Origin of the sequence: Pseudovibrio sp. M1P-2-3, assembly GCF_031501865.1 — a bacterium.
Classification (GTDB): domain Bacteria; phylum Pseudomonadota; class Alphaproteobacteria; order Rhizobiales; family Stappiaceae; genus Pseudovibrio; species Pseudovibrio corallicola.
Genome location: NZ_JARRCW010000001.1, coordinates 1,173,830 through 1,285,927, shown reverse-complemented (window position 1 = coordinate 1,285,927; position 112,098 = coordinate 1,173,830). Strand labels below are relative to the sequence as shown.

Sequence of the window (112,098 nt, the reverse complement as noted above, 5' to 3'; positions counted from 1 at the left end):
GACATATAAAAAAACTTCCATGCCCAGCTTAAAGAAATAAAAGCGCGCTTGCCCTCACAAACATCCATGGAAATCTGGTGGCAGGACGAAGCCCGCATTGGTCAAAAAAATGGGCTCACCAGAAGGTGGGCAAAAAAAGGAACGAGACCACGGGCTCCCAGCGACGGGCGCTATCAATCAACTTATGTATTCGGGGCCATCTGCCCCGCCCACGGCAAAGGGGCAGCACTTGTTTTGCCCAAAGCCAATACCAATTCCATGCAGCTTCACCTTAAAGAAATCAGCCGAACCGTCGCCAAAGGGGCGCACGCAGTGGTCCTGATGGATCAAGCGGGTTGGCATACAACGGCAAAACTGAAGTTGCCTGATAATATAACCATCTTGCTGCTCCCACCCCGTTCTCCGGAGCTCAACCCGGTTGAAAATGTTTGGCAGTACTTACGGCAAAACTGGCTCTCTAACCGAACCTTTCAAGACTACCAGGAAATTGTCGATGCCGCCTGTTCCGCTTGGAATAAGCTTATTCAACAACCCCACACAATCACATCAATCGGTAGACGAAATTGGGCGCATACAGGTCAATTATAAGTGCCGTTGGTATAAACCACAACCTTTCGCTAAGTAATTTTTAGGTGTGGTGTAGAGAGGTTCTATCTCGATGGCAGTAGAATAGCACTTTGGGAGAAGCCCCGACAAGGCGGGGTCAGACAGGGAAAAGTTGGAAAATGTTCCCTACTTTGTTCCCTAGTTTTTACCCTAATTCATTGATAAATCAGGAAAACATAATGATATCAAGGAGAGATGGTGCGGCCGAGAAGACTCGAACTTCCACGGGTGTTACCCCACAGCGACCTCAACGCTGCGCGTCTACCAATTCCGCCACGGCCGCACGGTCGTTGCTCCGAGTGAGTGAGTGTCTCGCCCCCTCGGTTGGTGAGCGGTGGTATAGCCAACACCTCCCAACTGCGCAAGACCCTATCAATCGGATATTCACAATATCTGATAAAAAAAATAACTTATCAACATTAAGCCTCAAAAGACGGCCCTTTCCCTCCCCTTTTATAGCCTCCGGATATTTTGCAAGGACGCGTTACGGCTATAAAATATTACTTTCGCATATATTTATCCAAAAACCGGCATCTACTTGTCAAAGATATATTTTAAAAGCCAGCCATTAACCCGATACCCTTACGCGCCCTTATTTCAAAACTCGGGCGCTTCCTTTCACGGATCTCTAGTCGTGCCTATGATGAACGGATTGCCGCACCATATAAAATGGAGGGAACATGCCGTTATGGCAACACGTGCAGTCTCGCCCTATGCAAGGGGTAAATTAAAATCCAAATTGGCATCTCGTCCTCTTGGCATTAAAGAGATGGTAGAGACATTAATAAACTTGGTCTGGCACACATCGATAAAAGATTCTTTGTGCCAATTACAAAGCATATAAAGATACCTATGGCAGAGCGTGAATTCCTTACTACTGACTTTCAAGCCTTGGCAGGCTCCCCTCCTGTTGAATGGGTCATAGATGATGGACTGGTTCCCTATGAACTTGCCATTTCTGAAATGGAACAGCGAGTGGGGGCTATTGCGCGAGGAGAAGCACGAGAACGCGTGTGGCTGCTGGAGCACCCCCCTCTTTATACGGCGGGTACAAGCGCTGACCCGCAGGACCTGATAGCCAAGAACCGGTTCCCGGTTTTCGAGACCGGGCGGGGCGGCCAGTACACCTACCATGGACCTGGCCAGCGCGTCGCCTATGTGATGCTGGATCTGAAGAGGCGCCGGCAAGATGTCCGCGCCTTTGTCTCTGCCCTTGAGCAATGGCTTATCGACACCCTATGGGGACATCATATCCGCGGAGAAAGGCGTGAGGACCGCGTTGGTGTTTGGGTTCGACGTCCGGAAAAAGGTGCGGATGTAGAAGATAAAATTGCTGCAATTGGTATTCGGCTACGCAAGTGGGTCACGTTCCACGGCATCAGCTTGAATATTGAGCCGGAGCTTGAACATTTCAGCGGGATTGTTCCATGCGGAATACAAAAACACGGTGTAACCAGTTTTGTTGATCTTGGCTTGCCTGTCACCATGGAAGATGTTGACATTGTCATGCAGGAAAAGTTTGAGCAAATTTTTGGTCCCGTTCAACTCATGGGCCCAAGTGGCCTTGCTCTGCCACTTTCCCATGAAACTTTGTAGGTGGGACACATACGACCGGTCGGTAATAAGAGGAAGCTATAGGATTATTTCCAGGTCCCGGCTCGGTAGTCGGGATGATCTTGCAACCAGCTTTTCTGGAAGGTATCGCAGAAAAGTGGATACCGGTTTCCGGTCACTGCATTAGAGTGTGTTCCCTAATGAACTTCAAAGGCTCCGGTGTGTTCTGGAGCCTCGCCTACCCTGCGCAGACTATCCACCTTGGCAAAAGAGGGCCCAACAAGAGCTGCGACCAGCAAAGCCTCCACTTTATCAAAAGGACCGCTGACCAAAGCTTCCACCCTGCCGTCGTCACAGTTCTTGACCCAGCCAGATATACCCAAAGACTTGGCCTTTGACTGAAACCAGAGGCGGTACCCAACACCCTGCACTGTGCCAGATATGGACAGGTACAGGTGCTGTTTTGGCTCATCACTCTCCCAGTCCATTGGCTCATCTGACATTAAAAAACTCCACAATCGTAGAAAATTGCCTCGGCCAAGAGTAGCTTACCGAGGCAAATAAAACACTATCAAAATCTATCGCGTTTCGTCACGCAGGATAAACATGGAAGCACCAACAATTAAGAGTGCACCAATCCAGAGATTTCCAGGGGGAACCCATGCAAAGAACACAAAGCCGCAAAAAACATTCAGCAAGAGCTTTAGGTGGTCAAAAGGCTGAAGGAATGCAGCGTCAGCGCGTTCATAGGCCATAGCAAGCGAGATATTGGCCAGTGCTCCCAAGAGCCCTGCAACAACAAGCATCCACCACATATCGAAGGAAGATGGAACCTCAAAGCCGCTTCCAGCAGCTAGAACCAAATTGATAGGTGCCATAAACAAAAGAAGATACAGTGTGACTGACTGAGGAGTTTCGTCTTCTTCCAGCTTCTTCATGCAAAGAATGGATGCACCCCATAGGACGGCTGCAATCACAGGTAAAAGTGCGGCAGCGCGAAACCCTTCATCCCACGGGGAGAGGATAACCATTCCTCCAACAAACCCGATAACTGTTGCTCCCCAGCGGGCAGCATTGGCCTTTTCCCCCAGTAGCAGGGCCGCGCCGATGGTGACGAAAAATGGCGAAGTCATAACCAAGGCAATGGCTTGCCAGATTGGAACCGAGTTCGCTAAACCGGCAACCCAAAATTGAACTCCCAGCGCTGCCAGTACCACACGGAAAAGATGCAATCCGGGGCGTTCGGTTTTTAACGATCTAAGGCCAAGGCGCCAGATGACCGGAACCATGAAAATAAGTGATATAAAGTATTGCCAGAATGTGGCGCTGGGAGAAGACATTTGGAGGTTCATGGTCACCCACTGCATGGCCACATTGGCAAATGCGAATGCACCACCAGCGACAACCATCCACAAAGCTCCTGTCAGTGGCCGTGAAAGTCGGGTTGAAATAGAAAGTTCACTCATGCATGCCCCCCTACCCCGATAAAAATTGCAGATAAAATCATAATGACTCTCTGATCCAATGCGTACCATACGGTACGTTGCCAATTTGAATCAGGACGCACAAGGACACGGATATGCTTGCGCAAATACAGTAGATTTGCCAGCCGATTGCCCCTGCATTCTCTCTTTCATCCGGACTATAACCGTCGGCTCCGGGTTTGCACCAGATCTGCTGACCTTTTTCAAAATATGAAAAAGCGCTCGCGGGCTGATGGGCAACCTAATCTATTGCCCAATTACCGCCGGTGGGGACTTTCACCCCGCCCTGAGAATTCGCTCCCGCCTTATATCGGGAGCGATCTACATTTACCAGTCCAGAGACCTGTTTGCGAGCAGATTTTATAAAACTGCAACAAAAGAGCGAAGAAAGGACCGGCTCTTCAGGCGATTTATTTCGTGAAGCTTTCAAGGTGAGCCCTGTAAATTGCCGGAAAGTTCCAGTGCTCGGCTGCAGGGAGTACAGGATCAAATGCTTTGGCCTGTGCCCTACCTTTTTGCCGGTTTAAACTGATATAAACCAGAGCTTTACGGCTCATACCATCACACCGGACATTCAGGAGCACTTTATCCTGCCCCCGCCGGAATAGGGCTTCATTGCCATCTATGATGCCTATTTCGCCAATTCGGCAGTCCCACAAAACACCATGGGTCACGGCACCGGGTTGTTTCAAAACAGACGGTGCCCCCTCTTTTGTGACTATAAACTGGAACCCTTCGAGAGTTGCAGTCCCCAGCGGTTTTGCCGAGACGCAGCGTTTTTTCATTTCATCAACATTCATGAGTCGCCCGTAAGCGAAGTAAAGTGGCATGAATAATGTCCTAAGAGTTTTCCAATGGTTGCAACGCTGGTCCTTGAGAAACCAATTCAACAGTATTGCCATCAGGATCGTTTACAAAAATACCATTCGCGCCCTTCAAGGGAAGTTCCTTGACCCGATAATCAAGTCCGTTCACCTCAAGCCATCTTCTGGCCGCAACGATTTCGTCCGCAGGCAAGTTTAACGCTATATGGTGTAGTGAAGATGAGAAAGATCTATTTCTATTTCCCAAAAAATTTTGCGAATGCAGCTTGGCATCGTGTAAGACCAAAGTTGTTCCGTGGGCCGATCCACTCTCACCAAGGGAGAAGACATAGGTTCCCCTTTGCGTTTTTTCCGTCCATAAAACAAGGCCAAGAATGTCCCGGTAAAAACTGAGCATGGGTACAATACGGTTGGTTCTGATGACAACCTCACCCAAAGACCTTACTTGGAAACCACGATGTACCATTCACGCCTTTCCGTTACGCTGGTGCTGCGCTGAATGGCTGCCCTATAACTTCCCCAAGTGTCTTGGGGCTGTCTACGATCACCTCAGCTTTATGATAGCGTAGCTCCTCAACAGAACCAAAACCCCATGAAACCCCGATTGCTGCAACATTGTTCTCCCGGGCAGCCAAAAGGTCATGCTTTCGATCACCGATCATCACTGCATTCTGGGGGATTAATGCTTCCTGTTCAATAATGTGGCGCAACAAATCCGGCTTATGGCCAAAGGTTCCATCAAGCTCGCACCCATAAATGCGGGTGAAGTACTGCGTGAGTGTGAAGTACTTGAGGATTTTTTCCGCAAAAACTCGTGGTTTTGAAGTGCACAGGAGCATTCTATAGCCCTCGCTCTTCAAGCCCTGTAGCAGCTCGGGAATACCCTCATAGACCTCATTTTCGTAAAGGCCAATGTTTGCATATCGTTCGCGGTACAGCGTGATTGCTTTCTGGATGCGTTTCTCGTCCTGACTATCCAGAAGGATGGAGAAACTTTCAGATAAAGGGGGGCCAATGGTAAAGTGCAGGTCCCGGGCATCCACGTGAGGGTGCCCGAGCTTATTCATTGCATACTGAATACTACTCGTAATTCCGGTAAATGGATTGGTTAGCGTACCATCCAGATCAAATAGAAGACTTTTCAAAAATGCCCCTTTTGAAATAAGGGGCATCTCTCCCCTATTCAAATTCCATTATAACCGCATCAACGGACAAGCTGTCCCCTGGTGCCGCCTTGATTGTTTTCACCACACAATCGCGTTCCGCCCGAAGCACATTTTCCATCTTCATGGCTTCAACAATTGCGAGTTGCTCACCGGCTTTCACTTCCTGCCCCTCTGACACACTAAGGGATACAACGAGGCCCGGCATTGGGCACAGTAGCAAATTGGAGGTATCTGGCGCAACTTTCTCCGGCATTAAAGCCTCCAGCTCAGCAATGCGCGGTGTCATCACTTTTGCCGGCAGTGAGCACCCTTGCCAGTCCAGATGGTAGCCATTTTTGATTGGCCGGACTTGTACAGCTACAGTCTGACCACCCACTTTTCCGTGCCAAAGTACATCACCAGGAGACCAGTTTGAATGCACAGTCAAGCTGTCCTTGCCGGAGACTTTCATGTCCATTTCAATTGGAGTTGCCGGGAACCCTTCCTGTAACTCCACACAAAGGGTCTCATCTCCCACCTTCACAGCCCATTCAGCCCTTGTGTACCCAGAGTGCGGACGTAGTCGCCCGGGAAGGTGATCCAAACGCTCACGCTCAATCAAAGCCATGGACAGCGCAACACAGGCAAGGACCTCTTTTGCCTCAACATCTGGCTCAGAGGGTTCAAAGCCATCGGGGTATTCCTCGGCAATGAAGTTCGTCGATATATTACCGGACTTCCAACGCTCATGCTTCATCAATGATGACAGGAACGGGACGTTGTGCTGGATGCCATCAACGACAAATTCATCAAGCGCATCACTCATGCCCTCAACTGCCTTGGCTCTGGTTGAGGCATACGTCACCAGCTTGGCAATCATGGGGTCGTAGAACATGGAGATTTCGGAGCCTTCAACAACCCCTGTATCATTGCGAACCAGATACTCCCCTTTGTCCCCTTCTGCGGGAGGGCGGTAACGGGTCAAACGTCCAATGGAAGGCAAAAAGTTCCGGAAAGGATCCTCGGCGTAAATGCGGCTTTCGACTGCCCAGCCTTTTAAAGTCACATCACTTTGGCTGATAGACAGGGTTTCACCTGCTGCAACGCGGATCATTTGTTCCACGAGGTCGACACTCGTTACCAGCTCAGTTACCGGGTGCTCCACCTGCAAGCGCGTATTCATTTCCAAGAAGAAGAAGCTTTTATCCTGACCAACGACAAACTCCACAGTACCGGCACTGTCGTAATCTACGGCCTTGGAAAGAGCGACTGCTTGTTCACCCATCTGCCGCCGCATTTCTTCATCAACGAACGAACTTGGGGCCTCTTCGATAACTTTCTGGTTACGGCGCTGGATCGAGCATTCACGTTCGCCCAAATAAATGACGTTTCCGTGCTTGTCACCCAACACCTGAATTTCAATGTGGCGTGGGTTCTCGATGAATTTTTCGATAAAAATACGGTCATCCCCGAAGGAACTGGCAGCCTCTGACTTGGCACGAGTGTAGCCCTCCCCGGCTTCCTCTGCGCTCCAGGCAATACGCATACCTTTTCCGCCGCCGCCTGCCGACGCCTTAATCATGACCGGATAACCGATCTCTCCGGAGATGCGAACAGCCTCTTCTGGGCTTTCAATAAGCCCCATATATCCGGGCACGGTTGAAACACCTGCTTCTGCCGCGAACTTTTTGGAGGTGATTTTATCACCCATAGCTTCAATGGCTTTGACATTGGGCCCTATAAAAGCGATCCCTTCAGCCTTGAGCGCTTCCGCAAAGGCTGCACGCTCCGACAAGAAGCCATAGCCAGGATGAACGGCTTCGGCTCCTGTCTGCTTACAGGCGGCGATAATCCTATCAATAACCAGATACGATTCCGCGGCCGCAGCAGCTCCCACATGCACAGCCTCATCTGCCATTTCCACATGGAGTGCATGCCTGTCAGCATCCGAGTAAACAGCAACGGTTTTGATCCCCATGGATTGCGCGCTTTTGATAACGCGGCACGCAATCTCCCCCCTATTGGCAATCAGAATCTTTGAGAACATGAGCATTTTCCCTTAGTGCAATCTTAAAGGCGTTGTAAGCATCCCAAAGCGGTTCTTCAACCTCGCAAAAGGGCGAAGGTCTTATCCTGCCAAAACACTGGAAACTCAGCACAAAGAACGCAACGGACCGGCAACCTTTTGTTATAATAGGATCTCACAATACTACGTCGTGCCGGAACGACAACCGATTCCTACAAGTAATAGGGCTCTAACTATGGATGCTATCCATCTGGAAAACCTTTCTTTTTTTGCATACCATGGGCTTTATGAGGAAGAAGCGCAGCTTGGTCAGCGCTTCATTGTAGATCTCACATGCTGGGTAGACCTTGAAAAAGCCTCTCAAACAGACGCCTACGAAGATACTATCTGTTATGGCGCGCTCTCAAAGACAGTGGAAAAGATTGTAACAACACAGCGTTTCAACCTGATCGAACGTTTGGGGGGAGCTATATGCGAGGGCATCTTGCAGCAAGATAGCCGTATCCAGTCTGTGAAAGTGCGCGTTCACAAGCCCGGTGCTCCCGTTCCAGTGGCGTGTGGGGCCTTCAGTGTGGAGATTAACCGAAGTCGTAGTTAGTTTTTGGCTCTGGTCTTTTTTCACCTTTTTATAAGGTGATTTGTGCAATCTTCTTGGCACAAAACCAGATACAACAGGAAATAAAACGGGAATACAAAATGCCCCGTTCCCCTAAGACTATTATGATTGCAGCAATCTGCTGCTTGCTGGCCTCGCCCCTAGCTGCCCAGCGGTTGGATACACGAAAGATGACCTGCACTCAGGCCAAACAGCTGGTTCAAAAACGTGGGACCGTCGTATTGACAACAGGGCAACGGACCTATGACCGTTTTGTCGCCAACATCCATTTTTGCGAGTATCGGGAATCCTTAAGGTCTCGCTGGGTGCCAACAAAAGACACCGAAAAATGCCACATTGGCTATATCTGTGCGCCCACAGACCAATACTTCCTTGATGACTAGAGCATATCTTCGATAAGTGGATATCGTTTTTCAGAAAAAAAGAAGGGCCACCCAAAATGGCAGCCCTTCTCCCCATCAGATTTTAGAGCAAATTTTTGTCGTTTGATTGAACCCAATCAAACGAAACGTGCTCTAAAGCGGGATGTTATTATGCTTTTTCCAAGGAAGTTCCTGCTGTTTGTTACGCAACATAGCCAAAGCACCAGAGATCCGCCTGCGTGTTGAGTGAGGTCTGATAACATCGTCTATATACCCACGTTCTGCCGCAACAAATGGGTTCGCGAAACGGTCTTCGTAATCCTTCGTGCGCATTGCGATTTTTTCAGGGTCATCCAGCTCGGAGCGATAGATAATCTCCGTGGCACCTTTCGCTCCCATCACCGCAATTTCCGCCGACGGCCACGCATAGTTCACATCGCCGCGAATATGTTTGGAACTCATAACATCATAGGCTCCACCATATGCTTTACGTGTAATGACCGTAATCTTGGGAACAGTTGCCTCTGCATACGCGAACAGCAGCTTGGCACCGTGTTTGATAAGCCCGCCATATTCCTGCGCAGTTCCTGGAAGGAAGCCAGGGACATCAACGAACGTGACAAGGGGAATGCCAAAACAATCACAAAAACGCACAAAACGGGCAGCCTTACGGCTCGCATCACTGTCCAGCACCCCGGCAAGTACCATGGGCTGGTTTGCAATAACGCCGACTGTCCGCCCTTCAATGCGTCCAAAGCCTGTTAGAATATTGCCCGCAAAGCTTTCCTGAATTTCAAAGAAATCCCCTTCATCAAGCGTCTTCACGATGAGCTCACGCATATCGTAGGGCTTATTGGGGTTATCAGGAATCAAAGTGTCCAGACTATTATCTATGCGCGCCTGATCATCATAGACAGCAAGCTCGGGAATCTCTGCCTGATTGTTCATCGGCAGATAATCCACCAGCCTCCGTATTTGAAGGAGCGCATCTACGTCATTGTCATAGGCACCGTCGGCAATGGAGGACTTCATTGTATGAACGGACGCGCCGCCGAGCTCTTCAGCCGTGACTGTTTCGTTGGTAACGGTTTTAACAACATCCGGCCCTGTGACAAACATATAGGATGTGTCACGAACCATAAAGATGAAGTCGGTCATTGCAGGTGAGTACACATCACCACCCGCACACGGCCCCATGATCACTGAAATCTGCGGAATCACACCTGAGGCCTGTACGTTACGCCAGAAGACTTCCCCATATCCGCCCAAGGCTGCAACGCCTTCTTGAATACGAGCGCCACCGGCATCAAAGATACCAATAATAGGCGCTCTATTCTGAAGAGCCATATCTTGAATTTTAGTGATTTTTTCTGCATGCGTCTCCGAAAGAGATCCGCCTAAAACGGTAAAGTCTTTCGAAAAGACATAAACAGTGCGTCCATTGATTGTGCCCCAACCGGTAACAACCCCATCACCGGGGATATGGTTTTCCTCCATTCCAAAATCAGAGCAGCGATGGACCTTAAACATATCGTATTCTTCGAATGAGCCTTCATCCAGAAGAATTTCAATTCTTTCTCTTGCAGTCAGCTTACCACGTTTGTGCTGCGCATCAATGCGCCTTTGTCCTCCACCCAATTGCGCCTGAATACGCCGATTTTCCAGTTCTGCAATGACTTCTTTCATCTTAATCGTGAGCTCCCATAAAACGTAAATACGTTCTAGCACGTACAATCCACAGGGCGCCAGTAATCCCTTGGTTTGAATAGAGTGTTCGATACCATGAACTTAACTGATAAAAAAAGGCAGCCCCCAAAAAGGAAGCTGCCTTTCTAAACCGACGAAAAACCTGGGCCTATTCGCTGGCGTCTGCCGCCGCGGCGTTCAAAAGGCCGTAATTCTGCTCACCAATTTTTGCAAGAAGCTCCAGCTGTGTTTCAAGGAAGTCAATGTGACCTTCCTCGTCCGCTAGAAGTTCGTCAAAAAGTTTCATGGAAACATAGTCGCCTTCTTCATGGCAAACTTCCCGAGATTTTTTATAGGAAGAGCGCGCATCTTGTTCACCCGCCAGATCACCTTCCAGTACCTCTTTAATGTTGGTACCGATTTTCAACGGTGCAACGGTTTGCATATTCGGGTGCCCGCCGAGGAAAAGAATGCGCTCGATAATTTTATCGGCGTGGTGCATCTCCTCGATTGACTCTTCCTTCTCTTTCTTCGCCAGGTTCCCATAGCCCCAGTCTTCCAAAAGACGGTAATGTAACCAGTACTGATTCACTGCACCTAATTCCAAATGCAGTGCCTCATTCAAGCGATCGATAACTTTGCTATTATTTTTCATTGTAACTCCAAGATGCTATTCGCTGATTACGAGCGACCGATTGCCATGGTCTCAGTCGAAAAATGAGTGAATACTCATCAGTTTACCGTTGAATCAGAAACTTCATTTCTACCAGTCTACACTTTGAAAGAGTCTAGAGTAGCGGTCAAGCCTTTAGCGTGTCATTGACACGCTCCCAAGCTGCTAAACTCGTCTCGGTTAAAGTCTAACAGTGTGAAGGAGCTCAAGATACGATATACCTCAAAGACTCCCATTTAATCTAAGATTGGGTATGCTCGCCAATTTCAACCCTGACAAGAAACAGTCGCCTCAAGAGTTTACATAAAACAGGTTGATATTACCCTCTCAACGACATTTTTCTCAGTCGCCCATTTCGAAGGATCTCGATGCGCCAGACATTGGGCCTCTTCTTTGAGACCTTTTCCAGCTGCGCAGTGTCTTCAACCTCAATCCTATTTACCGAGACGAAAATATCCCCCCTCTTAAACCCTACATATTGAGCGGATGATCCAGCTTCAACTTCAGTAACCACAACTCCGTTATTCTGGCCGCTCAAGCGCAGCTCTTCAATAACGGCAGGAGACAGGTTCATAACCGTCATGCCGCCAAATGGGTTGCGACCTGATATCTCGCGTTTATCGCGCGGAACAGTTTCGGGAGCAGCTTCAAGAAAGACTTCGAACTCTTCAATTTCTCCATTGCGAGAAATTTTGAAACTTGTGGTGCTACCCAGTTTCTTGGTTGCAAGACGGTAGCCAAATGAATCTGGGTCAAGCACTTCAGCCCCGCCAACACTCAAGATAACGTCCCCTACCCTCAAACCGGCATTTTCCGCCGGACTGTCTGGATAAATTTCAGTGACCATCACCCCATAGGGCCGGTCCATGCCTAAGCTTTCCGCGATATCCGAGGAAACGGTTTGCAAGCTAGTTCCAACCCATGGCCTGCGGACATAATTGCCAGTACCCGCGGCGGCTGCGACGACCTCAACCATATTTGCCGGTATGGCAAAGCCGATTCCATTGGAGCCCCCAGAGCGGGAGAAAATGGCTGTATTGATTCCGATCAAGTTGCCCTTGATATCGACGAGGGCGCCACCGGAGTTTCCGGGGTTAATCGCCGCATCCGTCTGGATGAAGAACTGATAGTCGCTGACCCCTACCTGTGTACGTGCAACCGCAGACACGATGCCTTGGGTGACAGTCTGCCCCACACCAAAAGGATTACCGATCGCCAGAACCAAGTCCCCGACTTCAAGCTCATCAGAATTTGCAAACGGGACTGTGGGGAAGCTCTCCTCTCCTCCGTCTATTTTGAGGATAGCCAAATCGGTCTTCTCATCCTTCAAAATAACCTTTGCATCAAACTCCCGGCGATCAGAAAGGGCGACGCGGACCTGATCGGCACCAGCGACAACATGATGATTGGTAATCACCGTTCCATCTGCCGAGGTGATAACTCCAGAACCCAGAGAATTCTGAACGCGTTTGCGCGCCGGTGCTCCCGGCATTGCTTGATCACCAAAGAAACGGCGAAAAAAAGGGTCGTTGAAAAAAGGAGAGCGCCTGCGCTGCGTTACCGTGCGGCTGGCATACACATTCACAACTGCCGGAGCCACATCCTTCACAATCGGAGCAAACGAGAGTTTTATTTCCGTACCAGATCCAGGAACGGAGCGCTCTTGAGCCAACGAGGGCGAAAGACCAGACCCAAGAAAAGCAACAAGAGCTGATGTCAAAATCAACCTATGCACAGGTGAGGCAGAATGTGCCATGTCAGAGCTACCTTAATTTGAACATTGTTTCATGCCGCTGCCCTCAACGGCTTCATCACAAATAAGACTGTAACTCCAAAATGAAAAGGCTGATCTTTTGGATATCGTTTCATACCCGTCAAAAAACCAGCCTTTCCTTTCACATCTGCTCAAAGGCTTAAGCAGCCCTAAGGTTTTCCAGATACGTCTCTACCAGCTGGGACAGCGCCTCAGCTTGCGCTGAAAGCTGGTCAGAAGCCGCCAGAACACTGTCGGCTTCCTGACCGGCATCACCGGCAATTTCTGAAACGCGCCCAATGGAGGTTGCCACTTCGGAAGACCCCGCAGCCACCTGCTGGATGCTGCTGGAAATATCTGTAGTTGTTACGGTCTGCTCTTCCACAGCTCCCGCAACGGTCACAGATACCTCATTGATCTTTTTAATGACTTTTGCCACCTGCTGAATCGCAGCAACAGCGTTTTGAGTTTCCTGCTGTACAGCTTGAATTTGAGAGGAAATCTCGCCTGTTGCACGGCCAGTCTGGTTGGCAAGTTCCTTCACTTCCGAGGCGACAACCGCAAAGCCTTTGCCCGCTTCACCAGCGCGGGCGGCCTCAATAGTGGCATTCAGGGCGAGAAGGTTGGTTTGCTCCGCAATATCATTGATAAGAGAGACAACTTCGCCAATTCGGCTGGCCGCCTCTTGCAGACCATGAACCGTTGTTTCCGCGCTCAAGGCCATCTGCGAGGCTTCTTGAGAGATGTCAGCGGAATGGCGCACTTCTCTTTCAATTTCTCCTACTGTCGCCGTCAACTCTTCCGTAGCACCTGCCACTGCCTGTAGGTTCACCAAGGACTGCTCAGACGCGGAAGACACTGTTTGCGCTTCAGAGTTTGTCTGCTCAGAGATTCTCGCCATACTCTCGGCATTCCGGCGCAAGGTCTGGTAGGCATCATCCACAGCATGCAGCACATGGCGAACACCTTCATCAAACCCTTGATTAAGCTCGGACACGCGCTTGGAGCGCAGATCTTGCCTCTCCCGTTCTGCAACCTGCTGTTCTTGCAACTTGGCTTCATTGATCAAGGCAACCTGAAAAGTCTTCACAGCCGCTGCAATGTCACCGATTTCATCTTTTCGCGACGTGTAAGGAATCTCTTCTTTCAAGTTTCCACCCGAAATACGCGCGATGGCCTGAGACAGCCTTTGCATTGGAACGGAGATAAACCGTGCAATCACAAGCCCAACAACGAAAACGACCAAAAGGAACGGCAAGGTCACCCAAAGCGCGGCGTCGCGAAGGCTGTTAACTGTTGCCAGCGTATCCGCCATTTCCTTTTCAGAAATGACTGCCACCATCTGTCCAAAGAAATCGGCTCCCATAACCTTGAAGCTTTTTTCCCGGAAAAACGCGGTATCAACCGATTGGTTGGAAAGGGAGAACTGAGAAACTTCAGGGAAGATAACCTGATTGATTTCAAACTCGGGGCGAAGGGGCAATGAAGACAGTAACTTGCCCTGCGCATTGATCAGGTAACTTTGATTGCTTTTTCCAATTGGCGACAATGCCGTCATGATAGGATCAAGAAAGTCGCTGCCAAACCGGAAGACAAGGGCCCCTTTGAACTCGCTGGACCCAAAAGACTCCAAATAAATAGGAGCCGCGGCAAACAGGCTATTCTCACCATCGGCAAGGGCATAGGGCGCAAACTGTGTTGCGACGATCTCGCCCTGCTTCGCGTTCTCTGCTTTCTTATAGACGTCTGCCAGAGCGGTATTTGCCAAAACTCCGTCTTTTACAGAATTAAGGAACTCAGCTGATTTCGTAACCGAATAAACGACCCGACCAGTTTCATCCAAAACATAAATATCGGAGTAACTGGCATTATTCCAACTGCGATAAAAATCGCCATGAATACTCTTGTGTTTACTGCCATAAATGGAACTGGAATCCCCTTCCAGCGCAGCACGCTGATCCAGAGAAAGTCCCGGCTTTTGAAAGTATTCGGTAATGGCCTTCAAGTTGCCGTCCATCAAATCCAGTGCAAGTAACAGATCCGAGGACAGCAGTTTGATGTTTGAACTTACCGCCATTGTAATAAGTTCTTTACGTGCCCGATCTTGTGCATCCGCCAGATGCGAATGCCGCCCGTCGGCAACAATTTCAAGCTGTAGGTTAATTTCTCTAAATAGACTATCTCTGGCTTTATTCAGAACCATAAAGCTCAGTGTGATCGAACCAATAAGAGCCAAGCCAACTATGGAAACAGGAAGTATCACCCGCAGCCGGCGCCAATTGCCCAATTTCATCCTTAATCCCCTATTTTTTTACAGGATAAACAAGAAGTAAAACGGTTAATTTATTGTTAGGATATTGAAGTTTCATTACACAATATTGACGCTAATACACTCTATGGTAGAAAATAATTCTCAACCTGCAAAAAACGGGAAATTGTTTTCCGATTCCCATGTACTCGCAGAAACAATTTGAATAAAAATCCGCGGCAAAACCTTTCTCTTTGATAACCACTCATCCGAACGGGCCAAAAGAGGCTTTCAGGCCATAGCAGTTTGCTTGCTTCAGCCTATGAATTTCACCGTTTCCACCAAGGCTTGCCGCCAGTTGGATTGTGTGCAACACATCCCTTTATGAGTGATCTATTTTCAATCTCCGGACTGGATAAGTCCTCTTCCCGCCCATTGGCAGACCGCCTGCGCCCCTCTTGCCTGAATGAGGTCGTTGGCCAGAAACATCTGGTGGGGGAGGATGGTATCCTTTCACGCATGTTAAGCTCAGGTTCACTAGGATCCCTAATATTTTGGGGGCCTCCTGGAACCGGAAAAACGACTGTTGCGCGTTTACTGGCTGGAGAAACCGGCCATGATTTCGAGCAGGTTTCAGCAATTTTCACCGGTGTAGCCGATTTGAAGAAAGTTTTTGAAAAGGCCAGAGCCAGTCGCATATCAGGACGCTCAACCCTGTTGTTTGTGGACGAGATTCACCGGTTCAACCGGGCGCAACTGGACAGCTTTTTGCCCGTCATGGAAGATGGAACGATTACCTTGGTGGGGGCCACAACGGAAAACCCGAGCTTTGAGCTGAACGCTGCGCTTTTGTCACGCGCGCATGTTCTGGTTTTTGAAAGCCTGCAAGAAGATGCCCTGTCGGATTTGCTGGCACGCGCTGAAACCATAATGGAGAAGCCTTTGCCTTTGGATGAAAAGGCCAAAGAGCTACTTGCTACGCTGGCAGATGGAGACGGACGCTCGGCCCTAACACTAGCCGAAGATGTCTGGCGTACGGCGCGGGAGGGAGAAAGCTACACAGCTGACCAGCTATTGGAAATCATCCACCGTCGGGCTCCCATCTATGACAAGGGAAAGGATGGTCACTACAACCTCATTTCCGCTCTACACAAATCGATTCGTGGATCTGATGCAGACGCAGCCCTTTACTGGATGAACCGAATGCTGGATGGTGGGGAAGACCCTATGTATATTATCCGCCGCTTTGTTAGAATGGCTCTGGAAGACATCGGCCTTGCCGACCCGCAAGCACTGGTACAGGCCAATGCGGCGAAAGAGGCTTTTCAACTTCTTGGTAGCCCTGAGGGCGAACTGGCACTGGCCCAAGCCTGCGTTTATCTGGCCACAGCTCCAAAATCCAATGGAGTTTATATGGCACAAAAATCCGCGCGCCGCGATGCACAGACCAATGGCTCTCTCCTGCCCCCCAAACACATTCTCAATGCACCGACAAAACTAATGAAGCAGATGGGGTATAACCAAGGTTACCAGTACGACCACGACACCCCCGAAGCCTTTTCTGGGCAGGACTATTTTCCGGAAAAAATGAACCGACAGACCTATTATGATCCACCCGAGCGTGGTTATGAAAGGGAAATCCGCAAACGCTTGACTTATTGGGACCGCTTAAGAAAAGAAAAAGCACAGACCTCAAATTCATAGAGCGGTGTGTGTTTTGCTCACTTCTTCTTTGCCAATGCCTGACAAAATTACTTTCCCATCTGGAGCCGAATCCCAAATATCGATATAGATAATATCCATGAAACATCTTTTGATTGTAGCGCTTGGCGGGGGCGCGGGAGCTGCGTGTCGCCATCTGGTATCTATGGCTTATTTCAAGCTACTTGGCCCTTCTTTTCCATGGGGAACCTTGACAGTGAACATACTCGGTTCGGCTATCATGGGGGCGTTTATCGAAATATTGCTGCACCGTCTGGGAAGCTCCACTGAACTGCGCCTTTTGATCGCCACCGGCTTTCTAGGGGGATTCACCACTTTTTCTTCTTTCTCACTAGATGTCATCGTTCTTTGGGAGCGAGGGGAACCAGTCATCGCTTTCGTTTATGTTTTGGCCTCGGTGACATTATCCATTTCAGCGCTATTCGGCGCTCTGTTTTTGACAAGACAGGTCTTCGCCTGATAGACGCTTTCCATCGCATCCAATTGGTTCCAACAGTAAGAACTCATGGCAGGACGACGAATACTCTTGCATATGCAAGACATGCCTGCCAAATGATGCCCAGAGTTTCTAATATAACCGTCCGCCGGTTTTTATCACAGCAGAACCGGCAAAATAAAAAGGCAGGAAACCGCTAATGAGCGGCATTGCAAATATAAAAGTTGTACGTGATGAAGGCGGTATGCGTCTTGATCGCTGGTTTAAATCCCACTACCCGGACTTAGGGTTCGGGCGTCTGCAAAAACTTCTAAGAACGGGTCAGGTTCGTTTGGATGGCAAGCGGGCAGAATCCTCAACACGCGTTATTGAAGGGCAAATTGTCCGCATTCCGCCCCTTGGCGTTCAGGTTCAGGCCGTTGACAAGAAGAATGCCAAGCCTGTCTCACGCAAGCTGATTGACAATGACCGTGAAGCCATAGAGCAAATGATGCTCTTTGAAGACAAAGAGGTCATGGTTCTTAACAAGCCTGCAGGTTTGGCAGTACAAGGTGGTTCTGGCCTCACGCGCCATCTAGATGGCATGCTTGATGCGTTCACGGACCGCTCTGGCAACAAACCACGCCTCGTACACCGTCTGGACCGGGAAACTTCGGGTATTATTCTCGTTGCCAAGACAAGACGAGCGGCTCAGGAGCTTACAAAAGCATTCCGTCACCGCAATACGCGTAAAATTTATTGGGCAATGCTGGCGGGTGTTCCCAAGCCGAAACAGGGGCGGATTTCAACATTTCTTGCAAGAAATGAAGCAGAAGAGCGTATGAAAGTCGTCAAGCACGGGGCGGATGAAGGTCAGCATGCCGTCAGCCACTATAATGTGGTTGAACAGTCCGGCCAGAAGCTGGCATGGGTCGCCATGAAACCCGTGACGGGCCGCACCCATCAGCTGCGTGCCCATGCGGCTCATTTAAAGCACCCCATTATTGGAGATTCCAAATACTTCAATGTCGATAACTGGGAGCTTCCGGGGGGCATTCAAAACAAGCTCCACCTTCTGGCTCGCCGTATCATCATTCCCCATCCTTCAGGGCAAGGTGAAATCGACGTTTCCGCCCCCCTTCCCCCGCATATGCAGCAGACGTGGAATCTACTGGGTATGGATGTGAAGGATTATGATCCTGACATTAACGAGCCTGAGTAAGCACCTGTTTCAGATAACTTCGATAGACATATTAATGGCTAGGACCTACTGAATGTATCTGATCGTTTTTGATTGCGATGGAACGCTGGTGGATGGCCAGCATTCCGTTCTTCAAGGATTTGAGGCCAGCTTTAAACAAGTTGGCCTACCTCTCCCTTCGCATAATGATATACTCTCGACAATTGGCCTATCGCTAGAACAGGCTCTGCTGCACATTGTAGGAGATCCGAATAGAGAGATAATTCCCCAGCTTATAGAAGCCTTCCACAAAGAGAAAATCCACCGCCGCTCTCAAGGTCTGGATCATGATCCTTTGTACCCTGGTGTTAAACAGACACTTGAAGAGCTTGCTGCAATGGATAATGTGCTGCTTGGTATTGCCACAGGAAAGCACTCCCGCGGCGTGGACCATATGCTGGATGTACATCAGTTACACGGCAAATTCGTTACCATACAAACTGCGGACAAAGCCCCGTCAAAGCCAAATCCAACAATGCTTTACCAAGCAATGTCTGAAGCTGGCACCTCACCACAGAACACCATTATGATTGGCGATACGACCTTTGACACAATGATGGCTCAAAATGCGGGCGTTCGCAGTATAGGTGTGAATTGGGGCTATCATAAAAGGAAAGAGCTACTGAGAACCGGCGCGTGCCAAGTTATTGACCGGTTTGAGGCACTCATTCCCTCCCTTGCACATCAACTAGAATGGACAGAGGACGTCTGTTAATGCGTGAAATCTTCGAACAACTGGCCGAAGACTTGGAAAAAGATCCAGTCAACCCGGTTGAAAGAGCTAAGGAACTTTCCAGAAAAGAGCTTCCAAAGCGCTTCTATGAAATGGTTAGTTTTCAAGAGATTGGTGGCGACTACGCGATCCTTCTTGACGGCAAGGCTGTAAAAACTCCAGCTAAGAATACTCTTTCGTTCAAAAAAGAGCACATTGCGGAGGCGGTTGCTGCAGAATGGGCATTGCAGGACAAGGAAATTGACCCTGCAACCATGCCTTTAACCCGTCTGGCTCACTCCGCAATTGATGCCGTATCCCTTCGCTTTGACGAAGTTGCGCAGGAAGTCACACGCTTTGCTGGCAATGATCACCTTTGCTATAGAGCCGACACCCCGCAAGAGCTTGTTGAAAGACAAACAAAGCACTGGGACCCTGTTGTAAATTGGGCCAATCAGCGGCTTTCGGGAAAGTTTCAGCTTATCTGTGGCATTATCCATAGGCCACAGGACGAAGCACTGCTTACCACATTTCGCGAAGCCCTAAACGCCTATACAGCACTTGAACTGTCCGCCATCCATTCACTTACCAGCATTACCGGCTCCGCACTTCTGGCGCTCGCAATTGCAGAGGGTACCATTGAACCTGAAGCTGCGTGGATCGCCGCCCATGTTGACGAGGACTGGAACATTGAACAATGGGGCGAAGACAGCGAAGGGGCGAGAGTACGCCAGTATAAGCGAGAGGAATTCGATGCTGCCTGCATGGTTCTCGCAGAGCCTGCCCCTGAGATTCCAGCGGACGCAAGCTGACAGCTAGGGCTACAGCCTCCCCCAAAATGGCAGCCAGTTTCCGGTGATAAGAGCTCATACAAACAAAAACCCCGCCAAATCTGGCGGGGTTTTTAATTTTTGAAACGGTTTTAAAAAACCTTCAGTACCGCCGATAAGGCGTGTACCTTATGCAGCCTCTGCAGCAGCTTCTTCAGCTTCAGCGCGAGCGCGATCTTCTGCGCCTTTAGCGGCAACATCACGATCAACAAACTCGATAACAGCCATGTCAGCGTTGTCACCATGACGGAAGCCCGCCTTCAGAACGCGGGTGTAACCACCTTCACGCTCTTTGTAACGCTCTCCCAGAGTGTCGAACAGTTTACGAACCATATCAACATCGCGGATCTGAGAAATTGCCTGACGACGTGCGTGCAAGTCACCACGCTTTGCCAGAGTGATGAGCTTGTCTGCGATTGGACGAAGCTCTTTTGCTTTCGGAAGCGTCGTTACAATTTGCTCATGCTTGATGAGCGATGCTGCCATGTTTGCAAACATTGCTTTACGATGGCTGGACGTCCGATTGAGCTTGCGGCCGGATTTTCCGTGGCGCATGGCCCTCTCCTTTATAGTATGATGCGGCGTCTAACTATGGAGCCGCTGAGGGCTCCATTAAAATGGAGCCTGGTTCTATCAATATTGGTGGTCTTCGTAGCGCTTGGCCAGATCGTCGATATTCTCAGGCGGCCAGTTAGCCACTTCCATACCGAGATGCAGTCCCATTTGCGCCAGAACTTCTTTGATCTCATTCAGAGACTTACGACCGAAGTTCGGTGTGCGAAGCATTTCGGCTTCAGTCTTCTGGATCAGATCCCCAATGTAAACGATATTGTCATTCTTCAGGCAGTTAGCTGAACGAACAGACAGTTCAAGTTCATCAACTTTCTTAAGAAGCGCTGGGTTGAACGCAAGTTCAGCAACAGCATCTTCTTGTACCTCACGCTGAGGTTCTTCGAAGTTAACAAAGATCGACAATTGGTCTTGAAGAATACGAGCTGCATAAGCAACAGCATCTTCAGGAACGACAGAGCCATCAGTTTCCACGTTAAGGATCAACTTATCGTAATCAAGAACCTGTCCCTCACGGGTGTTCTCAACTTTATAGGAAACTTTCTTAACCGGCGAGTACAGGCTATCAACCGGAATAAGACCGATTGGAGCATCTTCTGGACGGTTAACAGCTGCTGGAACATAGCCCTTGCCGGTGTTTACTGTAAACTCGAAGCGCACTTCCGCACCATCATCAAGGTTACAAAGTAAAAGATCCGGGTTAAGGACTTCAACATCACCAACGGTTTCGATGTCGCCCGCATAAACAGCACCAGGTCCTTGCTTACGCAGAACCATACGCTTAGGTCCTTCACTTTCCATGCGAAGCGCGATTTCTTTGATGTTCAGAACAATGTCCGTCACATCTTCACGTACGCCTGGAATGGAGGAGAACTCATGCAATACACCGTCAATCTGCACACCTGTTACAGCCGCACCTTGCAAGGAGCTAAGCAGAACACGGCGCAGAGCATTGCCCAAAGTCAGGCCGTAGCCACGCTCCAAGGGCTCAGCAACAACGGTACCCTTAAAACGGGCATCGTCACCTGAACGGATATCGAGTTTTGTTGGCTTGATAAGTTCTTGCCAGTTTTTTTGAATTGTCACGTTATATTCCCTTCGGCTTTCTCGTTGGCCGGGCTAAACTCGGCCAACCATCCTTTGCCACGGGTTAAAAACTGCCCGACGAATAATCAGACGCGGCGACGCTTGCGCGGACGGCAACCGTTATGTGGAATCGGAGTCACGTCACGAATAGATGTGATAACGAAACCAGTTGCCTGCAGTGCGCGAAGAGCAGATTCACGTCCAGAACCTGGACCACGAACTTCTACTTCCAGTGTGCGCATGCCGTGCTCAGCAGCTTTACGACCAGCGTCTTCGGCTGCGACCTGTGCGGCATAAGGGGTAGACTTACGTGACCCTTTAAAGCCGAGCGCGCCGGCAGACGACCAAGAAATGGCGTTGCCCTGAGCATCGGTAATGGTGATCATGGTGTTGTTGAACGTAGAGTTCACATGCGCAATACCAGAAGAAATATTCTTCCGTTCGCGACGACGCACACGCGTCGATTCTTTAGCCATAGTATGTCCTATCTATGATATCCACACCGCCGTAATTCCCGGCGGCTCCACCCAGCAATTGCCAGAAGGATTATTTCTTCTTACCGGCAATAGCCTTCGCAGGACCCTTACGGGTGCGTGCGTTGGTATGCGTACGTTGACCACGAACCGGCAGACCACGACGGTGGCGCAGGCCACGGTAGCAACCAAGGTCCATGAGACGTTTAATGTTCATTGCAGTTTCACGGCGCAGGTCACCTTCAACGAGGTGATCAGCATCGATTGCTTCACGGATCTGCAGAACTTCCTGATCAGACAGTTCGTTAACCCGGCGCTGCTCAGCAATACCCACTTTTTCAGTGATTTGCTTAGCAAACTTAGGGCCGATACCGTGAATGTACTGCAGCGCGATGACTACGCGCTTGTTCGTCGGAATATTGACGCCAGCAATACGGGCCACTTTGTTTCTCCTTAATCGAGGGCACAACACCATGCCCTCTCCCATTTCTGTTATGCTTTTATAGGCATAAACAGCAAAAAGACTAGCCTCGGTTTCCCAAGGAAAAACCGGCGCTAATCGAAAATGGTGTCGATATGCGCCGGCATATACTTTATTTTGCCTAAAGGTGCAAGACTTGTGGCACGTTTATGCCAAGCTTCCAGCCTTTAGAACTGCATCAATACTAGATGCAACTTTTTCAACGGAAGCCATTCCGTCAACCGCCTTCAAGGCACCCTTCTCACTATAATAGTGAATAAGTGGTGCTGTCTGCTCGTTATACACCGCCAAACGCTTCTTGAGCGCCTCAGCGTTGTCATCAGAACGAACTTCAGAGCTTTCGCGTGCCCGCTTCTCGATACGATCGAGAAGTTTGCCTTCATCCACATCAAGCTGGATTACTGCATCCAACTTCATGTTCTTGGAAAAAAGAAGCGCCTCTAAAGAATCAGCTTGTGCAATGGTTCTTGGAAATCCATCCAGAATAAACCCATTTGCGCAGTCTGGTTGCTCAATACGGTCTGCAATGAGTGAAACAATCAACTCGTCAGAGACGAGCTCGCCATTCTCAAGTACAGACTTGACCTGAAGCCCCACCTCAGTTTCCGCAGCTACAGCCGCACGAAGCATTTCACCGGTTGATAGCTGTTTAATGCCATAGTTTTCAACCAGCAGACTTGCCTGTGTGCCTTTACCGGCCCCCGGAGGTCCGAGAAGTATCAGTCTCATTTACGCTTCCCCCTCAGTTTCGTTTTCTTAACCAGCCCTTCGTATTGATGGGCCAGCAGGTGTCCTTGGATCTGGGACACAGTATCCATTGTGACACTAACAACGATCAACAGGGAAGTACCGCCAAAGTAGAAGGGTACGCCTGTTGCAGAAATGAGGAATTCAGGTAGTAGACAGATTAACGTGATGTAAATCGCGCCTACGACTGTAATTCTCGTCAGGACATGATCAATATATTGAGCAGTTCGCTCACCAGGACGAATACCTGGAATGAACCCACCCTGCTTCTTCAGGTTATCTGCTGTATCTGCAGGATTGAAAACAATCGCTGTGTAGAAAAAGCAGAAGAACACAATCAGGGCTGCATAAATAAGCATATATGCAGGCTGACCATGACCTAACCATGCAGTGATGGTTGTCAGCCATTCTGTGCCTGTTCCTGTTGCCTCACCAGTTTGAAAACTGGAAATGGTGGCTGGAACCAAGAGCAAAGAGGATGCAAAGATTGGTGGGATAACACCTGCTGTGTTCAGTTTCAAAGGCAGGAACGAAGTATTACCTTCGAACATGCGATTTCCCTGTTGCCGACGCGGGTATTTAATGAGCAAACGACGCTGCGCACGCTCCATAAATACAATGACGGCAATGACAGCAACAGACAGAAGAATCAACATCAAGATGATCGGAGTTGCCAGTGCACCCTGCCGACCCAATTCAAGTGTTGAAACCACCGCTGACGGTAGCCCCGCAACGATACCCGCGAAGATAATCAGAGAAATACCGTTCCCGATACCGCGAGAGGTGATCTGCTCACCAAGCCACATCAAGAACATAGTACCGCCGACCAACGTGATAACAGTCGCAACGCGGAAGAACATACCCGGATCTTCTACGATATTACCGGCAGATTCCAGCCCGACAGCAATACCGTAGGCCTGAAACATTGCCAATATCACCGTACCATACCGCGTATATTGGTTGATTTTCTTTCGCCCCTGCTCTCCTTCCTTCTTTAATTGCTCCAAGGATGGAACAACAGAAGTCATCAACTGAATGATAATCGATGCGGAGATGTAGGGCATAATGCCCAGGGCGAAAATTGCCATACGTTCCACGGCGCCGCCGGAGAACATATTAAAGAGTCCGACAATGCCGGACTGGGCACTTCCAAATGCTTGAGCCAACGCGTCGGCATTAATGCCTGGCAGAGGAATGTATGTACCGAACCGATACACCAAAAGCGCACCCAGTGTAAACCAGATCCGCTTTTTGAGTTCATCTGCCTTCGCGAAGGCGGAAAAATTTAGATTTGATGCAAGTTGCTCGGCAGCAGAAGCCATTCCGCGCTCCGGTCAGTATGAAAACACCAAAAAAAAGAGCTAGGCCTATTCGGCCTTAGCTCCCTTGATAACGACTTTGCCGCCAGCTTTTTCAACTGCTTCAACAGCAGTTTTAGAAGCACCAGCAATTTCGAAAGTTACAGCTACTTTAAGCTCACCGTCTGAAAGAAGACGAACGCCGTCTCTCACACGCTTTACAATACCAGCTGCCTTCAATGATTCAACTGTAACAGGCGCAGAAGCATCAAGCTTACCAGCGTCAATTGCAGTTTGAATACGGCCCAAAGACACAATATTCAGGTCTTTAGCAAAGATGTTTGTGAAGCCGCGCTTTGGCAGACGACGATGCAATGGCATCTGACCGCCTTCAAAACCCTTAATGGCTACACCAGAACGGGACTTCTGACCTTTGACACCACGGCCACCGGTCTTACCCTTACCCGAACCAATACCGCGACCAACGCGAGTACGGCTCGGTGAAGCACCAGGATTGTCCTGGAGTTCATTGAGTTTCATTGTCTAATCTCCCGGCTCTCGTTACGCTTCTTCCACGACGCGAACCAGATGCTTGACCTTACGGATCATGCCGCGCACTTCAGGAGTATCCTTCAAAGTGCGGGTACGATGCATCTTGTTCAAGCCCAGGCCGATCAGTGTTGCACGCTGATCTGCTGGACGACGCAGTGGGCTGCCGATCTGTTCGACCGTTACGGTCTTTTCAGTAGTCGCCATGACACTAACCCTTGTTCAATCTAGTAAGCAAAAACCGAAGCTTACGCTTCAGCTTGTGCTACTGCCGCATCATCCTTGTCACGACGACGAGCCTGCAAAGTAGAAACCTTGAGGCCACGACGTGCAGCAACTGAACGTGGGCTATCTTCTTTTTTCAGAGCATCAAACGTCGCACGAACCATGTTGTACGGGTTAGATGTACCGAGAGATTTAGAAACAACATCCTGTACGCCAAGTGTTTCGAACACTGCACGCATAGGACCACCAGCGATGATACCAGTACCGGCAGGAGCTGCACGCAAGATTACCTTGCCTGCGCCGTGACGGCCTTCTACATCGTGATGAAGTGTACGGCCTTCGCGCAATGGCACACGAATCATCGTGCGCTTTGCAGCTTCAGTTGCCTTACGAATTGCTTCAGGCACTTCGCGGGCTTTACCATGACCAAAACCAACGCGGCCTTTCTGGTCACCAACTACAACAAGTGCAGCAAAGCCAAAGCGACGACCGCCTTTTACTACTTTTGCGACGCGGTTGATGTGAACGAGCTTATCGACAAATTCACTGTCGCGCTCATCACGATCCCGGTTATCCTGTCTCGCCATATTTTCGTCTTCCGTTTTCTAAAAGCACCCAAAGGCGCCGATCAGAATTCCAGTCCGCCTTCACGAGCAGCATCTGCCAAAGCCTTAACACGGCCATGGAACAGGTATCCACCACGATCAAACACAACTTGCTTAACACCAGCAGCCAGAGCGCGTTCTGCAACCAGCTTACCGATTACTTCGGCAGCGGCTTTGTCAGCGCCAGTCTTGAGAGTGCTCTTTACATCCGCTTCGATTGAAGATGCTGCAACAAGGGTTACACCCTTAGTGTCATCGATAATCTGAGCATAGATTTGCTTGGAAGAGCGGAAAACAGACAACCGTAGACGTCCATTCGCTACTTTTTTTACCGAGCGACGTACGCGAGCGCGACGACGTTCGAAAGAATTTCCATTCGCCATGGTCGTATCCGTTACTTCTTCTTGCCTTCCTTACGAACGATAAATTCGTCCGCATACCGCACGCCTTTGCCTTTATAAGGCTCAGGTGGACGGAATTCGCGAATATTCGCTGCAACCTGTCCAATGAGCTGCTTATCGATGCCGCTGATTTCAATTTCAGTCGGCTTCGGGCACTTGATTTCCACACCTTCAGGGATGTCAAATTTGACATCATGGGAAAAACCAAGGGCTAGATTCAGAGTTTTACCCTGAACTTGCGCACGGTAACCAACACCAGTAATCGCGAGCTTCTTTTGGAAGCCTTCGGATACACCAGTAATAAGGTTAGCGACCATAGTACGGCACATACCCCACATTGAACGAGCAGTTTTGCTCTCGTTGCGAGGAGTTACCTGAATACCTGCATCTGTCATCTCGACGAGAACGAGGTCATGAGCCACGAAGGAAAGCGTTCCCTTCGGGCCCTTGACTTCTACGTTCTGGCCGTTGATCGATGCCGTTACCCCGCTAAGCACGGGGACTGGCTTTTTGCCAATACGAGACATAGGATCAACCTGTCAGTTTGTATTAGTAGAACATTGCCGCATCAGAAGACGCGGCAAAGAACCTCACCACCCACATTTTTTTCGCGGGCTTCATGATCTGCCATCACACCTTGAGGTGTGGACAGAATAGAAATGCCCAGGCCATTGGCCACATGTGGAATGTTTTTCACTGAAGAATAAACACGACGGCCAGGCTTAGATACGCGCTCAATCGTGCGAATCACTGGCTCATTGTCAAAATACTTCAGCTCAATTTCGAGCTCGGACTTACCACCGTCAAATGCGGTAGTAGAGTAGCCACGGATATAACCTTCCGCAGCTAAAACGTCCAAGATGTTTGCGCGCAATTTTGACGCAGGGGTGGATACCCGTGCTTTGCCACGCAAGTGCGCATTACGAATGCGCGTGATCATATCCCCGACTGGATCGGAAATCGACATAGCAGTAACTCCTTACCAGCTCGACTTCACGAGACCCGGGATCTTGCCCAGGGAACCCAACTCACGAAGCGCAATACGCGACATCTTAAGTTTGCGATAATAACCGCGTGGGCGACCTGTGACTTCACACCGGTTGCGTACCCGTGTAGGCGCGGAATTGCGCGGCAGCTTTGCAAGCTTAAGCCGGGCATTAAACCGCTCCTCCAGGGACAGGCTCTCGTCCTTGGCCATCGCCTTCAGGGCAGCGCGCTTTGAAGCGTACTTGCTTACAAGACGCTCACGCCGCTTATTTTTTTCGACCGCGCTTTTCTTCGCCATCGTCTGTCCTCGTTCCTTTCCCGTATACCGCTTTTATTTGCGGAACGGGAAGTTGAACGCGCGCAGTAATTCACGCGCTTCGTCATCGGTTTTCGCAGTGGTGCAGACCACAACATCCATACCCCACATTTGATCTACTTTATCGTAGTCAATTTCAGGGAAAACGATGTGTTCTTTAAGACCCATTGCATAATTACCACGCCCGTCGAAACTTTTTGGGTTCAGACCACGGAAGTCACGAACACGCGGAAGCGCGATTGTAACCAAACGGTCCAAGAACTCAAACATTTTCGCACGACGGAGGGTAACTTTCGCACCCAGCGGCATGTCTTCACGAACCTTAAAGGTCGCGATAGATTTCTTAGCACGGGTAATAACCGCCTTTTGACCAGCAATCAAGCTAAGATCTTCAGAAGCGATCCGAGCTTTCTTGCTGTCGCCGACAGCTTCACCAACACCCATGTTCAAAACTACCTTCTCTATCGAAGGAATTTCCATAGGGTTTGCGTAGTTGAATTTCTCCTGCAGCTGGGCACGCACTACTTCATCGTAGTGCGCTTTCAGCTTGGGAGTGTAAGTAGCGTCAGCCATCAATCACGTCTCCCGAACGTTTGGCGACACGCTGAGTGACGCCATCTTCGTTGGTCGTGAAACCGACGCGGGTCGGCTTGCCATCCTTAGGATCAGCAATGGCAATATTGGAAAGCTGAATAGGAGCTTCCTTTGTGATGATACCGCCCTCGCTCTGCTGGGTCTGGCGCTGGTGCTTGCGCACCAAGTTAACGCCACGCACGACAGCGCGATTCTCGGACGGAAGCATCTGGATCACTTCCCCAGTCTTCCCTTTGTCACGACCGGCAATTACGACGACTTTGTCGCCCTTTTTGATCTTCGCGGGCATCAGAGCACCTCCGGCGCAAGCGAAATGATCTTCATGTGATTCTTAGCACGCAGTTCGCGAGGAACTGGGCCAAAAATACGTGTTCCGATCGGTTCTTTGTTATTGTTGATCAGTACGGCCGCATTGCGGTCGAAACGGATCACACTGCCATCGGCGCGGCGGACATCTTTTGCCGTGCGCACGACGACTGCTTTCATCACGTCGCCCTTTTTCACACGGCCCCGTGGGATAGCTTCTTTTACAGACACCACAATGATGTCTCCAACGCCAGCATACTTCCGCTTGGAACCGCCGAGCACCTTGATGCACATTACACGACGCGCACCGGAGTTATCCGCCACGTCGAGGTTTGTTTGCATCTGAATCATGACTCGTCGCCTTGTTCTTTTCTCAGCGCCTCTAAATTAAAAGCACCGGATGCGTTCATTAGCTTGTTGCTTCGTTAGAAACAACAGTCCAATTCTTATTCTTAGAAATTGGTGCACACTCTTCGATAGAGACAGTGTCACCAACCTTGTAAGAATTGTTTTCATCATGTGCACGATACTTTTTCGTACGGCGCACAGTTTTCTTCAGCAACGGGTGGGTAAAGCGACGCTCTACCTTAACCGTTACCGTCTTATCATTCGCATCGCTCACGACGATACCCTGCAATATACGCTTTGGCATCCTCGACTCCTTATGCGTTAATAGACGTGCGCTTTTCGCGCATGATGGTTTGGATCTGCGCAATGTCACGACGAACTTCGCGGACACGTGCAGTATTTTCGAGCTGACCTGTTGCCTTCTGAAAGCGCAAGTTGAACTGCTCTTTCTTCAGAGCTGAAAGATCGTCTTTCAACTGATCTTCAGTCTTTGCTCTTACGTCGCTAGCCTTCATGGCCTTAACCTCTCAACTGTCCGATCACTCGCCGATGCGCTGGACAAACCGGCACTTGATCGGGAGTTTGGCAGCAGCCAGACGGAATGCTTCACGAGCAATCTCTTCTGACACACCATCAACCTCAAACATGATACGGCCTGGTTTGACCTTACATGCCCAGTATTCAGGACTACCCTTACCTTTACCCATACGTACTTCTGCTGGTTTCGAAGAAACCGGTACATCCGGGAAAATTCGGATCCACACACGACCTGCACGTTTCATGTGACGGGTCATGGCACGACGGGCCGCCTCGATCTGACGAGCGGTGATCCGCTCAGGCTCCAATGCCTTCATTCCGAAGGCACCGAAGTTGAGGTCTGTACCGCCCTTGGCATCGCCATGGATACGGCCCTTGTGCTGCTTGCGGAACTTAGTTCGCTTAGGTTGCAGCATCGCTTTTCTCTCGCTTATCTAGTCTGTCGAAAAGAGGTGCTGCAATTAAGCAGCACGCTCGCGTCGACCGCCGCCCTGGCGTTCGTTTTTGCCACCACCTTCGGTCGCACGACGTTCAGAAGCCATTGGATCATGCTCAAGGATTTCTCCTTTGAAGATCCAGACTTTAACGCCACACGCGCCATAAGCAGTATGCGCAGTAGCAGTACCATAGTCGATGTCTGCACGAAGAGTGTGCAGAGGCACGCGACCTTCACGGTACCATTCGATACGCGCGATTTCCGCGCCACCCAGACGGCCACCACAGTTAATGCGGATGCCCTGAGCGCCAAGACGCATTGCAGACTGAACTGCACGCTTCATGGCACGGCGGAATGCAACACGACGTTCCAGCTGTTGAGCAATAGATGCTGCAACAAGAGCTGCGTCTGTTTCCGGCTTGCGCACTTCAACAATGTTGAGGTGTACTTCCGAATTGGTCATCTCGGAGAGCTTCTTGCGAAGACGCTCGATGTCCGCACCTTTTTTACCAATAACAACACCTGGACGACCAGAGTGGATTGTTACGCGGCACTTACGGTGTGGACGCTCGATAACCACTTTAGATACAGCAGCCTGCTTAAGTTCTTTAAGCAGGTACTCACGAATGCGGAAATCTTCATGAAGAAGATCGCCATATTCGTTCTTGCCAGCAAACCAGCGGGAGTCCCAAGTCCGGTTAATGCCGAGGCGAAAACCGATCGGATTAATCTTCTGTCCCATCAGGCAGTCTCCTCAACTTCGCGAACCACGATGGTCAGGTTAGCGAACGGCTTTTGGATCCGTCCTACACGACCACGGGCACGTGGCTGGAAGCGCTTCATTACGAGCGCTTTGCCGACGAATGCCTCGGCGACGACAAGATTGTCGACGTCGAGATCATGATTGTTTTCCGCGTTTGCAATAGCAGACATCAAGGTTTTCTTGACATCACCAGCGATGCGCTTGCGGGAGAATGTCAGGTCAGCAAGAGCTGAGCTAACTTTCTTACCGCGGATCGATGCAGCAACAAGGTTTAGCTTCTGCGGGGAAACCCGCAGCATGCGGCATACTGCCTTTGCCTCGTTGTCGGCGAGCGTCCGCTCCTGCTTCTGCTTGCCCATCGTTATTTCCTCTTCGCCTTTTTGTCAGCTCCGTGACCGTAGTAAGTGCGAGTTGGGGAATATTCACCCAGCTTCTGACCTACCATGTCTTCGCTGATCAAAACAGGAATGTGCTTCTGGCCGTTATAAACGCCAAAGGTCAACCCCACGAATTGCGGAAGGATAGTGGAACGGCGGCTCCAGGTCTTAATGACCTCGTTGCGGCCGGACTCACGAACCTTTTCCGCTTTTTTCAGGAGGTAACCGTCAACAAACGGGCCTTTCCAGATCGAACGTGTCACGATCCGTCCCTCTTATTTCTTCCGCGAGTGACGTGAACGAACGATAAACTTATCGCTCGACTTATTACGTCGCGTGCGCTTGCCTTTAGTTGGCTTACCCCAAGGAGTAACCGGATGACGTCCACCAGATGTGCGACCCTCACCACCACCATGTGGGTGATCTACAGGGTTCATTGCAACACCACGAACATGTGGACGACGACCAAGCCAACGTGAACGACCAGCCTTACCATAATTGATATTGGCGTGATCAGGGTTGGAAACCGCACCGATCGAAGCCATGCAGGTACCGAGAACTCGGCGCTGCTCACCAGACAGGAGACGGATTACAGTGTAGCCAGCATCGCGGCCAACAATCTGAGCGTAAGCACCGGCTGAGCGAGCAATCTGCGCGCCTTTACCTGGCTTCATCTCGATGTTGTGCACAATGGTACCAACTGGAATGGAAGCGAGAGGCATAGCATTGCCCGGCTTCACATCAACGGATTGACCAGCAATAACCTTATCACCAGCAGCTAGGCGCTGAGGTGCCAAGATGTATGCCTGCTCACCGTCTTCGTAGGTAACCAACGCGATAAAAGCAGTACGGTTAGGATCGTACTCAAGGCGCTCTACTGTACCGACAACGTCGAATTTACGACGCTTGAAGTCGATTAAACGGTATGTGCGCTTGTGACCACCACCAATGTTGTTGGCGGTCTTGCGACCCATGTTGTTACGACCACCAGACTTGGAAAGACCTTCAGTCAATTTCTTGACTGGTTTACCCTTCCAAAGACCAGAACGGTCCACCTGCACCAGCTGACGACGGCCAGGAGATGTTGGATTAAATGTCTTAAGTGCCATTTGTTCCTACCTCGCCCTTAAAGACCTGTCGTCACATCGATGGACTGACCGTCCTCGAGTGTGACCACTGCTTTTTTGAAGTCAGTCTGACGACCGAGGATTCCGCGGAAACGCTTTGTCTTACCCTTACGAATAAGAGTATTGACAGCCTTTACCTTCACACCGAACAGGCCTTCAACAGCAGCTTTGATTTGCGGCTTAGTGGCCGTAATCGCTACTTTGAATACAACTTTGTTCTCTTCAGAAGCAAAAGTTGCCTTTTCAGTGATAACCGGAGAAACGATTGTATCGTAATGATTAATGTTCATTAGAAACGCTCCTCTAGTGCAGTAACAGCAGCTTTGGTCAACACCAATGTGTCACGACGAAGAATGTCGTAAACGTTGATGCCTTGAACCGGAAGCACGTCAACCAATGGAATGTTGCGGGAAGCAATACCGAAGTTTGCATCCACTTCTTTACCATCGATGATCAATACGTTGTTCAAGCCCAAAGTTTCCAGCTGGCCTTTAACTGACTTTGTCTTTGCTTCAGCTGCTTTCGCATCTTCAACAATGATCAAGTGACCAGCCGCAGCTTTTGCGGAAAGCGCGTGTTTCAGACCAAGCGCACGAACCTTCTTAGGAAGATCGATTGCGTGACTGCGGACAACAGGTCCGAACGCTTTACCACCGCCGCGGAACTGAGGCGCTTTACGGTTACCGTGACGAGCGCCGCCAGAACCCTTCTGCTTAACGAATTTCTTTGTGGTACCATTTACTTCGGAACGACCCAAAGTTTTATGTGTACCAGCCTGACGCTTTGCAAGCTGCCAGCGAACTACGCGCTGGATCAGATCCGCGCGCGGCTCGAGACCAAAGATCTCGTCAGATACGGTGATCGAACCGGCTGCACCGCCGCCGAGGGTCTTAACCTCGAGTTCCATCACTCACCTTCCTTCCCGGTTTCGCTCGTAGCAACCGTGTCCAGCTGACGGAAAGAACCAGGAACTGGAACGTTTTCCGGCAAAGCCTTCTTGATTGCATCACGAACGAGGATCCAGCCGCCCTTAGAACCAGGCACGGAACCTTCAACCATGATCAAACCGCGTTCAACGTCGGTACGTACGATCTTCAGGTTCTGAGTGGTAACGCGTTCATCACCTAGGTGACCGGCCATTTTCTTGCCTTTGAACACTTTACCGGGATCCTGACACTGACCCGTTGAACCGTGTGCGCGGTGAGAAATCGACACACCGTGGGAAGCGCGACCGCCCCCGAAATTGTGACGTTTCATAGCACCTGCAAAGCCCTTACCGATAGATGTACCGGTAACGTCCACGAACTGACCTGTTACATAGTGATCAGCAGTAATTTCTGCACCCACTTCGATCAGTTTGTCTTCGTCAACACGGAACTCGGCAAGCTTGCGCTTAGGCTCAACTTTTGCTGCTGCAAAGTGGCCGCGCATTGCACGGTTTGTGTTTTTAACTTTAGCTGCACCAACACCAAGCTGTAGTGCTGTGTAGCCGTTTTTATCTTCCGTCCGGTGGGCTACGACTTGACACTTGTCGAGACATAGAACTGTAACAGGCACGTGTTCACCAGCTTCGCTGTATACACGTGTCATACCCACTTTTCGTGCGATCACTCCAGAACGCATCGGCATCCCCTTGGTCCGCCTTAAAGCTTGATCTCGACGTCCACACCGGCAGCCAGGTCGAGCTTCATAAGAGCATCTACTGTCTGTGGTGTTGGATCGACGATGTCGAGGAGGCGCTTATGAGTGCGCATCTCAAACTGATCACGGCTTTTCTTGTCGATGTGCGGACCGCGAAGTACTGTGTACTTTTCGATACGCGTCGGCAACGGTACGGGTCCGCGCACTTGTGCGCCTGTCCGTTTCGCCGTGTTAACGATCTCCTTTGTGGAGGCGTCGAGAACACGGTGATCAAACGCCTTCAGGCGGATCCGAATATTCTGACCGTTCATGACTTATCCCTACTGGGTAAGGTCAGGCGATAGCTCCTAGAAAGGAGCACCGCCTCCAAACCCAATTCTTATTCGATGATTTCAGCTACAACGCCGGCACCAACGGTACGACCACCTTCGCGAATAGCGAAGCGCAGACCGTCTTCCATAGCGATAGGCACGATCAGTTCAACTGAAACTGAGATGTTATCGCCAGGCATTACCATTTCTGTGCCTTCTGGCAGAGAAACAACACCAGTCACGTCAGTTGTACGGAAGTAGAACTGTGGACGGTAGTTGGTGAAGAATGGTGTATGACGACCACCCTCTTCCTTGGTGAGGATGTATGCCTCTGCCTTGAACTTTGTGTGCGGAGTAACGGAACCCGGCTTACAAAGAACCTGACCACGCTCAACTTCTTCACGAGCTACGCCGCGAATAAGTGCGCCGATGTTGTCGCCTGCTTCACCGCGATCAAGCAGCTTGCGGAACATTTCAACACCAGTAACAGTGGTCTTAGTCGTATCTTTGATACCAACGATTTCGACTTCTTCACCAACGTTGATGATACCGCGCTCTACACGACCGGTTACAACAGTACCACGGCCAGAGATAGAGAACACATCTTCGATTGGCATCAGGAATGGCAGGTCGCGAGGACGTTCCGGAGTAGGAATGTAATCATCAACAGCAGCCATCAGTTCAACGATCTTGTCTTTGCCGATCGCGTCGTCGCGGTCTTCAAGAGCAGCAAGAGCTGAACCTGCAATGATAGGAATATCATCGCCTGGGAATTCGTAGGAAGACAGAAGTTCACGAACTTCCATTTCTACGAGTTCAAGAAGCTCTTCATCATCAACCTGGTCAACTTTGTTCATGAAGACAACCAGAGCAGGAACACCAACCTGACGTGCGAGCAGAATGTGCTCACGTGTCTGAGGCATTGGGCCATCTGCAGCGTTAACAACGAGGATCGCGCCATCCATCTGAGCCGCACCGGTGATCATGTTTTTCACATAATCGGCGTGGCCTGGACAGTCAACGTGTGCGTAGTGACGAGCTTCGGTTTCATATTCAACGTGTGCTGTTGAAATGGTGATACCGCGAGCACGCTCTTCAGGAGCGCCATCGATTTCGTCGTAAGCCTTGAAATCACCGAAAGATTTGGTGATCGCAGCTGTCAAAGTTGTTTTGCCGTGGTCAACGTGGCCGATTGTGCCGATGTTGACGTGTGGCTTTGTACGTTCAAATTTTTCTTTAGCCATCGGATTTCTCCGTTCTCTCTGTAATCCTTTTGACTGCGATTAGGTTTAGGCGTACTTCGCCATAACCTCATCAGCAACAGCCTGAGGGACTTGATCGTAATGATCGAACACCATGGAATACTGCGCACGTCCTTGCGACATAGAGCGCAAGTTGTTGACGTAACCAAACATGTTGGCCAGCGGAACCATAGCAGTGATAACGGTCACGACACCGCGGTTTTCGGTACCAGCAATCTGTCCACGACGGGAATTCAGATCACCAATCACGTCACCCATGTAATCTTCAGGGGTAACAACCTCAACCTTCATAATTGGTTCCAGAAGTTTAGGTCCAGCTTTGGAAATAGCTTCACGGAAACCAGCACGACCGGCGATCTCAAACGCTAGAACCGAGGAGTCAACATCATGATAGGCACCGTCCGTAAGAACAGCCTTGATATCAACCATCGGGAACCCAGCAAGTGGACCGGAAGACATGACGCTTTGGATACCTTTGGATACACCAGGGATGTATTCCTTAGGCACGTTACCGCCAACAATCGTGTTATCAAACTCAAATCCAGCACCAACTTCGTTAGGCAGGATAGAGAGTTTAATGCGAGCAAACTGACCAGTACCACCGGACTGCTTTTTATGCGTGTAATCAACATCCGCAGGACGGGTGATGGTTTCACGGTAAGCAACCTGAGGCGCACCGATGTTTGCTTCAACCTTGAATTCACGCTTCATGCGATCAACAAGGATATCCAGGTGAAGTTCACCCATACCAGCAATAATAGTCTGGCCGGATTCTTCATCTGTCTTTACGCGGAAGGACGGATCCTCAGCAGCCAAGCGATTCAGGGCAAGACCCATCTTCTCTTGGTCACCTTTGGTTTTAGGCTCTACAGCGATCTCGATAACCGGATCCGGGAACTCCATACGTTCCAAGATAACTGGCTTGAGAGGATCACAAAGAGTATCACCAGTAGTGGTGTCCTTCAGGCCTGCGATAGCAACAATATCACCTGCATAGGCTACATCGATGTCATCGCGGGAATTTGAGTGCATCTGCATCATGCGACCAACGCGTTCGCGCTTGCCTTTAACAGTGTTCAGCACAGAAGAACCCTTGGAAAGTACACCAGAGTAAATACGTGCGAATGTCAAAGAACCAACGAACGGATCGTTCATGATCTTAAATGCAAGCATACCGAGCGGCTCTTCATCAGAAGACTCGCGTACAGTTTCTTCTTCAGTCTTAGCGTCGATGCCTTTAATGGCAGGAACTTCGACTGGGCTTGGCAGGTAATCGACAACAGCATCAAGAAGAGGTTGAACACCTTTGTTCTTAAACGCCGTACCACACAGAACAGGAACAAAGTCCCCTGCGATCGTACCCTTACGAATAAGCTCTTGAAGCTTCTCATTGGAAGGCTCTTCACCTTCAAGATAAGCTTCCATTGCTGCTTCATCGACTTCAACTGCACCCTCGATAAGTTTATCGCGGAATTCAGCTGCTTTATCAGCAAGTTCTGCAGGAATATCGAGCTCATCCCAGCTTGCGCCGAGGCTCTCGCCATTCCAAACCAATGCCTTCATCTTCAGAAGATCGACAACACCAGCAAATTCGCTTTCAGCACCGATTGGCAGCTGCAAGCAAAGCGGGTTTGCGCCGAGACGCTTCTCGATCATTTCTACACAACGGTAGAAATCAGCACCGAGCTTATCCATCTTGTTGACGAAGATCATACGCGGAACGTTGTACTTGTCAGCCTGACGCCATACGGTTTCAGTCTGAGGTTCAACACCAGCGTTTGCATCAAGAAGAGCTACAGCACCATCAAGAACACGCAGGGAACGTTCAACTTCAATTGTGAAGTCAACGTGACCTGGAGTATCAATGATGTTCAGACGCTTACCATTCCAGTGAGCTGTAGTAGCAGCAGAAGTAATGGTAATACCACGCTCCTGCTCCTGCTCCATCCAGTCCATAGTGGCAGCACCATCATGAACTTCACCGATTTTGTGTGACTTACCGGTGTAATAGAGGATACGCTCTGTTGTCGTCGTCTTACCAGCATCAATGTGAGCCATGATGCCGAAGTTACGGTAGTCCTCGATATTATGCGTGCGTGACATGGCAGTCAGCCTCTATTCCAGGTAATTACCAACGATAGTGCGAGAATGCACGGTTAGCTTCAGCCATCCGGTGCGTATCTTCGCGCTTTTTAACGGAGTTACCGCGATTGTTCGCAGCATCAAGCAATTCGCCTGACAAACGACCAACCATAGTGGTTTCATTACGGCCACGTGCAGCAGAAATCAACCAGCGAATCGCCAAAGCCTGACGACGCTCGGTACGAACTTCAACAGGCACCTGATAAGTAGCACCACCAACACGGCGGGAACGAACTTCTACCTGAGGCATCACATTCTCAAGCGCTCCATGGAACACTTCGATAGGGTTATTGCCTGTTTTTTTCTCTACAACTTCAAACGCACCATATACAATGCGCTCTGCTGTGGATTTCTTACCATCGAGCATTACCGCGTTCATGAACTTGGTAACCACGATATCTCCGAACTTTGGATCCGGAATAACTTGACGCTTTTCAGCGGCGTGACGGCGGGACATCTATTATATCCTATTATTTCGGACGCTTAGCGCCATACTTAGAACGACGCTGCTTACGATCTTTAACACCCTGGGTATCAAGCACACCACGGATAATGTGGTAGCGCACACCCGGCAAATCCTTCACACGACCGCCGCGAATCATCACAACAGAGTGCTCCTGCAGGTTATGCCCCTCACCAGGAATATAACCGATTACTTCAAAGCCATTTGTAAGGCGGATCTTTGCCACTTTACGAAGAGCCGAGTTCGGCTTCTTTGGAGTCGTTGTATACACACGAGTACACACGCCGCGCTTCTGCGGGCAGGCCTCCATTGCCGGTACCTTGTTCCGCTTCGGCGGAACGGTCCGTGTTTTACGGATCAACTGGTTGATCGTCGGCATACTTAATTGCCCTTTACCTAATGTTCTTCAGCCAAAAGCCGATAAGCTTTGCACGCAGCGCAACACACCCAAACAAGATGCAGCAGCTATCGTTGTACAAACCTATACAAGCTTCCAACACATATTCGTCTTTGAACCCGACAGCGTTTAAGCTTCAGTATTTCAGTAACGCGGCGTTACCAAAAAAGGACATTGCTTACCGCCTGCCATAAGGTTGCGCGAAAACTACTCACCAGCACATCAAAGGTCAAGTGGTTTCCATAGAAAATCTTCCGGAACTCAAATTATATCAGTGCGTAGGGGCTTTTTCGCCAACGGCACTGCTGATTTCCCACCAAAATGGCGTTGGGTAAACTCAGTTTCAAGAGTCCTTAAAGGCAATGATCGCCACATTTCCGGCCAGCGCGTCTTGATAGGCATCTCCCAAAGTGTCGTCCTCGGGCACTTCCGTGACCACACCGATCTGGTCCAGCTCTGCAGAAACATAGCCTTGCTCACCTAAAGATTCCAGCGAGCGACGCACAGCGGCATCATCATCGGCTGCTGTTAAAAGGATGTTAAACGGTATGGCATCTTCCGGATCGCCATCCTCAACTTCCCAGCCGCGGCCAACAAGCACATATACTATTGGCCCAGAGTCACTGTCGATCATGTCAGAGAGTTTTTTGTCTTCCATTTTCTTCTCCAAAAGCAAAGGCCGCCAAGTGGCGGCCTTTTTTGTGTTTCCTGCAGTAGCCTAGTTAAACCCGCTACTAAAGTCCTCAAGCATCGCATCGGCGTTGCCCGCATTGGAGCTTGCCCTGCGTGCATCTTGAATAAGATCATCGCGCAATGTAGCCACCTTGCGGATCTTGTTCATGGTTCCGCCGGTACCTGCCGGGATCAAGCGACCCACAATCACGTTTTCCTTCAAGCCATCCAGCGGATCGATCTTTCCATGGACCGCGGCCTCTGTGAGAACACGCGTTGTTTCCTGGAAGGACGCTGCTGAGAAGAAGGAGCGTGTCTGCAGGCTTGCCTTGGTAATACCAAGCAGCACAGGAACCCCTTTAGCCGGATCACGAGCCTTATCGATTGCCTTCTGGTTTGATTCATCAAAGTCAATACGATCAACCTGCTCACCAGCGAAGAACTCGGTCTCACCTGGATCTGTGATCTCAACTTTCTGAAGCATCTGACGAACGATAACCTCGATGTGCTTATCGTTGATGCCCACACCCTGAAGACGGTAGACTTCCTGAATTTCATTCACAAGGTAGGCTGCAAGTGCCTCAACACCCTTAATGGCAAGAATGTCATGTGGCGCTGGGTTACCATCGACAAGGTATTCACCTTTCTCGATTGTGTCCCCTTCCTGGAAGTAGAAGTGCTTGCCTTTTGGAATAAGGTATTCGACCGGCTCAAGACCCTCTTCGCTTGGATCAATAATGATGCGGCGCTTATTCTTGTAGTCACGGCCAAAACGAATTGTACCATCAACTTCAGCAATAATCGCATGATCCTTTGGACGACGTGCCTCGAACAATTCAGCAACACGCGGCAGACCACCGGTAATATCTTTCGTCTTGGCAGACTCAAGAGGAATACGTGCCAGCACGTCACCAGCAGAAACCGTATCACCCAGCTGCACTGACAAAATCGCGTCAGGAGACAGCAAGGAACGTGCATCATTACCACGTGGAAGCTTCTTCGGCTTGCCGTCCTTGTCATTAATGACAATAGCAGGCTTCAGGTCAGCTGCACGCGCATTTGAACGCCAGTCGATGACCACGCGTTTGGTGATACCGGTTGCCTCATCGGTTGTTTCTTTCACAGAAGACCCATCAACCAGATCCTCGAAGGAAACTTTACCGGAGACATCAGTCAGGATTGGGCGGGTATATGGATCCCACTCAGCCAGACGCTCGCCGCGCTTAACTTCATCACCTTCATCAACATGAAGCTTGGAACCATACGCCAAGCGATGCGATGCGCGCTCATTACCATCACTATCGATAACGAGGATGGACATGTTACGAGCGGTAACAATGCTGTTGCCGTCGGAATCACGCTCAACACTACGGTTACGCATTTTAACCGTACCTTCGAAATTGGATTCGACGTACGAACTATCAACAACCTGCGCCGTACCACCAATATGGAAGGTACGCATGGTCAGCTGGGTACCTGGCTCACCAATGGACTGAGCGGCAATAACACCAACAGCTTCACCCATGTTGACAGGTGTACCGCGTGCAAGGTCACGGCCATAACATGCACCGCAAACGCCTGTCTTGGTTTCACAAGTCAGCACAGAACGGATTTTGATCATCTGGACTTTAGCTGCTTCAATAGCATCTACGTCCTTCTCATCAATCAAGTGCCCCTTAGGTACGATAACTTCGCCGGTCTCATTGTTAATAACATCATCAACCGTGGTACGGCCAAGTACGCGCATTCCCAATGTGGCAATAACGTTACCAGCATCAACAATCGGTGAAACCGAAATACCGTTTTGGGATCCGCAGTCAGGCTCCAGAATGATACTGTCCTGTGCAACGTCAACAAGGCGGCGTGTCAGGTAACCGGAGTTCGCAGTCTTCAACGCTGTATCCGCCAGACCCTTACGAGCACCGTGGGTGGAGTTGAAGTACTCGAGAACTGACAGGCCTTCTTTAAAGTTCGCGATAATCGGGTTTTCGATGATGGAACCGTCAGGTTTCGCCATCAATCCACGCATACCGCCTAGCTGCTTCATCTGAGCAGGTGAACCACGAGCCCCGGAGTGCGCCATCATGTAAACAGAGTTCATCTGTTTTTGACGACCACTATCCTCTTCGAACTCTGTTGCAGAGATGCGTTTCATCATCTCGTCAGCAACTTTGTCCGTACACTTGGCCCAAGCATCAACAACCTTGTTGTACTTCTCGCCCTGAGTGATCAGACCGTCGTTGTACTGTTGTTCGTACTCGGTAACCATGTTGGATGTGCCGTCCACAAGGCCAGCCTTCGTATCAGGGATAACCATGTCATCCATACCGAAGGAAATACCAGCGCGACAAGCGTTTTTAAATCCGAGCTGCATGACACGGTCACAGAAGATGACTGTCTCTTTTTGACCGGTGGCACGGTAAACCGTATCGATCATCTTGGAGATTTCTTTTTTCGTCATCAGCTTGTTACAAGCATCAAAAGGCACTTCGTGATGCTTTGGCAGCAATTCAGCAATCATGAGACGACCAGGTGTTGTCTCGTAGATTTTTGATGTTGGATTACCAAACTCATCAATTGACTTGAAGCGGCCACGAATTTTTGTGTGTACGGTAATTGCCTTGGTTTCGAGCGCGTGATGCAGCTCGCCCATGTTACCGAACGCCATGCCTTCACCTGGTTCTCCCTCAGCCATGATGGAGAGGTAGTAAAGACCCAGAACAATATCCTGAGACGGCACGATGATTGGACCACCGTTCGCCGGATGCAAGATGTTGTTTGTAGACATCATCAAGGTACGGGCTTCAAGCTGGGCTTCCAAAGACAGTGGTACGTGTACCGCCATCTGGTCACCATCGAAGTCAGCGTTAAACGCAGAACAAACGAGTGGGTGCAGCTGGATAGCTTTACCTTCAATCAATGTAGGTTCAAAGGCCTGAATGCCAAGACGGTGCAGCGTTGGCGCACGGTTCAAAAGAACCGGATGCTCGCGGATCACTTCGTCAAGAATATCCCAGACTTCCGGACGTTCTTTCTCAACCAGCTTTTTCGCCTGCTTAACCGTAGAGGAGAAGCCTTTGGCATCAAGGCGGGAGTAGATGAACGGTTTGAATAGCTCCAGAGCCATCTTCTTAGGAAGACCACACTGATGCAGCTTCAGCTCAGGACCCACGGTAATAACGGAACGACCGGAGTAATCCACGCGTTTACCAAGAAGGTTCTGACGGAAACGACCCTGCTTACCCTTCAACATGTCGGAGAGTGATTTCAGCGGACGCTTGTTAGCACCTTGAATCACACGGCCACGACGTCCGTTATCGAACAACGCATCAACAGATTCCTGCAGCATACGTTTTTCGTTACGGATAATGATATCGGGAGCACGAAGCTCGATCAGACGCTTCAAGCGGTTGTTACGGTTGATCACACGGCGATACAGATCGTTAAGATCTGATGTCGCGAACCGGCCACCGTCCAGAGGAACCAATGGACGAAGATCTGGCGGGATCACCGGAACAACAGTCAAGATCATCCACTCGGGACGGTTACCTGACTCGATAAACGCTTCAACAACCTTAAGACGCTTAGCCAGCTTCTTAGGCTTCAGCTCGGTTGTAGCTTCTGCAATTTCCTGACGGATCTTCTCGCTCTCACGCTGAAGGTCCATAGACATCAGAATTTCGCGGATAGCTTCCGCACCGATCATCGCGGTGAAGGCATCTTCGCCGTATTCGTCCTGAGCGTTTACATACTCTTCTTCTGAAAGCAGCTGATGCTGTTTCAAAGCTGTAAGACCCGGCTCGATTACAACGTAATTCTCAAAGTACAAAATGCGCTCAAGATCTTTGAGCGTCATGTCCAGAAGTGTACCAATACGAGATGGCAGAGATTTCAGGAACCAGATGTGTGCCACAGGAGCTGCGAGCTCGATATGACCCATCCGTTCACGGCGCACGCGTGAAAGGGTGACTTCAACACCACATTTCTCACAGATGACGCCTTTGTATTTCATGCGCTTGTACTTACCGCACAAACACTCGTAGTCCTTTACAGGACCAAAGATACGAGCACAAAACAGACCATCACGCTCAGGCTTGAACGTTCTGTAGTTGATCGTTTCCGGCTTTTTAATCTCACCGAAAGACCAGGAAAGAATTTTTTCCGGACTGGCGATTGAGATGCGGATATGATCGAAGGTCTGTGCTGGAGCCTGTTGGTTGAACAGGTTCATGACCTCTTGCGACATCAGCTCTCTCCTAAAATGCGCGGTTCGGGGAACTTGCGATTTGCAAGCTCCCCTCTTCCGGCAGGAAAATCAAAATTGACAACAAAGGGGTGCGCGGAACACCTTATTCCGCAGCATCCATTGTCTCGGCATCATCATTGACAGGAACTACCTTCGTCTTGTCCTCAAGTTCTACATTGAGACACAAGGAACGCATTTCCTTAACCAGAACGTTAAAGCTCTCAGGGATACCTGCTTCAAAGGTGTCATCACCACGTACAATCGCTTCATAAACTTTTGTACGACCAGCAACGTCATCCGACTTAACGGTAAGCATTTCCTGAAGGGTGTATGCGGCGCCGTAAGCTTCCAGTGCCCACACCTCCATCTCACCGAAGCGCTGTCCACCAAACTGGGCTTTACCACCCAGAGGCTGCTGCGTAACAAGCGAGTATGGTCCGATTGAACGCGCATGGATCTTGTCGTCAACCAAGTGATGCAGCTTCAACATGTAGATGTAGCCAACAGTCACAGGACGGTCGAACTTCTCACCGGTACGGCCATCATACAGACGGGACTGCCCGGAAGAATCCATTTCCGCAATTTTCAGCATGTCAACAACATCTGGCTCGCGAGCACCATCGAAGACTGGTGTCGCAATGGACACGCCCTTCTTAAGCTGCTCACCCAGACGGACGATTCCATCATCGTCGAATTTCTCGACAGGATCACCCTTCATGTTGTCGCCATAGATCTCGGAGATCTTCACGCGCAGAGGCTCTACGTTGCCGTTCTTACGATATTCATCATAAAGCTCGCCAACACGCTGCCCCATTCCGGCACATGCCCAACCCAAGTGGGTCTCAAGGATCTGTCCAACGTTCATACGCGATGGCACCCCAAGAGGGTTCAGAACGATGTCAACGTGCTGACCGTCCTCAAGGAACGGCATGTCTTCACATGGCATGATGCGGGAAACCACACCTTTGTTACCGTGACGACCAGCCATTTTATCACCGGACTGGATCTTACGCTTAACCGCAACAAAGACTTTAACCATCTTCATAACGCCAGGTGGCAACTCATCACCACGCTGTAGCTTCTCGACCTTGTCAATGAAGCGCTGCTCAAGACGCTTACGGCTCTCATCATAAGAACCACGAAGCGCTTCAAGCTCGCTCATCAGTTTTTCGTCTTCAAACGCGAACTGCCACCACTGAGAGCGCGGGAACTCGTTGAGTACATCACCAGAGATGACAACACCCTTGCGAGAGCCTTTAGGACCAGCAACGCATTCCTTGTCCATAATCATCTCGGCAAGACGGCCATAGACGTTACGGTCAAGAATTGCCTGCTCATCGTCGCGGTCTTTTGCCAGACGCTCGATCTCTTCGCGTTCAATTGCCATTGCACGCTCGTCTTTTTCAACACCATGACGGTTAAAGACGCGTACTTCAACAACAGTACCGGACACACCTGGAGACAGACGCATGGACGTATCGCGAACGTCGGAAGCTTTCTCACCAAAGATAGCGCGCAGAAGCTTTTCTTCCGGCGTCATCGGGCTTTCACCCTTTGGTGTGATCTTACCAACGAGAATATCGCCGGGTTTAACTTCGGCGCCCACGTAAACGATACCAGCTTCATCGAGGTTCTTGAGAGCCTCTTCAGAAACGTTTGGAATATCGCGGGTGATCTCTTCAGGGCCAAGCTTTGTATCACGCGCCATCACTTCGAATTCTTCGAGGTGGATAGAGGTGAACACGTCATCGCGTACGATGCGCTCGGACAGAAGGATCGAATCCTCGAAGTTGTAACCGTTCCAAGGCATGAACGCGACCATCACGTTCCGGCCAAGAGCCAGATCACCCAGATCTGTCGATGGACCGTCAGCAATGATATCGCCCTTACCAACCCGATCACCCACGTTTACCAGTGGACGCTGGTTGATACAGGTATCCTGATTGGAACGCTGGAACTTCATCAAGCGGTAGATATCAACGCCGGACTTGGACGGATCAAGATCTTCAGTGGCACGAATAACGATACGTGTCGCATCAACCTGATCAACCACACCACCGCGACGAGCAGCAATTGCAGCGCCTGAGTCGCGAGCAACCACCGGCTCCATACCAGTTCCAACAAATGGCGCCTGTGCACGAACCAGCGGCACAGCCTGACGCATCATGTTGGAACCCATAAGGGCGCGGTTCGCATCATCGTTTTCAAGGAACGGAATCAAAGAGGCAGCAACGGAAACAAGCTGCTTCGGTGACACGTCCATAAAGTCCACACGCTCGGCAGGAACCAACATGTTCTCGCCCGCATGACGGGACTGAACCATATCAACGAGGAAACGACCGTCTTCGCCGAACTCAACGTTCGCCTGACCAACGTAGTATTTGCTCTCTTCCATGGCGGAGAGGTAAATAACTTCATTGGTCACAATGCCGTCGGAAACTTTACGGTACGGGCTTTCGATGAAACCGTACTTATTGACACGAGCAAAGGTCGCCAACGAGTTGATCAGACCAATGTTCGGACCTTCCGGTGTTTCAATCGGACAGATACGACCATAGTGCGTAGGATGCACATCACGTACTTCAAAGCCGGCACGCTCACGGGTCAAACCACCAGGGCCCAATGCAGACAGACGACGCTTATGCGTCACTTCAGACAATGGGTTGGTTTGGTCCATAAACTGTGAAAGCTGGGAAGAACCGAAGAATTCACGCACAGCAGCAGCTGCAGGCTTCGCGTTAATCAGGTCCTGTGGCATAACTGTGTCAATCTCAACAGAGCTCATACGCTCTTTGATTGCACGTTCCATACGCAACAGACCAACACGATACTGGTTTTCCATCAGTTCGCCAACAGAGCGCACACGACGGTTGCCAAGGTTATCGATGTCATCGATCTCACCGCGACCATCACGAAGGTCAAGCAGCGTCGCAATAACAGCCAGAATATCTTCCTTGCGCAGAACCCGAACAGTGTCTTCACACTTAAGGTCCATACGCATATTCATCTTCACGCGACCAACCGCGGAAAGATCATAGCGTTCTGGATCGAAGAACAGCGAATTCAACATAGCTTCTGCTGTTTCGATGGTAGGTGGCTCACCTGGACGCATTACACGGTAGATATCAAACAGCGCATCTTCACGGCTATCGTTCTTATCGACGGCCAATGTGTTGCGCACGTATGCACCAGTGGTTACGTGATCGATATCCAGAACAGGAATTTCTGTAATACCAAAGCCAGTCAGATCAGCAAGCAGCTTTTCAGTGATCTCTTCACCAGCTTCAGCAAAGATCTCACCAGTCTTCATATCCACCATATCTTCGGCGAGATACTGAGTGATCAGTTCTTCATCTGTAACTTTGAGAGCGGTAACGCCTTGCTCGTCCAGCTGACGAATTGTGCGGGCGGTAATTTTCTTACCTTCCTCAACAACAACTTCGCCAGTTTTCGCATCCACCAAGTCGCTGAGAGCTTTTGTTCCCTTCAAGCGCGTTCCATCGAATGGAATACGCCAAGAGCCGGAGCCTTCGCTTACAAAGTCGACACGCTTATAGAAAGTGTTCAGAATTTCTTCCGGCGACAGCCCCAAAGCCATCATCAAGGACGTTACTGGTATCTTGCGTCGACGGTCGATGCGAGCGTGAACAATATCTTTCGCATCAAATTCGATATCCAGCCAAGATCCACGATATGGAATAATACGTGCTGCAAACAGCAGCTTGCCGGAAGAGTGGGTTTTACCCTTGTCGTGATCAAAGAATACACCCGGAGAGCGGTGCATCTGAGATACGATTACTCGTTCCGTACCATTAATGACAAACGTACCGTTTGCTGTCATAAATGGCATATCGCCCATAAAGACGTCTTGCTCTTTGATGTCTTTAACGGACTTGGCACCAGTTTCTTCATCCACATCAAAAACGATGAGGCGAAGAGTCAGCTTCAGGGGAGCTGAATATGTCATATCACGTTGACGGCATTCGTCCACGTCATATTTTGGTGCCTCGAATTCGTAACTTACGAATTCAAGTAGGGATGTCCCAGCAAAATCCGAGATAGGGAAAACGGATTTGAAAACGGCCTCTAGGCCTTCGTCAACACGGCCACCCTCGGGCTTATCAACCTGCAAAAACTGGTCATAAGACGCCTTTTGCACTTCGATAAGATTTGGCATAGCCGCTACATCGCGGATAGATCCGAAATACTTACGGACCTTCTTGCGACCGTTGAACGTCTGCGTCATTGTCGCTCCTCGTATCACTCAAATGGTGACGGTTCAGCGAAACTACACGAGATCAAAGACCTTGCAATCGTGTAGCTTCCCAGAACCGTCCCCGTTTTGGGACGTAAACCCCGGCCGGGAAACCCCTGCCAGGGTAGCTAAAACGGCCCCGAGTTTCTTCAGGGCCGTAATATGCAAACTCAAGATTACTTGAGTTCAACCTTTGCGCCAGCTTCTTCAAGCTTTTTCTTCAGCTCTTCAGCTTCAGCTTTGTCAACGCCTTCTTTAACTGCTTTTGGAGCACCTTCTACGAGCTCTTTAGCTTCTTTCAGGCCAAGACCAGTGATTGCGCGAACTTCTTTGATCACGTTGATCTTTTTCGCACCAGCATCAGCCAGAACTACGTCGAATTCTGTCTTTTCTTCAACAGCAGCAGCTGGAGCAGCAGCAGCAGCAGCTACAGGAGCAGCTGCAGAAACGCCCCATTTGTCTTCGAGCAGCTTGGAAAGCTCAGCAGCTTCCATAACTGTCAGTGTGGAGAGTTCTTCTACGATCTTTTCGAGATCAGCCATTTTCTTAGTACCTTAATGTTCGAACCGCTTGGGTTTTGACAAAAATAATGTGGTTCCGCCTTACGCGGCTTGATCCTTCTCGGCATACGCGTTGATGACGCGAGCTGTCTGCTCGGCCGGCGCGCTTGCAATCCGGGCGATGCGTGTCGCTGGGGTCTGCAGCATAGCAACAAGCTTGCCACGCAGTTCGTCCAGAGACGGCATTGTTGCCAGTGAGTTAACACCTGCAACATCCAGATTGGTCGGACCAAGAGCACCACCGAGGATAACGAACTGTTCGTTAGCCTTAGCAAAGTTTGCAGCAACTTTCGGGGCAGCAACCGGATCGTCAGAGTAGACGATTACAGTTGGGCCTGAGAAAAGATCACTGATGTGCTCTAGATCTGTGCCTTGAAGGGCAAGCTTTACCAGGCGGTTTTTTGCAACTTTAACAGTACCACCAGCAGCACGAGCCTCTGAACGAAGCTGAGTCATCTGGGACACTGAAAGACCTGCATAGTGCGCAACGACTGCAACGCCAGCGCCAGACAGCACTTCGTTGAAGGACGCTACGAACTTTTGCTTATCCGCTCTTTCCACTTGCCTTCTCCATTTGGCGACAAGTAAAACTCATCGCCGGTTTGCCTTTGCCGCAAGAAAACTGATAGTTTTCAAACGACGCTCAGGGTTCCTGTCCCCTCGCTAGCCGTTTGGCGCAGCAAGGCAGTACGGTTCGAACCAAAGAACTGAAAAATTTCAGTCAAATGATTCTACTCCATCTATGCAGGCCTTAAAAAGCTTAAGTCGCAAACGACACCTGCAGTCTCGGACAAGGAATTGGCAAATCATTAAGATTTGCCACAAATTCCTCTCTTACGCGAAGAGAGGAATAATTTCAAACTTTTATATTCACTCAGCAACAGAAGCGAGATCAATTTTAATTCCAGGTCCCATTGTAGAGGACACTGAAATACGCTTCAGGTAAGAACCCTTAGCGCCTGATGGCTTCGCCTTTACCACTGCGTCCACGAGGGACTTAACGTTTTCAGCAAGCTTACCTTCTTCGAAGGAAACTTTACCAACGCCTGCATGAATGATACCTGCTTTTTCCACACGGAACTGAACAGAACCACCTTTTGCGTCTTTAACAGCCTTAGTCACATCAGGAGTAACTGTGCCAACCTTTGGGTTAGGCATCATACCGCGTGGACCAAGAACCTTACCAAGACGACCAACCAGTGGCATCATGTCAGGAGTAGCAATTACGGTGTCGAAGTTAATCTCGCCGCCTTGCACTTCTTTAACAAGTTCTTCTGCACCAACAATGTCAGCGCCAGCTGCTTTTGCTTCATCAGCCTTTGCATCACGAGCAAATACAGCTACGCGAACTGTTTTACCTGTGCCGTTTGGAAGAACGCACGCTCCGCGAACCATCTGGTCTGCATGACGAGGATCAACACCCAGATTAATAGCAAGCTCAACAGTTTGATCGAACTTAACCGCGCCATTATTCTTTAGGAGAGAGATTGCCTCATCCAGAGAGTAAAGCTTATTGCGATCAACACCCTCACGAGCAGCTTTAATACGCTTACCAACTTTAGCCATTGATCTTACTCCGTAACTTCCACGCCCATTGAGCGGGCAGAACCTTCGATCATCAGCATTGCAGCTTCGACGTCGTTAGCATTAAGGTCTTTCAGCTTTGCTTCCGCGATTTCGCGAACCTGCGCCTTCGTGATGGAAGCAACAGTACCGCGGCCTGGAGTTTGAGAGCCAGACTTAATCTTAGCAGCTTTCTTAATGAAGAAAGACGCAGGAGCAGTCTTAATTTCAAAAGTGAAAGACTTGTCAGAATAGTAAGTAATGGTGGTCGGGCAAGGTGCACCCTTCTCAACATCCTGAGTCTTAGCATTAAATGCCTTACAGAACTCCATGATGTTCAGACCGCGCTGACCCAGCGCAGGACCGATTGGTGGGGACGGTGTAGCTGAACCGGCCGGCACCTGAAGCTTTAGATAACCTTCAATTTTCTTCGCCATAAATCCTCTCCAAAAGGAATATTTCCCTTCACTTTCTATAGAAGCAGAAGGGATACAAGAGGGCGGGCGGTCTGGTTTTACACACCGGCGAAGTGCACATCACCTGCCGCCCCTTTAAATGGATCAGCCAACTTTGTCGACTTGCCCATATTCGAGCTCGACCGGTGTTTCCCGGCCAAAAATAGAAACTGTAACCTTCAGGCGCGCTCTTTCCTCATCGACCTCTTCAACAAGACCTGAGAAAGAAGCAAACGGACCGTCAGAAACGCGAACTTGTTCACCAACCTCAAAACTCACTGAAGGCTTCGGAGCTTCAACGCCTTCCTGCACCTGATTAAGAATACGCTGCGCTTCCGCCTCGGAAATAGGCATGGGCTTTTTATCATTTCCCAAGAATCCAGAGACCTTAGGCGTATCGTTAATCAAATGATAGGCATCATTCGTCATCTCCATCTTAACAAGAACATATCCTGGAAAGAATTTCCGCTCGGCATCCACCTTGCGACCACGACGAACTTCAACAAACTTCTCAGTTGGAACCAGAACCTCTTCAAAAAGATCCTCAAGCCCCTGCTGCCTAGCCTTTTCTTTAATGGCTTCGCAGACTTTTTTCTCAAAGTTTGAATAGGCGTGAACGATATACCAACGTTTTGCCATACTAAATTTCCGCTCCTACTCCAGCCAAATGCTAGCGACTAAAAGCCCAACACCCAGGTAATCGCCATACTCATCAACTGATCAGCAGCAAGGAAAAACAAAGCCGCAAGAGCCACCATAATAAACACCATAACCGTAGTTACGATTGTCTCACGACGGGTTGGCCACGTAACTTTAGACGTTTCCGTGCGAACCTGTTGAATAAATGTAAATGGATTGGTTTTTGCCATCCGACTCCGGCCCATCTCACGACACTAAGGCGCGTGAAACATTTCACGCACCCTCGCTCGAAAAACTCTATCTATGATACATCAGCCATCAAATCAAGCCTAAAATGGCAGGGGCAGCAGGGTTCGAACCCGCGACCTACGGTTTTGGAGACCGTCGCTCTACCAACTGAGCTATACCCCTATATTTACACCGAACTTTCAGCGCCTACAAAGACAAGTACCGATGCTGACATCCAGAGTGCGCCAATTAAATTCAACACACCCTGCAAACTTTATTATATCACTACTCGATGATTTCAGCTACAACGCCGGCACCAACGGTACGACCACCTTCGCGAATAGCGAAGCGCAGACCGTCTTCCATAGCGATAGGCACGATCAGTTCAACTGAAACTGAGATGTTATCGCCAGGCATTACCATTTCCGTGCCTTCTGGCAGAGAAACAACACCAGTCACATCAGTTGTACGGAAGTAGAACTGTGGACGGTAGTTGGTGAAGAATGGTGTATGACGACCACCCTCTTCCTTGGTGAGGATGTATGCCTCTGCCTTGAACTTTGTGTGCGGAGTAACGGAACCCGGCTTACAAAGAACCTGACCACGCTCAACTTCTTCACGAGCTACGCCGCGAATAAGTGCGCCGATGTTGTCGCCTGCTTCACCGCGATCAAGCAGCTTGCGGAACATTTCAACACCAGTAACAGTGGTCTTAGTCGTATCTTTGATACCAACGATTTCGACTTCTTCACCAACGTTGATGATACCGCGCTCTACACGACCGGTTACAACAGTACCACGGCCAGAGATAGAGAACACATCTTCGATTGGCATCAGGAATGGCAGGTCGCGAGGACGTTCCGGAGTAGGAATGTAATCATCAACAGCAGCCATCAGCTCAACGATCTTGTCTTTGCCGATCGCGTCATCGCGGTCTTCAAGAGCAGCAAGAGCTGAACCTGCAATGATAGGAATATCATCGCCTGGGAATTCGTAGGAAGACAGAAGTTCACGAACTTCCATTTCTACGAGTTCAAGAAGCTCTTCATCATCAACCTGGTCAACTTTGTTCATGAAGACAACCAGAGCAGGAACACCAACCTGACGTGCGAGTAGAATGTGCTCACGTGTCTGAGGCATTGGGCCATCTGCAGCGTTAACAACGAGGATCGCGCCATCCATCTGAGCCGCACCAGTGATCATGTTTTTCACATAATCGGCGTGGCCTGGACAGTCAACGTGTGCGTAGTGACGAGCTTCGGTTTCATATTCAACGTGTGCTGTTGAAATGGTGATACCGCGAGCACGCTCTTCAGGAGCGCCATCGATTTCGTCGTAAGCCTTAAAATCACCGAAAGATTTAGTGATTGCTGCAGTCAAAGTTGTCTTACCATGATCAACGTGACCAATAGTACCAATATTGACGTGCGGCTTAGTACGCTCAAATTTTTCCTTCGCCATGGGCGTAGCTCTCTATATAAATAAGCATTTACTAATAAGGTTACGAGAAAGAAGCCTCTACCAAAGAGATTTTTCAATCCGTAATCTGTTTAGGAAAGATCTGAAACACAAAAGAAGTTAATGGAGCGGGTGAAGGGAATCGAACCCTCGTATTCAGCTTGGAAGGCTGCTGCTCTACCATTGAGCTACACCCGCACACCATAATGTTAGTGGTGGAGGAGGTTGGATTCGAACCAACGTAGGCATAGCCAGCGGATTTACAGTCCGCCCCCTTTAGCCACTCGGGCACTCCTCCGTGCACCAACTCTTCATAAATCACTCTGTGATTTACTGCATTTCAGAAATTAAGCGCCAACCCGAAGGTCGTTGCCTCGTTCCTGTGGCGCGGTTTATGCCGCTCCTAGACGCAACTGTCAACGCACTTTTTTAAAAACAATGTGCAAAATCAACAATCATTATGTTTTTCTCGCTCCTACCTGTGAAAAACCATGAATTTTGTAGGGGTTATCCAACGTCAGCGCCAAAATATTCCCCCCTGCCCCGCACTATACGGATTATCAGTAACCATTATCTCATGATCCGCGGATTAATAGATAGAGTACGATCAACTTCCTTGCGAACGTGAACACATATGATATTGCCTGCATCATGAGCTATCAAAAAAAGACACAAGGTCCAAAAGGACAAAAAGAACCACGCCGGAGCGGTAACAACGCCCGCCATGCGACTAATACAAAGCGCTACATAAGTAAGGACAAGGAAGAGGGACCATTTCATATTTATGGCCTTCATACAATTGAAGCTGCCTTCAACAACCCACAACGAAAGAGGCACAAGCTCTTTGCAAGCCCAAATGCACTGCAAAGACTTCAAGAGCGCAACATCAAGATTGATGTACCCGTTGAGACTCTGCCTCCCAGACAAATTGATAAGCTGGTACCAAAAGATGCAGTTCATCAGGGAGCTGTCTTACTTGTGGACCCTCTGCCGGATCTGGGCGCAGAAGAGTTGGGTTCAGGCCGTCTGGTTTTGGCGCTTGATCAAGTTACAGACCCTCATAATGTGGGTGCCATTTTACGCTCTGCTGTCGCGCTCTCCGCAGATGCGGTCGTAACGACGCGCAGGCACGCCCCAGAAGAGGGTCCCGTTCTTGCAAAAACAGCCAGCGGCGCACTGGATATGATCAATCATGTTCGCGTTACAAACTTGGCGCGCTTTGTGGATGAAATGCAAAAGGAGGGGTACCAAGCCATAGCACTGGATAGTGAAGGACCGGCCTCGCTTGAAGAAACAGAGTTCAGTGACAAGACGCTTCTTATTCTTGGATCAGAGGGCAAAGGAGTACGGCATGGCATTAGACAAAAATGTGATGCACTGGCGCGACTTGATATGCCCGGCCCAATCAAATCACTTAATGTGTCCAATGCAGCTATACTTTCTCTTTATATTTGCCGCAGCAAAATGGGGCTTTAGATAAACAACTCCATGAGTGAACAGGGCCACGCGCCTCAATATCCCCCAAACGCCTCACAACGAAGATATAAAAGGCACCCCGTTCACTCATAAACTAAATGGTCACACAAGACCCCACCAGCGCCTCCCAGAAAAATCGAGAGAGGACCACCTCGTCCCAAGAGATTTCCTATGCGCACATGCCAGTCATTATAAAGCAAACCCAAATTGGCAGAACAGGCAGTTCATAGGCATGAGGCCCACTCCCCGCTCTCAGTGTGATCAAAGCTATTCAATACTTTGTGTAGTTGATGACCAATAGTTAAATTGCCGGCCTTCTGATTTCTTCTTAAATTAACCCTATAGAGCGACATAAAAAAACGGAGAGGCCGATGAAACCGACACTCAGAACTCGCTGGATCAGACATATGCAAAAGCAAGTATCGCGTGAGCTTACAAATGTTAGTCCCGAGCGTCGCAAAATGTATCGCAGTGCCGTTAAGCATGATACAGACCTTTAATGACCTCTTTTAGTATTGGCGATAAAGTATAATCGAGCAAATGCGGAAGCTGCAAACACACATCGGCGCTATCATGTTTGCTCGAAAAACCTGTGATTAACTCTCAATATTTTTTGAAGAAAAGTAAACATAGACAACAGAACATGTGCTCTCCAGATAATTAATTTAAGGCATTACTGATAGTAATGCTCTACAATATCGGCATAATATGCCTTCCATCTTCTAGAAACAAAAAAGTGGTGACCTATTGCGCCACACTATCTAATTGCACCTACGTACTTTCCCACTATTCATCCGGCTCTTTCTAAAACTAATGCATCGCCCTGATGTATTCTAACCGTGCCTTTGAGTGCGCACTTGAGCCTTAACAGCACGATGAGTTTGCTAAACATACACAACTGTGTGTCATTTTAACTAAGTGCACTTGGCAGAAAGAAATATGCAAAGAGAACAGTGGGGAAGCCGGTTCGGCTTTATAATGGCTGCTGCAGGTTCGGCCATTGGATTGGGGAATATCTGGAAATTCCCGTACCTTGCAGGAACAGAAGGCGGAGGGGCTTTCTTAGTACTCTATATAGTCATCATGGCAACGTTTGGCGTTGCATTAATGATGACAGAGTTGGCGATTGGACGCGCTTCCAAACTGAACCCTGTGGGCGCCTTCCGCAAAATGGGTGGTAAGAAATGGATGCCCGTCGGCATTCTGGGTGTGATAACCGCCCTAATGATCCTGTCTTTCTACTCAGTTGTAGGCGGATGGACGATTGCTTATATCCTCAAAAGCATTATGGGAAGCACAAGCTCCTTATCCGGCCCTTTACTGGAAGAGCAGTTTAATAATCTGGTCGGCTCTCCCATTGAACCTCTTCTCTACCACGGCATCTTCATGGTGCTAACCGTTGGCATTGTTCTAGCTGGTGTCACACAAGGCATCGAAAAGTCGGTTAAAATTCTAATGCCGCTTCTCTTTGTAATCCTGATCCTTCTTGTGTTTCGTAGCATCACACTTCCAGGTGCCCGCGAAGGCATTACGTTCTTCTTGATGCCGAAATGGGAACAGATCAATCAAGGCATGGTAATTGCCGCTTTTGGTCAGGCGTTCTTTAGTCTTTCCCTCGGCATGGGAGCGATGATCACCTATGGCTCCTATCTGGATAATAAAACCGATATTCGAAGCGCAGCTTATTGGGTTGTCTTTCTTGATTGTGTTGTGGCGTTTTTGGCAGGCCTTCTGGTCTTACCTGCTGTTTTTGCGTTTGGCTTTAACCCCGGCGCGGGCCCCGGCCTGATATTTATCACCCTGCCCGCAGTTTTCAGCAATATGTGGGGCGGGTATATCTTCCAGATTATCTTTTTTGCCATGCTGTTGATAGCTGCACTAACCTCATCCATTTCGATACTCTCAATACCAGTTGCCTACTTCTCTGAGACATTTGGCGTAACCCGAAAGTGGTCTGCAACAATCATTGGCTTGCTTATCTTCCTCGTTGGCTGCGTTTGCTCTTTGTCTCTTGGCATATGGGGCAATGTAGCACTCTTCGACAAGTCCTTCTTCGACTTAATGGTCTATGCCGTCGATACCTATATGCTTCCAATCGGTGGGATTTTTACTGCCCTCTTCGCAGGGTGGGTTGCATATAACACTATGGCTAAACAGCTCACAAACGATGGTGAAAACCCCTATAAATTCTTAGAGGCTTGGAAGTGGATGATACGTATCATTAGCCCACTTGCCATTTTGTGGGTACTTTATAAGAGTTTGGTTTAAGTTAGCTGCCACCTTAAAAAAAAGGCCGCCCTGAGATCAGAGCGGCCTTTTTTAATCTACAGCGAGTGACTTACAGTTTCTGCAACGCTTCTTTCCTGTCCGAACTGCTGGGCATCAAGCTAATGACTACTCCTGAAACCAATGTGAAAGCAGTCAAACCTAGAATGAGGAAGCCTGTATACTCAACAGCTGCCACCAACCCTACAAGAAGTCCTGAAATGGGCATTGTGATATTGTTGAATAATATGGCAACACCAGTTGTTTTTCCGTAATCTTCAGGGGGAATGATCTTCTGGCGTACACTCCGGATATAAACATTGAACATGCTGTCAAAGCCAAGCACAAAGCAATAGCCTGTAAGGTAAATCCAGTAATTACTGGTAATGCCGGTAATGACACCTCCCAGAGCCACCCCCCCAAAGGCCAAAATACCGATTGTTGAGAGCTTGAAGCGACTTAGACCCGTCAGAAGCAGAACAACAAAAGTGCAGATAGCTCCGACCGATTGCAAGAGAGCATAGAAGTCCTCTGACTGTTCATAGAGACCGGTGACCATACTGGCTGATGTTGCAAGTGTAACACCGAAGATCAGGTTCACCAGAGCAGTGAGCGCAATGACCTTCTTCAAGCCCGGTAAGTACAACAGGTGTCCAAATGCCTTTCGGTATGGTTCACTCCAGTGAACATCCGAAGTGCCTGCACGTGTCAGAACAATATCGTTTAAGCGCCGCCATAAGTGAATCATAATATCAGCGGAAACAAAAAGAGCCCCACTGACTACAACCACAATTTGCCAGCCAAACCAGTTAAACAGTGCCGCTGCAATAAAGGGCCCAAGAACAATACATGCCTGATCAACAGTCTGGGCATAGGACTGCACCTTTGTAAAGGCGAGTTTCTTGAAGATTTGCGGCAGCATGACCTCTCTCGCCATAAAGCCCTGCGTCGTCAAAAGTCCGCACAGTGCCGCGATAGAGATAATCCAGTAAAGACTATCGTAATAATATTGCCCTGCTAGCCCAAGGGCACAGACGACAGCTCTACCTGCTTGACTTATCCTGATGAGTTTTTCTGGAGAAAATCGGTCAGCAAGAACACCGCAAACGGGGAAAAAAAGAACTCGTGGTAAGGTTTCTGCAGCAAATGCAAGGCCCGAAAGGGAAACACTTCCTGTTGTTTGGAAAACCACCAGCGGCACAACAAACAAAAGGAGTTGATCCCCAAGCCGAGATCCGAACATTGATGAGAAGAAAGTTAAAGTAGAGATATTCACCCGAATATTCCAGTTCTTTGTATGGGGAGGTACGGAGAGCTGAAAACCCAAAGCGCACCGCCACAACTGCAAGAAGGTACTTAGGGATATTCACATATCGAAATTTTACATGGTGCTGCAAGTTCTGTTTGTACCCTACGGCAACTCTTACCGAATACGCACGCAGGACCGAACAACCTTTAGGGAGGGGTAAACAATTGAATTATTTAGAAAAATACTTATGCAGCTCCGACAACAACAGAACCGGACAGGCACTCAGCAGATTAAAAAAGCGTTGGAAAACCAATGCTTGTATTTTATGATAAATTTGGGAGATAAACAGTGGTGCCGGCAGCAGGGATCGAACCCGCGACCCCCTGATTACAAGTCAGGTGCTCTACCATCTGAGCTATACCGGCGTCGTCACATAAGTTTTAAAGCGAATGGTGCCGGCAGCAGGGATCGAACCCGCGACCCCCTGATTACAAGTCAGGTGCTCTACCATCTGAGCTATACCGGCCTTCGCTGGAGGTGCTTTTAAGCATGAGGTGGGGGTTTGTAAATACAGCAAATCATTTTTTTTCAGAAAATTCACAGCACAGTGTTTTTTGAAGGGCAGATTTTGTCGAATACGTGAATAATATATTATTTTATATAAGCTTAGAGCCGGTTGGAGAATAACCGTATTCAATAATTTTCACCGCACCGGATTGAATGCAGCTGCATTCACAGGAGTATTTGTGTTTAGGGACGGTATTCCATGACCTTCTTACGGCGGCCATTGTCGCGAACACTACAATTAAAAAAGGGACAGTGATGGTCTTCAAATGCTTCAGAAAGCTAGAAGAACTCCACTGCCCCATTCATTCAAGGGACTAAAGTTTGCCGCCCCTTACTCTGGATATTATCAGGTAAGCAAGCCGTGAATTAAAATCCATAGAATGCCAAGCGGTGCGAACACTCGGCAAACCCATTTCCAAATTGGAAGGTATGCGAATTTTTCCGTACCACCATTGGTGAGCTCATCGACCATTTTCGGGTAAGCAAACCAGCCCACAAGGATGCTCGTGGCAATTCCGCCAATCGGCAGCGCAAGTTTGTCAACGATAAACTCCATAGTGCTGAAGATATCCATCCCTGCAACAGTAATATGGCTCCAGTCACCAAGAGCGAGCGAGGCAGGTACCCCAAGGAAGAAAATCACAATACCAACAACAATTGCAGCCGTTTTTTGCTGAATATTGAACTGGTCACTGAGATAAGAAACAGGGTTTGCCAACAAAGAAATAGCTGATGTCAACGCCGCGATAGTCAGCATGAGGAAAAAGACGGCCTGAAACAGCTCGCCAGCCCAAATATGATCAAATACTGCCGGAAGAACAACAAATGTTAATCCTGGACCGGCTTTTGGGTCCATTCCAAATGCGAAGACTGCTGGAAGAACCAAAAATCCAGCAAGAACTGCAACCAGTGTATCCAAGGAAACAACCCAACCTGCGGACCCTGGAATATAATCTTTCTTGCCCAGATAAGAACCATAGGTGATCAATGCGCCCATACCCAGAGAAAGACTGAAGAATGCTTGTCCAAGTGCAGAGGCGACCACGTCAGCATCGACAACTGACCAGTCTGGCTTCAAGAAGAACTCAACCCCTGCCATTGCACCAGGCAATGTGAGAGAACGGATCACCATAAACACCAGCAGCACAAACAAAATCGGCATTAGAAGCTTCGAGGCTTTTTCAATACCGCCAGATACACCCTTTAGAACCACGAAGATGGTTAATCCCATAAATATGGCATGGTAGAAGATTGGTTCGAAGGGTGAACTGATCAGTAGGGAAAAATGTTCTCCGTAGTCCCCCGTGTCAGATACGGACAGTGCACCTGTTAATGTCTTCACAAAATATGCAATAGTCCAGCCACCAACTACGGAATAATAGGATAGAATAAGCACTGCTGCCGCTGTCGCCAGATAGCCAAATACAGACCACCCTTTACCACCAATGGTTCTAAATGCACCAATAGGGTTGAGCTGGGAGCGCCGCCCAATAGCTATTTCGGCCGCCATAACACAAAAACCAATAGTGGCCATGAAGCCCAGATAAATAATCAGAAAGGCTCCACCACCCTCAGACCCCGCGAGATAAGGAAACTTCCATATATTGCCCAAACCAACAGCCGAACCCGCTGCGGCCATAATAAAACCAAAGCGGCTTCCCCAATGATCCCTAGCCATTATCTATTCTCACATTTATTATTTTTGATATTTCATTAGGCAAATATGCCAAATGAAGACACATTCATACTCATTTTGAGTATTAAATTTCTTATTATTCTCTTAAGCATTCCAGAAGCAATATCCAGAGGGCTAACTGACAGAATAAACCAGCACACACAGTATTTTCTCAAATCCGTACAACGAATTCTACAAAGTTACGTAACAACACATATAGAACTGCCTGAGTATTCATTTTGACCGAGACAAACGCAGGAAGGCCTTCTGGGGAAAGCGTAAATTCATGATAGAACTGTTTCGGGGCTTCACTTAGGCTTTGCCGGAACGTGGCAGCAGTAGTCAGTGGGGAATTAATGCAGAGTATATGGGCAATTGGCCTGATGACAGGTACCGTTTTAGACGGGAATATCGACATAGCCGCAATTAAAACCAATGGCTCGGTTATCGAGGAGTTTGGTCCATCCGCCTTTACCCCCTACACAAACAGCACCCTATCCATACTGCAAGAAGCCTCCATTGAAGCTGGAAATTGGAATTTCAATGGCCCCGAGCCCGAAATATTCAAAAAGGCGGAACGCTTATTAACGCTCGAACAGACTGCGAGTATTCAAAATTTTATCACAGAGCACGGGTTAACACGAAACCAGATCTCCATTATCGGCTTCCATGGCCAAACCGTTCTGCACCGCCCCCCAACTGCTACTAAACTGGGAGCAACTCGGCAGTTGGGTGATGGCCAGCTAATGGCGGCGACACTTGGAATACCAGTATGCTATGATTTTCGGAGTTTAGATGTAGCTGCAGGAGGGCACGGCGCTCCCTTGGCTGCCATCTACCATCAAGCTCTCCTTCTTTCTTCCCCCCTGCCCCATTCCCCTGCCGACTGTGCTGTTTTGAACCTTGGCGGAGTAGGAAATATAACTTGGTGGGACGGCGGAGACCAATTAATAGCCTTTGACTGCGGCCCCGCAAACGCACCAATAAACGATTGGGTTAAAAATCATAGTAAAGGGAATATGGATCGGGATGGAGTGTTCGCAGATCAAGGCATAGTTGATGAAGAAAGGCTGGCATCTCTTCTGGAGGCCCCTTTCTTCTATCAAGCTCCCCCCAAGTCTCTAGACAGAAACAGTTTTACCCACGTGATGGCAAGTAACCAGTGTTTCGAAAATGGAGCCGCTTTTTTGACAGCTTTTTCGGCTTCATGTGTTGCCAAAGGCCTAGACTTATTGCCCAGCCGTCCACGGTATCTTTATATCTGTGGTGGAGGCAGAAAAAATCACTCCCTCCTGCGGGAAATAGCAAAGCGGTGCCAAGTAGAAGTTAAAACAGCGGAAGACATCGGGTGGAATGGAGATTTCACCGAAGCTGAATGCTTTGCATTTCTCGCAGTCCGGTCAAAAGCCGGTTTGCCTATCAGCTTTCCAAATACAACGGGCGCACCCCACCCGCTTAGGGGCGGCAAAATAGCTGATCCTCTATAATGTGCCGGAGGGCAACCATTTTGAGAAGAGTATAATGAAGTTAGGACATGAACGAGAGTGTAAGACCGCCGCACTCACACTTTCGCTCATGTCTTAGCAAAGAGAAATTACATTCTAAATACATATAAAGTATACTGCACTCTTGTAATATCATTATATTAGAGACCCCAAGGTGGGGAAGCCAGACTCCCGTTCCTTGCCTTCCAAATATTTCCTATTTTGTATCCTTCGCGTCCCAATTCATTTTACATGAGCAGAACATGGAGGGCCTTTGTATGCCCCCTCTTCTTCTGGCTGTAAAAGTGCGCCGCTCAAAGTTCTCTAAGCCGAAAGGTACTCCAACAACGCACTTGAAAATTCCCACTAACCTGATACTTCCCTAAAAAGGGGAGGAAACGCGGTGATACAACGGGAAATTCAATCTTTAAGCTTTTTGTCAAGCGGTACGGAAGAGGCAGATACGGCCGCCGAAGAGCTCGTTCAGCGTTACGGTTCCACCCACCCCGATAAAGCGGATGTTTTAGTCGCTTTAGGCGGTGATGGCATGATGCTTCAGTGTTTGCACCGCTTCATGAACTCCGGCCAGCCAATTTATGGCATGAACCGTGGTTCTGTTGGCTTTCTCATGAATGAATATAACCCTGACGGCCTTCTGGAGCGCTTGCAAAAGGCAGATGAAACAACGATCCACCCGCTCAATCTGGAGGCAACAGACGTTAAAGGGCGTTCATTCAAAGCACGGGCAATTAACGAAACCTCTATGTTAAGGCAGACCCATCAAGCAGCGAAACTTGAAGTCTCTGTTGATGGCCGCGTTCGGATGGATGAACTGATCTGTGATGGCCTTCTCATCGCGACGCCTGCAGGGAGCACTGCATATAATTTGTCAGCCCACGGTCCAATTTTGCCGCTACAATCCAGATTGCTCGCATTAACTCCCATCAGTGCTTTCCGACCGCGGAGATGGCGAGGCGCATTATTACCAAACCAGTCGACGGTCCACATCAAAGTGCTGGAAGCGGATAAAAGGCCTGTAAGTGTGAGCGCCGACCATGTCGAGTTTCGCAATATCTCTGAAATTGCAACCTATGAAGATGCTACATCTCAAGGCCATATCCTTTTTGACCAAGACCAGCGGTTGGATGAGAGGGTTCTAGGGGAAATGTTCAAATACTGAGGTTATGCTGCCTCAAGCATCCCGTGAGCTGTCTCCTTGGCTTTCTGGCGCGAGACTTCAATGTATATACTTGATAAGAGGCCATGCAGGTCTCCCAGATCAGCGAGTTCTGAAACCTCCTCACTGTCCAAGAGGGTTTCGAGAACTAGGCATGCTTTACCTTTGTGAGACAACTTTGGCGCGCTCTTTTTCCCCCATAAGTGCAGTAGAGATACTATAAGGGGGCGGATTCGAGCGGGGACCGTCGCCTTTCTCAAAACTACCGCAAATACAGTATGATCCGGCTTAGGAAGCATTTTGCAAATTCGATTTTGTGGCACTTTTGAGAGTGCAGACAATGCCACTTCCAAAAAGCTCATCTGACCTATGGCAGCGGCGCGTAAAAGAAGAAGCCCTGTCAAGTAGCCGCGTTTTCTGAGATGCTCAACAAAGAGGCCTAATTCTTGACCTTCAAGTTTTCGAGCGAACGCCAATGAGACCCTGTCCTTGGCATCTGCCACCATATGCTCAGGATCCTCACTAAACCCTTCCATTTTGACCATAGGGTGCTCCTTCAAGGACCCTGCGTACTCTCTCAGTAAATCGTGCTCAACAAGCTTAGGCACATCCCCTCTATCCAAGAGACTCGTCTGGATAATCGGCTCCTCCCCAAAACGCTCGATAACTCTAATAAAGCTGGAGGCTGTAATATGCGCGTGTTCGTTTTGCAAAAGCACCCCGCAAGCCTCCACACTTCCAACTTCGCACAAAGCCCCTGAAACAGCTGCGGTAAGCGGCGCCCTTTTTGCGATAGCGCATTGTCTTTCTATTGTTGCCACCGCCACAGTATCAATCAAAATCAAATCACTAACGTCTACGCTTTTTTCAAGAACTGGCAGAGCCACTTCGTCTTCATCACATATTAAGCTGGATACCACATGTATTGGAGCCCCCTGCTCTTTGGCTACAAACTCAGCAAGAGCTCGGCGCACAGGAATTGAAGTGTCATCAAGCATAAAAGTCAGTGCCGCTTCAGCCTCACTGCGCGTTTGATCATTCAATCCTGCATGCAAATAAGAACGTGTCAAAGCCCCCACGGCCAAAATACGTTTTTGCTCCGGCGCGTTCTTAACCCAACATAAAAAGTTCCGAAATATCATGCATAGGTGACCTGTAGTAATTACAATATGATAATTTAATGAGAATAAGTGTTAAGGAAGGGTTCATCTCGTACAAATTACGAGATGATGTCTGAGGCATCTTTGTTAAATAGAACTATTAGAACTTCGCTGAAATAAGACAAAGCCATGAACAGCATCAAGCTAACACCTGATCAGATCCAATCGTTCCAGCGGGAGAGATTCCCCCTACTAAAAGCGATCATACTTACTGGAATAACGCCTGAAAACAGCGCAAACATCCGGACTGAATACCTCGAAGAACTTGCAAAATCTATTCATATATATTTGGAAATCGAGAGGTCTGAGGAAGCCTATTTACGTGAGTTTCTGCCAACACCTATGAAAGTTCATATAGCAGGTATCCATGCAGAGTTCCTGACAAGGGGACAGGACGTAACCCGGTTAGACGCCATCTTATCAGCGCTAGAAATAGAATGCTCATTCCCTCTTAACGCTTTGGCCCTGTCGCTTCGTTTTGGACAAAAAGCAACTGCCCTCCTCAACTTGGCATCCTTCACTAATGCGAGCCAGCGGATAGCAGTCTTAAGTTTTGATGAAAATGCTGCCGCAAAGACCCTGAATGCTTCCAGTTCTTTTGACAGTCACGGCGACCTTCTTTCCCCATTTTCATTGGCCCAGAATCAAATTCTATTTCTTGCTAGATCTAGGGGTACTATGTGTCTGGCTTCCCTTCCCCAAGGCGGGCTATCAGAAAGCCAGCTCAAACACAGATATACAGAAGCACTCAAATGCGGCTTTGACGGTGTGTTTCTCAACTCTCTCGAACAACTTTCACCATTAGCAAAATGTTAGAGCATGCGCTGAAGCAAACCACTATACAGGCCGATCCAAAGTAAATACGTCTTTTATGACTGCATAATCCATATAACCAAGCCGACTAAGCAGCCCGAGCTTAGACGTATCAACAAGGCCATTTTTTAAAACACTGTCGTCAATGTGAATCCCAACGACCTGACCCAAAATAAGCCACTGATTAGTCTCGCTCCCTTCAAGGTCTACGAGACGTTGAACCGAAAGTGACTTGCATTCCAGAGCTGCTTTTGCTTCTCGCACACGTGGCACCTCAATCATTTGACCGGGAACAGGTGTAACCCGCCCCAAATCAAATTCTGATACACTCTCCTCGACCATCCTTGAGGATTGGTTCATCGCTTGAGCCAGATCATAGGTCGCCATATTACAAACGAACTCACCAGTTGCATCTATGTTTGCAACCGTATCTTTGTAGCCACTTGAAGAAATAGCAACCATCGGAGGGTTATCTCCAATTGCGCTGAAGAAACTATATGGAGCCAAATTAAAAACACCGGCCTTGCTTTTCGTGGAGACCCAGCCAATAGGTCGCGGTGCAACAAGTGCTTTGAATGGATTATGCGGCAACCCGTGGGGCTTATCGGCTTCATAAAACATAAGATACTCTATTTTTAAACGTATTGAACAAGTGAGCTGATGTTTGGTCGTGGACGTTCTGACGGAACCGACGCGGCTTGCCCCATGTGAATAAAGCCAGCGAAGCGCTCTCCTTCATTAGCCCCTAGCGCTTTAGCACTAGCGTCTTCATGTACAAACCAGCCCGTCAGCCATTGAGCCGCGAAGCCCAAACCTGAAGCGGCAACTAATAAATTCATACAAACAGCACCGCTCACCAACTCCTGCTCCCAGACGGGGACATCGCAATCTGTTTTCGGGCAGGACAACACCCCTATAACCAACGGAGAGTTTTGGAACTTTTCAATTTCTACTTGTTTTTTAGGTTCGTCTTTGGGACTTCCAAGACCAATTAGCAACGTGTGTAGGTCTTTGCCAAGCCGTTGCCTAGTCTCTTTAGAGTAAACAATGAAACGCCATGGCACCTTTTTCTTATGGTCCGGAACTCTTGATGCCACTGTGAGTAACGTTTCAATCTGCTGCGCCGACGGGCCAGGCGGCTCCATCATTATGCTTAGGTGCGAGCGGCGGCGTAAGAGAAATTTAACAATTTCGGAGGAGTGAGTTAAAGGCGCATTCATGATTCTTTTATCTGCCTTGTGGACCATGGGGCGCTCAGCCATGAAAAATTATTTAATAAGTATCAAGAGAAACCCTGCCAAACTCTCGCCATAATTGCGTATATTTTCCAAATTGTTGCTGTAAAACTACATTAAAGACTTTCAAATCTGGAAATGTCGCGTTAACGTCACACAAAGAGTTGTTAGTGTACATTTTGAAACACTGTCACATACTAGCAACACATAACATAACGTATTCGGGTGTATGCATTGGTGGGAAAGCTTAAAAAAGCTATGATTTATCCTGCGCGGTATATGGGATATATGAGTTTAGTGATTACTTCACTAATCCTCTCGTCCCCTAGCTTTGCACAGGATGCAATTGTCTTTCCTTCTGCCAAACCTGTTTCGCCTTTTGCGCCAGACGTTCTTGACCAAGAGACAGCCCGTAAAAGCACGCTTGACAAGATCACTCCTCCCATCAGTTATGATCCTTTGAGCGGTTATCAAGGACTCTCGCTCAGTCCAACATTTGGCACAAGCGCCCTAAGCTATGCGCCAACCCCAAGCCAGAATACCATTGTACAAGAAGCCAATGATAAGGCGACGCTGTACCTTGTTGCTCGCTTGGCGGAAGATAGCCCAAACCTCACCAAGGGTCTCAGGTGGCATATTTTTAAAGAGCTCCCAGACGGAGAACTCGAGCCGGCTGGAACCATTAAAAATAGCGATGCAGAGTTTCGTCTCGATCCAGGGGCATATCTGGTTCATACCATATTCGGAAAAGTTACTGCCACCACGCGCTACACGTTAAAGTCTGGAGTTACAACAGGGACGATCCTCCTTAATGCAGGAGGAATTCGACTCGATTCGGCTTTTTCTGACGAAATCAGCATACCTGGCGGCAAAGTATTTTTTGACATATATGATATGACTTACGATGCGACAGGTAATCGTCAAATTATTGCATCAAATGTGAAGCCAGGGCAACTTGTTCCCATTTCTGCGGGGACCTATCACGTAGTCAGCCGCTTTGGCGAGATTAATGCAGTGGTACGTGCGGAACTTCATGTACAAGCCGGTAAACTTACAGAGGCGACACTCTATCACCGCGCCGGTGAAGTCACTCTCAAGCTTGTCAGCGGAAACGATGGTATATCTCTCGCGAACACCTCTTGGACAATTCTAACACCAGGCGGCGATACGGTTGCCACTGGTAATGGGGCATTTCTAGACCTTGCCCTTGCTGCTGGGACCTATGATGTTTTAGCTAACAATGGCGGGCAGATTTACAGACACACATTTTCAGTTCTGTCTGGTGAGCGTAATATTGAAGTAGAGATTGAAGCAGTTAACTGACACCAGTTTTGGCAACATTCACCAAACTTTTCACCTCCCATTGTACAGCTTAAAACAAAGAACCTAGATATCTAACGCGACACGTTCTAAAGCACATCGCGTTCATTCGCATTCACGCTGTGCACTCTAACTTATTTATTTTGAGCGAATTCTTGTCGTTTGATTGAACCCAATCAAACGACAAGAATTCGCTCTAATAGGAACTGCTCTATTTCCTTGACTGCGTATCCCGTTATCCGAAAACTTGCATCCACTTTTCGCAAGAATACTGCAGTCCAATTCGTCCAAACACAGCTTATACTTAGCAAATATGAAAGGGCTCAAGGCCCTTTCATATATTGATATCAGGAAGCTAGCGTTCCTCTTTAAGGTCGGGAGCAATCGCTTCCTCACATAGTGTGGAAACGGCTTCACTTAAGGATAATGGTGTTTGATCACGCGAGCCCAAGCGGCGAATATTCACCGCACGCTCTTCCGCCTCGCGTTTACCAACAACCAAAATCACAGGCACCTTGCCAACAGAATGTTCACGCACTTTATAATTGATCTTCTCATTACGAAGATCCATCTCACCGCGCAAACCAGCTTTGGTCAACTCCCGGTAAACTTCTTCGGCATAATCATTCGCCTCGGATGTTATGCTTGCCACAACAAACTGCTGCGGTGCGAGCCATAACGGGAAATGACCTGCAAAGTTCTCGATCAAGATGCCAAGGAAACGTTCCAGTGATCCACAAATAGCCCGGTGGATCATCACTGGCTTCTTCTTGTCGCCATCACTGTCCACATAGAACGCACCAAAGCGTTCTGGGAGATTGAAGTCGACCTGAGTTGTTCCACACTGCCACTCGCGGCCGATAGCGTCTCGCAACGTATATTCGAACTTAGGCCCATAGAAAGCACCTTCACCTTCTAAGATGCCGGTCTTGATCTTTCCGCCAGACCGTTCCTCTATCTCTTTCAAGACTTCAGTCATAACTGTTTCAGCATGATCCCAGACTTCATCGGAACCAACACGCTTTTCCGGGCGGGTAGACAGTTTAACGACAACTTCTTCAAAGCCGAAGTGCTTGTAAACGGACAGAATCAGGTCATTAATCTTATGGCATTCTTCAGCCATTTGATCTTCTATACAGAAAATATGAGCATCATCTTGCGTGAACGCACGCACACGCATCAGGCCATGCAAAGCTCCCGAAGGCTCATAGCGAGAAACCGCGCCAAACTCTGCCATACGCAAAGGCAGATCCCGATAAGATTTCAACCCGTGTTTGAAGATCTGAACATGCCCAGGGCAATTCATAGGTTTAATAGCAAAGATACGGTGGTCTTCGGTTTCGGTAACGAACATATTTTCGTGATACCAATCCCAGTGACCGGAGGTCTCCCACAAAGACTTATCAAGAATTTGCGGAGCATTCACTTCCTGATAGTCCCCTTCCAGCCGACGGCGCATATAATCTGTGAGGGAACGGAACAGCTGCCAGCCCTTATGGTGCCAGAAAACTACGCCCGGTCCTTCCTCTTGGAAGTGGTAGAGGTCCATTTCACGGCCCAGCTTCCGGTGGTCCCGCTTCTCGGCCTCTTCCAGCATATGCAGATATGCTTTCAGATCCTTATCATTGGACCATGCCGTTCCGTAAATACGGGTCAGCATCTCATTATCACTGTCACCACGCCAGTAGGCACCAGCCACTTTCATTAGCTTAAAAGCCTGACCGATCTGGTTGGTAGAAACCATGTGCGGACCACGACACAAATCAAGCCATTCACCCTGACGGTAGATTTTTACATCTTCCTCTTCAGGAATAGCATCGATCAGTTCGACCTTGTAAGCTTCACCCTTTTCCTCGAAGTAGGCTTTAGCATCATTGCGGCTCCATACTTCCTTGGTAAATTTGGCGTTGCGGTCGACAATCTGCTTCATCTTCTTTTCGATTTTAGGCAGATCATCCGGCGTAAAAGGAGTGTCCCGTTTGAAATCGTAGTAGAACCCGTTTTCAATAACCGGACCAATTGTCACTTGTGTGCCTGGCCATAACTCCTGCACGGCTTCAGCCATCACGTGTGCAGCATCATGACGAATAAGCTCTAGAGCCCGGGGATCATCGCGGTTGATAAACTCGATCCGGCTGCTCTCCAGGATTGGATCCGCAAGATCTCTCAGCTCTCCATCAAGAGCCATCGCCAGTGTTTTTTTCTGTAAAGATTTGGAGATGCCGCCAACAACTTGCGTTCCGGTAATACCCTTATCGTAGTCACGAACAGAATTATCAGGAAAAGTCAGTTGAATCATATCAATACTCCAGCTCACTCCTGCAGACAAGGCAGGTAAGCGGTTAGAAAGTTAAGTGTAGACCCTGTTCTCTACAAAAATAATAGGTTGTGGTCCAGCTCTTTAAAGACAAATCACATTATATGATCATAGATCCCCCGCCAAGTTCCAAGGATAGCACCACAAGCCCTACTCGCTTATATTCCTTTTATCGATCCAAGGGATTGTCCAAAGGGGAGGTAGGCTACAAGCCAAACGTGAAAACAGCACCAGACCTTTATTATGACCTTAGCGAAATCAAAGATATTTCACCAAAGATGAAAGAAGCAACAGGGTTAACCAGATCCCTGTTAGAGGTTGGAAAGGCACTATATAACTCAAACCTGAAAGTAGCCTTCATCTGTTTTGACAATAAGACCGGCCTGCACAGCAAAGTTGACGCAAAACTATTTTTTCAATGTCCAACCTTGATCGAAAAACAACAAATTCTTGGTAAACGGGAAAAGGTACGTTCATTACAAAAGGAGGGGCTGTCCTTCTTTCGTCGGTCCTTCCGCCAACTAAAAAACCAGAGCGACTTAGTCATTCTCTCGCTAGCCCCCCCAGCCAAAGGCCTAATTCATCATGAAGACGCGGACTTGACGCTTGCTCCCGTTCTATCTTTGGGAAGCGTTAAGACACTTTCCCGTTTTCTTCACTGTTTCACGAATCCCTCCAAGGACATTGAAGTCTTTGGAATGATCCACGATTTGTCCCCCTTGCGTATGGGCGATCAGGATAAATCTTGCCATCTGGATTGGAAGGATTATCTGGACAACATCCTCAAATCCCCTATCAAACTCCTTAGTAATTCCCAGTTCACCGCTCGGGACGTTATAGCTTATGCTAAGCAAAACAGACTTCCCAATCCTACAAATATTTCAACATGCCATCTTGCCCACGAGTTTTCGATTGAGAGCAAAGCCTCTCTGCTATCCCGTGGCCAGACTAAGCCCTATTTTTTAATGGTGGGCGACGTCTGGGGAAGAAAAAATGGAAAGCTGGTATTCAAAGCTCTGGATTATCTCAAAAAGCACTATCCGGACATTCCGGTTCCCCATCTCGTTTGTGCGGGGCAGTTCTGCAAAAACACACTGGAAAAATTGACTGAAGAGATTATCGACAAAGAAGTTCTCGCCACAACAACCTTTGTTCAAGCTCCAAGCCAGAGCGAACTAAAGAAGCTCTACGAAAACGCTGAGCTGCTTATATACCCAAGTCTTTATGAAGGGTATGGTCTCCCTGTGGGAGAAGCATTGTGGCACGGAACACCAGTAATGGCTTCAAATGCCACCTCTATTCCGGAAGTCGCAGACAATTACGTTACCTATTTTGACCCTGAAATCCCCGAGGAACTCGCGGAGCTCCTTGTTAACTACACCTTGAACCCCCACCCCTATAAAGATCGGGTTCCACCAAGATCAAAGTTAAGAACATGGGAAAAGGTGACTTTTGAAATATGGGATACGATCAGCAAGCACTCAAAGTACCATCACCTAAATGAGGAAAATAACAAATCAAAAAGTACGCTTACGGTATAAGCCACTCAGACCAAGCAGCCAGAAAAGGCGAACTTGAGAGCAAATTACAAATCCTCCAAGTCTTTAACCGTCTTTATTGAGGACTTTCACAAGTTTGAAATACTCACAAACAAGCTTCATATCTCTCGCATAAACACCTTGACGTTCGAAAAACTCTTGGTGCCCATCCTGCCAGTGTCGAAGGCTTAGATCACCTTCACCTTCCAAAACCGCCCAGACTTCATCAATTTCATCAAACCGGCGAATATCTACACTGATCATTTCAATAAGACAGGAATCCTCGCCCTTTCCCGTTTGAACAATAAACTGATCACCGGCCTTGGGAAGAGGAAGTCCCTCACTCTCATAGGAGTGTAAATCACCACAGGATGCAGTCTTTTGACCAACCAAGACAAGGTGAAGCAACTCATCAGCCAACTCAGGGGAATCGCCAAAGGAAAAACGTGGAATGTCTTCATAGGACTCGGACATATCTCACCAACCTGCATACTAGGGGAAAATGGTGGAGGAGGTTGGATTCGAACCAACGTAGGCATAGCCAGCGGATTTACAGTCCGCCCCCTTTAGCCACTCGGGCACTCCTCCGAAAACGCTTGGTGCGCTTCGATGGGCGCTATATGCTTGTTATAGCTCACAAAGTCAACGCCCTTACAAACTTACCCACCATTTAGCACTGAATAACTTTGAAGTTCGCTCCATTCACTAAAACTCTAAAGCCAAACGAGGAGTTTTAAAGGTGCCAATAACCTCAAAGAAAGTCCGGTTAGCTATAAAAAATAGCGATACGGCCTCTTGCCGGCCACTGGAGTTTGTAGACAACACCGCCCTATGAAAAGACGGATATCATGAAGCACCCTCTTTATCTCCTTTTTCTACTCGCAACCAGCCTCATCCTTGCAAGCAAGGCTTACTCCCAAGACTTGCTTGGAAAGACAATGAGCCAGACCTGGCAGGAAACAAAAGAGGGGGCAAAGTCTCTCGAAACCCGATTGGAAACATTATATTGTGATGGCAAGCGATTAGTCTGGAACGACGTCACAAAACCGGACAATATTCGTAGCGGCACAGCTGATTACACCCTTACGAAAATAGCACCAGAAGTCATTCAGGTCGTCTGGACGAAACCTGAGACTGAGAACAAATCTACGTATGTGTGGACCTTAAATTTCGAAACCGGAAAAACATATGGAGTTATTATTAATGACAGGACGCAGAAACTAAAATTTGTTCAAGGTGATTTCCATACCCTTAGCGGAGTAACCCCTTCCCCAGGAAATAAAGGTTGCTAAATTTCCACTGGGCTAAGCATACGCTGCTCAGGATATAAAGGCAGCTTATTCAAGACGGGTCGAGGGGTCGATATGATCGCTGTTCCAATATCCATACCTCCAGGGCATAAACCACCTTGCTTTGTGTGGTAGACAATTGGGAACGGGATCAAACCCACTTCCTCCAAATGGGTTACAGCGCAAAATACGCGCTAACCCCATCCATCCTCCAGCCCAGAATCCAAATCTTCTTATTGCTTGCTCGGTATAATGAGAGCAAGTTGGCGCATACCGACAAGCTCTCCCGATCAGGAGGGAAAGTGAATGCTGATAGATCCGAATGAAAAAGATAGCACAAGCGGCCCCAGCCCCAACCTTTTCGCGTGCTTTTAGCTTCTCTTTTTTCGTCAAAAGCACTTTACGTCTGCAGGCCAAGCACATAACTAGTTGCCGTCTTCACTGGGCTGTGACTTATCTTTTTCCAGAGTATCTATTGCATCAACAACCGCGTCAAAGGCCAAAAGGGTTGAAGCATGGCGAGCCCTATACTCTTTGACAGGCTCGAGAAAAGACAGCTCACTAAAGCGCCCAGTCGGAACACTGCCCCCTTCTTTAAGCATTGAATAAAGCTGCTTGTGAGCGAGCCTAAGCTCATCCGCCGTTGCTCCGATAACCGATTGGCCTAAAATGGCTGCCGAGGCTTGTCCCAAGGCACAAGCTTTGACATCCTGCGCAAACTGGGTGACAACTTGATCCTTCATTGAAATTTCGACCATGACTGTGGAGCCACACAGTCTTGAATGCGCCTTTGCAGAGGCTTGCGGTTCTTCAAGTTTTCCCAAATGTGGAATATTTCCGGCATATTCCAGTATTTTTAAATTATATATATCGTCTAACATTAGAACCCTTTACGGAGGGAAAGCTCTTTATTCCGTCGCACATTTAACATATATACACCCTACCGCTAATGAGTATGTAGGCCAACAAGGGGTTAATCACAAGTTGGCACCATGACTGTTGGGCCTTGGACACCAAGAAAATAACCGGACAGCGCTTAGTGACACCTACTCTGAGGAAAGCCCTATTATAACGTGGCTGTAACCTGTTAGCGTTAAAAAGAATGTAAGGCCATGTTAGGCTACATCGCGCATTGTTGGAGTTTAAAATATGGACGTGGTCCTGAAATCAATAAATGACACGGCTCCTGAAACGGCGGAACAAATCAACGCCTCCATTCCCACACGTGAAGAGGCAGAGGCCGCTGCCCGTGTTCTCCTTAGGTGGACAGGAGATAACCCTGATCGGGAAGGACTTTTAGACACCCCAAAGCGCATGGTTAATGCGTTTCAGGACCTTTTTTCCGGATATACCGAAGACCCAAGTGAACATCTGGCGCGCACCTTTGAAGAAGTTGGCGGCTATATGGATATGGTTCTTTTGAAAAATATCGAATTCACCTCTTTTTGCGAACATCACGTGCTGCCTTTTACCGGTAAAGCCCATGTCGCCTATTACCCTGATCATAAAGTCGTTGGCCTGTCTAAACTCGCTCGCGTTGTTGATGTTTTTGCCAAACGGCTGCAAACGCAAGAGAACATGACCGCGCAGATAGCGGCTACTATTAATACACATTTGGCACCACGAGGTGTGGCGCTCATGATCGAGGCCGAGCATCAATGTATGGCGATGCGTGGTATTCAAAAATCCGGCGCGCGAACCATCACTACTCAGTTCTCTGGAGTTTTCGAAAGTAATCCGGAAGAGCAAGCAAGATTTATGACTTTGCTCCGCGCATAAACTCCAGCAGACAGCAAACCTATTATGTGTAATTTCCAAAGTGCCCCACCGCTATTTTCAGAGCGAACCGACAAGGCGACTGTTGAGCTTGGAACAGCATTCGCCCCAAAGTTCGATCGAGATGGCTTGATTGCAGCAGCCGTGAGCGACTTCGACAGTGGCGAGTTACTGATGGTTGGGTATATGAACGCCGAAAGTCTACAGCGCACTATCGAAAGTGGGGAAGCCTGGTACTGGAGCCGCTCTCGGCAAGAATACTGGAGGAAGGGAGCTACATCCGGCCAGATTCAAAAAGTTCTGGAGCTTCGTACAGACTGCGATCAGGACGCCCTCTGGCTTCGCGTACGCGTTGAAGGGAACGGGGCAACGTGTCACGTCGGGTACCGGTCCTGCTTTTTCAGGAAAGTCGAACAAACTCAAGTAGGAAGTTTTGTATTGAACTTCGTTGAAAAAGAGCCTGTTTATGACCCAGAAAAAGTCTACAACCGAAAAAGTTAGCTTAAAAGCACGCTCCATTTATGTTTTCTATAGGTTCGTTCCTTAGGTAATAGGGTAGATCAGAGAAGACAGAACAGGATAGAGTCCGTGCTCACCAACCTTACGCTCTGGCCTTCCTCCAAAGAAGGTAGCTCTGAAGAGAAAACGGACCCCCTTCCACACTTCAGGCCAACAGTTGGTTTGGCCCTTGGTGGGGGAGCTGCCCGTGGCTGGGCCCATATAGGTGTTATAAAGGCTCTGTTGGAAACAGGTATTAGGCCCGATATAGTATGTGGCACTTCCATGGGTTCTGTTGTTGGAGGTTGCTATCTGGCCAACAAGCTGGAAGAACTCGACGCTTTTTCAAAGGAACTTACCAAACGCAAGGTTTTCGGACTTCTGGACTTCGCCTTTGGTGGCTCCGGATTAATTTCTGGAAGAAAGCTCTCGGATCTTCTGGCCAAACGTGTCGGAGATATACGAATTGAGGATCTGGACAGGCCATTTGTCGCCATCTCTACGGAGCTTGGTACGGGTCATGAAATCTGGATAAAGTCCGGATCACTTGCTCATGCTATGCGGTGTTCCTACGCGTTGCCAGGAGTGTTCGAGCCGGTACGACTTGGGGGGCGCTGGCTGGTGGATGGTGCCTTAGTCAATCCCATACCCGTTTCAGCTTGCCGTGCTTTAGGGGCTCGTGTTGTCATAGCTGTCAACCTCAACTACGATAACTTCGGACGAGGCACAACTGTTGTCCACGACGTTCCTCCTGCCCCTCCTAATTCACCTTCAGACTTTGAGAACTCCCGCGAGAAGTCACTTGGGAAGGCAGCCGATAAAGCTATGCGGAGGCAGTTCTTTGGAAGAAAGTCCCGTTCACTACCCGGCATATCAGGGGTTATGATGGAAAGTTTCAACATCATTCAGGACCGAATTGGCCGTTCCCGCCTTGCCGGAGACCCTCCTGATGTAACTCTAAGCATGCGCTTGGGGCACATCGGGCTGTTTGACTTTCACCGTGCAAAAGAAACCATCGATGTAGGTTATCAAACAACAATAAAGTCTTGCCCAGACATTTTGAGTTTAATTGATAAAATCCCATCTTGAAGAAAGAAGTGGACTTAACCTTCAATGTCCTACCGGAAAAGCCCACTAAGCACAGCATTCACTGTGCAATGAATTTCAATTAACCGGTATGAATGTATTTCCGCATGTCTTCCGCTTCCTGCTCAACCTGCGCAATCCGGAATTTAACAGCATCCCCGATGGAGATGATTCCCCGTAACTTGCTGTTTTGCAGTACTGGAATATGACGAAATCGACCCTCAGTCATTTTTTCCATAACGGTATTGATAGTGTCTCCCTCTTCACACGTAACAACACCGGCGGTCATAAACTCGGAAACAGGTTTAGATAGAATGTCTGGACCGAACTTTGAAATTGCCTTTACAACATCACGTTCCGACACAATACCGGCAATCACATCTTCCGTATCACAGATCACAATTGCCCCGATTTTCTCTGCTTCCAGAACTTGGCAAATCTTGGAAAGTGTGCATTCCGAACTCTCTACGACAACTCTATGTCCCTTATTTGCCAATATAGCCGCAACTGTCATGGTTTCCTCCTACCTTCAATACAGCTTAACCAGTTGATCTTTACCCTCTACTTTTTATGTTTAATGTATCATGACTAAAAACTAGAGCTTTGCATAGCCCATCGTTTAAAATCCCTAGAGCAAAGGCGCTTTTTATCACCTCCGCGCAACTGGATCGAAGAATCGAAATAGCAATAGGCCTGCAACAAACCCGCCTACGTGTGCTTGCCAAGCGATACTTGCACCAGCAGACATAATAGGCATGCTCCAGTACCCAAAGATAAAGTTAATGCCAAACCAAGCAACAACAGCGCCCCACACTCGCTTATCTGAGATTGCGACCCTAAGAGGCTGCGCTGGCACGACATAATCACTTGGGTGGTTTGCACGCAGAGCACTCAGCGGTCCACCAGTACCAAAAACAAATCGAAAAGAGGCCGCCATTTGGCCTGAAATAGCTGCAGATGCTCCTATCATGGGCGCAGTATCCCCCCAGTTGGTTGCCAGGTGAGCCAAGGCCCCCATAATAGCACAGACCAACGAAAAGCTTAAAAAGCGCATGGTACCAAAACGACGTGCAACAGCAGTCCCAAAAATCGCCATCCAGATAACATTGAGCATCAGATGGGTAAAACTGCCATGCAAAAAGCTATAGGTAACAAAACTCCATAACTCACTCGCTACACCTCCTGGCCAACTCCCAATTACATTAGAGTTTTCCGCAAATCGGATTGGCCAGAACGCAAATAAGAGTATCACCTCAATATCCCAATCACGCGGAAGCACATACTCACGCAGAAGGTGAATAAAACCAAGAATAGACGACAGGCCAATTACAACAGCGGGTAAATTAAAAACTGGCTCTTTTGCTACGGTTTTTTGCTCTGACATATGGTCATTGCCCCAACTAAAAATTTCTCATGACTTGCAAATACACACCCTGCCCCGTTTTTGCAAAATCCGCCAGTTCACCAGTTTTTTCTTAACGTGATTTCCTACTGCAAGATTGCTCCCCAAATCTTGCCCACCCCCGACGGGTGGATGGAGAAAACTATCAATAGACAGGAAACTGGTTCAGCGAGTCCCAAGTAGCGGCTAAACACAAACTCTGTTGGGGGATCATGAAACACGGCTCTACATGTCAACTCTTTGATTACTGGAACGAATTGCGTGGCCAACGCAAAACTCCCGAAAGGGGGGACATCCAGCCTTCTGCAATTAAAGCACTCTTAAGAGATACGTTTATCCTCGAAATGAGGAATGCAGACTCCTATCGCTATCGCCTAGCAGGAACGCGCCTATGCTCTTTATTTTGCAAAGAATTGCGAGGCCGTGAGTTCCTAAATATGTGGAATGGGGAGGATACGCATACCATATCAGCATCCTTACAATCAGTTACGAAAAAAAGAGTGCCCGCCTTTTTAGAAATCACATCAAAAACTGACAACGGTCAGATAGTAAATTTGGAAATGCTACTATTGCCTTTAACTGTAAGAGGCGAAGGGTGCACGCGAATTTTGGGCTGTATCATACCCATAGAACAACCGGGCTGGTTAGGGGCCCAGCCTTTAGTAACGAATAGCATTTCAAGTATGCAACTTATAAAGCCCGAAACCGCAAGAGTATGCATTGCTCAAAAACAAAAAACAGGTAAGCGGTTATGGAGAAAGAATCCCCCCATTTCCACGGGCCAAAATCCCTTTCCTCCTTCAGTAGGCCCCATCGCAACAAATCTGAAAATTAAACGCGTTGGCCATCTTCACGTTATTAATGGAGGGAAAAGCTAAAAGTTACATATCAATTCCGTTAGACTCTATTAACTTTAACCCAATAGCATCCTCCCCAAATCGATTATAGGAAAACGTTCGTTGTGCGTTTGTCGGTAAGGGCAGTAAACTATGACAAATCGGCATACAGCAGTTATCAAGAAGATCTCAGAACGTAGACCTGAAAGGCGCCGCTTCTCTCGTGTCAATGTTGACCTTCTTGGTCGTTGCATGATGCAAAACCGCCAAGAATACCCTTGTCAAATTAAAAACATGTCACCAGGTGGGGCCTATGTTTTAGCTCCTGTATCAGGCGAGGTTGATGATCGTGTCATCATCTACGTTGACCATATTGGAAGAGTTGAAGGCACCATTACCAGAATTTTTTCAGGGGGCTTCGCCTTAGAAATAAAGACAACTGAACGCAAACAGGACAAACTTGCTGGCATGCTTACTTGGCTGGCAAATAAAGAGCGTTTTAACTTACCGGAAGATAGACGTCACGAACGTTTCATTCCCAAGAACCCCTTCACCAGTCTTATTTTAGAAGATGGCACCAAGCACAAGTGCCGGATTTTGGATGTTTCACTTTCCGGTGCAGCTATAAAGACCTCTCTAAAACCCGAGCCAGGAACTTCCATAGGCATTGGGAAAATGAGAGCACGCGTCATCCGCCATACCGAGGATGGTATCGCGTTAGAGTTCGCAGTTATTCATAATCAAGATCTCTTGGAACAGCATTTAGGCGACTGATAGTCGCCTCGCCTTTAGTAGTTCTATGCAAAATAATAAACAATACAAATAAAAATTATAGAATCTTCTAGTAAAACTAAGTCACCCAGATTACCCCAAAATCAAAGTCAATAATTTACTGTAGAACTAACCTTTAGGGGAGGTATTACAGTGCTTAATATTAAACAACTAATTTTCTCCTTTCTAACTTTTTTTCTTCTAACAAGCTTGGTGAACGCTTCCCCGATTATTGGCCGATTTATGCCTATGCTAGGAGAAACCCCTCCCCCCATTGGTCATGTCAATTTCTGTATTGAAAACTCACATATATGCAACACAACGGTAAAGACCGCAAAAATAGTGGCTCTCACGCAAACCAAATGGAAACAACTACATTCCATTAACCGTCAAGTGAACCAGAAAATTGTCCCTGCCACTGATGAAAATCTCTTTAAGGTTCCTGAGTACTGGACTTACCCAACCTCTGGGGCTGGTGATTGCGAAGAATATGTCTTGGAAAAACAGCGCTCTCTTATAAAGCTAGGCTGGCCCGCAAGTGCGCTGCTCATAACCGTCGTCAAGGATACCAGTAATGATGGACATGCGGTTTTAGTAGTACGTACAGATCTTGGAGATCTGGTGCTGGATAATTTACTCGATCCGATATTGCCTTGGTATTCGACCCCTTACCGGTTTGTAAAACGCCAATCCAGCTATGACCCCGCCAAATGGAGTGCGATCTCAGATAGGCGTGTTACAACCGTGGCAACCATAGAAGACTAACGTAGCTATCACTCTGCAAAGATGCGCATTAATCCAAATGATGAACTTGCCTCGAAAATACCCCTAAAGTTCAGAGAGCCCGTCTTTATAGCGGCGCCAGTTATCGACATACCCTTGGGCTGAGCCTTCAAGAGTTTCTTTAATATCTTCAGGCAACGAGCGAATAACTTTCCCGGGAATCCCCACGACCAAGGAGAAATCTGGAATTTCTTTCCCTTCAGGAATAAGTGAGTTTGCACCGATTATACAATGGCGACCAACTTTCGCGCCATTTAGAATAGTAGCGCCCATACCAATCAAAGAGCCCTTCCCAATTTTACACCCGTGCAAAATTGCGTTATGGCCAACGGTCACCCCTTCGTCGATTTCAAGCGGGAATCCCATATCGGTATGCAAGACACATCCATCTTGAATGTTCGTTCGAGAACCAATTTGTAACGCCTCACGGTCGCCCCGCAAAATAGCGCCAAACCAAACACTGGCTTCCTCTCCGAGGATAACGTCGCCAATCAATGTAGCAGTTGGTGCCACCCAATACTGACCATTTTCTGGAAACGTCGGCTTTTTATCTCCAAGTTGATAACATTGCATGGTCACCTCCCCTTTTATCCTCTGGTTTCCCAAATTTCAGTAGTTACAATAGATTGACACAAAAAGGGCTCCAACTTGGAGCCCTTTTTAACAAAACTGAACCTTTAGAGGTCTTCAACGTCAATTTCCAGAATCGCCATCTGGAAGTTCCAGCAAAGGTCCTCATCTTCATCATCACGGAAGATAACGCCCAAGAACTCATCCGCCACATATACTTCGCAGGAGTCATCCTTGCGAGGGCGTGGCCGAACGCTAATACCGGGAGACTTGAACGTATTGCGCAGGTAGGTCTCCAGCTTCCGAATTTCGTCTGGCTTCACAGCCGTCTCCTTCTCATTCTCCAAATGTAATGGGCCCCAAACCTATAGAATTTTATGGTGCTGCCAAGCCCTTTTGACCCCATTATCCTTGTTTGTTTTGCGTTGTTTTTTCTTGACCTAGTGTTTGATCCATGGCTCTCGCGGGCTGATCACAGCCAGCCTCTCCTACAACCTTAGCCGGGACCCCGGCAACTGTCGTGCATGGTGCCACAGGTTTTAGAACTACGGAGCCTGCTGCTATGCGAGAACAGTGCCCCACTTCAATATTTCCTAAAATTTTGGCGCCAGCTCCCACCAGAACACCATGGCGAATTTTCGGGTGGCGATCACCGCTTTCTTTGCCAGTCCCCCCAAGAGTTACCCCCTGAAGAAGAGAGACATCATCCTCAACGACAGCCGTTTTGCCGATAACCAAACCGGTCCCGTGATCTATGAAAATTCCGAGTCCCATTGGAACTGCTGGGTGAATATCAGTCTGAAACACTTCCGAACTTCGACTTTGCAAATAGAAAGCAAAATCCTCACGCCCCTTTTTATAGAGCCAATGCGCTAAACGGTGCGTTTGCAGGGCGTGAAACCCTTTAAAATACAGCAAAGGCTCAAGGAGGCGTTCACAAGCGGGATCTCTGTCCAAAACCGCGGAAATATCAACCCGAAACGCATTAGAAATGAATGTATCATCATCCAGAGCTTCTCTGTAGGTCTGGCGGATAAGAGAGGACGATACAACAATATGCCCTAAACGATCTGCCAGACGGTGAACTATGGCATCCTCAAGAGTGTCATGATGCAAGACAGTCTCATAGACAAACGAGGCCAAAGCCGGCTCGTTTTTAGCCATTTTTTCAGCCTCAAGCCTGACACGCTGCCAAACAGGATCGTGCATCGCCAGTCTGGTCGCTTTTTTTGTTGGCTGTGTCATGCAGGGCACCTCCGTGAACACATTTATGGTTCCTAGCTGCATAACATAGGAACTTTTCTACTCTAACCAAGAGAACACCCATAAAACTTACGAGTGTCAACCTGTTGACCTACATTTGCAGGGAACACAGGGCATTCTAGACCGGTCCCATTTAGGTCAAATACTAAAAGGGACTTAATTGCAATTTTGCAAAAAGCTAAGCACACCCTGTTTAAAAACTTTGTCTCCAACAGCAACCATATGGTCCCTGTTCGGGATCGCAAGAACTTGCGCACTCTGCATCAAGTCTGCCAGAGCTTGAGGATCTCCGGCCACTTCATCCTTGGTACCCACTGCAATAAGCGCTGGCGCTGAAATGCCCGCAATATCCTGTTCCGATATTTTTTTCCGAGCAGATTGCATACAAGCTGCAAGAGCTAAGCGGTCCGACTTTGTTTGTTCTGCAAACGCTCTGAAGGCCCGCCCAGTTTTATTACTTACATCTTGAAGACGTTCAGCTAAGAGAGCTTCAATAATTGGCTCTGGTGATCCCACTCCGCTGATCAAGCCGTATCCCATTCCACCAAAAACAAGCGAACGCACGCGTTCGGGTTGGGCAAGGGCGCAAAATGCACAAATTCGAGTTCCCATTGAATAGCCCATAAAATCAACTTTTTCCAATTGCAGGAACTCAACCAAATCCAGAACATCCTGTGCCATTAAAGGAGCACCATAATCTTCCGCACTATAGAATTTATGACTTTCTCCATGGCCGCGATTGTCAATTGCGATAACACGGCGGCCACTTTTGACCAAAAGATCCACCCAGCCTGTGTACTCCCAGTTTACATTTTTGTTGGATGCAAAACCGTGCACCAAAATAATTGGGTCACCTTCCCCTTGATCAAGATATGCGAACGGGATTCCATTATTGTCAAAAACTGGCATGCTCTTCTAACTCGTACTTGGTAGGGAAAGAATTATCGGCGTGAAGATAGTGTCAAAAAACTAAGGAAGAAAGTCAGAATATATTTTTTCAACGCAGTTCCCGAGGAAATTTAAGGAATTCAATCAAAGCCCCATTGCATTGAGAGGAAAGAGCACTCAAAACCATATTCACGAGACAACCAGCTTTTCAAATAACCGTAACCAGATTTTGAATGCTTACGATTCTCAAATAACAACAAGTACCATATTAGCAATTTTGGGAGATTATGACTTATGGCTGAAGGCAGCACTCCACACTTTCATAACAATAGCGGTCAGGAGAGTATTGTAATCGGTGCGAAAGAATTCATGTGCATTGGGTCCAAACCTCCTTTTGATCACCCCCATATTTTTCTCGATATGGGCTCTGAAAAAGAAATTGTATGCCCTTACTGCTCAACCCTTTATAAGTATGATAGCAACCTAAATAGGGATCAATCCGACCCAGCCGACAGTCTCTGGACACCGGCTACAAGCTAAACAGACCGGTTGTTCCATCAGGCCGACACCGGAAGTACCGAGAAAGGCTAGGATGCAAAAGAAAATTGCGATTGCCGGCGCGGGCGTTGCCGGCATGACCTGCGCCCTCTTCCTTGCGCAGCAAGGCTATGAAATAGATATTTTTGAAGCCGCTCCTGAACTTTCCGAGGTTGGAGCCGGCTTGCAATTGTCCGCCAATGCCTGCCACTGTCTAGCAGAACTTGGCCTTTTATCCAAATTGCAAGCTGTCGCCACTATGCCCAGCGCAATTAACATTTCCTCCGGAAAAAACGGCAAGCTCATTGCCAAAGTCCCCCTAGGCCAAGCAGCCGAAGACAAATACGGGGCACCCTATCTGGTTATTCACAGAGCAGATTTACAGTCGATTTTAAAAGACGCGGTACTCGCCTCACCCACAATTCAGTTGCACTTGGGCTATAAACTGGACACTGCAGATATAGCACCCGAGGGACTGCACCTTAAGTTCAAAAACCAAGGGTCACAGACACAAGCCTACGCGCTATTAGTCGGGGCAGATGGTGTCTGGTCTAAAACCCGCACAAATATTCTCGGGCTTCCTCCTGCGTCCACAACCGGACGAGTTGCATATAGGGCCACGGTTCCCAGTAGGGATATTCCTGAGGAGTTGATGCAAACCACCGGCTTGTGGATGGCAGAGCGTTCTCATCTCGTACACTATCCTGTAAAAAGCGCTCGGGAATTTAATCTGGTTTGTGTAACTTTGGAAGACTGGACTTCGGAGAATTGGTCACACCCAGCAACCCCTGAAGATGTTGAAAAACATTTTTGCAGGTGGCACCCAACCCCTCGGAAAATTATCGGGAAGGCTACATCTTGGACGCGTTGGGCACTATGTGGAACCGACCCGACACTTCCTTGGGTTAAAGGGCCTGTTGCTCTTGTGGGCGATGCTGCCCATGCGATGCTACCTTTTATGGCTCAAGGAGCCGGAATGGCCATTGAAGATGTTGCAATTCTCAGCAAGGTTATTGAGAAATACGGGGCACTTCCAAAGTCTTTGGCAAAGTATGAGCAGCTAAGACGAAGCCGTGTTGAAAAAGTAGTTACGCAAGCCCAAAATAATGGCCGAGTTTACCATATGGGTTTCCCAACAGACATAGCTCGAAATTTGATCATGAGGCATACAACTCCAGAAAAGCTGCTGGGGCGTTTTGATTGGGTTTATGAGTGGAAACCTGACAGCATTGCAGTTTAAGGTAATTTACCAAGGTCTAGGCCGATTTTTTCAAGTTTGGGTGTTTTAAAGATGGAAAATGAGCAAATACATGTCGTTACTGCCGCAATTCTTGTAATTGGCGATGAAATCCTATCCGGCCGGACAAAAGATCAAAATATCGGCTATATAGCCTCGCACCTCACTGAGTGGGGGATCGACTTGAAAGAAGTGCGCATTGTACCCGATGAAGAAGACAGGATAGTGGAGGCCGTCAATGCCTTAAGAACCCGATATACTTATGTCTTCACATCTGGAGGTATTGGGCCTACCCACGATGATATTACAGCAGAATCAATAGCAAAAGCTTTCGGTGTCCCTGTCCATAAACACCCCAAAGCAATGGCCGCAATGGAAGCCCATTACCCGAAAGGGGAATTTAGCGAAGCACGGCAACGAATGGCCCGAGTACCTTTGGGTGCGGACCTAATTGACAATAAAATATCTATTGCTCCGGGTTTTATTATGGAAAACGTCCATGTCATGGCAGGTGTTCCCAAAATCATGCAGGCAATGATGCAAGCTTTGGCCCCATCTCTTGAACGGGGAACAAAGATTATTTCACAATCCGTAGACCTTCCCAGACCAGAAAGTTCCATTGCTTTGCAGCTCCAACAGCTGCAACATGACCACCCTCAAGCTATGATTGGGTCATACCCACAGGTAAAAGATGGTAAATTTTCCACACAGATAGTTGTACGAGCCCGCAAACTTGATGTACTTCAAAGTGCACTGACCGATGTTCGTGCTGCAGTGGACGCAGCCATGAAACGAAATTCCTAGAGGACGGACTATGCACCACGACCCACAATCTAAAGCCTTCCCAGTTTCCTGGGATCAGTTCCATAGAGACTGCCGCGCTCTTGTATGGCGTCTGGCAGAAAAAGGCCCTTTCCATACTATCGTCTGTATTACGCGCGGGGGGCTGGTTCCTGCTGGTATCATCGCCAGAGAAATGGGCGTACGGACAATTGAGACTGTTTGCATCGCTTCCTACCATGATTACGACGAGCAGGGAAAACTCGACGTTATCAAGCCGATTAGTCCGAACCTTATTGAGGATGGAGGAGAGGGTGTCCTCATAATAGACGATCTCGTTGATACTGGCAAAACAGCCAAGGTTGTTCGGGAAATGCTACCTAAGGCTCACCTTGCCACCATCTATGCAAAGCCTAAAGGCCGTGAGATGGCGGATACGATTGTAACCGAGCTCTCTCAGGATACTTGGGTGTACTTCCCTTGGGATATGGGTTGGCAGTTCCAGCCACCAATTAATAAAGATACCTTGGGCTAACTACATCTCGGTATTTTCAGCGGCCCACGAGCCGTTCTCGTAACTCAAGATCATTGAGCGCAAGATTCAGAGCTATACTCTGTTCTTGCGCTTTTTCTTTCTGCACCCTTTATCGTCTGCTAAGGCATGTAGGACAACGGGCCAACAAGTCTCTGCCTCCAGATCTAGAGTACATCGCGTTCATGCGTATTCACGCTTTGTGCTCTAACTTATTCATTTTGAGCGAATTCCTGTCGTTTGACTGAACCCAGTCAAACGGAACGCGCTTGTCTTATGCTTTTTAGTGTCTTCTGCGAATATAGGCCAATGGCCACCGTATTGAGTCGGGAGGGCAGTGGCGGTGGTCGGATCGGGACGCGCTAGGTCACAAGGGACCGTTTTAGAGTATGATCGGCCACCGTCTTCGCAACAGGCCTGAACGGATACGCAGCAGCCCAAAGCTCTGCACGACAAGCATAGGATACTTGCGAAGATGTCTGAGGTTACCATTGGTGTCGATATTTCGAAAGACCATCTTGATGTGTACTGCCTGCCGGATGAGCAGAGCAAGCAGTTTACCAATACAGCTGCAGGGTACAGACAGTTAAAAAGCTGGCTGAAAGGCCTGCCTGTCGCTCGAATTATTTTTGAACCCACAGGTTCTTATCACGGCGCTTTTGAGTTGGCATTGTCGGGTTCCTATCCTCTGAGCAAAGTTAACCCATGGCAAGCACGCCGGTTTGCACAGGCCAAAGGCAAGAGGGCGAAGACGGACCGGATTGATGCGCGCCTGCTGGCCCAAATGGGGCAGGATTTCCAGTTGGAACCAGACAAGCCAGTCGATGCAAGCCTATGTCATCTCAAAGAGATACGCGTTGCACGTCAAGCTCTTGTAAAAGAAGCCACGCAACTGGAGAACCGGTTGAAAACACAACGGGTGAACCTGGTTCGCAAACAGACACAGCAACGCCTGAAACTCGTGCGAAAGCAATTGGAGGCCCTTAACGCCGAAACTCAAAAGCAAATTGAGCAGAGCCCTCAAAGGGCGCGGGCAGCAAAGATTTTACACTCTATTCCCGGGCTGGGACAGGTCGCCGTCGCGGCGCTGGTGATTGAAATGCCAGAGCTTGGACAATTATCCCGTAAACAGGCCGCTGCTCTGGCGGGGCTGGCCCCCATGACCCGCCAGTCAGGACGCTGGCGGGGCGCTGCTTTTATTCAAGCAGGGCGCAAGCCGGTACGCGATGCACTCTACATGCCTGCCGTTGTTGCCAGCCGTTATAATCCAGACCTGAAAGCCAAATACAACCAGATGCGAGCGGCTGGTAAGCCTCCCAAAATCGCCATAATAGCTCTCATGCGTAAGCTAATCGAACTGGCAAACGCTCTCATAAAAGCGGACCGGCAATGGCAACCAAAAACGGCTTGACCAAGACGGATACTCTAAAAGCGAACAGCTCCGACTTTCTCGGCCTTGATTGATTGGGGAGTAATCGAGCATTGCAATGCATAGAACTCCACTCCCTTCTCTCGAGCTAAATCAAAGGCCTGTCCATATTTGGGGTCTATGTCCCGGGCAATAGTCACTATGTCACAATCATCCCGTTGTATCAGATACACCATAGCAGATCGGTGCCCCTGATCAATCATATCACACAGCTCAGCAAGGTGCTTTGCACCTCGAGCTGTAATGCTATCAGGAAACTCTGAAACAGCGCTGCTTCGAGCTAGCGTGACATTTTTCACTTCAACGTAAACACTCTGACCAGCCAGATCCTCAAGAAGTATATCGATACGAGAGTTCTTTCCGTATTTAACCTCACGCCTTAAACTTTTATATCCACTCAGCTGTGTAATAAGGTTGGTTTCCAGCGCCTCCTCTACCAACCTATTTGGTCTGGAGGTGTTAATCCCAACCATTGCACCGTCTATTTCCAAAAGCTCCCATGAGTACTTGAGTTTTCGTTTCGGATTATCTGATCTGGAGAGCCAGACACGGATCCCCTCCTCACACAACCCCATCATAGAACCGGAATTTGCGCAATGAGCCGTTACAACTTCCCCAGTCTCATCCAATATAACATCAGCGAGAAAACGCTTATAGCGTTTGACCAGCCTGCCCGTTACGAGCGTACTTTCAAAAATCATGATTGTCTTTCGTGAGAGTTAAAAACTCTAGCGTGACCAGAAGTCTGGATCCAGCAAGATAATAACAGTAAACAGCTCCAGCCGTCCAAGAAGCATCGCGGCACTGAGGATCCACTTAACCGCATCCGGTAATGGGCCAAAATTCCCTGAAGGGCCAATAGTCGTTCCCAATCCTGGCCCTACATTGCCAACCGACGTGGCCGCAGCGGAAACCGCAGTCACCAGATCAAGGTTAAAGGCGGATAATACGAGGGTAAGGAGCCCGACTGTACCTAAATAAACGACAAGAAACGCGAGAACAGAAAAAGTCAACTCTGGCGTCAGCCGTGTACTGCCATAGCTTTCCGAGATGACACGATTAGGCCGAACCATTCGGCGCATGTGTGCTTTTACAGTTCCAAAAAACACTAGGAAACGGAAAATTTTAATTCCACCAGTTGTTGATCCCGTACACCCGCCAACAAACTTTAAAAGAAGCGCAAGCCCAATAACCGGAGCTCCCCACGCCGTATAATCACCCATAGCGTAGCCGGTCCCAGTAATAACCGAAACCACATTAAATGCGGCCTGAAGAAGGGCCTGTGAGAACTCAGCTTGCCCCGAAACCCCGAGATAGATTGTAAGAGCCATTGTAATAAGCAATAGAAACACAAGGAATGCCCTGACTTGCGGATCCCGCCAAAGCACTAAGGGCTGCCCCCTGAGACCTTGAATTACAAGTACAAATGGCAGCGATCCTACAATCATGAAAAGAACGGCAATCCACCCAGTGACAGGGTTTTTGAAAAACCCAAAAGATGAATCATGTGTCGAGTATCCACCGGTCGCGATAGTTGTCAGAGCATGATTGAACGCATCAAATAAGGACATACCTGAAGCCCAGTAGGCAACGAGGCACAAGCTGGTCAAAAACAAATAGGTAAGACCGATCAAGCGAATCAACTCGATTGATCGGCCTACAATCTTCTCACTATGATCCGAGCTTTCAGTTTGAAACAGCTGCATTCCGCCAATTTTCAGGAATGGCAACAAGACAATAGCCATAACGACAATACCGACGCCCCCCATCCACTGCATCAAAGAACGCCAAACCAAAAGCCCAGGAGGCAGGGAGTCCAAACCTGTCAGAACTGTAGAACCCGTGGTTGTAAATCCTGATACCGCTTCAAATGCGGCATCAACATATGCAACGCCCAACCATAGGAATGGTAAAGCTCCAAAGGCAGGTAGGGAAATCCAGGAAAGTGTCGTTAACAAAAATGTTTGACGGGTATCCAGCCCTGCTTCAAGGGCGCTGCCCATTGCAACGATCAACAGTAGTCCCAGCAAGCCAACCACTAAAGACGAAAGCACAAAGGCTTGCCAGTCAGCATTACGGGCGGCAACATCGACAATTGCGGGAATGAGCATTGCTGCGGCCAAACCAACATAAAGGTATCCCAGAACACTTAAAACTGGCCGAAAAGAAATCAAATTATAGTCTCTGTGTAAGCAAAAAAGAAAGAAAAAGGTTCCCAATTGGGAATGTACTAAGGAGCCACTATGCGGCTGGCGTGGAAACTCGCAAGTGTTATCACAGTAAAGTGGGTCAGTTTTACCCTAGCTCTCCACAGCATTTCACCCTTCATATTTTATAGCTCACTAGAGCGATATGCCGTATCTCGGATAGGGCTTTGATAAATTCCCTTCATTTACAACTCATTATTGCCTGTTTTCACAGCGCTTATCTCCAAAATTCAGGATCCAATAGGATCAATACCGTGAACAGTTCCAGTCTCCCCAGTAACATTGCACCCGAAAGAACCCATTTTGCACCTAAAGGGATATCTGCAAAAGTTCCTGCTGGCCCAACAATCGGCCCAAGCCCCGGCCCGACATTACCGATAGCTGTTGCAGCGGCACTCAAAGCCGTCACAAGATCAAGATTAAAACCTGTCAAAACTACCGTAACAATGCCCACAGTACTTAAATAGACAACTAAAAATGCTAGAACAGAAAAAGCAAGGTCGGGGGTTACATTGGTTTCCCCATACCGAATAACGACCACCTGATCCGGTCTGATCATTTGCTTCATATTCGCGCGTACTGTGCCGAAAAACACAATAAACCGAAATGTTTTGATCCCACCCGAAGTTGACCCAGTACACCCACCGAAGAAGGTCAGCATCATAATAACCCCGATAATAAGCGGACCCCAGTTCGTATAATCTCCCAGACCAAAGCCAGTTGTTGTTACCACTGATGTGACAACAAACATTGACTCCAAGAATGCTTCTTTAAATGGAACTTCGTTGTTTAGGCCCAGATAAATACAAACGCCCATCGAGAACAATAATAGAATTGCCATGAATGTCACAACCTGAGGGTCTTGTAAGAGGACCTTGGGTGAGCGCCGCACCGCTTTGATCATCAAGACAAAAGGAAGGCCGGAGGCAATCATGAAAATAATACCGAAGAAAACAGCAGCTTGGCTCTCAAAATACGCGAATGATTTATCGTGGGTAGAAAATCCACCTGATGAGAGTGTTGTCAAAGCATGGTTGAGTGCATCGAACCACGACATTCCAGAAAGATGATAGAGTAGAGTACACAAGGTCGTAAGAACCACATAGAGCCCCATAACCCAACGCACAAGGTCAGTGGTTCGGCTAACAATCTTCTCACTTTTATCAGAGCTTTCTGTTCTGAAAAGCTGCATTCCCCCTATTCTCAAAAGGGGTAAAAGCAGACTTGCCATCACAATAATTCCTACCCCGCCAATCCATTGCGTTAAAGAGCGCCAGAGCAGCAGACCCGGAGGCATGGAATCCAACCCCATCAAGACTGTCGACCCAGTCGTTGTAAAGCCGGAAACACTTTCAAAAAAAGCATTATGGAACCCCACCCCTAAACCAAGAAATGGGAGAGCACCGAATGCAGGGATTGTAATCCACGCAGACGCGGTTATCAAAAATGCTTGTCGCGAATTGATGCTCTCAATCTTGTATCCGCCCATAGCGACGGAAAGTAAGAGCCCAATCATACCTATGATTATCGAAGAGAAAGCAAATGCCAACCAATCCGGATTGTTGGCAAGTAGATCCCACATGAGTGGTATAAGCAGAAGGAGCGCCAAAGCAATGTAGGCAAATCCAAGCACGCGAAGCACTGGGGCAACGAGCTTCATCAAACTAATTTCTTTCTTTTAAGCCTTGTTGATTATCTGACTGCTTTATGCGAAATTTCACGATAGCAAGAGAGCGATGCAAACTCCGTTAATTTCCTTGAAAAGCCGTCCTACATAACAGTCAAAGATAACCCTCTTTAAAATAATCTACTGATACTCATTCTGCTTTATAGGAATATGCCAAGGGCATGAAGAGAGGAATAGTGTTTACAAAAAGCCTTTTTATTCATCGTGTCATTAAAAATTCAATTTTCTTTTGAGAACTTTCAACTTTAAGTATACACAAAGATTCATTACTTAAAGAGAAAGAAATCGTTGTAAACGATATAAACACATCTATGGACTACCTTAAAATAAAGTCATATTTTAAGGGTAGAAAATATGAAACTTGCTTTGGGCATCTTCTCTTTATTGGTGGTCGCTGGCCTTACTGCTTGTAATCAAGACAGTGGCAAGCTGGCACTCGGCATGCTTGAGAGGGACCGTGTAGCTCTGTCTGCTACAGCCAGTGAAATTATTATTGCCCTGCCGGTAAAAAAGGGGAGCTATGTAAAGAAAGGGACTGTTCTGGTGCAGCTGGATGCTTCGCAGCAGCAAGCGGAACTTGACCGTCTAGCCGCAGAAGTTGCCAGAGCACAAGCGAGTTTAGACAAAGAAAAATCCGGCCCTCGCGCGGAAGATATCACACAAGCTAGAGCTCAAGTCGCCACAGATAAAGCACTCCTTTCCGAATCCCAATTGGCGTATAACCGCTATAAAGACTTAATGAAAAGTGGCACCGCCAGTGAATCCCAATACGATAAAGTTTTTACCGCTCGTGCAGTTGCACAAGCAGTGCTTGAAAAGAACCAATCCAGGTTAGATGAACTTTTGGCCGGAAATCGGGAAGAGGATATTCGTATTGCCCAAGCAGACTTGATGATTGCAAAGGCATCGCTAGCAAACCAACAAAGTAAACTCTCAGACTTGACAGTAAAAGCCTCCAGAGATGGTTGGCTTGACAGCCTTCCATGGAATCTTGGTGAACGAGTGACACAAGGCAGCCCTGTGGCAATATTACTTGCTGGAGCAGCACCTTACGCAAGAGTGTATGTTCCTGAGCCGTCCCGAGTAAAAGTTAAGCAGGGGGATAAACTTCAGATAAAAATTGATGGTTTAGACAGTACGTATGAAGGGACTGTAAGTTGGATTAGTTCTGACCCATCTTTTACACCGTATTACGGCTTAAACCAGCAAGACAGAACAAGATTGATGTATCTTGCAGAAATACAACTTCCCGAGAGTGCTTCCGATCTACCAAACGGAATTCCAGTGCAGGTCATACTCCCATGAACAAAAATAATGGTGTTGACCCCGTCATCATTGCAAAAGGCATGAGTAAGATGTTTGGCAACTTTCGCGCTGTCGATAACGTGAACCTTGAGATAAATGCGGGGACTATCTATGGTTTTTTGGGGCCAAATGGCTGCGGAAAAACAACAACAATGCGGATGTTGACAGGCCTTCTCACTCCAAGTGAGGGCACAGTAGGTGTCCTAGGCCTTTCTGTACCAAAAGATGCCGCTGAGCTACGCTATAAAATCGGCTATATGACACAGACATTCTCCCTCTATCGCGATATGACCATTTTAGAGAATCTAGATTTTGTCGCAGATATCTATGGGATGGCCAGAAAACAGAAAAAACAACGAATCTCAGAGATAATCGATCGCTATAAGCTAGGAGAAATTGCTCACCGTTTCTCTGGACAACTGAGCGGTGGGCAAAGACAAAGACTTGCTCTTGCCGCCTCGGTTTTGCATTCACCAAAACTATTATTTCTAGATGAGCCCACCTCTGCAGTGGATCCGGAAACACGGCGTGATTTTTGGGAACAACTATTTGATCTTAGCGATGCCGGAACCAGTATCATTGTTTCGACCCATTTTATGGATGAAGCAGAAAGGTGTCATAAAATTGCGATTTTGGATGCAGGAAAAAAGCGAGCGGATGGCACACCTGATGGCCTGATGGAGGCTATGGATACAACAGTACTGGAGGTAGAGGGAGCCGGTTTAAGAAAAATGCGGGAAGACTTAACCCACATACCTGAAATTACATCAGCCGCGCAAATTGGATCTAGGCTGCGTGTTTTGGTCACCAAAGAAGTTGAGACACCTGATAAGTGGTTGCAACATCTTCCCCAGACAAGAGAAGCAACACGAATTGAAATAGTTCGTCCAAATCTTGAGGATGTATTTGTTACCAGTACGGGAAGTGGACGCCAATGAAGTCCCTACGCCGTATTAAAGCAATTTTATGGAAGGAAGTCGTTCAGTTACGCCGCGACCGAATTACTTTTGCCATGATTATTTTGATACCTCTCATTCAGTTGGCTCTCTTTGGATATTCCATAAATACAAATATAAGAAATATTCCAGTTGGCATTTTAGACTTTAGCCATTCAGAATTAGGGCAAATTCTGGAACAAATACTAGAAGCCACCGACGTTGTTGAGTTTACACAACACTATACTTCCATTCCCGAAGCACAAAAAGGAATTCAATCGGGTGAGGTTCGTGCCGTTTTAATTCTACCATCTGATCTTGCGCAACGACTTGCGAGGAGTCCAAGTGTCGGATTAGGACTGCCACCATCCACAAATCAGGAAACAAGTAGACCCGTCGGGCAATGGATCGTAGATGGTTCAGACACAACAATAGCCGGAGCGATTAAAAGCTTCAGGAATATGCCTCTTACAGAATTACTTAAGCAACCTCCAAATCGAAACACAGCCACTTTCGAAGTGGCCCTATTTTATAACCCTGAGCAAAGATCAGCAATAAATATTGTACCGGGCCTCGTTGGCGTTATTCTTACAATGACCATGATTATGTTTACTTCGGCCGCAATTGTACGGGAGAGTGAACGGGGAAATATGGAAATGCTCATTAATACCCCCGTCTGGTCATTAGAATTAATGATCGGCAAAATTATCCCATACATATTTATCGGTCTATTGCAGGCCATAATTATATTGGCACTGGGGCATTTCTTATTCGGAGTCCCTTTTGGGTCCAAATGGATAAGCCTGCTCGGCGGTACACTTTTATTCATTGGTTCATGCTTATCGCTGGGTCTAGTTCTGTCTACTATTGCAACTAACCAACTTCAAGCAATGCAAATGACAGTCTTTATCCTTCTGCCATCTATTTTGCTATCCGGTTTCATGTTCCCCTTTGAAGGCATGCCAGTCATCGCCCAATACATTTCAGAGCTTCTTCCAGCCACTCACTTCATGCGGATCATCCGTGGCATTGTTTTACGTGATGCAACTCTCGCGGAAATGCAAAACGACATGATTTGGCTCATCGCATTCTTCGTAATTGGAATTTTGGTTGCGGCTCTCAGGTTCAAAAAACGTTTGGATTAGCAGTTTACTCGCTTTAACTTGATCAAGTTATCCATCAAAACAACTCTAAACATCAGATAGGTAGGGCATTCTTTACATAGCTTTTAGCAAATTAGCCCAAGAGAGTTATCCTAAACTCTACCTTTCCTTTTTTGCTACAATGCCACATCAAAGTTATGCATGTTTCTTAGCTTGGCCACGACACAATAAGCGCAAAGACATTTGCCTCTACATCGCAGCTGCGAAAATAGAGGGGATTGAATGGGAGTGTGCCTTGTGAACCCTATCAGGCTCTGCATTTTACCGTTTTTACTATTGTGCAACTGGGCAATTGCTTACCCAGGGAGCACGACAACCAATGTAAACATGCGACAAGGGCCGGGCACCAACTACCCTGTTATTCAAACTGTGACCCAAGGCACTCCCCTAGATATTGATAATTGCAATGAGAGTGGTAGTTGGTGTGCAGTCACCCTCTCCGGAGTATCAGGTTTCATCAGTGGTCAATATTTAAATGTCAATGATGAGGAAGGAGGATGGCCACGAACATTTAATGCCCCTGATGGGTCTGTCCTTACGCTCTACCAACCCCAAATTACTGAATGGGACAACCACACCCTACTCAAAGCCAAAACTGCTGCTGAGTATCGCAGCGCCCCCGACAGCGAACCCATATATGGGGTTCTTACCTTCTCCGCTCAAACTTATGCATCAACAAGCGAGGATCTTGTTACACTTTCCAATATTCAACTGACAGAAATAAATTTCTCGACATTAAGCAAAGAACAACTTTCAAACCTGTCTTTGGAGGTCGGCTCTTTATTGCCAGTAGAAGCTATTAGCATGTCTAAAGAGAGGCTAACTGCCTCTTTAACAACAGCGGCTCAAATCAAGAATGTAGACGGACTTGGTACCTCACCTCCACCCATATTTTATAGCTTCACTCCTGCAATCCTTGTGCAAACAGATGGAGATGCAATTGAAGCTCCTGTCCCCGGGGTTGAGGGTATATTGTTTATTGTCAACACAAACTGGGATCTTTTCAAATTTCAAAAAACAGGGGCCTATTTTCTTTTGGATGAAGATGCTTGGCTCACGTCACCCACTTTGAAGGGGCCTTGGGTAGATGCAGGTAAACTCCCCCAAGCTTTCAACCAACTGCCAGACACAGAGAACTTGAAGGAGGTAAAGGCTAATATTCCCAATAAGGGATTTGGGAACTCTCCAACTCCAAAAGTCATTTATGTAAGTAAGCCCTCTGAACTTTTGCTGTTTGACGGCCAACCCAAATGGAATCCCGTACCCGGCACAAGCTTGCAATGGGCCTCCAACACCAATAGCGACGTCTTCTTTCAAACTACTGAAAAAAAATACTACGTCCTCACTTCTGGTCGTTGGTTCAGATCCTCTTCTCTGGACGGCCCGTGGACATTTGCCAGCACAAGTCTGCCCCCAGATTTTCAGCTAATTCCTGACAATACTCCATATTATAGCGTTAGATCATCAGTCCCAGGAACATCGGAAAGCCAAGAGGCACGCGTTAAGGCCAGCATTCCAACAGTGGCACGCGTGGAGCTTGGGTCAGTTCAACCTGATGTTTCTTATGCAGGCGATCCCCAATTTGAGCCAATTCCAGAAACTTCAATGTCCTACGCAACGAATACTAGCGCGCAGGTCATTCAAGTTGGTGACAACTATTTTGTTGTTCAAGATGGAGTGTGGTTCATTGGCCCCTCTCCTCAAGGACCTTGGGAAGTCGCAACAAGTGTACCCGATGAAATCTATACAATCCCGTCCAGTTCCCCAGTTTATAACACAACCTATGTGAGAACATATAATTATAGTGATGACACAGATAACGGAACAGCTGCTGTTTGGTTTGGCTACACAATGGGCTACCTGTGGAGTTACTTGGCATGGGATACATATGTTTATGGAAGTGGGTACTATTACCCCCCATACTGGCGCCCCTGGCGACCAGGTTATTACCCGCCATACTTTCCACGACCAATCACCTATGGGTCTGGTATCTTCTATAACCCCACAAGAGGAGTGTTTGGAAATTATGGTTACGCCTACGGCCCATATCGAGGCATAGCATATGGCCGGGTTTATAACCCCAATACCGGCCGCTATATTCGAGGGGGTATATACTCTGGCCCTCGAGGGACTGCCGGTTTTATTGCAGCTACCAATCCCATTACTGGAAACAGGGCATTCATTGCAGGTGGTAAAGGCGTATATGGCGCATGGAAAACTGGTAAAGTTCAACTGGGATCGGAATGGGCTCGCAAAAAGCGCGGCTCGCTCAACAGGAACTCAGGAAAGTGGCAAAGATCTCACGCTCGCAACAACCTTATTAAGGCAAACCGTCAGGGGAATATTTTTGCTGGTAGGGATGGTCGTGTCTATAGAGAGAGAAACGGAAAATGGGAAAGTTTTAATGGCGGTAAATGGCAAGGGGTTGATACACCTCGATTAGAAAATCTAAATCGCCAAAATCGTATTACACCGCAGAACCTGAACCACGGGAAATTTACACCAAAAGCCAGTCGTAAGCCCGATCAAACAAAGCAACCCGCTGTAAAGAAACGGACAAATAAAAAGGCGACTGCTCATCGTGCTCCTTCTCACTTGAAACGCGAGCAACATGTAAGGCAACGCGGCAACCAGAGGGTTCATAAACACCGGGCCAGTCGCCACCAGCCAACACACACGCGCAAATCTCCCCATCGTAGTCACAGGTCATCGAAGCATGGTGGTGGAAGGCATGGCGGCGGCAGACATGGTGGTGGCAGACACAGGTAATCAACCTACCATTTTCTCACATTGGCCTGCTGACAAGCCCATGTCTAGTTTTGCGCCAATGGTGGGGGCGCATAAAAAACTCCCACAAGGCTTGGTAGGAAGCATAACTGGCGAGTAGCCAATAAACGGGTATGGTCACAAGCTCCCACACTTTGGGGGAAAGGTTCCTCCTTCTGGCACCAGCGTAAATGGACAGGACAGGTCCGCCAAACCCAATAAGAACGCTTAGTATTCCAAGAAGGCCAAATGGACTTAAAAGTAACGGTATAGGAGTCGTTAACTCGTTGGAAAACGCAAATACAACAAGCAACCCTAGCAGACTAATCAGTGTCAATGGACCGAACCAAAGGCATAACATCCCACCTACAAAATAGATCATAAAAACTATGCTATTAACTAAACCCAGTTCTTTAAATAGTAAAAGCGGGTTGCGCAGGTGTACAGCCATGGTTTGAATCCAGCCCTTATGCCACCTGCTCCGCTGGGATAACCAAGCTTTCAGTGTTGTGGGAGCTTCTTCATAAGTAGTGCTCTTTAGGACCCCAATTTTATACCTGTTGCGCATGAGTCTGACCGCCAAATCTGCATCCTCAGTGACGTTAAACGGATCCCATCCTCCAACCTTTTGCAAGGCAGAACGCTTGAAATGGTTTGAAGTCCCCCCCAAGGGCAAAAACACCTGCCAACGGGCTAACCACGGCAACATGACATCAAACAAACCGGCATACTCAAAAGCGAATTGTCTAAGTAGCCAGCCCTTTTGAGCGTGATCTATGCATAAAGAAGCCTGCAGGCAGGCATAATCCTCTGGTAACCTTCTAAAAGCACCCACTGATTTTTTAAGTTGATCTGGTTCGGGGCGGTCCTCTGCATCATAGACTGTTAGAAACTCGCCTTGGCATTTCCGCAAGACCGTTTGCAATGCGCGGGGTTTGGTTTGCGGAGAGCCCTTTGGAACAACAAAAATACTCATATAACTGGCTTTGTTTGCATCCAGAGCCAGCTGGGTATCATGATCCTCCTCCTCCACGAGAAAATAAAGTTCCAGCTTTTTCTTAGGATAGTCGAGAGCTCTCATAGCATCGGTTAACTGCTTGCAAATTTGAGGTTCATTAAAGAGTGGTACCAGCACTGTATAGGTAGGCCACTCATCAATTTGAGAAGAGTGACCTGTAAACTTTGGAACCTCCAAAGTTGCATACAATCTCATAAGGCCTATTGAAATAGCTATTAGTTTTATGGCGGTGAATACTGAAAGGAACAGGATGCTCCAAGTGACAATGTTCCCTACAAAATAAGCAAGTGGCACACCAGCAAAGAATAATTTTTGCTCTGCAGTCAGCCCTTGGAAAGCTGATATCTCCGGCTTCCGAGACACCAAGCCAACAACGCCTGTTCCAGTTAGAATAAGCCGTTCAAAGTAATTTCTAGTAACCAGAACTGTTTTAGCCTTGAGTAAGGGGTATGCACTTAACAGTTCAATGACATTATCAAGCTGATGTATTTGAGGAGAGATTACGACAACTCTTTCCCCGTCTTTAGTCAGGGCGGGAACAAAAAGGATGCCTTGTATTTGGAATGGGTTGGATTTCAAACAACTTTCAGGCTTGACCTCCAAAGTTCCAAAGGAAGCAAACCGAATTCCCGATTTCAATGTCAATTCGATATAGACATGATTTATCTCCACATCTTCTTGAGGTTTGGCCCTCGAAGAATGGTCAGAAAATTCTGTGAGCAGATCCATTTCTCGGCCACTCCCCTTGCGAACCTCGATATATTAAGAAATATCGAGTAATTTGCGCGCTATAAATTCTTCTAGATTGATCACACACTGACCATTTCTTACGTTATCTGAGTAAATAGACTGAAAGATTGCAATGACACGCCCCAGTGTATACGCCCAATTATTTACTGTCTGCCTGTTTTTACAATTATCAATAATTGGCATAGGGAATGCTGTAGCTCAGAAATATAGCGGACAAAAAAGTGATGGTAATAATTGGGTAACACAGAATATTCCCTTATTCTCCCCACCTTCCAATTTTTTTGAAACTCCAGCCAAAGTACCAGATAAAATTAGGTTCCTGACCACAGACGACTTTCCTCCATTCTCTTTTAGGGATGGTGAGGGACGGCTGATGGGATTCAATGTTGATTTGGCACGAGCTATCTGTGAGGAAATGGAAATCGCCTGTAGCCTCCAGATCAAGCCCTTCTCCCAGCTGCTTCCAGCACTTGAAGGCCGAGAAGGGGATGCGATTATTGCCGGGATATCACAAACTCCTAACAGGCTCGATAAACTATTATATTCAAAATCTTATATGCGCTTCCCTGGAGTTTTTATCATACCTATAGGCTCAAACTTCGATCCATTGCCTGAACAAGTAAAGGGTTCAAAGGTTTCCGTTGTTAAGAACTCCCGGCATGAAGCTTTTCTGGAGCGTTTTTTTCCTGACGTTGAGAGGATTAGTTTCAACTTACCTGCCGAAGCTAGGGCCTCATTGGTAAAAGGTCAGGTTGATGCGCACTTTGGTGATGCTGTACGCCTTTCTTTTTGGTTGGATAGCAACAGCGCCCTCAAGTGTTGCCAATTCTCTGGCGGACCTTGGCTGGACCCTCTATATTTTGGAGAGAAGATGTCTGTCGCAGTCAGACCCTCGGACCAAACCATCAAGGAAAATATAGACTTGGCACTTGACCGCCTCCAAAGTAACGGGCGCCTTAGCGAGCTGTATCTCCGGTACTTTCCAATCAGCTACTTCTAATAGAGCAAATCTCCAGTCAATATTATCGGAAATAATACAGCAATACTCAAAAAGGAGGCTTCACTGCCTCCAAACTGTTCACTATAGGCATTCGCTATGGAAAACTATATTTTAAATAAAGCCGAAAACGAAGCACAGGGAACTTTCCTTTTTGCTCATGGTGCTGGTGCGCCTATGGACTCACCTTTCATGGAACGCATAACGTTGGCCTTGACTAAACTGGGGGTCAACGTTGCACGCTTCGAGTTTAAATACATGGCCAAGCGTCGGATCTCAGGAAAAAAATCGCCCCCCCCTCGCGCGGACAAATTAATAGGTGAATACCAAAAAATCTTACAAGCTCTGCTAGAAGACGTCGATGGTCCAATTGTTATTGGTGGGAAGTCAATGGGCTCTCGCATTGCCGCCATGTTAGCAAGCGCAAACTCTCTTCCAAAACGCGTAACAGGCGTCTGCTGTTTGGGGTATCCATTTCACCCTGTAGGTAAGTCTGAAATCGAACATTGGCGTTTACCAACACTTGAACAAGTAAAACGACCAATGCTAATTCTTCAAGGGGAACGGGACCAATTTGGAAACAAGGAAGAACTTACGTCCATATCACTTCCTAAAACTATTGAGCTTGCTTTTGTAGAAGATGGTAATCATGATTTTGCTCCCAGAGGTCGGTCTGAAGCTACATTAAATGGTAACTTAAACAACGCAGCACAGCTGGTTTCCGATTTTATCCGCAATAGCAAGTAAGTTTAGTTTAGCCACTCAAGTTTGGGCAGCGCGGCTGCCCAAAAACCTCTCCACTTTTACGGGGTAAGTCCATTTTGAACCAGCTTTCCTAGTTGAATTTGGCAGATCTGGATCCCTTCCGATTTATCCCATGACAACAGAGTTTCACTGATGTTTGCCAGACCATTATCGACACGGATCACAAGTGGTTTGCTCCGCCATTCAATTACCTGCGTCAACGCGCGCATCACCTTGAGCGCGGGGAGAGAAAAGTCAACTTCAATACACAACCCTTCCCGGTTAAAGTCATCCAGAATATTGAGGGTACGCGCCCGTCTGATGTCTTCCAATTAGTCTGACATGAAATCCATCTACCACGCCTGATTAAGACCGGAGGGTGTCGTCAGCTTTTCAGGCTTTGCTCGTTTCAGGCGCTTGCCCGGTTTCAGCTCCAACTCCCCGACTATGCGATAGACACGCTTATGGTTCCAGCCAAAACCTTTGAGGTTACGTAGATATAAAAACCACAGCCATCTCCTTGCGCTGAGATGGCTTCAGTTTTTTGCCAGAGCCTCCTTCAAAAGCTCATTTTGCAAAGACAGTTCGGCAGACATCTTTTTAAACCGGCGAATTTCGTCTTGCGTAGACTTCATCTGCGAAATCATTGGAGTATCCAGACCACCGTATTTCGCCCGCCATTTATAAAAGCTCTGTGCGTCACATAAACGAGATTTCTTCATAAAATCAGTCCTCAATATGAGGCAATACTATCCCTACTTCTAAACTCGATCAATTTACGGGGGAATTACCGGATGAAATCCCACATCTGAGTCGGTCCTCCTTACACCGCTTGTTCCAGCGTCACGGAATCTCGCGTCTTCCAGCTCCAGATAAGGATAAGGTGAAGAAACGTTTCAAAGCTTATCCGATCGGCTATTTTCACATCGACATCGCGGAAGTACGAACTGCAGAAGGCAAACTGTATCTATTTGTGGCAATTGATCGCACATCTAATTTTACCTTTGTGCAGCTGCATGAAAAGCGACCAGACGGGTTGCGGGCAATTTTCTACGCAGCCTCATCAAGGTGGTTCCCTATAAAATCCACACCGTTCTGACAGACAACGGCACCCATTTCACCGATCCCAAAGGTGACAGCTGGAACGCTAAGGACATTACGCATATGCTCGCTACTGGCCAGCCATTTCGCTGCCATGGCTTTGTTCTGGCCTGCGCCCAAAACCAGCTCGCCCCTGGACGAATGGTCAGGTCGAACGCATGAACCGCTCCCTCAAAGAGACCACTGTCCGGCGTTATTATTATCAGACACACAGCGAACTACGCACTCATCTGGAAACGTTCATACAGGCTTATAACTTTGCCAAGCGCCTCAAGGCTCTCAGAGGACAAACGCCCTTTGAGTACATCACCAAACAATGGACAAAAGAGCCCAGTCGGTTCATAAAACAGCCAGACCATCTCCTCACAGGACTAAACATTTAACCTATGGAGCGGTGGCTTACTTGAATCCAGCTCTAGGCCTGCAGGATTGGCAGGGCGCCGTCTTTAATTTGGCCCTGTGGGCGACAAAACCCACCCAACAAGCCCACCGGAACAGTATTATTGGCTGAATGTCATTAAAAAATCGGCCTCATCGCTCAACTTAACATTGGAATGCCACTACCAGCCACGATGATTATAAAGGCCTTCGTTTGGTTCAAAGGGAGTGGAGATGTTATGCCTATGAACCCGTTTCCACCCCTGATCGGTTCTCCGCTTGTTTACTGTTTTTTGTCGGCGGTGATATCATCAAACAGCTGCCGCGCTATATGTATGTGTTCTTACCAACCAACAAGTTACACGATGGTGATGGGTGATGGGCGATGGGCGATGGGCGATGGCAAAAAGATCCGCTATCCGGCGCTGCTGTACACCGGAACCCCGATGATGTTGATCAGTGGGGCACCCGGCCACCGGCATCAAAAAGTGGCTATGCATCCATAATCCGCATTTCAACGCCGCGCCCCCCGCATGATTTAAACGATTTTCTCAATGACAGCGCCCGCAACATCCAAACCAAGCTCTGTGACCGTGTTGAGAATTCTCTGAAGGCATTCCGCAAACCTGGCCTTCTGGAGGGACGGTGCGGCAAGTCAGTTATCATGGTCGGAATTAGCAGTTCCTCCAGGGTCAACAACAAGCCCCAATTGTAACCGGTATTCCAAATCTACCTTATTGAAAGTCAATGTGGGAACAAGACGTCTCTTACGTTCTATCTCATACACTGACTTCCAGTTTGCTTGAAAACTTGAAACCAACCCGTCCCGACCTTCACTCGGGGCGGGACGCTCCCACAAGTATCGCCATCTCTATCAGAAAGGCAAGATCTTACGGGGAAGCTCCTTGATGATGTATTCCGAGAATACCTGAACTTGCGAGGGAACGCCATGGCGAGAAGGTATCAGCAGACTAATTTGGGAATCTCCAGCTGTCCAATTGGGAAGTATCCTTTGAAGGTAACCTTTTTGCACATATTCACGGCAAATATACGCGGGCATCGCCAATATCCCCACCCCCTCTACAGCTGCTCCGCTCAAGGTCGCCATATCCTCACTACATAGTCTGGAATCATAGGGAATAGCGGCGGTTACATTTTGGTCGTTACGAAGGGACCATAGTCCCTGCATGGGGTTCCAGCCAAATTTCAAACCGGCGTGCTTTTCCAAATCCTCCGGCGTCTCAGGAGTTCCAAAGCGTTCCAAATAGGCTGGAGCTGCAAACAGGTGCCAAGGAGCGGATGCCAATTTGCGCTGAACAAGACTGGAGTCCGGTAGTGGGCCTGAGTGAGCCCTGACGGCCATATCAAGACCATTTTGTATAAGATCAACAGCATCGTTTGAAACATGCTGGGACACCTTAATTCGCGGGTTGAAAACAAGAAACTCCGAGATGATATCAAACAGTGTAAATTGAGCCATTCCAACGCAACAGCTCATACGGACATTCCCTGAAATCACACTTTTGTTTTTTTCAACTGCTGTTTCGGCTGCCTCCATATCGTTAACCATTGAACGAGCATATCGATAAAACTCCTCCCCAATTTCAGTAACAACAAACTGCCGGGACGTGCGTTGGATTAAGCGCACATCCAGTCTCTCCTCCAGACCCCGCACATGACGGCTTAGTTTGGATTTTGGCACTCCCAAAAGACGGGCGGCTGCCGTAAACCCCCCTTGTTCGACAACATGTACGAAGTAGAAATATTCATTCAAGTCAACCATTTATACGCCTTCATACGTAATTGTACGTCGTTTCAAATATAGAACGATAAGTTGTGATGCAAGCATATTTTCATGGCTCAACTCCAAGTTTATACCTCTCTTTGCAACAAGGAGCGAAGCAATGACAGTCAGTAATTCAGCACTGCCGTCAACATTGGATTGGGGAGATCTAACAGATCCGGTAACTGCCGAACTGCAAGTTATCGGGGATGGATTTAGTGTACTGGCTTTCAATTACAGGCAGTTCAGCGGCCTTATGGACCCATTGGTAAAAGTTGATAATTTCTCAATTTTTGAAAATAAAATCACAACCAATCCGCTGGCTGGGATACTAAGTGTACTTGTTGTTTTTGAAGACAGCACTGGCAAATATCGCGCTCAGAACTCTGCAGGTGCCATTGTTGAACTGCAACCGGGAGATCTTTACTGGACTCAGGCAGGTCGTGGATCACTCCTAAATGAAGAGCTTTCTCCTTCCGGAAAAGTTCATGCTCTTCGAATTATTATCAACTTGCCCAAACACCTGAAACAGAAGTCGCCAACGTCACGTCACGTCAAGGCAACCCAGATGCCCATATTAGAAGGCAACGGGTATCGCGTACGCCTCGTTCTAGGAACAAGCAATGGCACGAAAGGGTTAATGTCCCCGTCATTGCCGCTCACCATCTTGGAAGGGACTGTGAGTGAAGCTCACCAGTTCACCCATGACATAGAGGCTGGTCATTCAGTCTGGCTATATGTGGCGCAGGGCGAGGTAAACGCACACTTTGGCAAGCAAACTTCCATCATCCGTAAAGGGTGCGCCATAGCCTATCATGCAAACCATGAGGGTTTGAGACTTGCTGTTAACGCAGTCTCGGCGAGCCACTTTGTACTCATTCAAGGTATGCCACTCCACGAGAACTTCTTCCAAAAAGGTTCTTTTGTGATGAGCACGCTCGAGGAGCTTGAGCGTGTGGAGGCTGCTTATGCAGCCGGTCACTTCGGCTTGGCACCGCCCCCCGACTAACCAAAACAAACTACCAATAGTTTTATAAAAGAGGAGAGACACTCATGAACCAGAACACAACAAACCCAAATCGCCTTACAGCCGACAACGCAGCTCTCGTGCTGGTTGACCATCAGGTAAGCCTGATGACCGGCATTCGCGATTATTCAATCGCTGAACTGAAACACAACGTTGTTGGCCTCGCAAAAGCTGCAAAAGCACTCAATTTGCCGATTGTAACAACAACAACATCTGCAAAGGAAATGTGGGGACCTGCATTCCCAGAGCTGGTAGAAGCATTGCCAGGTCAAGAGTTTATCGACCGGACAAGTGTTAACGCTTGGGATGACCCGCGTGTTGTTGAGGCTATTCGTGCAACAGGCCGTCAAAAGCTCATTTTTGCTGGTGTTTCCTTGGAAGTCTGCGCCGCGTTTCCTGCTATGGCTGCAAAACAGGAAGGCTTTGACAGCTACGTTGCCGTGGATGCCTGTGGCACATTCAACCAAACCAAACGGGAAACCGGCACGATGCGGCTGGCTCAGAACGGCGTCACCGTCGCAGATGCCTCCAGTTTGATTGTGGAGATTCTGGCAGATAACGCACGCCCAGAAGCAGGAGCTGTTTATGGGGCACTGGGCATGGATTGGGCTACTCTTGTTCACCAAGTTCGCGCCAGCGTTGCGTAACGCCCCTCGGTAGCAAGGGAATCTTCCCCGGACCAATAGCATCGCTGCGCGGCTATGTAGCGATGCTATTCATCTGAAGTGTCATAGGTAACAGCAGCCTCCCTCATACAAGGAACACGTGGTGCAGACTAAAACTTACGCGCATAAAAAAACAAGACCCAATAGATATAGGAAGTCCATTCTCGCATTTATTGGATTGCTGGCGCCCGTATATTTTATTCCGCCACTCTTGGCCAACTTCTTCCCCAAGAGTCCTTTTCTGGTCGTCGTCATCGCCTTGGCGATCATTGTTCCACTCATGGAATTTGCAATTATGCCTCTGCTGTCCCGAGTTTTTCGCAGGCCCTTGCTGAGGCGTTTTTCCGGTTGGCGGTAACCAAACCAGAACACTAACAACGAACCCATGCACAAATTAACCTTACTATATTTTAACAAGAAGAAAAGTTGAGAGGCGCTATGAAACGCCAGTTAGATATAATTGTTACAGCCCTTGCCCCTCTCATATGGGGCAGTACTTATTACGTCACAAGTGAGTATCTGCCTGCTGGTTACCCGATTACCATGGCTGCCTTGCGTGCGTTGCCCGCCGGGCTACTATTACTCGTTTTAGCTCGTCAACTCCCAAGCGGAGTTTGGTGGGGCCGCATCTTCGTCCTTGGTGCACTGAATTTTACATTATTCTGGACATTGCTTTTTGTGGCAGCTTATCGCCTTCCCGGTGGAATTGCGGCAACTGTAGGTGCCGTTCAACCGCTCATAGTCGTCTTCCTCGCCTCAATTGCTCTCAGAACCCCAATCAAGGCAACAGCAGTTATCGCGGCAATAACGGGGGTTATTGGTGTTGGTTTACTGGTACTTGGCGGCAGCGTTTCTCTTGATCCAATTGGATTAGCAGCAGGACTTGCCGGAGCTATTTCAATGGCAGGGGGAACTGTGCTTACTCGGAAGTGGCAACCGCCGGTTCCTCTACTCACCTTTACAGCGTGGCAATTGACTGCCGGTGGCCTCCTACTCGTACCCATTGCTCTTCTTCTTGAACCTTCTTTGCCTTCTCTAAGTTCCCAAAACATCGCAGGGATCGCATTTCTCAGTATTATTGGCGCTTCCCTTACCTACATTTTATGGTTCAGGGGCATTGCACGCCTCGAACCGGGAGCTGTATCTGCCCTCGGTTTCCTGAGCCCCCTGTCGGCAGTCCTGATCGGCTGGGTGATGCTAGAGCAAGCTCTAACCACCTGGCAGATTATAGGGGCTGGAACCGTCCTTGCTGCAGTATTGCTCGGGCAGTTCTCCGGTCACTTCCGCCCCATAATTTCCAACATACACACTCCCCACACCTCTAACTAAAGGAAACCTTCATGAAAATTATTGTACTTGGAGCAACCGGCAGTGTCGGTTCACGTGTTATCACCGAAGCCATCGAACGAGGCCATGAAGTCACAGCTGTGGTCAGGGACGAAGCCAGTCTATCAAAGTTGCAGGCGACCGTTAAAAGGGTCATCGTTGCCATCAATGATCCAGCAGCTGTAGCTAAGGCCATGTCTGGTCACGATTTGGCCATTAGCTCCCTTCGCACACCAAGTGGTCGTGAGGGTGAGCTGGTCGCTCTCACGCAGACAGTTCTTGATGCATCAGCGCAAGCAGGTCTTCGCGTGATCATCGTCGGGGGAGCAGCACGGCTTCGTATATCTGAAGACAGCCCTCATACAGTTCTGTCACAACCAGACTTTTTGCCCGAGAATGTTGTTCCAACAGCAAGAGCCTCTTTCGCGCAATTTGAAATTTGCGCTGCACACGAAAAAGCCAACTGGACCTATGCAAGCCCTTCAGCTTTATTGCAACCGGGAACGCGCCTAGGAGAGTTTAGAATTGGCACGGACACTCTTTTGGTCAATGAGTCTGGAAACTCAGAAATATCAATGGAAGACTTTGCAGTCGCATTGGTAGACGAAGCTCAGAAGGCACAGTTCAAGCGCTCGGCATTTACTGTCGGTTACTAGAGACTTCTTGAGTTGCTCCACACAAGTGTCGGAGAATTACACTTCGACACTTATACAAGGGCATTCATTTTATCAAAGAGCTTTTAATAGGGTTGAAAGGCACAAAGACACCTCCCGCGGCTTTAATTGTTGAACTTCATGCAGCTCGGCTCAACACCATCCGGCCGCAGGCCGAGTACGGACCGTTGCCCCTCCACCAATTAATAGAGATTCTAAGAGGACTTCGCCGATGAAAGGTAAACTCATACTCCATATATCCTGTTAAACATGCTAGCGGCATTGGTTCGGCTATCATGTTCTGGATGTCGAATTTTGATCCGATCTGAATTGGTACATTCTTTGCCATATTCACAATGCCATTTTTCTTAATAATAGATGGTACTCTTAGCCTTTCCCGTACTTCGGATAACCTGCCCATCATCCAGCAGATCAGCTTCGCGGATGTTGTGTTTGTTGTATACCAACTCTATGCGCACAACAGTCCCAACACCACTTCTGAATATGTGCTCTCGGCCTAGCTGTGTTCGGCATGCTGACCATGCAATAGTACATTCGCATCTTCTCAAACTACGGCCGCAAGAAAAGCGCTGCCATTATCAAAGGTAAGAGATTACCGGAGCTCCCGCTGCAGCGTTTGGGCAAAACCGAGATAAGCTTTGTAACTTTTATTGGCGAGAAAACTCGGCTCATGTTCTTCCGTGCCAATTGGTGCCCCTTCTGCATGAACCATGCTCAAAGGGCTGAAGGCGAAGGTTGGTCAACTGGCAAAATATGGGGTGAAGAAGGCCGTTGGTATGACTTCCCCTTCAGTTTATCAGGCTTCCAGCTCGATAGAAGTAGAGTAAAGCTATGGGGAAGGCCCAACAAGGAGAGGCTAACAGGGAAAAGTCGAAAAATGTACCCTAATTTATTGATAATTCAGGAAAGGCAAAATGATATTAAGGAAATTTGGTGCGGACGGAGGGGCCCAATCTAAATACTTAATTTTCATTCATATAATATTTTTTATATTAAATTCAAAGAGTTAGTACTTACACTTTTAATTGAGCAGGAGTGAAACCGTAATTCCTTACCCCAATTTGTTCCCTACTTTGTACCCTATTTAATTTCAGCCGGCTTACCAATAAAGCTGATCATATAGGCCGTAGAGCGAATTAGAGTAAAAAGCGTAAATGCAAATGAACGCGATGCTCTCTAAATACACGCTGGGTTTCGGTCCTGTTTACATACCTCGAAACCATAACCGAACAGCAGCTATGTGTAAGAAGCCCAAGTAACTACAAGCTGTTTTGGCATTACGGGTGGCAACCCTTGTGGCTGTTTTCCGCTCTTATCGGCACCGTGCACCTGAAAAATGCTTTTGGCCAGATCATTACGATGCAAAGCTCTCTCATGGACGCCTCCAGTATAAGTGGTCATGACACCATTCTGGCGCATGATGCCGGTAAAGGGGGTATCCAATCCATCGCTCACTGTCCACCTGAGTCCTCGCACAAATTGCCGAGCACAAGATCACTCGGCTCAATAAGCTGTTACCCTAGAACTATACTCCACGAAGCGGAGTATAGTAGGATCAGTTTCAATAGAAATGTCAGGTGTAGCACACGCTCACCATGCAGCTCTGAGCCAGTAGAGCCTATTCGTGGGATAGGCTTCTGGGCACCTCTGAAAATCAGTCTTTCTTGAATTTTTGCAAGACTAAAGAGTGCCCGGCCTTTTCCAAGGGCAGGCCATTCGCGTTGAGCTTCCCGTTTCGGGGGGGGGCGGGATGTTTCTTCAGGGAACAGGCAGCTATTGCTGCCGTGGTCCTACGATGTAGCGCGAGAATAGGCAGTATTTTGCTCAAGCTGTACCAGACGTCGCATGTTATAGCTCAGGTTTTTCAGTCCAATATGGGCTTTGGCCCTGATCAAGCCGATGGATCGAACCAGTGTCCCGCCCATGTCATTGCTTTGAGCGCCAAAGACATGCTCAACACGAACTCTGACCGATGAGCGGGTTTTATACCAACGGCACTTATAATTGACCTGTATGCGCCCAATTTCGTCTACCGATTGATGTGATTGTGTGGGGTTGTTGAATAAGCTTATTCCAAGCGGAACAGGCGGCATCGACAATTTCCTGGTAGTCTTGAAAGGTTCGGTTAGAGAGCCAGTTTTGCCGTAAGTACTGCCAAACATTTTCAACCGGGTTGAGCTCCGGGGAACGGAGTGGGAGCAGCAAGATGGTTATATTATCAGGCAACTTCAGTTTTGCCGTTGTATGCCAACCCGCTTGATCCATCAGGACCACTGCGTGCGCCCCTTTGGCGACGGTTCGGCTGATTTCTTTAAGGTGAAGCTGCATGGAATTGGTATTGGCTTTGGGCAAAACAAGTGCTGCCCCTTTGCCGTGGGCGGGGCAGATGGCCCCGAATACATAAGTTGATTGATAGCGCCCGTCGCTGGGAGCCCGTGGTCTCGTTCCTTTTTTTGCCCACCTTCTGGTGAGCCCGTTTTTTTGACCAATGCGGGCTTCGTCCTGCCACCAGATTTCCATGGATGTTTGTGAGGGCAAGCGCGCTTTTATTTCTTTAAGCCGGGCATGGAAGTTTTTTTATATGTCTCCATAACTTGCTCGTCCTGTGCCGGGTGCTGTGGCCGAACGCTGACCCGAGAAAATCCCAGAACTCTGAGGAGGCTTGAAATAGCCCTTTCGCTATAGCTGACCCCAAACTTCTGCTCGATCACACCTTGCAGATCCCGCCGACGCCAGCGAATTACGCCGTGTTGTTGTAAATCAGGCCCAGCCTCAACCAGATCTGCAAATTCAGCCATTTGCTCTTTATTTAACCACCGGACACGGCCCGGGCTCTTACGATTGTACAGGCCGTGCGGCCCTTCTGCGTTAAACCGATGCACCCAGTCTCGCAGTGTTTGGCGGTCCATGCCGCCCATGCGTGCCGCCTCCAAGCGCGACAACCCATCATAAACAGCAGCAAGAGCAAGAAGGCGGCGGCTCTGCCTGACATCCTTACTTTGACAAGCAAGAGTTCGTAACGAAGAAGCATCATAGTCTCGGCGCAATGGGATCGCTGACATTGGGAATCTCCTTTCCCAATGTTGAATCACAATTCAAGTGATTTGGGAATCCTCATCCCGAGTCAAAAACAGGTGCCGTTGGTATTATTGCCCTGCTGCTGCCTTTTGTTCAGCGGCTTGTTGCGCTTGCCTTTGCGGTGTATCTGGCTTTTCAAGCCTTTGTCTGCCAGCTTTTGCTCAACCTCAGCTGAGCGGTAGGCGCTGTCAGCCCACACTTGCGAAGAGGTATTATTCTCATCCAGAAGCGCGTCCAGAGTTTGGCTATCATGCAGCGCTGCATCGCTTACCTCGTACCGACCCACCAACTTATGCCGACGATCAATGTTTATGTGGTTCTTGTAGCCAAAATGGTTTTGGCCTCGCTTTTTCGTCCAGCGGGCATCCGTATCTTTTTGGCGAAGCTTAGAGGTTTTGTCGGCCCAGTCCTTGGGAGTTTCTCCAGACTTGATCGTTGCGTTTTCCTCCCGCAGGTTGCGCTGCTTTGGGACTGGAACGATTGAAGCATCAATAATCTGGCCGCCCATGGCCAGATACCCTTGCCCTTTCAAGTAGCTGTCAAAATCATCGAACAACGCCTTGATGGCACCCGCCTGAGCCAGCTGCTCCCGGTACATCCAAATGGTTTTGGCGTCGGGAACACGATCCTCTAGTCCCAACCCTAAAAAGCGGATGAATGACAAGCGATCACGCAGCTGATATTCAGCCTGATCATCTGACAGGTTATACAGGGCACACAAGATGATCGCCTTGAACATTAAGACCGCATCCCAGGGTTTACGCCCCGCTTTGGACTTGCGACCTGAGCCTCCCCCAAAGAAGTGGTCCACGTTTATGATTAGGAAAACGGAGGACTCGATATGGGAATCAAGAGACCCAAACCAGAAGAGATTGTCGTTAAACTGCGGCAAGTTGAAGTCCTGACGGGGCAAGGAATGGCGCGCATGGATGCGATCCGCCAGATCGGCGTTACCGAGCAAACCTATTACCGTTGGAAGAAGAAGTATGGCGGAATGGGTACGGAGCAACTCAAGGAACTGAAGCGGCTGCAGAAAGAAAATGAACGTTTACGCCGTGCGGTCTCTGATCTGACATTGGACAAGCTGATCCTTACGGAGGCTGCAAAGGGAAACTTCTGAGCCCTGCTCGTCGCAGAGTCTGCATTAACCATATACGCAGTCAGGTGAAGGTTTCCGAGCGGCGTGTTTGTCGCGTTCTTGGCCAGCATCGCTCCACACAGCGTCGCGTCCCCAAAGGGCGAGCGGATGAAGATCAGCTGGTTGCAGATATGATTGAGCTGGCACGCCAATATGGCCGTTACGGTTACCGTCGCATTGCCGCTTTGCTCCGAGAGGCTGGATGGCAAGTGAACGATAAACGTGTTGAACGTCTGTGGCGACGAAAGGGGCTGAAAGTTCCCATGAAGCAACCAAAAAAGGGGCGGCTCTGGCTCAATGATGGGTCTTGCATACGTCTCCGGCCACAGTATCGCAATCACGTGTGGTCCTATGACTTTGTCCATCATCGCACTGATGATGGCAGGGCATTCAGAACGTTGAATATTCTGGATGAGTATACGCGTGAATGCCTTGCTATTCGGGTGAAGCGAAAGCTGAATGCGAGCGAAGTCATCAATGCGCTGACGGACCTGTTTATCCTGCGCGGGCCACCTGCCTATATTCGTTCAGATAACGGCCCGGAGTTCGTGGCGGAGGCGGTTCAAAAGTGGATCAAATCCGTCGGAGCCCAAACAGCCTACATTGAGCCAGGATCGCCTTGGGAAAACGGATATTGCGAAAGTTTCAATGGGCGAATGCGTGATGAATTATTGAATGGAGAAATCTTCTACTCGCTACATGAAGCTCAAATAATCATAGAACGCTGGAGGAAACACTACAATACCAAACGACCGCATAGTGCTCTGGGCTACCGCCCTCCAGTTCCGGAAGTCATTATTCCGATAGACCAAAGGCCAACCATGCACTAACTTTCAAAGCGGACCACTCAAACGGGGCTGCTCACCTTTGCATGGTTAGGCATAAACCGCAGGTTATCAAAGGACATTGAACGATATGCCAGAACCACGGAATATCTAATGAGCGTTGCCATGATCAAACTGATGGTCCGAAGAATTGCTCGATATTGC

At 48.3% G+C, this 112,098-nt stretch carries 115 protein-coding genes, 7 tRNA genes, 6 pseudogenes and 1 riboswitch (2 of these 129 only partly in view); of the genes and pseudogenes, 45 read left to right on the top strand and 83 right to left on the bottom strand.

Annotation, left to right across the window (positions count from 1 at the left end):
* A protein-coding gene (locus P6574_RS05840) for an IS630 family transposase (protein ID WP_310618446.1) occupies positions 1-588 on the top strand; the annotation gives its coding sequence in 2 pieces (ribosomal slippage) (positions 1-8 and positions 8-588; 1,065 coding nt in all) (it extends 476 nt beyond the left edge of the window).
* Positions 589-802: 214 nt separating this feature from the next.
* Here P6574_RS05840 and P6574_RS05835 read toward each other — a convergent pair.
* A tRNA-Leu gene (locus P6574_RS05835) sits at positions 803-889 on the bottom strand.
* Positions 890-1,458: 569 nt separating this feature from the next.
* On the opposite strand from P6574_RS05835, the gene lipB reads away from it, so the two are divergent.
* Positions 1,459-2,202 (top strand): lipoyl(octanoyl) transferase LipB, encoded by a 744-nt coding sequence (gene lipB / locus P6574_RS05830; RefSeq protein ID WP_310619435.1) that lies wholly within the window; start codon positions 1,459-1,461, stop codon positions 2,200-2,202.
* Positions 2,203-2,357: 155 nt separating this feature from the next.
* Here the strand turns inward: lipB and P6574_RS05825 are convergent, their stop codons facing one another.
* From P6574_RS05825 to P6574_RS05800, 6 genes are all read right to left on the bottom strand, one after another.
* Positions 2,358-2,663: an acylphosphatase gene (locus tag P6574_RS05825; RefSeq protein ID WP_310619434.1), complete on the bottom strand. Its 306-nt coding sequence runs from the start codon at positions 2,661-2,663 to the stop codon at positions 2,358-2,360.
* 75 nt (positions 2,664-2,738) lie between these two features.
* A complete protein-coding gene (locus P6574_RS05820) occupies positions 2,739-3,626 on the bottom strand; it encodes a DMT family transporter (RefSeq protein WP_310619433.1) in 888 nt (295 codons plus the stop codon).
* Positions 3,627-3,781: 155 nt separating this feature from the next.
* Positions 3,782-3,942: riboswitch (FMN riboswitch) on the bottom strand.
* A gap of 112 nt (positions 3,943-4,054) precedes the next feature.
* Complete coding sequence (locus P6574_RS05815) at positions 4,055-4,474, bottom strand: gamma-glutamylcyclotransferase family protein (RefSeq protein ID WP_310619432.1); 420 nt, start codon at positions 4,472-4,474, stop codon at positions 4,055-4,057.
* Between the two features lie 10 nt (positions 4,475-4,484).
* Positions 4,485-4,934 carry a VOC family protein gene (locus P6574_RS05810; RefSeq protein WP_310619431.1) on the bottom strand — a complete coding sequence of 150 codons (450 nt, stop codon included), beginning with the start codon at positions 4,932-4,934 and terminating at the stop codon, positions 4,485-4,487.
* A 13-nt stretch (positions 4,935-4,947) separates the two neighbouring features.
* Complete coding sequence (locus P6574_RS05805; RefSeq protein ID WP_310619430.1) at positions 4,948-5,613, bottom strand: HAD hydrolase-like protein; 666 nt, start codon at positions 5,611-5,613, stop codon at positions 4,948-4,950.
* Between the two features lie 34 nt (positions 5,614-5,647).
* The gene (locus tag P6574_RS05800) at positions 5,648-7,660 is read right to left on the bottom strand and encodes an acetyl/propionyl/methylcrotonyl-CoA carboxylase subunit alpha (RefSeq protein ID WP_310619429.1); all 2,013 of its coding nucleotides are present in this window, start codon (positions 7,658-7,660) and stop codon (positions 5,648-5,650) included.
* Positions 7,661-7,874: 214 nt separating this feature from the next.
* Here P6574_RS05800 and folB point away from each other — a divergent pair, with 214 nt between their 5' ends.
* Complete coding sequence (gene folB / locus P6574_RS05795) at positions 7,875-8,237, top strand: dihydroneopterin aldolase (RefSeq protein ID WP_310619428.1); 363 nt, start codon at positions 7,875-7,877, stop codon at positions 8,235-8,237.
* 98 nt (positions 8,238-8,335) lie between these two features.
* Entirely contained in the window at positions 8,336-8,638 is a 303-nt protein-coding gene (locus tag P6574_RS05790; RefSeq protein ID WP_310619427.1) for a hypothetical protein, read from the top strand.
* 132 nt (positions 8,639-8,770) lie between these two features.
* On the opposite strand, the gene P6574_RS05785 is transcribed toward P6574_RS05790, so the two are convergent.
* The 4 genes from P6574_RS05785 to P6574_RS05770 form a co-directional block, all read right to left on the bottom strand.
* Complete coding sequence (locus P6574_RS05785; RefSeq protein ID WP_310619426.1) at positions 8,771-10,303, bottom strand: acyl-CoA carboxylase subunit beta; 1,533 nt, start codon at positions 10,301-10,303, stop codon at positions 8,771-8,773.
* 169 nt (positions 10,304-10,472) lie between these two features.
* Positions 10,473-10,958 carry a bacterioferritin gene (gene bfr / locus P6574_RS05780; RefSeq protein WP_310619425.1) on the bottom strand — a complete coding sequence of 162 codons (486 nt, stop codon included), beginning with the start codon at positions 10,956-10,958 and terminating at the stop codon, positions 10,473-10,475.
* Positions 10,959-11,295: 337 nt separating this feature from the next.
* Positions 11,296-12,732, bottom strand: coding sequence for a DegQ family serine endoprotease (locus P6574_RS05775; RefSeq protein WP_310619424.1), 1,437 nt, complete (start codon positions 12,730-12,732; stop codon positions 11,296-11,298).
* 157 nt (positions 12,733-12,889) lie between these two features.
* On the bottom strand, positions 12,890-15,022 hold the full coding sequence (locus P6574_RS05770) for a methyl-accepting chemotaxis protein (RefSeq protein WP_310619423.1): 2,133 nt from the start codon (positions 15,020-15,022) through the stop codon (positions 12,890-12,892).
* 339 nt (positions 15,023-15,361) lie between these two features.
* On the opposite strand from P6574_RS05770, the gene P6574_RS05765 reads away from it, so the two are divergent.
* The 5 genes from P6574_RS05765 to P6574_RS05745 all read left to right on the top strand — a co-directional run bounded on the left by P6574_RS05765 (position 15,362) and on the right by P6574_RS05745 (position 19,878).
* Positions 15,362-16,681 (top strand): replication-associated recombination protein A, encoded by a 1,320-nt coding sequence (locus tag P6574_RS05765; protein ID WP_310619422.1) that lies wholly within the window; start codon positions 15,362-15,364, stop codon positions 16,679-16,681.
* A 97-nt stretch (positions 16,682-16,778) separates the two neighbouring features.
* On the top strand, positions 16,779-17,159 hold the full coding sequence (gene crcB / locus P6574_RS05760) for a fluoride efflux transporter CrcB (protein ID WP_310619421.1): 381 nt from the start codon (positions 16,779-16,781) through the stop codon (positions 17,157-17,159).
* Positions 17,160-17,334: 175 nt separating this feature from the next.
* Complete coding sequence (locus tag P6574_RS05755; protein WP_310619420.1) at positions 17,335-18,336, top strand: RluA family pseudouridine synthase; 1,002 nt, start codon at positions 17,335-17,337, stop codon at positions 18,334-18,336.
* A 52-nt stretch (positions 18,337-18,388) separates the two neighbouring features.
* Complete coding sequence (locus tag P6574_RS05750; protein WP_310619419.1) at positions 18,389-19,069, top strand: HAD-IA family hydrolase; 681 nt, start codon at positions 18,389-18,391, stop codon at positions 19,067-19,069.
* Entirely contained in the window at positions 19,069-19,878 is an 810-nt protein-coding gene (locus tag P6574_RS05745; RefSeq protein ID WP_310619418.1) for an ATP12 family chaperone protein, read from the top strand. The genes P6574_RS05750 and P6574_RS05745 overlap by 1 nt, the downstream gene beginning before the upstream one ends.
* Positions 19,879-20,025: 147 nt before the next feature.
* Here P6574_RS05745 and rplQ read toward each other — a convergent pair whose 3' ends face one another.
* The 44 genes from rplQ to P6574_RS05525 all read right to left on the bottom strand — a co-directional run bounded on the left by rplQ (position 20,026) and on the right by P6574_RS05525 (position 52,712).
* Positions 20,026-20,451, bottom strand: coding sequence for a 50S ribosomal protein L17 (rplQ, locus tag P6574_RS05740; protein WP_310619417.1), 426 nt, complete (start codon positions 20,449-20,451; stop codon positions 20,026-20,028).
* 78 nt (positions 20,452-20,529) lie between these two features.
* Positions 20,530-21,552 carry a DNA-directed RNA polymerase subunit alpha gene (locus tag P6574_RS05735; RefSeq protein WP_310619416.1) on the bottom strand — a complete coding sequence of 341 codons (1,023 nt, stop codon included), beginning with the start codon at positions 21,550-21,552 and terminating at the stop codon, positions 20,530-20,532.
* Positions 21,553-21,638: 86 nt separating this feature from the next.
* Positions 21,639-22,028: a 30S ribosomal protein S11 gene (gene rpsK / locus P6574_RS05730; protein ID WP_310619415.1), complete on the bottom strand. Its 390-nt coding sequence runs from the start codon at positions 22,026-22,028 to the stop codon at positions 21,639-21,641.
* 70 nt (positions 22,029-22,098) lie between these two features.
* The gene (gene rpsM / locus P6574_RS05725) at positions 22,099-22,467 is read right to left on the bottom strand and encodes a 30S ribosomal protein S13 (protein ID WP_310622107.1); all 369 of its coding nucleotides are present in this window, start codon (positions 22,465-22,467) and stop codon (positions 22,099-22,101) included.
* 186 nt (positions 22,468-22,653) lie between these two features.
* Entirely contained in the window at positions 22,654-23,235 is a 582-nt protein-coding gene (locus tag P6574_RS05720) for an adenylate kinase (protein WP_310619414.1), read from the bottom strand.
* Positions 23,232-24,575, bottom strand: coding sequence for a preprotein translocase subunit SecY (secY, locus tag P6574_RS05715; protein ID WP_310619413.1), 1,344 nt, complete (start codon positions 24,573-24,575; stop codon positions 23,232-23,234). The genes P6574_RS05720 and secY overlap by 4 nt, the downstream gene beginning before the upstream one ends.
* A 45-nt stretch (positions 24,576-24,620) precedes the next feature.
* A complete protein-coding gene (gene rplO / locus P6574_RS05710) occupies positions 24,621-25,091 on the bottom strand; it encodes a 50S ribosomal protein L15 (protein ID WP_310619412.1) in 471 nt (156 codons plus the stop codon).
* 21 nt (positions 25,092-25,112) lie between these two features.
* Positions 25,113-25,307: a 50S ribosomal protein L30 gene (gene rpmD / locus P6574_RS05705; RefSeq protein WP_310619411.1), complete on the bottom strand. Its 195-nt coding sequence runs from the start codon at positions 25,305-25,307 to the stop codon at positions 25,113-25,115.
* A 41-nt stretch (positions 25,308-25,348) separates the two neighbouring features.
* Entirely contained in the window at positions 25,349-25,912 is a 564-nt protein-coding gene (rpsE, locus tag P6574_RS05700; RefSeq protein WP_310619410.1) for a 30S ribosomal protein S5, read from the bottom strand.
* Positions 25,913-25,953: 41 nt separating this feature from the next.
* Positions 25,954-26,313 (bottom strand): 50S ribosomal protein L18, encoded by a 360-nt coding sequence (gene rplR / locus P6574_RS05695; protein ID WP_310619409.1) that lies wholly within the window; start codon positions 26,311-26,313, stop codon positions 25,954-25,956.
* An 11-nt stretch (positions 26,314-26,324) separates the two neighbouring features.
* The gene (rplF, locus tag P6574_RS05690) at positions 26,325-26,858 is read right to left on the bottom strand and encodes a 50S ribosomal protein L6 (RefSeq protein WP_310619408.1); all 534 of its coding nucleotides are present in this window, start codon (positions 26,856-26,858) and stop codon (positions 26,325-26,327) included.
* A gap of 41 nt (positions 26,859-26,899) precedes the next feature.
* The gene (gene rpsH, locus P6574_RS05685) at positions 26,900-27,298 is read right to left on the bottom strand and encodes a 30S ribosomal protein S8 (protein ID WP_310619407.1); all 399 of its coding nucleotides are present in this window, start codon (positions 27,296-27,298) and stop codon (positions 26,900-26,902) included.
* A 12-nt stretch (positions 27,299-27,310) separates the two neighbouring features.
* Positions 27,311-27,616, bottom strand: coding sequence for a 30S ribosomal protein S14 (gene rpsN / locus P6574_RS05680; protein WP_310619406.1), 306 nt, complete (start codon positions 27,614-27,616; stop codon positions 27,311-27,313).
* A gap of 33 nt (positions 27,617-27,649) precedes the next feature.
* Positions 27,650-28,207, bottom strand: coding sequence for a 50S ribosomal protein L5 (gene rplE / locus P6574_RS05675; RefSeq protein ID WP_310619405.1), 558 nt, complete (start codon positions 28,205-28,207; stop codon positions 27,650-27,652).
* The gene (gene rplX / locus P6574_RS05670) at positions 28,200-28,517 is read right to left on the bottom strand and encodes a 50S ribosomal protein L24 (RefSeq protein ID WP_310619404.1); all 318 of its coding nucleotides are present in this window, start codon (positions 28,515-28,517) and stop codon (positions 28,200-28,202) included. The genes rplE and rplX overlap by 8 nt, the downstream gene beginning before the upstream one ends.
* Positions 28,517-28,885, bottom strand: a complete 369-nt coding sequence (rplN, locus tag P6574_RS05665) for a 50S ribosomal protein L14 (RefSeq protein ID WP_310619403.1) — start codon at positions 28,883-28,885, stop codon at positions 28,517-28,519. Before rplN ends, rplX begins: the two co-directional genes overlap by 1 nt.
* Positions 28,886-28,943: 58 nt before the next feature.
* Positions 28,944-29,186, bottom strand: a complete 243-nt coding sequence (gene rpsQ / locus P6574_RS05660) for a 30S ribosomal protein S17 (protein ID WP_310619402.1) — start codon at positions 29,184-29,186, stop codon at positions 28,944-28,946.
* Positions 29,187-29,196: 10 nt separating this feature from the next.
* Positions 29,197-29,397, bottom strand: coding sequence for a 50S ribosomal protein L29 (gene rpmC / locus P6574_RS05655; protein WP_310619401.1), 201 nt, complete (start codon positions 29,395-29,397; stop codon positions 29,197-29,199).
* Positions 29,398-29,421: 24 nt separating this feature from the next.
* Positions 29,422-29,835, bottom strand: a complete 414-nt coding sequence (rplP, locus tag P6574_RS05650) for a 50S ribosomal protein L16 (protein ID WP_310619400.1) — start codon at positions 29,833-29,835, stop codon at positions 29,422-29,424.
* A gap of 45 nt (positions 29,836-29,880) precedes the next feature.
* A complete protein-coding gene (rpsC, locus tag P6574_RS05645; RefSeq protein ID WP_310619399.1) occupies positions 29,881-30,597 on the bottom strand; it encodes a 30S ribosomal protein S3 in 717 nt (238 codons plus the stop codon).
* On the bottom strand, positions 30,597-30,977 hold the full coding sequence (rplV, locus tag P6574_RS05640; protein ID WP_310619398.1) for a 50S ribosomal protein L22: 381 nt from the start codon (positions 30,975-30,977) through the stop codon (positions 30,597-30,599). Before rplV ends, rpsC begins: the two co-directional genes overlap by 1 nt.
* A gap of 2 nt (positions 30,978-30,979) precedes the next feature.
* Positions 30,980-31,258, bottom strand: coding sequence for a 30S ribosomal protein S19 (gene rpsS, locus P6574_RS05635; protein WP_310619397.1), 279 nt, complete (start codon positions 31,256-31,258; stop codon positions 30,980-30,982).
* A 12-nt stretch (positions 31,259-31,270) separates the two neighbouring features.
* Positions 31,271-32,104: a 50S ribosomal protein L2 gene (gene rplB, locus P6574_RS05630; protein ID WP_310619396.1), complete on the bottom strand. Its 834-nt coding sequence runs from the start codon at positions 32,102-32,104 to the stop codon at positions 31,271-31,273.
* 17 nt (positions 32,105-32,121) lie between these two features.
* Positions 32,122-32,412, bottom strand: a complete 291-nt coding sequence (locus tag P6574_RS05625; protein ID WP_310619395.1) for a 50S ribosomal protein L23 — start codon at positions 32,410-32,412, stop codon at positions 32,122-32,124.
* Positions 32,412-33,029 (bottom strand): 50S ribosomal protein L4, encoded by a 618-nt coding sequence (rplD, locus tag P6574_RS05620; protein ID WP_310619394.1) that lies wholly within the window; start codon positions 33,027-33,029, stop codon positions 32,412-32,414. The genes P6574_RS05625 and rplD overlap by 1 nt, the downstream gene beginning before the upstream one ends.
* On the bottom strand, positions 33,029-33,745 hold the full coding sequence (gene rplC / locus P6574_RS05615) for a 50S ribosomal protein L3 (protein ID WP_310619393.1): 717 nt from the start codon (positions 33,743-33,745) through the stop codon (positions 33,029-33,031). The genes rplD and rplC overlap by 1 nt, the downstream gene beginning before the upstream one ends.
* Positions 33,746-33,765: 20 nt before the next feature.
* Positions 33,766-34,074 (bottom strand): 30S ribosomal protein S10, encoded by a 309-nt coding sequence (gene rpsJ, locus P6574_RS05610; protein ID WP_068314098.1) that lies wholly within the window; start codon positions 34,072-34,074, stop codon positions 33,766-33,768.
* 68 nt (positions 34,075-34,142) lie between these two features.
* Positions 34,143-35,318 carry an elongation factor Tu gene (tuf, locus tag P6574_RS05605; RefSeq protein ID WP_310619381.1) on the bottom strand — a complete coding sequence of 392 codons (1,176 nt, stop codon included), beginning with the start codon at positions 35,316-35,318 and terminating at the stop codon, positions 34,143-34,145.
* Positions 35,319-35,363: 45 nt separating this feature from the next.
* Positions 35,364-37,439, bottom strand: a complete 2,076-nt coding sequence (gene fusA / locus P6574_RS05600) for an elongation factor G (protein WP_310619392.1) — start codon at positions 37,437-37,439, stop codon at positions 35,364-35,366.
* 25 nt (positions 37,440-37,464) lie between these two features.
* The gene (gene rpsG, locus P6574_RS05595) at positions 37,465-37,935 is read right to left on the bottom strand and encodes a 30S ribosomal protein S7 (protein ID WP_310619391.1); all 471 of its coding nucleotides are present in this window, start codon (positions 37,933-37,935) and stop codon (positions 37,465-37,467) included.
* A 13-nt stretch (positions 37,936-37,948) separates the two neighbouring features.
* The gene (rpsL, locus tag P6574_RS05590) at positions 37,949-38,320 is read right to left on the bottom strand and encodes a 30S ribosomal protein S12 (protein ID WP_310619390.1); all 372 of its coding nucleotides are present in this window, start codon (positions 38,318-38,320) and stop codon (positions 37,949-37,951) included.
* 361 nt (positions 38,321-38,681) lie between these two features.
* Positions 38,682-38,996 (bottom strand): regulator, encoded by a 315-nt coding sequence (locus P6574_RS05585; protein ID WP_310619389.1) that lies wholly within the window; start codon positions 38,994-38,996, stop codon positions 38,682-38,684.
* Between the two features lie 60 nt (positions 38,997-39,056).
* Complete coding sequence (gene rpoC, locus P6574_RS05580) at positions 39,057-43,256, bottom strand: DNA-directed RNA polymerase subunit beta' (RefSeq protein ID WP_310619388.1); 4,200 nt, start codon at positions 43,254-43,256, stop codon at positions 39,057-39,059.
* A gap of 103 nt (positions 43,257-43,359) precedes the next feature.
* Complete coding sequence (gene rpoB, locus P6574_RS05575; protein WP_310619387.1) at positions 43,360-47,502, bottom strand: DNA-directed RNA polymerase subunit beta; 4,143 nt, start codon at positions 47,500-47,502, stop codon at positions 43,360-43,362.
* A 185-nt stretch (positions 47,503-47,687) separates the two neighbouring features.
* Complete coding sequence (rplL, locus tag P6574_RS05570) at positions 47,688-48,053, bottom strand: 50S ribosomal protein L7/L12 (RefSeq protein ID WP_310619386.1); 366 nt, start codon at positions 48,051-48,053, stop codon at positions 47,688-47,690.
* Between the two features lie 60 nt (positions 48,054-48,113).
* On the bottom strand, positions 48,114-48,632 hold the full coding sequence (gene rplJ / locus P6574_RS05565) for a 50S ribosomal protein L10 (protein ID WP_310619385.1): 519 nt from the start codon (positions 48,630-48,632) through the stop codon (positions 48,114-48,116).
* A 309-nt stretch (positions 48,633-48,941) separates the two neighbouring features.
* Positions 48,942-49,637, bottom strand: a complete 696-nt coding sequence (gene rplA, locus P6574_RS05560; protein WP_310619384.1) for a 50S ribosomal protein L1 — start codon at positions 49,635-49,637, stop codon at positions 48,942-48,944.
* A 5-nt stretch (positions 49,638-49,642) separates the two neighbouring features.
* Entirely contained in the window at positions 49,643-50,071 is a 429-nt protein-coding gene (rplK, locus tag P6574_RS05555; protein ID WP_310619383.1) for a 50S ribosomal protein L11, read from the bottom strand.
* A 123-nt stretch (positions 50,072-50,194) separates the two neighbouring features.
* The gene (gene nusG, locus P6574_RS05550; protein WP_310619382.1) at positions 50,195-50,728 is read right to left on the bottom strand and encodes a transcription termination/antitermination protein NusG; all 534 of its coding nucleotides are present in this window, start codon (positions 50,726-50,728) and stop codon (positions 50,195-50,197) included.
* 38 nt (positions 50,729-50,766) lie between these two features.
* Entirely contained in the window at positions 50,767-50,958 is a 192-nt protein-coding gene (gene secE, locus P6574_RS05545; RefSeq protein WP_310622106.1) for a preprotein translocase subunit SecE, read from the bottom strand.
* Between the two features lie 105 nt (positions 50,959-51,063).
* A tRNA-Trp gene (locus P6574_RS05540) sits at positions 51,064-51,139 on the bottom strand.
* A gap of 102 nt (positions 51,140-51,241) precedes the next feature.
* Positions 51,242-52,417 (bottom strand): elongation factor Tu, encoded by a 1,176-nt coding sequence (tuf, locus tag P6574_RS05535; RefSeq protein WP_310619381.1) that lies wholly within the window; start codon positions 52,415-52,417, stop codon positions 51,242-51,244.
* A 121-nt stretch (positions 52,418-52,538) separates the two neighbouring features.
* Positions 52,539-52,612: transfer RNA gene (locus tag P6574_RS05530), tRNA-Gly, on the bottom strand.
* 15 nt (positions 52,613-52,627) lie between these two features.
* A tRNA-Tyr gene (locus tag P6574_RS05525) sits at positions 52,628-52,712 on the bottom strand.
* Between the two features lie 353 nt (positions 52,713-53,065).
* Between P6574_RS05525 and P6574_RS05520 the strand changes: the two genes are divergently transcribed.
* The 3 genes from P6574_RS05520 to P6574_RS05510 all read left to right on the top strand — a co-directional run bounded on the left by P6574_RS05520 (position 53,066) and on the right by P6574_RS05510 (position 56,158).
* Positions 53,066-53,890: a TrmH family RNA methyltransferase gene (locus P6574_RS05520; RefSeq protein ID WP_310619380.1), complete on the top strand. Its 825-nt coding sequence runs from the start codon at positions 53,066-53,068 to the stop codon at positions 53,888-53,890.
* 371 nt (positions 53,891-54,261) lie between these two features.
* Positions 54,262-54,390 carry a hypothetical protein gene (locus P6574_RS05515; RefSeq protein ID WP_310619379.1) on the top strand — a complete coding sequence of 43 codons (129 nt, stop codon included), beginning with the start codon at positions 54,262-54,264 and terminating at the stop codon, positions 54,388-54,390.
* 439 nt (positions 54,391-54,829) lie between these two features.
* Positions 54,830-56,158 (top strand): sodium-dependent transporter, encoded by a 1,329-nt coding sequence (locus tag P6574_RS05510; protein ID WP_310619378.1) that lies wholly within the window; start codon positions 54,830-54,832, stop codon positions 56,156-56,158.
* Between the two features lie 70 nt (positions 56,159-56,228).
* Here P6574_RS05510 and P6574_RS05505 read toward each other — a convergent pair whose 3' ends face one another.
* From P6574_RS05505 to P6574_RS05490, 4 genes are all read right to left on the bottom strand, one after another.
* Positions 56,229-57,431 carry an MFS transporter gene (locus P6574_RS05505; RefSeq protein WP_310619377.1) on the bottom strand — a complete coding sequence of 401 codons (1,203 nt, stop codon included), beginning with the start codon at positions 57,429-57,431 and terminating at the stop codon, positions 56,229-56,231.
* A 322-nt stretch (positions 57,432-57,753) separates the two neighbouring features.
* Positions 57,754-57,829, bottom strand: a tRNA-Thr gene (locus tag P6574_RS05500).
* 25 nt (positions 57,830-57,854) lie between these two features.
* Positions 57,855-57,930: transfer RNA gene (locus P6574_RS05495), tRNA-Thr, on the bottom strand.
* A 387-nt stretch (positions 57,931-58,317) separates the two neighbouring features.
* A complete protein-coding gene (locus P6574_RS05490) occupies positions 58,318-59,649 on the bottom strand; it encodes a sodium-dependent transporter (RefSeq protein ID WP_310619376.1) in 1,332 nt (443 codons plus the stop codon).
* 353 nt (positions 59,650-60,002) lie between these two features.
* Here P6574_RS05490 and P6574_RS05485 point away from each other — a divergent pair, with 353 nt between their 5' ends.
* Positions 60,003-61,133, top strand: a complete 1,131-nt coding sequence (locus P6574_RS05485; protein WP_310619375.1) for an anhydro-N-acetylmuramic acid kinase — start codon at positions 60,003-60,005, stop codon at positions 61,131-61,133.
* 400 nt (positions 61,134-61,533) lie between these two features.
* On the top strand, positions 61,534-62,310 hold the full coding sequence (locus P6574_RS05480) for an NAD kinase (protein ID WP_310619374.1): 777 nt from the start codon (positions 61,534-61,536) through the stop codon (positions 62,308-62,310).
* 2 nt (positions 62,311-62,312) lie between these two features.
* Here P6574_RS05480 and P6574_RS05475 read toward each other — a convergent pair whose 3' ends face one another.
* Positions 62,313-63,449 carry a DUF2336 domain-containing protein gene (locus tag P6574_RS05475; protein WP_310619373.1) on the bottom strand — a complete coding sequence of 379 codons (1,137 nt, stop codon included), beginning with the start codon at positions 63,447-63,449 and terminating at the stop codon, positions 62,313-62,315.
* A gap of 147 nt (positions 63,450-63,596) precedes the next feature.
* On the opposite strand from P6574_RS05475, the gene P6574_RS05470 reads away from it, so the two are divergent.
* Positions 63,597-64,283, top strand: a complete 687-nt coding sequence (locus P6574_RS05470; RefSeq protein WP_310619372.1) for a hypothetical protein — start codon at positions 63,597-63,599, stop codon at positions 64,281-64,283.
* A 21-nt stretch (positions 64,284-64,304) separates the two neighbouring features.
* On the opposite strand, the gene P6574_RS05465 is transcribed toward P6574_RS05470, so the two are convergent.
* Positions 64,305-64,901, bottom strand: coding sequence for a flavin reductase family protein (locus P6574_RS05465; RefSeq protein ID WP_310619371.1), 597 nt, complete (start codon positions 64,899-64,901; stop codon positions 64,305-64,307).
* Positions 64,902-64,915: 14 nt separating this feature from the next.
* Positions 64,916-65,542, bottom strand: coding sequence for a nitroreductase family protein (locus P6574_RS05460; RefSeq protein ID WP_310619370.1), 627 nt, complete (start codon positions 65,540-65,542; stop codon positions 64,916-64,918).
* Positions 65,543-65,803: 261 nt separating this feature from the next.
* Between P6574_RS05460 and P6574_RS05455 the strand changes: the two genes are divergently transcribed.
* On the top strand, positions 65,804-66,838 hold the full coding sequence (locus tag P6574_RS05455) for a hypothetical protein (RefSeq protein ID WP_310619369.1): 1,035 nt from the start codon (positions 65,804-65,806) through the stop codon (positions 66,836-66,838).
* 352 nt (positions 66,839-67,190) lie between these two features.
* Here P6574_RS05455 and thrS read toward each other — a convergent pair whose 3' ends face one another.
* Positions 67,191-69,134 carry a threonine--tRNA ligase gene (gene thrS, locus P6574_RS05450; RefSeq protein WP_310619368.1) on the bottom strand — a complete coding sequence of 648 codons (1,944 nt, stop codon included), beginning with the start codon at positions 69,132-69,134 and terminating at the stop codon, positions 67,191-67,193.
* Between the two features lie 236 nt (positions 69,135-69,370).
* Here thrS and P6574_RS05445 point away from each other — a divergent pair, with 236 nt between their 5' ends.
* Complete coding sequence (locus P6574_RS05445; protein ID WP_310619367.1) at positions 69,371-70,693, top strand: glycosyltransferase family 4 protein; 1,323 nt, start codon at positions 69,371-69,373, stop codon at positions 70,691-70,693.
* A 63-nt stretch (positions 70,694-70,756) separates the two neighbouring features.
* Here the strand turns inward: P6574_RS05445 and P6574_RS05440 are convergent, their stop codons facing one another.
* Entirely contained in the window at positions 70,757-71,164 is a 408-nt protein-coding gene (locus P6574_RS05440) for an ASCH domain-containing protein (protein WP_310619366.1), read from the bottom strand.
* 29 nt (positions 71,165-71,193) lie between these two features.
* Positions 71,194-71,278 (bottom strand) — tRNA-Tyr (locus P6574_RS05435).
* Between the two features lie 260 nt (positions 71,279-71,538).
* Between P6574_RS05435 and P6574_RS05430 the strand changes: the two genes are divergently transcribed.
* On the top strand, positions 71,539-71,982 hold the full coding sequence (locus tag P6574_RS05430; protein ID WP_310619365.1) for a hypothetical protein: 444 nt from the start codon (positions 71,539-71,541) through the stop codon (positions 71,980-71,982).
* A 45-nt stretch (positions 71,983-72,027) separates the two neighbouring features.
* Here P6574_RS05430 and yidD read toward each other — a convergent pair whose 3' ends face one another.
* Positions 72,028-72,402, bottom strand: coding sequence for a membrane protein insertion efficiency factor YidD (yidD, locus tag P6574_RS05425; RefSeq protein WP_405048073.1), 375 nt, complete (start codon positions 72,400-72,402; stop codon positions 72,028-72,030).
* Between the two features lie 2 nt (positions 72,403-72,404).
* Entirely contained in the window at positions 72,405-72,860 is a 456-nt protein-coding gene (locus P6574_RS05420) for an iron-sulfur cluster assembly scaffold protein (RefSeq protein ID WP_310619364.1), read from the bottom strand.
* Positions 72,861-73,128: 268 nt separating this feature from the next.
* Here P6574_RS05420 and folE point away from each other — a divergent pair, with 268 nt between their 5' ends.
* The 3 genes from folE (at position 73,129) to P6574_RS05405 (ending at position 75,342) form a co-directional block, all read left to right on the top strand.
* Positions 73,129-73,758, top strand: coding sequence for a GTP cyclohydrolase I FolE (gene folE / locus P6574_RS05415; RefSeq protein ID WP_310619363.1), 630 nt, complete (start codon positions 73,129-73,131; stop codon positions 73,756-73,758).
* 24 nt (positions 73,759-73,782) lie between these two features.
* A complete protein-coding gene (hisI, locus tag P6574_RS05410) occupies positions 73,783-74,256 on the top strand; it encodes a phosphoribosyl-AMP cyclohydrolase (RefSeq protein WP_310619362.1) in 474 nt (157 codons plus the stop codon).
* A gap of 87 nt (positions 74,257-74,343) precedes the next feature.
* Positions 74,344-75,342, top strand: coding sequence for a patatin-like phospholipase family protein (locus P6574_RS05405; RefSeq protein WP_310619361.1), 999 nt, complete (start codon positions 74,344-74,346; stop codon positions 75,340-75,342).
* A gap of 79 nt (positions 75,343-75,421) precedes the next feature.
* Here P6574_RS05405 and P6574_RS05400 read toward each other — a convergent pair whose 3' ends face one another.
* Both P6574_RS05400 and P6574_RS05395 read right to left on the bottom strand, forming a co-directional pair.
* Positions 75,422-75,853 carry a CBS domain-containing protein gene (locus P6574_RS05400; RefSeq protein WP_310619360.1) on the bottom strand — a complete coding sequence of 144 codons (432 nt, stop codon included), beginning with the start codon at positions 75,851-75,853 and terminating at the stop codon, positions 75,422-75,424.
* 135 nt (positions 75,854-75,988) lie between these two features.
* Positions 75,989-76,723 carry a rhomboid family intramembrane serine protease gene (locus tag P6574_RS05395; protein WP_310619359.1) on the bottom strand — a complete coding sequence of 245 codons (735 nt, stop codon included), beginning with the start codon at positions 76,721-76,723 and terminating at the stop codon, positions 75,989-75,991.
* A 230-nt stretch (positions 76,724-76,953) separates the two neighbouring features.
* On the opposite strand from P6574_RS05395, the gene P6574_RS05390 reads away from it, so the two are divergent.
* The 3 genes from P6574_RS05390 to P6574_RS05380 all read left to right on the top strand — a co-directional run bounded on the left by P6574_RS05390 (position 76,954) and on the right by P6574_RS05380 (position 79,113).
* Positions 76,954-77,619, top strand: a complete 666-nt coding sequence (locus P6574_RS05390; protein ID WP_310619358.1) for a PAS domain-containing protein — start codon at positions 76,954-76,956, stop codon at positions 77,617-77,619.
* 111 nt (positions 77,620-77,730) lie between these two features.
* Positions 77,731-78,351 (top strand): PilZ domain-containing protein, encoded by a 621-nt coding sequence (locus P6574_RS05385; RefSeq protein WP_310619357.1) that lies wholly within the window; start codon positions 77,731-77,733, stop codon positions 78,349-78,351.
* A gap of 240 nt (positions 78,352-78,591) precedes the next feature.
* The gene (locus tag P6574_RS05380) at positions 78,592-79,113 is read left to right on the top strand and encodes a transglutaminase-like cysteine peptidase (RefSeq protein WP_310619356.1); all 522 of its coding nucleotides are present in this window, start codon (positions 78,592-78,594) and stop codon (positions 79,111-79,113) included.
* A gap of 63 nt (positions 79,114-79,176) precedes the next feature.
* Here the strand turns inward: P6574_RS05380 and P6574_RS05375 are convergent, their stop codons facing one another.
* The 4 genes from P6574_RS05375 to P6574_RS05360 all read right to left on the bottom strand — a co-directional run bounded on the left by P6574_RS05375 (position 79,177) and on the right by P6574_RS05360 (position 81,873).
* Positions 79,177-79,704: a gamma carbonic anhydrase family protein gene (locus P6574_RS05375; protein ID WP_310619355.1), complete on the bottom strand. Its 528-nt coding sequence runs from the start codon at positions 79,702-79,704 to the stop codon at positions 79,177-79,179.
* A gap of 104 nt (positions 79,705-79,808) precedes the next feature.
* Positions 79,809-80,024, bottom strand: coding sequence for a DUF3126 family protein (locus tag P6574_RS05370; RefSeq protein WP_310619354.1), 216 nt, complete (start codon positions 80,022-80,024; stop codon positions 79,809-79,811).
* 82 nt (positions 80,025-80,106) lie between these two features.
* Positions 80,107-80,946: a serine O-acetyltransferase gene (gene cysE, locus P6574_RS05365; RefSeq protein ID WP_310619353.1), complete on the bottom strand. Its 840-nt coding sequence runs from the start codon at positions 80,944-80,946 to the stop codon at positions 80,107-80,109.
* A gap of 174 nt (positions 80,947-81,120) precedes the next feature.
* Positions 81,121-81,873: an alpha/beta fold hydrolase gene (locus tag P6574_RS05360; protein WP_310619352.1), complete on the bottom strand. Its 753-nt coding sequence runs from the start codon at positions 81,871-81,873 to the stop codon at positions 81,121-81,123.
* Between the two features lie 273 nt (positions 81,874-82,146).
* On the opposite strand from P6574_RS05360, the gene P6574_RS05355 reads away from it, so the two are divergent.
* The 5 genes from P6574_RS05355 to P6574_RS05335 all read left to right on the top strand — a co-directional run bounded on the left by P6574_RS05355 (position 82,147) and on the right by P6574_RS05335 (position 86,349).
* Positions 82,147-82,392: a zinc-finger domain-containing protein gene (locus tag P6574_RS05355; protein ID WP_310619351.1), complete on the top strand. Its 246-nt coding sequence runs from the start codon at positions 82,147-82,149 to the stop codon at positions 82,390-82,392.
* Positions 82,393-82,444: 52 nt separating this feature from the next.
* Positions 82,445-83,629, top strand: coding sequence for an FAD-dependent monooxygenase (locus tag P6574_RS05350; RefSeq protein ID WP_310619350.1), 1,185 nt, complete (start codon positions 82,445-82,447; stop codon positions 83,627-83,629).
* Positions 83,630-83,680: 51 nt separating this feature from the next.
* Positions 83,681-84,430, top strand: coding sequence for a competence/damage-inducible protein A (locus P6574_RS05345; protein WP_310619349.1), 750 nt, complete (start codon positions 83,681-83,683; stop codon positions 84,428-84,430).
* Positions 84,431-84,440: 10 nt separating this feature from the next.
* Positions 84,441-84,941 carry a xanthine phosphoribosyltransferase gene (gene gpt / locus P6574_RS05340; RefSeq protein WP_310619348.1) on the top strand — a complete coding sequence of 167 codons (501 nt, stop codon included), beginning with the start codon at positions 84,441-84,443 and terminating at the stop codon, positions 84,939-84,941.
* A 472-nt stretch (positions 84,942-85,413) separates the two neighbouring features.
* Complete coding sequence (locus P6574_RS05335) at positions 85,414-86,349, top strand: IS110 family RNA-guided transposase (protein WP_310618894.1); 936 nt, start codon at positions 85,414-85,416, stop codon at positions 86,347-86,349.
* A gap of 14 nt (positions 86,350-86,363) precedes the next feature.
* Here the strand turns inward: P6574_RS05335 and sfsA are convergent, their stop codons facing one another.
* The 3 genes from sfsA to P6574_RS05320 form a co-directional block, all read right to left on the bottom strand.
* On the bottom strand, positions 86,364-87,068 hold the full coding sequence (sfsA, locus tag P6574_RS05330; RefSeq protein ID WP_310619347.1) for a DNA/RNA nuclease SfsA: 705 nt from the start codon (positions 87,066-87,068) through the stop codon (positions 86,364-86,366).
* Between the two features lie 27 nt (positions 87,069-87,095).
* A complete protein-coding gene (locus P6574_RS05325) occupies positions 87,096-88,541 on the bottom strand; it encodes a TrkH family potassium uptake protein (RefSeq protein ID WP_310619346.1) in 1,446 nt (481 codons plus the stop codon).
* Between the two features lie 250 nt (positions 88,542-88,791).
* Positions 88,792-90,234, bottom strand: coding sequence for a TrkH family potassium uptake protein (locus P6574_RS05320; protein ID WP_310619345.1), 1,443 nt, complete (start codon positions 90,232-90,234; stop codon positions 88,792-88,794).
* 393 nt (positions 90,235-90,627) lie between these two features.
* On the opposite strand from P6574_RS05320, the gene P6574_RS05315 reads away from it, so the two are divergent.
* The 5 genes and pseudogenes from P6574_RS05315 (at position 90,628) to P6574_RS05300 (ending at position 96,433) form a co-directional block, all read left to right on the top strand.
* The gene (locus tag P6574_RS05315; protein ID WP_310619344.1) at positions 90,628-91,566 is read left to right on the top strand and encodes an HlyD family secretion protein; all 939 of its coding nucleotides are present in this window, start codon (positions 90,628-90,630) and stop codon (positions 91,564-91,566) included.
* Positions 91,563-92,147, top strand: a pseudogene (locus P6574_RS22070) (ABC transporter ATP-binding protein); the annotation flags it as partial. The gene P6574_RS05315 and the pseudogene P6574_RS22070, both read left to right, overlap by 4 nt.
* A 15-nt stretch (positions 92,148-92,162) precedes the next feature.
* Entirely contained in the window at positions 92,163-92,504 is a 342-nt protein-coding gene (locus P6574_RS22065) for an ATP-binding protein DrrA1-3 family domain-containing protein (protein WP_405048131.1), read from the top strand.
* Positions 92,501-93,646: an ABC transporter permease gene (locus tag P6574_RS05305; RefSeq protein WP_310619342.1), complete on the top strand. Its 1,146-nt coding sequence runs from the start codon at positions 92,501-92,503 to the stop codon at positions 93,644-93,646. Before P6574_RS22065 ends, P6574_RS05305 begins: the two co-directional genes overlap by 4 nt.
* 345 nt (positions 93,647-93,991) lie before the next feature.
* Positions 93,992-96,433, top strand: coding sequence for an SH3 domain-containing protein (locus P6574_RS05300; RefSeq protein WP_310619341.1), 2,442 nt, complete (start codon positions 93,992-93,994; stop codon positions 96,431-96,433).
* A 16-nt stretch (positions 96,434-96,449) separates the two neighbouring features.
* On the opposite strand, the gene P6574_RS05295 is transcribed toward P6574_RS05300, so the two are convergent.
* Positions 96,450-98,177: a glycosyltransferase gene (locus P6574_RS05295; protein WP_310619340.1), complete on the bottom strand. Its 1,728-nt coding sequence runs from the start codon at positions 98,175-98,177 to the stop codon at positions 96,450-96,452.
* A gap of 133 nt (positions 98,178-98,310) precedes the next feature.
* Between P6574_RS05295 and P6574_RS05290 the strand changes: the two genes are divergently transcribed.
* Together P6574_RS05290 and P6574_RS05285 are read left to right on the top strand one after the other, a co-directional pair.
* Positions 98,311-99,198: a transporter substrate-binding domain-containing protein gene (locus P6574_RS05290; RefSeq protein ID WP_310619339.1), complete on the top strand. Its 888-nt coding sequence runs from the start codon at positions 98,311-98,313 to the stop codon at positions 99,196-99,198.
* Positions 99,199-99,294: 96 nt separating this feature from the next.
* Positions 99,295-99,942, top strand: a complete 648-nt coding sequence (locus tag P6574_RS05285) for an alpha/beta family hydrolase (RefSeq protein ID WP_310619338.1) — start codon at positions 99,295-99,297, stop codon at positions 99,940-99,942.
* 71 nt (positions 99,943-100,013) lie between these two features.
* On the opposite strand, the pseudogene P6574_RS05280 reads toward P6574_RS05285, so the two are convergent.
* Positions 100,014-100,661: pseudogene (locus P6574_RS05280) on the bottom strand (DDE-type integrase/transposase/recombinase); the annotation flags it as partial.
* Between the two features lie 44 nt (positions 100,662-100,705).
* Between P6574_RS05280 and P6574_RS05275 the strand changes: the two are divergent.
* Both P6574_RS05275 and P6574_RS05270 read left to right on the top strand, forming a co-directional pair.
* A pseudogene (locus P6574_RS05275) lies at positions 100,706-101,423 on the top strand (DDE-type integrase/transposase/recombinase); the annotation flags it as partial.
* A gap of 380 nt (positions 101,424-101,803) precedes the next feature.
* Positions 101,804-102,133, top strand: a complete 330-nt coding sequence (locus tag P6574_RS05270) for a hypothetical protein (protein WP_310619337.1) — start codon at positions 101,804-101,806, stop codon at positions 102,131-102,133.
* Positions 102,134-102,292: 159 nt separating this feature from the next.
* Here P6574_RS05270 and P6574_RS05265 read toward each other — a convergent pair whose 3' ends face one another.
* Positions 102,293-103,201, bottom strand: coding sequence for a LysR substrate-binding domain-containing protein (locus P6574_RS05265; protein WP_310619336.1), 909 nt, complete (start codon positions 103,199-103,201; stop codon positions 102,293-102,295).
* A 121-nt stretch (positions 103,202-103,322) separates the two neighbouring features.
* Here P6574_RS05265 and P6574_RS05260 point away from each other — a divergent pair, with 121 nt between their 5' ends.
* The 5 genes from P6574_RS05260 to P6574_RS05240 all read left to right on the top strand — a co-directional run bounded on the left by P6574_RS05260 (position 103,323) and on the right by P6574_RS05240 (position 107,393).
* A complete protein-coding gene (locus P6574_RS05260) occupies positions 103,323-104,210 on the top strand; it encodes a pirin-like C-terminal cupin domain-containing protein (protein ID WP_310619335.1) in 888 nt (295 codons plus the stop codon).
* A 44-nt stretch (positions 104,211-104,254) separates the two neighbouring features.
* The gene (locus P6574_RS05255) at positions 104,255-104,875 is read left to right on the top strand and encodes an isochorismatase family protein (RefSeq protein WP_310619334.1); all 621 of its coding nucleotides are present in this window, start codon (positions 104,255-104,257) and stop codon (positions 104,873-104,875) included.
* A 456-nt stretch (positions 104,876-105,331) separates the two neighbouring features.
* Positions 105,332-106,222 (top strand): EamA family transporter, encoded by an 891-nt coding sequence (locus P6574_RS05250; RefSeq protein ID WP_310619333.1) that lies wholly within the window; start codon positions 105,332-105,334, stop codon positions 106,220-106,222.
* Positions 106,223-106,233: 11 nt separating this feature from the next.
* Positions 106,234-106,875, top strand: coding sequence for an NAD(P)-dependent oxidoreductase (locus P6574_RS05245; protein WP_310619332.1), 642 nt, complete (start codon positions 106,234-106,236; stop codon positions 106,873-106,875).
* 353 nt (positions 106,876-107,228) lie between these two features.
* Complete coding sequence (locus tag P6574_RS05240; RefSeq protein WP_310619331.1) at positions 107,229-107,393, top strand: hypothetical protein; 165 nt, start codon at positions 107,229-107,231, stop codon at positions 107,391-107,393.
* Between the two features lie 736 nt (positions 107,394-108,129).
* Here P6574_RS05240 and P6574_RS05235 read toward each other — a convergent pair.
* The 4 genes and pseudogenes from P6574_RS05235 to P6574_RS05220 all read right to left on the bottom strand — a co-directional run.
* Complete coding sequence (locus P6574_RS05235; protein ID WP_310619330.1) at positions 108,130-108,348, bottom strand: hypothetical protein; 219 nt, start codon at positions 108,346-108,348, stop codon at positions 108,130-108,132.
* 335 nt (positions 108,349-108,683) lie between these two features.
* Positions 108,684-108,878 (bottom strand): annotated as a pseudogene (locus P6574_RS05230) (hypothetical protein); the annotation flags it as partial.
* Between the two features lie 13 nt (positions 108,879-108,891).
* Positions 108,892-109,955 (bottom strand): IS630 family transposase gene (locus P6574_RS05225; RefSeq protein ID WP_310619329.1). Its coding sequence is split into 2 segments (ribosomal slippage): positions 108,892-109,472 and positions 109,472-109,955, totalling 1,065 coding nucleotides; the frame shifts between segments, so codons are not numbered across the junction.
* A 71-nt stretch (positions 109,956-110,026) separates the two neighbouring features.
* A pseudogene (locus P6574_RS05220) lies at positions 110,027-110,752 on the bottom strand (IS5 family transposase); the annotation flags it as partial.
* Between the two features lie 60 nt (positions 110,753-110,812).
* Here P6574_RS05220 and P6574_RS05215 point away from each other — a divergent pair.
* Both P6574_RS05215 and P6574_RS05210 read left to right on the top strand, forming a co-directional pair.
* Positions 110,813-111,939 (top strand): IS3 family transposase gene (locus P6574_RS05215; protein ID WP_310619328.1). Its coding sequence is split into 2 segments (ribosomal slippage): positions 110,813-111,077 and positions 111,077-111,939, totalling 1,128 coding nucleotides; the frame shifts between segments, so codons are not numbered across the junction.
* A gap of 33 nt (positions 111,940-111,972) precedes the next feature.
* A pseudogene (locus P6574_RS05210) lies at positions 111,973-112,098 on the top strand (IS5/IS1182 family transposase) (its annotated part continues 9 nt past the right edge of the window); the annotation flags it as partial.

What these genes read in the sequence shown, in the direction of transcription:
- lipB (WP_310619435.1), top strand. Translation starts at nt 1,459, where the DNA reads ATGGCAGAGCGTGAATTCCTTACTACTGACTTTCAAGCCTTGGCAGGC.
- P6574_RS05825 (WP_310619434.1), bottom strand. Translation starts at nt 2,663, where the DNA reads ATGTCAGATGAGCCAATGGACTGGGAGAGTGATGAGCCAAAACAGCAC.
- P6574_RS05820 (WP_310619433.1), bottom strand. Translation starts at nt 3,626, where the DNA reads ATGAGTGAACTTTCTATTTCAACCCGACTTTCACGGCCACTGACAGGA.
- P6574_RS05815 (WP_310619432.1), bottom strand. Translation starts at nt 4,474, where the DNA reads ATGCCACTTTACTTCGCTTACGGGCGACTCATGAATGTTGATGAAATG.
- P6574_RS05810 (WP_310619431.1), bottom strand. Translation starts at nt 4,934, where the DNA reads ATGGTACATCGTGGTTTCCAAGTAAGGTCTTTGGGTGAGGTTGTCATC.
- P6574_RS05800 (WP_310619429.1), bottom strand. Translation starts at nt 7,660, where the DNA reads ATGTTCTCAAAGATTCTGATTGCCAATAGGGGGGAGATTGCGTGCCGC.
- folB (WP_310619428.1), top strand. Translation starts at nt 7,875, where the DNA reads ATGGATGCTATCCATCTGGAAAACCTTTCTTTTTTTGCATACCATGGG.
- P6574_RS05790 (WP_310619427.1), top strand. Translation starts at nt 8,336, where the DNA reads ATGCCCCGTTCCCCTAAGACTATTATGATTGCAGCAATCTGCTGCTTG.
- P6574_RS05785 (WP_310619426.1), bottom strand. Translation starts at nt 10,303, where the DNA reads ATGAAAGAAGTCATTGCAGAACTGGAAAATCGGCGTATTCAGGCGCAA.
- bfr (WP_310619425.1), bottom strand. Translation starts at nt 10,958, where the DNA reads ATGAAAAATAATAGCAAAGTTATCGATCGCTTGAATGAGGCACTGCAT.
- P6574_RS05775 (WP_310619424.1), bottom strand. Translation starts at nt 12,732, where the DNA reads ATGGCACATTCTGCCTCACCTGTGCATAGGTTGATTTTGACATCAGCT.
- P6574_RS05770 (WP_310619423.1), bottom strand. Translation starts at nt 15,022, where the DNA reads ATGAAATTGGGCAATTGGCGCCGGCTGCGGGTGATACTTCCTGTTTCC.
- P6574_RS05765 (WP_310619422.1), top strand. Translation starts at nt 15,362, where the DNA reads ATGAGTGATCTATTTTCAATCTCCGGACTGGATAAGTCCTCTTCCCGC.
- crcB (WP_310619421.1), top strand. Translation starts at nt 16,779, where the DNA reads ATGAAACATCTTTTGATTGTAGCGCTTGGCGGGGGCGCGGGAGCTGCG.
- P6574_RS05755 (WP_310619420.1), top strand. Translation starts at nt 17,335, where the DNA reads ATGAGCGGCATTGCAAATATAAAAGTTGTACGTGATGAAGGCGGTATG.
- P6574_RS05750 (WP_310619419.1), top strand. Translation starts at nt 18,389, where the DNA reads ATGTATCTGATCGTTTTTGATTGCGATGGAACGCTGGTGGATGGCCAG.
- P6574_RS05745 (WP_310619418.1), top strand. Translation starts at nt 19,069, where the DNA reads ATGCGTGAAATCTTCGAACAACTGGCCGAAGACTTGGAAAAAGATCCA.
- rplQ (WP_310619417.1), bottom strand. Translation starts at nt 20,451, where the DNA reads ATGCGCCACGGAAAATCCGGCCGCAAGCTCAATCGGACGTCCAGCCAT.
- rpsK (WP_310619415.1), bottom strand. Translation starts at nt 22,028, where the DNA reads ATGGCTAAAGAATCGACGCGTGTGCGTCGTCGCGAACGGAAGAATATT.
- P6574_RS05720 (WP_310619414.1), bottom strand. Translation starts at nt 23,235, where the DNA reads ATGAGACTGATACTTCTCGGACCTCCGGGGGCCGGTAAAGGCACACAG.
- secY (WP_310619413.1), bottom strand. Translation starts at nt 24,575, where the DNA reads ATGGCTTCTGCTGCCGAGCAACTTGCATCAAATCTAAATTTTTCCGCC.
- rplO (WP_310619412.1), bottom strand. Translation starts at nt 25,091, where the DNA reads ATGAAACTCAATGAACTCCAGGACAATCCTGGTGCTTCACCGAGCCGT.
- rpmD (WP_310619411.1), bottom strand. Translation starts at nt 25,307, where the DNA reads ATGGCGACTACTGAAAAGACCGTAACGGTCGAACAGATCGGCAGCCCA.
- rpsE (WP_310619410.1), bottom strand. Translation starts at nt 25,912, where the DNA reads ATGGCGAGACAGGATAACCGGGATCGTGATGAGCGCGACAGTGAATTT.
- rplR (WP_310619409.1), bottom strand. Translation starts at nt 26,313, where the DNA reads ATGGCGAATGGAAATTCTTTCGAACGTCGTCGCGCTCGCGTACGTCGC.
- rplF (WP_310619408.1), bottom strand. Translation starts at nt 26,858, where the DNA reads ATGTCTCGTATTGGCAAAAAGCCAGTCCCCGTGCTTAGCGGGGTAACG.
- rpsH (WP_310619407.1), bottom strand. Translation starts at nt 27,298, where the DNA reads ATGTCGATTTCCGATCCAGTCGGGGATATGATCACGCGCATTCGTAAT.
- rpsN (WP_310619406.1), bottom strand. Translation starts at nt 27,616, where the DNA reads ATGGCGAAGAAAAGCGCGGTCGAAAAAAATAAGCGGCGTGAGCGTCTT.
- rplE (WP_310619405.1), bottom strand. Translation starts at nt 28,207, where the DNA reads ATGGCTGACGCTACTTACACTCCCAAGCTGAAAGCGCACTACGATGAA.
- rplX (WP_310619404.1), bottom strand. Translation starts at nt 28,517, where the DNA reads ATGCCCGCGAAGATCAAAAAGGGCGACAAAGTCGTCGTAATTGCCGGT.
- rplN (WP_310619403.1), bottom strand. Translation starts at nt 28,885, where the DNA reads ATGATTCAGATGCAAACAAACCTCGACGTGGCGGATAACTCCGGTGCG.
- rpsQ (WP_310619402.1), bottom strand. Translation starts at nt 29,186, where the DNA reads ATGCCAAAGCGTATATTGCAGGGTATCGTCGTGAGCGATGCGAATGAT.
- rpmC (WP_310619401.1), bottom strand. Translation starts at nt 29,397, where the DNA reads ATGAAGGCTAGCGACGTAAGAGCAAAGACTGAAGATCAGTTGAAAGAC.
- rplP (WP_310619400.1), bottom strand. Translation starts at nt 29,835, where the DNA reads ATGCTGCAACCTAAGCGAACTAAGTTCCGCAAGCAGCACAAGGGCCGT.
- rpsC (WP_310619399.1), bottom strand. Translation starts at nt 30,597, where the DNA reads ATGGGACAGAAGATTAATCCGATCGGTTTTCGCCTCGGCATTAACCGG.
- rplV (WP_310619398.1), bottom strand. Translation starts at nt 30,977, where the DNA reads ATGGGCAAGCAGAAGCAGGAGCGGACGCTCGCCGACAACGAGGCAAAG.
- rplB (WP_310619396.1), bottom strand. Translation starts at nt 32,104, where the DNA reads ATGGCACTTAAGACATTTAATCCAACATCTCCTGGCCGTCGTCAGCTG.
- P6574_RS05625 (WP_310619395.1), bottom strand. Translation starts at nt 32,412, where the DNA reads ATGAACATTAATCATTACGATACAATCGTTTCTCCGGTTATCACTGAA.
- rplD (WP_310619394.1), bottom strand. Translation starts at nt 33,029, where the DNA reads ATGGAACTCGAGGTTAAGACCCTCGGCGGCGGTGCAGCCGGTTCGATC.
- rplC (WP_310619393.1), bottom strand. Translation starts at nt 33,745, where the DNA reads ATGCGTTCTGGAGTGATCGCACGAAAAGTGGGTATGACACGTGTATAC.
- rpsJ (WP_068314098.1), bottom strand. Translation starts at nt 34,074, where the DNA reads ATGAACGGTCAGAATATTCGGATCCGCCTGAAGGCGTTTGATCACCGT.
- tuf (WP_310619381.1), bottom strand. Translation starts at nt 35,318, where the DNA reads ATGGCTAAAGAAAAATTTGAACGTACAAAGCCACACGTCAACATCGGC.
- fusA (WP_310619392.1), bottom strand. Translation starts at nt 37,439, where the DNA reads ATGTCACGCACGCATAATATCGAGGACTACCGTAACTTCGGCATCATG.
- rpsG (WP_310619391.1), bottom strand. Translation starts at nt 37,935, where the DNA reads ATGTCCCGCCGTCACGCCGCTGAAAAGCGTCAAGTTATTCCGGATCCA.
- rpsL (WP_310619390.1), bottom strand. Translation starts at nt 38,320, where the DNA reads ATGCCGACGATCAACCAGTTGATCCGTAAAACACGGACCGTTCCGCCG.
- P6574_RS05585 (WP_310619389.1), bottom strand. Translation starts at nt 38,996, where the DNA reads ATGGAAGACAAAAAACTCTCTGACATGATCGACAGTGACTCTGGGCCA.
- rpoC (WP_310619388.1), bottom strand. Translation starts at nt 43,256, where the DNA reads ATGTCGCAAGAGGTCATGAACCTGTTCAACCAACAGGCTCCAGCACAG.
- rpoB (WP_310619387.1), bottom strand. Translation starts at nt 47,502, where the DNA reads ATGACGCAGACGTTCAACGGTCGCAAGAAGGTCCGTAAGTATTTCGGA.
- rplL (WP_310619386.1), bottom strand. Translation starts at nt 48,053, where the DNA reads ATGGCTGATCTCGAAAAGATCGTAGAAGAACTCTCCACACTGACAGTT.
- rplA (WP_310619384.1), bottom strand. Translation starts at nt 49,637, where the DNA reads ATGGCTAAAGTTGGTAAGCGTATTAAAGCTGCTCGTGAGGGTGTTGAT.
- rplK (WP_310619383.1), bottom strand. Translation starts at nt 50,071, where the DNA reads ATGGCGAAGAAAATTGAAGGTTATCTAAAGCTTCAGGTGCCGGCCGGT.
- nusG (WP_310619382.1), bottom strand. Translation starts at nt 50,728, where the DNA reads ATGGCAAAACGTTGGTATATCGTTCACGCCTATTCAAACTTTGAGAAA.
- secE (WP_310622106.1), bottom strand. Translation starts at nt 50,958, where the DNA reads ATGGCAAAAACCAATCCATTTACATTTATTCAACAGGTTCGCACGGAA.
- tuf (WP_310619381.1), bottom strand. Translation starts at nt 52,417, where the DNA reads ATGGCGAAGGAAAAATTTGAGCGTACTAAGCCGCACGTCAATATTGGT.
- P6574_RS05520 (WP_310619380.1), top strand. Translation starts at nt 53,066, where the DNA reads ATGAGCTATCAAAAAAAGACACAAGGTCCAAAAGGACAAAAAGAACCA.
- P6574_RS05515 (WP_310619379.1), top strand. Translation starts at nt 54,262, where the DNA reads ATGAAACCGACACTCAGAACTCGCTGGATCAGACATATGCAAAAGCAA.
- P6574_RS05510 (WP_310619378.1), top strand. Translation starts at nt 54,830, where the DNA reads ATGCAAAGAGAACAGTGGGGAAGCCGGTTCGGCTTTATAATGGCTGCT.
- P6574_RS05490 (WP_310619376.1), bottom strand. Translation starts at nt 59,649, where the DNA reads ATGGCTAGGGATCATTGGGGAAGCCGCTTTGGTTTTATTATGGCCGCA.
- P6574_RS05485 (WP_310619375.1), top strand. Translation starts at nt 60,003, where the DNA reads ATGCAGAGTATATGGGCAATTGGCCTGATGACAGGTACCGTTTTAGAC.
- P6574_RS05475 (WP_310619373.1), bottom strand. Translation starts at nt 63,449, where the DNA reads ATGATATTTCGGAACTTTTTATGTTGGGTTAAGAACGCGCCGGAGCAA.
- P6574_RS05470 (WP_310619372.1), top strand. Translation starts at nt 63,597, where the DNA reads ATGAACAGCATCAAGCTAACACCTGATCAGATCCAATCGTTCCAGCGG.
- P6574_RS05465 (WP_310619371.1), bottom strand. Translation starts at nt 64,901, where the DNA reads ATGTTTTATGAAGCCGATAAGCCCCACGGGTTGCCGCATAATCCATTC.
- P6574_RS05460 (WP_310619370.1), bottom strand. Translation starts at nt 65,542, where the DNA reads ATGGCTGAGCGCCCCATGGTCCACAAGGCAGATAAAAGAATCATGAAT.
- P6574_RS05455 (WP_310619369.1), top strand. Translation starts at nt 65,804, where the DNA reads ATGAGTTTAGTGATTACTTCACTAATCCTCTCGTCCCCTAGCTTTGCA.
- thrS (WP_310619368.1), bottom strand. Translation starts at nt 69,134, where the DNA reads ATGATTCAACTGACTTTTCCTGATAATTCTGTTCGTGACTACGATAAG.
- P6574_RS05440 (WP_310619366.1), bottom strand. Translation starts at nt 71,164, where the DNA reads ATGTCCGAGTCCTATGAAGACATTCCACGTTTTTCCTTTGGCGATTCC.
- P6574_RS05430 (WP_310619365.1), top strand. Translation starts at nt 71,539, where the DNA reads ATGAAGCACCCTCTTTATCTCCTTTTTCTACTCGCAACCAGCCTCATC.
- yidD (WP_405048073.1), bottom strand. Translation starts at nt 72,402, where the DNA reads ATGTGCTTGGCCTGCAGACGTAAAGTGCTTTTGACGAAAAAAGAGAAG.
- P6574_RS05420 (WP_310619364.1), bottom strand. Translation starts at nt 72,860, where the DNA reads ATGTTAGACGATATATATAATTTAAAAATACTGGAATATGCCGGAAAT.
- folE (WP_310619363.1), top strand. Translation starts at nt 73,129, where the DNA reads ATGGACGTGGTCCTGAAATCAATAAATGACACGGCTCCTGAAACGGCG.
- hisI (WP_310619362.1), top strand. Translation starts at nt 73,783, where the DNA reads ATGTGTAATTTCCAAAGTGCCCCACCGCTATTTTCAGAGCGAACCGAC.
- P6574_RS05400 (WP_310619360.1), bottom strand. Translation starts at nt 75,853, where the DNA reads ATGACAGTTGCGGCTATATTGGCAAATAAGGGACATAGAGTTGTCGTA.
- P6574_RS05395 (WP_310619359.1), bottom strand. Translation starts at nt 76,723, where the DNA reads ATGTCAGAGCAAAAAACCGTAGCAAAAGAGCCAGTTTTTAATTTACCC.
- P6574_RS05390 (WP_310619358.1), top strand. Translation starts at nt 76,954, where the DNA reads ATGAAACACGGCTCTACATGTCAACTCTTTGATTACTGGAACGAATTG.
- P6574_RS05385 (WP_310619357.1), top strand. Translation starts at nt 77,731, where the DNA reads ATGACAAATCGGCATACAGCAGTTATCAAGAAGATCTCAGAACGTAGA.
- P6574_RS05380 (WP_310619356.1), top strand. Translation starts at nt 78,592, where the DNA reads ATGCCTATGCTAGGAGAAACCCCTCCCCCCATTGGTCATGTCAATTTC.
- P6574_RS05375 (WP_310619355.1), bottom strand. Translation starts at nt 79,704, where the DNA reads ATGCAATGTTATCAACTTGGAGATAAAAAGCCGACGTTTCCAGAAAAT.
- cysE (WP_310619353.1), bottom strand. Translation starts at nt 80,946, where the DNA reads ATGACACAGCCAACAAAAAAAGCGACCAGACTGGCGATGCACGATCCT.
- P6574_RS05360 (WP_310619352.1), bottom strand. Translation starts at nt 81,873, where the DNA reads ATGCCAGTTTTTGACAATAATGGAATCCCGTTCGCATATCTTGATCAA.
- P6574_RS05355 (WP_310619351.1), top strand. Translation starts at nt 82,147, where the DNA reads ATGGCTGAAGGCAGCACTCCACACTTTCATAACAATAGCGGTCAGGAG.
- P6574_RS05350 (WP_310619350.1), top strand. Translation starts at nt 82,445, where the DNA reads ATGCAAAAGAAAATTGCGATTGCCGGCGCGGGCGTTGCCGGCATGACC.
- P6574_RS05345 (WP_310619349.1), top strand. Translation starts at nt 83,681, where the DNA reads ATGGAAAATGAGCAAATACATGTCGTTACTGCCGCAATTCTTGTAATT.
- gpt (WP_310619348.1), top strand. Translation starts at nt 84,441, where the DNA reads ATGCACCACGACCCACAATCTAAAGCCTTCCCAGTTTCCTGGGATCAG.
- P6574_RS05335 (WP_310618894.1), top strand. Translation starts at nt 85,414, where the DNA reads ATGTCTGAGGTTACCATTGGTGTCGATATTTCGAAAGACCATCTTGAT.
- sfsA (WP_310619347.1), bottom strand. Translation starts at nt 87,068, where the DNA reads ATGATTTTTGAAAGTACGCTCGTAACGGGCAGGCTGGTCAAACGCTAT.
- P6574_RS05320 (WP_310619345.1), bottom strand. Translation starts at nt 90,234, where the DNA reads ATGAAGCTCGTTGCCCCAGTGCTTCGCGTGCTTGGATTTGCCTACATT.
- P6574_RS22065 (WP_405048131.1), top strand. Translation starts at nt 92,163, where the DNA reads ATGGATGAAGCAGAAAGGTGTCATAAAATTGCGATTTTGGATGCAGGA.
- P6574_RS05305 (WP_310619342.1), top strand. Translation starts at nt 92,501, where the DNA reads ATGAAGTCCCTACGCCGTATTAAAGCAATTTTATGGAAGGAAGTCGTT.
- P6574_RS05300 (WP_310619341.1), top strand. Translation starts at nt 93,992, where the DNA reads ATGCGACAAGGGCCGGGCACCAACTACCCTGTTATTCAAACTGTGACC.
- P6574_RS05295 (WP_310619340.1), bottom strand. Translation starts at nt 98,177, where the DNA reads ATGGATCTGCTCACAGAATTTTCTGACCATTCTTCGAGGGCCAAACCT.
- P6574_RS05290 (WP_310619339.1), top strand. Translation starts at nt 98,311, where the DNA reads ATGACACGCCCCAGTGTATACGCCCAATTATTTACTGTCTGCCTGTTT.
- P6574_RS05285 (WP_310619338.1), top strand. Translation starts at nt 99,295, where the DNA reads ATGGAAAACTATATTTTAAATAAAGCCGAAAACGAAGCACAGGGAACT.
- P6574_RS05270 (WP_310619337.1), top strand. Translation starts at nt 101,804, where the DNA reads ATGGGCGATGGGCGATGGCAAAAAGATCCGCTATCCGGCGCTGCTGTA.
- P6574_RS05265 (WP_310619336.1), bottom strand. Translation starts at nt 103,201, where the DNA reads ATGGTTGACTTGAATGAATATTTCTACTTCGTACATGTTGTCGAACAA.
- P6574_RS05260 (WP_310619335.1), top strand. Translation starts at nt 103,323, where the DNA reads ATGACAGTCAGTAATTCAGCACTGCCGTCAACATTGGATTGGGGAGAT.
- P6574_RS05255 (WP_310619334.1), top strand. Translation starts at nt 104,255, where the DNA reads ATGAACCAGAACACAACAAACCCAAATCGCCTTACAGCCGACAACGCA.
- P6574_RS05250 (WP_310619333.1), top strand. Translation starts at nt 105,332, where the DNA reads ATGAAACGCCAGTTAGATATAATTGTTACAGCCCTTGCCCCTCTCATA.
- P6574_RS05245 (WP_310619332.1), top strand. Translation starts at nt 106,234, where the DNA reads ATGAAAATTATTGTACTTGGAGCAACCGGCAGTGTCGGTTCACGTGTT.
- P6574_RS05240 (WP_310619331.1), top strand. Translation starts at nt 107,229, where the DNA reads ATGCCATTTTTCTTAATAATAGATGGTACTCTTAGCCTTTCCCGTACT.